Source organism: Streptomyces sp. NPDC001137 (assembly GCF_040298885.1).
GTDB lineage: Bacteria > Actinomycetota > Actinomycetes > Streptomycetales > Streptomycetaceae > Streptomyces.
In genome coordinates this window covers 1-115001 of the sequence record NZ_JBEPBA010000006.1, presented here as the reverse complement: position 1 = coordinate 115001, position 115001 = coordinate 1, and the positions used below count along the sequence as shown (strand labels likewise).

Annotated in this window: 93 protein-coding genes, 1 tRNA gene and 2 pseudogenes (1 of these 96 running past the window's edge); 40 read left to right on the top strand and 56 right to left on the bottom strand. The window is 70.5% G+C overall.

All coding sequences use genetic code 11. The annotated features are described in order from the left end of the window. The 3 genes and pseudogenes from ABT254_RS13955 to ABT254_RS13945 form a co-directional block, all read left to right on the top strand. A protein-coding gene (locus ABT254_RS13955) for a peroxidase family protein (protein WP_351468338.1) crosses the window boundary here: on the top strand, positions 1 to 562 show its 3' end. 2318 nt of this gene lie to the left of the window's left edge; only the last 562 of its 2880 coding nucleotides appear in the window; the start codon falls outside the window, past its left edge; it ends in the stop codon at positions 560 to 562. Beyond that, a complete protein-coding gene (locus ABT254_RS13950) occupies positions 559 to 1926 on the top strand; it encodes a hypothetical protein (RefSeq protein ID WP_351468335.1) in 1368 nt (455 codons plus the stop codon). Before ABT254_RS13955 ends, ABT254_RS13950 begins: the two co-directional genes overlap by 4 nt. Before the next feature lie 11 nt (positions 1927 to 1937). Then, positions 1938 to 3401: pseudogene (locus tag ABT254_RS13945) on the top strand (membrane-associated oxidoreductase). Here ABT254_RS13945 and ABT254_RS13940 read toward each other — a convergent pair. After that, the gene (locus tag ABT254_RS13940; RefSeq protein ID WP_351468332.1) at positions 3388 to 5184 is read right to left on the bottom strand and encodes a bifunctional sugar phosphate isomerase/epimerase/4-hydroxyphenylpyruvate dioxygenase family protein; all 1797 of its coding nucleotides are present in this window, start codon (positions 5182 to 5184) and stop codon (positions 3388 to 3390) included. The pseudogene ABT254_RS13945 and the gene ABT254_RS13940 sit on opposite strands and share 14 nt — an antisense overlap. Positions 5185 to 5299: 115 nt before the next feature. After that, entirely contained in the window at positions 5300 to 6181 is an 882-nt protein-coding gene (locus tag ABT254_RS13935) for a shikimate dehydrogenase (protein WP_351468329.1), read from the bottom strand. 142 nt (positions 6182 to 6323) lie between these two features. Between ABT254_RS13935 and ABT254_RS13930 the strand changes: the two genes are divergently transcribed. Both ABT254_RS13930 and ABT254_RS13925 read left to right on the top strand, forming a co-directional pair. Continuing rightward, a complete protein-coding gene (locus ABT254_RS13930) occupies positions 6324 to 6989 on the top strand; it encodes a TetR/AcrR family transcriptional regulator (protein WP_351468326.1) in 666 nt (221 codons plus the stop codon). 218 nt (positions 6990 to 7207) lie between these two features. Continuing rightward, positions 7208 to 8548, top strand: coding sequence for an MFS transporter (locus ABT254_RS13925; protein WP_351468323.1), 1341 nt, complete (start codon positions 7208 to 7210; stop codon positions 8546 to 8548). 379 nt (positions 8549 to 8927) lie between these two features. Here ABT254_RS13925 and ABT254_RS13920 read toward each other — a convergent pair whose 3' ends face one another. Genes ABT254_RS13920 through ABT254_RS13910 form a run of 3 tightly spaced genes read right to left on the bottom strand, consistent with a single transcriptional unit; the run spans position 8928 to position 10219 of the window. Beyond that, positions 8928 to 9269 carry a VOC family protein gene (locus ABT254_RS13920; protein WP_351468321.1) on the bottom strand — a complete coding sequence of 114 codons (342 nt, stop codon included), beginning with the start codon at positions 9267 to 9269 and terminating at the stop codon, positions 8928 to 8930. Between the two features lie 53 nt (positions 9270 to 9322). Then, on the bottom strand, positions 9323 to 9757 hold the full coding sequence (locus tag ABT254_RS13915) for a VOC family protein (protein WP_351468318.1): 435 nt from the start codon (positions 9755 to 9757) through the stop codon (positions 9323 to 9325). 51 nt (positions 9758 to 9808) lie between these two features. Further along, positions 9809 to 10219, bottom strand: a complete 411-nt coding sequence (locus tag ABT254_RS13910; protein WP_351469114.1) for a VOC family protein — start codon at positions 10217 to 10219, stop codon at positions 9809 to 9811. A gap of 314 nt (positions 10220 to 10533) precedes the next feature. On the opposite strand from ABT254_RS13910, the gene ABT254_RS13905 reads away from it, so the two are divergent. Next, a complete protein-coding gene (locus ABT254_RS13905; protein ID WP_351468315.1) occupies positions 10534 to 10776 on the top strand; it encodes a hypothetical protein in 243 nt (80 codons plus the stop codon). Positions 10777 to 10857: 81 nt separating this feature from the next. Here the strand turns inward: ABT254_RS13905 and ABT254_RS13900 are convergent, their stop codons facing one another. Next, positions 10858 to 11295: a PPOX class F420-dependent oxidoreductase gene (locus tag ABT254_RS13900; RefSeq protein WP_351468313.1), complete on the bottom strand. Its 438-nt coding sequence runs from the start codon at positions 11293 to 11295 to the stop codon at positions 10858 to 10860. 90 nt (positions 11296 to 11385) lie between these two features. Between ABT254_RS13900 and ABT254_RS13895 the strand changes: the two genes are divergently transcribed. The 3 genes from ABT254_RS13895 to ABT254_RS13885 all read left to right on the top strand — a co-directional run bounded on the left by ABT254_RS13895 (position 11386) and on the right by ABT254_RS13885 (position 14709). Next, positions 11386 to 11961, top strand: coding sequence for a TetR/AcrR family transcriptional regulator (locus ABT254_RS13895; RefSeq protein WP_351468310.1), 576 nt, complete (start codon positions 11386 to 11388; stop codon positions 11959 to 11961). Continuing rightward, positions 11958 to 13331: an MFS transporter gene (locus ABT254_RS13890; RefSeq protein WP_351468307.1), complete on the top strand. Its 1374-nt coding sequence runs from the start codon at positions 11958 to 11960 to the stop codon at positions 13329 to 13331. The genes ABT254_RS13895 and ABT254_RS13890 overlap by 4 nt, the downstream gene beginning before the upstream one ends. A gap of 148 nt (positions 13332 to 13479) precedes the next feature. Beyond that, a complete protein-coding gene (locus ABT254_RS13885; protein WP_351468304.1) occupies positions 13480 to 14709 on the top strand; it encodes a serine hydrolase domain-containing protein in 1230 nt (409 codons plus the stop codon). A 70-nt stretch (positions 14710 to 14779) separates the two neighbouring features. On the opposite strand, the gene ribA is transcribed toward ABT254_RS13885, so the two are convergent. Further along, entirely contained in the window at positions 14780 to 15439 is a 660-nt protein-coding gene (ribA, locus tag ABT254_RS13880) for a GTP cyclohydrolase II (RefSeq protein WP_351468301.1), read from the bottom strand. 38 nt (positions 15440 to 15477) lie between these two features. Between ribA and ABT254_RS13875 the strand changes: the two genes are divergently transcribed. Beyond that, positions 15478 to 16284, top strand: coding sequence for a creatininase family protein (locus ABT254_RS13875; protein ID WP_351468298.1), 807 nt, complete (start codon positions 15478 to 15480; stop codon positions 16282 to 16284). Between the two features lie 155 nt (positions 16285 to 16439). Here the strand turns inward: ABT254_RS13875 and ABT254_RS13870 are convergent. The 5 genes and pseudogenes from ABT254_RS13870 to ABT254_RS13850 form a co-directional block, all read right to left on the bottom strand. After that, a pseudogene (locus ABT254_RS13870) lies at positions 16440 to 17567 on the bottom strand (lysylphosphatidylglycerol synthase transmembrane domain-containing protein); the annotation flags it as partial. Beyond that, positions 17564 to 18547, bottom strand: a complete 984-nt coding sequence (locus tag ABT254_RS13865) for a class I SAM-dependent methyltransferase (protein WP_351468295.1) — start codon at positions 18545 to 18547, stop codon at positions 17564 to 17566. The gene ABT254_RS13865 and the pseudogene ABT254_RS13870, both read right to left, overlap by 4 nt. Beyond that, complete coding sequence (locus ABT254_RS13860) at positions 18544 to 19704, bottom strand: glycosyltransferase family 4 protein (protein ID WP_351469111.1); 1161 nt, start codon at positions 19702 to 19704, stop codon at positions 18544 to 18546. Before ABT254_RS13860 ends, ABT254_RS13865 begins: the two co-directional genes overlap by 4 nt. Before the next feature lie 47 nt (positions 19705 to 19751). Then, complete coding sequence (locus ABT254_RS13855) at positions 19752 to 20150, bottom strand: 6-carboxytetrahydropterin synthase (RefSeq protein WP_115910305.1); 399 nt, start codon at positions 20148 to 20150, stop codon at positions 19752 to 19754. A gap of 116 nt (positions 20151 to 20266) precedes the next feature. After that, positions 20267 to 21247: a zinc-dependent alcohol dehydrogenase gene (locus ABT254_RS13850; RefSeq protein ID WP_351468292.1), complete on the bottom strand. Its 981-nt coding sequence runs from the start codon at positions 21245 to 21247 to the stop codon at positions 20267 to 20269. Between the two features lie 108 nt (positions 21248 to 21355). Between ABT254_RS13850 and ABT254_RS13845 the strand changes: the two genes are divergently transcribed. The 3 genes from ABT254_RS13845 to ABT254_RS13835 all read left to right on the top strand — a co-directional run bounded on the left by ABT254_RS13845 (position 21356) and on the right by ABT254_RS13835 (position 23925). Beyond that, entirely contained in the window at positions 21356 to 22138 is a 783-nt protein-coding gene (locus ABT254_RS13845) for a CDP-alcohol phosphatidyltransferase family protein (RefSeq protein ID WP_351468290.1), read from the top strand. Between the two features lie 385 nt (positions 22139 to 22523). Further along, on the top strand, positions 22524 to 23480 hold the full coding sequence (locus ABT254_RS13840; protein WP_351468288.1) for an ATP-binding protein: 957 nt from the start codon (positions 22524 to 22526) through the stop codon (positions 23478 to 23480). A 52-nt stretch (positions 23481 to 23532) separates the two neighbouring features. Further along, positions 23533 to 23925, top strand: a complete 393-nt coding sequence (locus ABT254_RS13835) for an SCO5389 family protein (protein WP_351468285.1) — start codon at positions 23533 to 23535, stop codon at positions 23923 to 23925. Between the two features lie 42 nt (positions 23926 to 23967). Here the strand turns inward: ABT254_RS13835 and ABT254_RS13830 are convergent, their stop codons facing one another. The 5 genes from ABT254_RS13830 to ABT254_RS13810 form a co-directional block, all read right to left on the bottom strand. Beyond that, positions 23968 to 25611, bottom strand: a complete 1644-nt coding sequence (locus ABT254_RS13830; protein WP_351468282.1) for an APC family permease — start codon at positions 25609 to 25611, stop codon at positions 23968 to 23970. Between the two features lie 166 nt (positions 25612 to 25777). Then, positions 25778 to 27142, bottom strand: a complete 1365-nt coding sequence (locus ABT254_RS13825) for a GH1 family beta-glucosidase (protein WP_351468279.1) — start codon at positions 27140 to 27142, stop codon at positions 25778 to 25780. Positions 27143 to 27183: 41 nt separating this feature from the next. After that, positions 27184 to 28023, bottom strand: a complete 840-nt coding sequence (locus tag ABT254_RS13820; protein ID WP_351469108.1) for a carbohydrate ABC transporter permease — start codon at positions 28021 to 28023, stop codon at positions 27184 to 27186. A gap of 22 nt (positions 28024 to 28045) precedes the next feature. Beyond that, on the bottom strand, positions 28046 to 29041 hold the full coding sequence (locus tag ABT254_RS13815) for a carbohydrate ABC transporter permease (protein WP_351468276.1): 996 nt from the start codon (positions 29039 to 29041) through the stop codon (positions 28046 to 28048). Between the two features lie 5 nt (positions 29042 to 29046). Beyond that, positions 29047 to 30363, bottom strand: coding sequence for an ABC transporter substrate-binding protein (locus tag ABT254_RS13810; protein WP_351468273.1), 1317 nt, complete (start codon positions 30361 to 30363; stop codon positions 29047 to 29049). Positions 30364 to 30574: 211 nt separating this feature from the next. Here ABT254_RS13810 and ABT254_RS13805 point away from each other — a divergent pair, with 211 nt between their 5' ends. Further along, positions 30575 to 32362, top strand: a complete 1788-nt coding sequence (locus tag ABT254_RS13805; protein WP_351468271.1) for a pectate lyase-like domain-containing protein — start codon at positions 30575 to 30577, stop codon at positions 32360 to 32362. Between the two features lie 192 nt (positions 32363 to 32554). On the opposite strand, the gene fusA is transcribed toward ABT254_RS13805, so the two are convergent. Next, the gene (fusA, locus tag ABT254_RS13800; protein WP_502971976.1) at positions 32555 to 34630 is read right to left on the bottom strand and encodes an elongation factor G; all 2076 of its coding nucleotides are present in this window, start codon (positions 34628 to 34630) and stop codon (positions 32555 to 32557) included. Positions 34631 to 35026: 396 nt separating this feature from the next. Here fusA and ABT254_RS13795 point away from each other — a divergent pair, with 396 nt between their 5' ends. Further along, a complete protein-coding gene (locus ABT254_RS13795) occupies positions 35027 to 35482 on the top strand; it encodes a tellurite resistance TerB family protein (RefSeq protein ID WP_232650709.1) in 456 nt (151 codons plus the stop codon). A gap of 81 nt (positions 35483 to 35563) precedes the next feature. Continuing rightward, positions 35564 to 36667, top strand: a complete 1104-nt coding sequence (locus tag ABT254_RS13790; protein ID WP_502971975.1) for an acyltransferase family protein — start codon at positions 35564 to 35566, stop codon at positions 36665 to 36667. A gap of 50 nt (positions 36668 to 36717) precedes the next feature. Here ABT254_RS13790 and ABT254_RS13785 read toward each other — a convergent pair. Further along, positions 36718 to 36805 (bottom strand) — tRNA-Leu (locus ABT254_RS13785). 195 nt (positions 36806 to 37000) lie between these two features. Next, a complete protein-coding gene (locus ABT254_RS13780; RefSeq protein WP_351468261.1) occupies positions 37001 to 37318 on the bottom strand; it encodes an ANTAR domain-containing response regulator in 318 nt (105 codons plus the stop codon). A gap of 438 nt (positions 37319 to 37756) precedes the next feature. On the opposite strand from ABT254_RS13780, the gene ABT254_RS13775 reads away from it, so the two are divergent. The 6 genes from ABT254_RS13775 to ABT254_RS13750 are packed head-to-tail and all read left to right on the top strand — an operon-like array spanning position 37757 to position 46505. Further along, the gene (locus ABT254_RS13775; protein ID WP_351468258.1) at positions 37757 to 40165 is read left to right on the top strand and encodes a glycosyltransferase; all 2409 of its coding nucleotides are present in this window, start codon (positions 37757 to 37759) and stop codon (positions 40163 to 40165) included. Beyond that, the gene (locus ABT254_RS13770; RefSeq protein ID WP_351468255.1) at positions 40162 to 41685 is read left to right on the top strand and encodes an ArnT family glycosyltransferase; all 1524 of its coding nucleotides are present in this window, start codon (positions 40162 to 40164) and stop codon (positions 41683 to 41685) included. Before ABT254_RS13775 ends, ABT254_RS13770 begins: the two co-directional genes overlap by 4 nt. Further along, complete coding sequence (locus ABT254_RS13765; RefSeq protein ID WP_351468252.1) at positions 41682 to 42938, top strand: alkaline phosphatase family protein; 1257 nt, start codon at positions 41682 to 41684, stop codon at positions 42936 to 42938. Before ABT254_RS13770 ends, ABT254_RS13765 begins: the two co-directional genes overlap by 4 nt. Beyond that, positions 42935 to 43924, top strand: coding sequence for a hypothetical protein (locus tag ABT254_RS13760; protein ID WP_351468249.1), 990 nt, complete (start codon positions 42935 to 42937; stop codon positions 43922 to 43924). Before ABT254_RS13765 ends, ABT254_RS13760 begins: the two co-directional genes overlap by 4 nt. After that, a complete protein-coding gene (locus ABT254_RS13755) occupies positions 43921 to 45018 on the top strand; it encodes an endo-1,3-alpha-glucanase family glycosylhydrolase (protein ID WP_351468247.1) in 1098 nt (365 codons plus the stop codon). The genes ABT254_RS13760 and ABT254_RS13755 overlap by 4 nt, the downstream gene beginning before the upstream one ends. After that, the gene (locus ABT254_RS13750) at positions 45015 to 46505 is read left to right on the top strand and encodes a purple acid phosphatase family protein (RefSeq protein ID WP_351468244.1); all 1491 of its coding nucleotides are present in this window, start codon (positions 45015 to 45017) and stop codon (positions 46503 to 46505) included. Before ABT254_RS13755 ends, ABT254_RS13750 begins: the two co-directional genes overlap by 4 nt. A gap of 71 nt (positions 46506 to 46576) precedes the next feature. Here the strand turns inward: ABT254_RS13750 and ABT254_RS13745 are convergent, their stop codons facing one another. From ABT254_RS13745 to sucC, 3 genes are all read right to left on the bottom strand, one after another. Then, positions 46577 to 48118, bottom strand: a complete 1542-nt coding sequence (locus ABT254_RS13745; RefSeq protein WP_351468241.1) for an aldehyde dehydrogenase family protein — start codon at positions 48116 to 48118, stop codon at positions 46577 to 46579. 137 nt (positions 48119 to 48255) lie between these two features. Further along, positions 48256 to 49155 (bottom strand): succinate--CoA ligase subunit alpha, encoded by a 900-nt coding sequence (sucD, locus tag ABT254_RS13740; RefSeq protein WP_351468239.1) that lies wholly within the window; start codon positions 49153 to 49155, stop codon positions 48256 to 48258. Between the two features lie 11 nt (positions 49156 to 49166). Then, a complete protein-coding gene (gene sucC, locus ABT254_RS13735) occupies positions 49167 to 50297 on the bottom strand; it encodes an ADP-forming succinate--CoA ligase subunit beta (protein ID WP_351468237.1) in 1131 nt (376 codons plus the stop codon). 144 nt (positions 50298 to 50441) lie between these two features. Between sucC and ABT254_RS13730 the strand changes: the two genes are divergently transcribed. The 5 genes from ABT254_RS13730 to ABT254_RS13710 all read left to right on the top strand — a co-directional run bounded on the left by ABT254_RS13730 (position 50442) and on the right by ABT254_RS13710 (position 58428). After that, positions 50442 to 52124: a thiamine pyrophosphate-binding protein gene (locus ABT254_RS13730; RefSeq protein WP_351468234.1), complete on the top strand. Its 1683-nt coding sequence runs from the start codon at positions 50442 to 50444 to the stop codon at positions 52122 to 52124. Positions 52125 to 52134: 10 nt separating this feature from the next. Further along, positions 52135 to 53376 carry a formyl-CoA transferase gene (frc, locus tag ABT254_RS13725; RefSeq protein ID WP_351468231.1) on the top strand — a complete coding sequence of 414 codons (1242 nt, stop codon included), beginning with the start codon at positions 52135 to 52137 and terminating at the stop codon, positions 53374 to 53376. Positions 53377 to 53380: 4 nt separating this feature from the next. Beyond that, entirely contained in the window at positions 53381 to 55525 is a 2145-nt protein-coding gene (locus tag ABT254_RS13720; RefSeq protein WP_351468229.1) for an acetate--CoA ligase family protein, read from the top strand. A 120-nt stretch (positions 55526 to 55645) separates the two neighbouring features. Next, the gene (locus tag ABT254_RS13715) at positions 55646 to 57034 is read left to right on the top strand and encodes an OFA family MFS transporter (protein WP_351468226.1); all 1389 of its coding nucleotides are present in this window, start codon (positions 55646 to 55648) and stop codon (positions 57032 to 57034) included. 2 nt (positions 57035 to 57036) lie between these two features. Next, positions 57037 to 58428 (top strand): OFA family MFS transporter, encoded by a 1392-nt coding sequence (locus tag ABT254_RS13710; RefSeq protein ID WP_351468223.1) that lies wholly within the window; start codon positions 57037 to 57039, stop codon positions 58426 to 58428. An 86-nt stretch (positions 58429 to 58514) separates the two neighbouring features. Here ABT254_RS13710 and ABT254_RS13705 read toward each other — a convergent pair whose 3' ends face one another. The 16 genes from ABT254_RS13705 to ABT254_RS13630 form a co-directional block, all read right to left on the bottom strand. Then, on the bottom strand, positions 58515 to 59546 hold the full coding sequence (locus tag ABT254_RS13705) for a sugar phosphate isomerase/epimerase family protein (protein ID WP_351468220.1): 1032 nt from the start codon (positions 59544 to 59546) through the stop codon (positions 58515 to 58517). 60 nt (positions 59547 to 59606) lie between these two features. Further along, positions 59607 to 61004 (bottom strand): alkaline phosphatase family protein, encoded by a 1398-nt coding sequence (locus ABT254_RS13700; RefSeq protein ID WP_351468217.1) that lies wholly within the window; start codon positions 61002 to 61004, stop codon positions 59607 to 59609. Then, a complete protein-coding gene (gene eboE, locus ABT254_RS13695; protein ID WP_351468214.1) occupies positions 61001 to 62170 on the bottom strand; it encodes a metabolite traffic protein EboE in 1170 nt (389 codons plus the stop codon). The genes ABT254_RS13700 and eboE overlap by 4 nt, the downstream gene beginning before the upstream one ends. 3 nt (positions 62171 to 62173) lie before the next feature. After that, a complete protein-coding gene (locus ABT254_RS13690; protein ID WP_351468212.1) occupies positions 62174 to 63022 on the bottom strand; it encodes a TatD family hydrolase in 849 nt (282 codons plus the stop codon). Beyond that, complete coding sequence (locus tag ABT254_RS13685; protein ID WP_351468209.1) at positions 63022 to 63747, bottom strand: EboA domain-containing protein; 726 nt, start codon at positions 63745 to 63747, stop codon at positions 63022 to 63024. The genes ABT254_RS13690 and ABT254_RS13685 overlap by 1 nt, the downstream gene beginning before the upstream one ends. Next, positions 63744 to 64727 carry a sugar phosphate isomerase/epimerase family protein gene (locus ABT254_RS13680; protein ID WP_351468206.1) on the bottom strand — a complete coding sequence of 328 codons (984 nt, stop codon included), beginning with the start codon at positions 64725 to 64727 and terminating at the stop codon, positions 63744 to 63746. The genes ABT254_RS13685 and ABT254_RS13680 overlap by 4 nt, the downstream gene beginning before the upstream one ends. After that, positions 64724 to 65914: an SCO3242 family prenyltransferase gene (locus tag ABT254_RS13675; protein WP_450749603.1), complete on the bottom strand. Its 1191-nt coding sequence runs from the start codon at positions 65912 to 65914 to the stop codon at positions 64724 to 64726. Before ABT254_RS13675 ends, ABT254_RS13680 begins: the two co-directional genes overlap by 4 nt. A gap of 14 nt (positions 65915 to 65928) precedes the next feature. Beyond that, positions 65929 to 67194 (bottom strand): inositol-3-phosphate synthase, encoded by a 1266-nt coding sequence (locus tag ABT254_RS13670; RefSeq protein ID WP_351468201.1) that lies wholly within the window; start codon positions 67192 to 67194, stop codon positions 65929 to 65931. 95 nt (positions 67195 to 67289) lie between these two features. Next, entirely contained in the window at positions 67290 to 68636 is a 1347-nt protein-coding gene (locus ABT254_RS13665; RefSeq protein WP_351469105.1) for a ThuA domain-containing protein, read from the bottom strand. A 14-nt stretch (positions 68637 to 68650) separates the two neighbouring features. Further along, positions 68651 to 71155: a PQQ-dependent sugar dehydrogenase gene (locus tag ABT254_RS13660; protein ID WP_351468198.1), complete on the bottom strand. Its 2505-nt coding sequence runs from the start codon at positions 71153 to 71155 to the stop codon at positions 68651 to 68653. Between the two features lie 95 nt (positions 71156 to 71250). Beyond that, a complete protein-coding gene (locus tag ABT254_RS13655; protein WP_351468195.1) occupies positions 71251 to 72255 on the bottom strand; it encodes a sugar phosphate isomerase/epimerase family protein in 1005 nt (334 codons plus the stop codon). A gap of 13 nt (positions 72256 to 72268) precedes the next feature. Then, entirely contained in the window at positions 72269 to 73477 is a 1209-nt protein-coding gene (locus tag ABT254_RS13650) for a Gfo/Idh/MocA family protein (RefSeq protein ID WP_351468192.1), read from the bottom strand. Between the two features lie 61 nt (positions 73478 to 73538). Beyond that, a complete protein-coding gene (locus ABT254_RS13645; RefSeq protein ID WP_351468189.1) occupies positions 73539 to 74579 on the bottom strand; it encodes a substrate-binding domain-containing protein in 1041 nt (346 codons plus the stop codon). A gap of 17 nt (positions 74580 to 74596) precedes the next feature. Further along, on the bottom strand, positions 74597 to 75616 hold the full coding sequence (locus tag ABT254_RS13640; protein WP_351468187.1) for an ABC transporter permease: 1020 nt from the start codon (positions 75614 to 75616) through the stop codon (positions 74597 to 74599). Further along, entirely contained in the window at positions 75613 to 77130 is a 1518-nt protein-coding gene (locus ABT254_RS13635; RefSeq protein ID WP_351468184.1) for a sugar ABC transporter ATP-binding protein, read from the bottom strand. The genes ABT254_RS13640 and ABT254_RS13635 overlap by 4 nt, the downstream gene beginning before the upstream one ends. A gap of 110 nt (positions 77131 to 77240) precedes the next feature. After that, the gene (locus ABT254_RS13630; protein WP_351468181.1) at positions 77241 to 78422 is read right to left on the bottom strand and encodes an ROK family transcriptional regulator; all 1182 of its coding nucleotides are present in this window, start codon (positions 78420 to 78422) and stop codon (positions 77241 to 77243) included. A gap of 221 nt (positions 78423 to 78643) precedes the next feature. Here ABT254_RS13630 and ABT254_RS13625 point away from each other — a divergent pair, with 221 nt between their 5' ends. Beyond that, the gene (locus tag ABT254_RS13625) at positions 78644 to 79813 is read left to right on the top strand and encodes a low temperature requirement protein A (RefSeq protein ID WP_351468178.1); all 1170 of its coding nucleotides are present in this window, start codon (positions 78644 to 78646) and stop codon (positions 79811 to 79813) included. Positions 79814 to 79982: 169 nt separating this feature from the next. Here ABT254_RS13625 and ABT254_RS13620 read toward each other — a convergent pair whose 3' ends face one another. From ABT254_RS13620 to ABT254_RS13605, 4 genes are all read right to left on the bottom strand, one after another. Continuing rightward, positions 79983 to 80657, bottom strand: a complete 675-nt coding sequence (locus ABT254_RS13620; RefSeq protein ID WP_351468175.1) for a GntR family transcriptional regulator — start codon at positions 80655 to 80657, stop codon at positions 79983 to 79985. Between the two features lie 139 nt (positions 80658 to 80796). Then, positions 80797 to 81735, bottom strand: coding sequence for a beta-ketoacyl-ACP synthase III (locus ABT254_RS13615; RefSeq protein ID WP_351468174.1), 939 nt, complete (start codon positions 81733 to 81735; stop codon positions 80797 to 80799). 149 nt (positions 81736 to 81884) lie between these two features. Then, entirely contained in the window at positions 81885 to 82019 is a 135-nt protein-coding gene (locus tag ABT254_RS13610) for an MFS transporter small subunit (RefSeq protein ID WP_266962832.1), read from the bottom strand. Next, positions 81988 to 83322 (bottom strand): OFA family MFS transporter, encoded by a 1335-nt coding sequence (locus tag ABT254_RS13605; RefSeq protein WP_351468172.1) that lies wholly within the window; start codon positions 83320 to 83322, stop codon positions 81988 to 81990. The genes ABT254_RS13610 and ABT254_RS13605 overlap by 32 nt, the downstream gene beginning before the upstream one ends. A 236-nt stretch (positions 83323 to 83558) precedes the next feature. Here ABT254_RS13605 and ABT254_RS13600 point away from each other — a divergent pair, with 236 nt between their 5' ends. Genes ABT254_RS13600 through fdhD form a run of 5 tightly spaced genes read left to right on the top strand, consistent with a single transcriptional unit; the run spans position 83559 to position 90008 of the window. Continuing rightward, positions 83559 to 84530 (top strand): 2-dehydropantoate 2-reductase, encoded by a 972-nt coding sequence (locus ABT254_RS13600; protein ID WP_351468170.1) that lies wholly within the window; start codon positions 83559 to 83561, stop codon positions 84528 to 84530. 10 nt (positions 84531 to 84540) lie between these two features. Beyond that, a complete protein-coding gene (locus ABT254_RS13595) occupies positions 84541 to 86466 on the top strand; it encodes a molybdopterin oxidoreductase family protein (RefSeq protein ID WP_351468167.1) in 1926 nt (641 codons plus the stop codon). A 4-nt stretch (positions 86467 to 86470) separates the two neighbouring features. Then, positions 86471 to 88294 carry an NADH-ubiquinone oxidoreductase-F iron-sulfur binding region domain-containing protein gene (locus tag ABT254_RS13590; RefSeq protein ID WP_351468165.1) on the top strand — a complete coding sequence of 608 codons (1824 nt, stop codon included), beginning with the start codon at positions 86471 to 86473 and terminating at the stop codon, positions 88292 to 88294. After that, complete coding sequence (locus tag ABT254_RS13585) at positions 88291 to 89151, top strand: 2Fe-2S iron-sulfur cluster-binding protein (RefSeq protein ID WP_351468162.1); 861 nt, start codon at positions 88291 to 88293, stop codon at positions 89149 to 89151. The genes ABT254_RS13590 and ABT254_RS13585 overlap by 4 nt, the downstream gene beginning before the upstream one ends. Before the next feature lie 8 nt (positions 89152 to 89159). Beyond that, a complete protein-coding gene (gene fdhD, locus ABT254_RS13580; RefSeq protein WP_351468160.1) occupies positions 89160 to 90008 on the top strand; it encodes a formate dehydrogenase accessory sulfurtransferase FdhD in 849 nt (282 codons plus the stop codon). 97 nt (positions 90009 to 90105) lie between these two features. Here the strand turns inward: fdhD and ABT254_RS13575 are convergent, their stop codons facing one another. Continuing rightward, complete coding sequence (locus tag ABT254_RS13575; protein ID WP_351468157.1) at positions 90106 to 90633, bottom strand: isochorismatase family protein; 528 nt, start codon at positions 90631 to 90633, stop codon at positions 90106 to 90108. Between the two features lie 19 nt (positions 90634 to 90652). Next, positions 90653 to 91090, bottom strand: a complete 438-nt coding sequence (locus ABT254_RS13570; RefSeq protein ID WP_351468154.1) for a MarR family winged helix-turn-helix transcriptional regulator — start codon at positions 91088 to 91090, stop codon at positions 90653 to 90655. 104 nt (positions 91091 to 91194) lie between these two features. Here ABT254_RS13570 and ABT254_RS13565 point away from each other — a divergent pair, with 104 nt between their 5' ends. The 3 genes from ABT254_RS13565 (at position 91195) to ABT254_RS13555 (ending at position 95345) form a co-directional block, all read left to right on the top strand. Then, positions 91195 to 92112 carry a quinone oxidoreductase family protein gene (locus ABT254_RS13565; protein WP_351468152.1) on the top strand — a complete coding sequence of 306 codons (918 nt, stop codon included), beginning with the start codon at positions 91195 to 91197 and terminating at the stop codon, positions 92110 to 92112. 145 nt (positions 92113 to 92257) lie between these two features. Then, complete coding sequence (locus ABT254_RS13560; RefSeq protein ID WP_351468149.1) at positions 92258 to 94123, top strand: exo-alpha-sialidase; 1866 nt, start codon at positions 92258 to 92260, stop codon at positions 94121 to 94123. Positions 94124 to 94133: 10 nt separating this feature from the next. After that, on the top strand, positions 94134 to 95345 hold the full coding sequence (locus tag ABT254_RS13555) for a DUF5005 domain-containing protein (RefSeq protein ID WP_351468146.1): 1212 nt from the start codon (positions 94134 to 94136) through the stop codon (positions 95343 to 95345). On the opposite strand, the gene ABT254_RS13550 is transcribed toward ABT254_RS13555, so the two are convergent. Continuing rightward, complete coding sequence (locus ABT254_RS13550; RefSeq protein WP_351468143.1) at positions 95281 to 96330, bottom strand: bile acid:sodium symporter family protein; 1050 nt, start codon at positions 96328 to 96330, stop codon at positions 95281 to 95283. The genes ABT254_RS13555 and ABT254_RS13550 overlap by 65 nt on opposite strands. Positions 96331 to 96471: 141 nt before the next feature. Here ABT254_RS13550 and ABT254_RS13545 point away from each other — a divergent pair, with 141 nt between their 5' ends. Continuing rightward, complete coding sequence (locus ABT254_RS13545; protein WP_351468140.1) at positions 96472 to 97344, top strand: LysR substrate-binding domain-containing protein; 873 nt, start codon at positions 96472 to 96474, stop codon at positions 97342 to 97344. Here the strand turns inward: ABT254_RS13545 and ABT254_RS13540 are convergent. Then, positions 97341 to 98321, bottom strand: a complete 981-nt coding sequence (locus tag ABT254_RS13540; protein ID WP_351468137.1) for an Lrp/AsnC family transcriptional regulator — start codon at positions 98319 to 98321, stop codon at positions 97341 to 97343. The two genes, ABT254_RS13545 and ABT254_RS13540, sit on opposite strands and share 4 nt — an antisense overlap. A 118-nt stretch (positions 98322 to 98439) precedes the next feature. Between ABT254_RS13540 and ABT254_RS13535 the strand changes: the two genes are divergently transcribed. Together ABT254_RS13535 and ABT254_RS13530 are read left to right on the top strand one after the other, a co-directional pair. After that, positions 98440 to 99948: an MFS transporter gene (locus ABT254_RS13535; RefSeq protein WP_351468134.1), complete on the top strand. Its 1509-nt coding sequence runs from the start codon at positions 98440 to 98442 to the stop codon at positions 99946 to 99948. A 242-nt stretch (positions 99949 to 100190) separates the two neighbouring features. Continuing rightward, positions 100191 to 102017, top strand: coding sequence for an AMP-dependent synthetase/ligase (locus ABT254_RS13530; RefSeq protein WP_351468131.1), 1827 nt, complete (start codon positions 100191 to 100193; stop codon positions 102015 to 102017). An 18-nt stretch (positions 102018 to 102035) separates the two neighbouring features. Here the strand turns inward: ABT254_RS13530 and ABT254_RS13525 are convergent, their stop codons facing one another. The 9 genes from ABT254_RS13525 to pqqA are packed head-to-tail and all read right to left on the bottom strand — an operon-like array spanning position 102036 to position 113743. Further along, positions 102036 to 104066 carry a PQQ-dependent sugar dehydrogenase gene (locus tag ABT254_RS13525; RefSeq protein ID WP_351468128.1) on the bottom strand — a complete coding sequence of 677 codons (2031 nt, stop codon included), beginning with the start codon at positions 104064 to 104066 and terminating at the stop codon, positions 102036 to 102038. An 11-nt stretch (positions 104067 to 104077) separates the two neighbouring features. Beyond that, positions 104078 to 106327, bottom strand: coding sequence for an alpha-galactosidase (locus ABT254_RS13520; protein ID WP_351468125.1), 2250 nt, complete (start codon positions 106325 to 106327; stop codon positions 104078 to 104080). Beyond that, positions 106324 to 109551 carry a glycosyl hydrolase family 28 protein gene (locus tag ABT254_RS13515; protein ID WP_351468122.1) on the bottom strand — a complete coding sequence of 1076 codons (3228 nt, stop codon included), beginning with the start codon at positions 109549 to 109551 and terminating at the stop codon, positions 106324 to 106326. The genes ABT254_RS13520 and ABT254_RS13515 overlap by 4 nt, the downstream gene beginning before the upstream one ends. A gap of 11 nt (positions 109552 to 109562) precedes the next feature. Next, complete coding sequence (locus tag ABT254_RS13510; RefSeq protein WP_351468119.1) at positions 109563 to 110351, bottom strand: polysaccharide lyase family protein; 789 nt, start codon at positions 110349 to 110351, stop codon at positions 109563 to 109565. A 4-nt stretch (positions 110352 to 110355) separates the two neighbouring features. Next, a complete protein-coding gene (locus tag ABT254_RS13505; protein WP_351468116.1) occupies positions 110356 to 111543 on the bottom strand; it encodes a glycoside hydrolase family 88/105 protein in 1188 nt (395 codons plus the stop codon). Beyond that, a complete protein-coding gene (pqqE, locus tag ABT254_RS13500) occupies positions 111540 to 112616 on the bottom strand; it encodes a pyrroloquinoline quinone biosynthesis protein PqqE (protein WP_351468113.1) in 1077 nt (358 codons plus the stop codon). Before pqqE ends, ABT254_RS13505 begins: the two co-directional genes overlap by 4 nt. Beyond that, a complete protein-coding gene (gene pqqD / locus ABT254_RS13495) occupies positions 112613 to 112867 on the bottom strand; it encodes a pyrroloquinoline quinone biosynthesis peptide chaperone PqqD (protein ID WP_351468110.1) in 255 nt (84 codons plus the stop codon). Before pqqD ends, pqqE begins: the two co-directional genes overlap by 4 nt. Next, positions 112864 to 113580, bottom strand: coding sequence for a pyrroloquinoline-quinone synthase PqqC (gene pqqC / locus ABT254_RS13490; RefSeq protein ID WP_351468108.1), 717 nt, complete (start codon positions 113578 to 113580; stop codon positions 112864 to 112866). The genes pqqD and pqqC overlap by 4 nt, the downstream gene beginning before the upstream one ends. Positions 113581 to 113602: 22 nt before the next feature. Beyond that, the gene (gene pqqA, locus ABT254_RS13485; RefSeq protein ID WP_351469102.1) at positions 113603 to 113743 is read right to left on the bottom strand and encodes a pyrroloquinoline quinone precursor peptide PqqA; all 141 of its coding nucleotides are present in this window, start codon (positions 113741 to 113743) and stop codon (positions 113603 to 113605) included. Positions 113744 to 114052: 309 nt separating this feature from the next. Here pqqA and ABT254_RS13480 point away from each other — a divergent pair, with 309 nt between their 5' ends. Continuing rightward, entirely contained in the window at positions 114053 to 114889 is an 837-nt protein-coding gene (locus tag ABT254_RS13480; RefSeq protein WP_351468105.1) for an aldo/keto reductase, read from the top strand. Positions 114890 to 115001: the final 112 nt, after the last annotated feature.

The following is a 115001-nucleotide window of genomic DNA, read 5'->3' as shown; positions in this document are numbered from 1 at the left end:
CTTCGGCATCGCCCACCCGGGCGCGATCACCCTGCACAACTACCCTCGTGCGCTCCAGCAGTTCGAGCGGGACGGCGAGATCATCGACCTGTCGGTGGTGGACCTCGTACGCACCCGCCGTCGTGGCGTGCCGCGCTACAACGACTTCCGCGAGGGCCTGCACAAGCAGCGCATCCGCTCCTTCGAGGAGCTCACGGAGAACGCCGAGACCCTGGCGCGCCTCAAGGACGTCTACCGCTCGGTCGACGAGATCGACACGGTGGTGGGCCTGTTCGGGGAGAACCCGCCGACCGGGTTCGGCTTCAGCGACACGGCGTTCCGCATCTTCATCCTCATGGCGAGCAGGCGCCTGCAGTCCGACCGTTTCCTCAACGTCGACTACCGGCCCGAGGTGTACACACCGCTGGGCATCGACTGGGTGGAGCGGGGCGGCATGAACTCCGTCATCCTGCGGCACTGCCCGGAGCTGGCGGCGCTGCTGCCGCGCGGCGCGAGCGCGTTCGCGCCGTGGCGTACGGTGCGGGCGACCGCCGACGGGGACATGCACGGAGGCCGTGAATGAGCACGGTCCACGGTCACCCGGGGCTGGCCGACCTGTTCGGCCGGCCCCTGCTGGACACGGTCTGGCACCGGCGCACCCACCGCGTCAGCCGCGGCGCCTCGGTGCCGGCCGGGTCGATGAGCTACCACTCCCCGCACACCCGGCGGCCCTTGTCGGAGCTGGAGGAGGCGGTGCTGATCGCGATCACCGGCTGTACGGGCCTCACCATGCCCGACCGCCCCTTCGAGGACCCCCGCGACGGCAAACCCATCATGTCCAAGCCCAACCTGACCATGGCGGGCCGCACCGCGGGCAGCCCCGACAACGCTCAGGGCACCCACTTCTTCATGATCAACGACACGGGGACCTACTACCTGCGGAAGCTGCCACCTGCACCCCAAGAGCCCTTCGAGGCCGAGACGTTGGCGGCACGGGCGGCCCGGTCCAAGGTGAAGGTCCTCGACCACCGGCTCGACGTGCCGCAGAACAAGCGGGACTTCCCGGCCTACCTGGACTCGAACCGCTTCCTGTCCAACCTCGCCGGAACGACGGTGTTCTTCCCGGTCGTCGATCTCTCCCACCAGTACATCAACGCCTTGATGTACCTGCTCACCCAGCCGGACGGGGCGCGCCCCACGCTGGTGGACGACCGCAACTTCTACCGTCCCGCCGGCGTGAAGAAATGGGTCAGGAACGGCTTCCTCAACGGAGATCTGAAGCTCCCGCTCGGCGCACTCGGCCCGATGCGCACCCAGATCGAGGCGGACCTGCTGCTGCAGAACCTCATGCTCACGGCGGAGGCGATGGGCCTCGGCGCCTGGATCCACGCGTCGATCAACCCGCAAATAGCCCTGGGAGACCCGAAGTTCTCGCGGGCGTACGGCAGGATGCTCGGCTTCACCTTCGTCACCCCACGCTGGCGGCTCGCGGACCTGTGGCGCTGGCACGTACCGCTCCCTGCCTACGCGACCCTGCGTTCGCACCCGGTGGGGCTCACTTCCCCGGACGGCGAGGCACTGATCGCGGCCGCCTGCCCGCCCGCGCACAAGTCGATGTCGGACGCGGTGGATTCGGTGATCGGCGCGAAGTTCGGCACCGGCGGCATCTACACCGACAAGGACGTCTTCACCCGCATCTACAAGGAGGACTACGGCCAGCGCTATCTCGCGGAGGCGAGCGAGTACGAGGAGCGGGTGATCGACTGCGCCCGCGACATCTGCGAGTACGTCATCCGCACGCACCGCAGGTTCCCGGCGCACACGGACGCCATCCACGTCCCGGGCATCTGGCTGCAGGCCCACCATGTGGAACGGGAGTACTACGAGCGGTACTTCATGAACGGACTGACCGACACCCACCGACGGCACGCGGAGCTCTGGGATTAGAGTCCCGCTCTGTGGAGATCAACGATCTGACGCCGGCCGAGCAGCAGGTGTGGCGGGCGTTCTCGACGGGGGCGACGGTCGACTTCCGGGAGGGGGACGACGAGGACACGGCGGAGGGCGCGCAGTGGGGGCCCGAACGGAGCATCAGAGCAACGGTGTTGCGGGCTCTGCTCCTCAACGGCCCCCGAGTGCCGGGGGAAGTGGCCGCGCTCAAGGTCAAGGGGGCGCGGGTCACCGGCATCCTGGACCTGAGACACGCGACCGTCGACAGCATCGTCCATCTGAGCCACTGCCACTTCGCGGACGCCCCGGACCTCTCCGGCGCCCACCTGCCCTACCTGAACCTGCGTGACTCCGTGCTGCCGGGCCTGATGATCGCGCGGGCCCGCGTGGACGGCAGCGTCCGGCTGACCCGGTGCCGGTTCACGGGGGTCGTGCACCTGGGCGGATCGCACATCTCCGGGGTGCTGTTCCTCGAACGGGCCGAGTTCGCCGCCGTGCCGGAGACCGGGCCGGTCCTGAAGCTCAGCCACGTCACCATCGAGGACGACCTGTGCGCCCCCGGGCTGCGCACCCACGGCGAGATACGACTCGACGGCGCCGCCGTCGCCGGATCGGTCGACCTGAGCGACGCCCGGCTGCACCACCCCGGCAACGCCGTCCTCGACGCCCAGACCCTCGTCGTCGAAGGCGACCTCCTGATACGGCATGTGGAGGCAACAGGCTGGATCGGCCTGCGCGGCGCCCGCATCGCGGGCCGCTTCGACCTGTCGTACTCCCGCCTGTCGCACCCGGACGACTCGGCCCTGCGGGCGAGCAGCTGCACCATCGGCGAACTCTGGCTGCGCAAGGGCCCGCCCTTGCAAGGACGGCTCAACCTGCGCCGCGCCCAGGTGGACGTCCTGTTCCTGGAACCGGAGGTGGTGCCCGACGAGGTCTATCTGAGCAACCTCGTGTACACCACACTCACCCCCCACGAACCCGCCGAACGCCGCATCCCCATGCTCGAACGCGATGCCGAGGGCTATGTCCCCCACGCCTAAGAGCAGTTGGCCACCGCCTACCGCCGCGTCGGCGACGACCACGCCGCCCGCCTGGTCCAGCTCGCCAAGCAGCGCCGCCTGCGCTCCACCCGCGCCTGGTACGGCCGCCTCTGGGGCTATGTCCAGGACGCCACCGTCGGCTACGGCTTCCGCCCGCTGCGCGCCGCCGTATGGCTCCTGTCGCTCCTCGCCATCGGCTCGACCGCCTACGCCCTGCACCGCCCCCACGCCCTCAAGGCGTCGGAGGCCCCGCACTTCAACCCGGTCTTCTACACCCTCGACCTGCTGCTCCCGGTGATCTCCTTCGGCCAGGAGGACGCGTTCGCGCCGGACGGCGGATACCAGTACCTCGCCTACGCCCTGATCATCACCGGCTGGATCCTGGCCACGACGGTCGTCACCGGCGTGACCAGAACCGTCAGCCGCCAGTGAGCCGCCGCGCGGCATGCTGGGCGGCCAGGCGCACGGGCGCGTTCTGGGCGCCGTACCCCCGGTATCCGCCGTCACGCTGGACGAGCTCGAAGAAGACCCGGCCCACGGTCCGCGTGTAGCAGTGCCGGAACTCCCCGTACCGGTCCCGGTCGTAGAGGATCCCGAGCTCGCGATACGTCTCCAGCTCCCCCTCGGCGAACTCGAACCGGGCCGCCAGGTCGTCGTAGTAGTTCGCGGGCATCGCCAGCAGCAGCCCGCCCGCCTCGCGGAAGCGGCGCGCCGCGGCCACCACGTCGTCCGTCGCCAGCGCGATGTGCTGGGCGTGGACCGTGTCGTCGGCGGGCGCGGCGCCGACGGACAGGGCGATACGCACGCCGCCGTCGGCGGCGGTGACGGCACGGCTGCGCAACAGGCCGTACGGGTCGGCCACGTCCACGCTCTCCTGGGCGGACAGGCCGAGCACGCTGCGGTGGAAGAGGGTGGCCTCGTCGAAGTGGTGCCAGGGCTGGACGAGAGCGAGATGGTCGATGCGCCGCACGCCCAGGTCCTGCGGGGTGTGGTCGACATCCTCGAAGTCACCGCGCCAGTCGGGCAGTTCGGGCCGACCGGTCGCGCAGAAGAACAGCTCCGTGCCGTCCGGGGCCGCCACGGCGTCCAGCGGGGCGTCCTCGCTCGCCTGCCGGCGCGGCAGGACGGGCGCCAGCAGCGCCTCGGCGCGCCGCGCGGCGCCCGCCGGGTCCGGGGACTCCAGACCGATCGCGGCGAGCCCGGTGCCGTCCCGCCGGGCGGCGAGCCCGGTGTTGACGAGCACCCGGGCCTCCCCCGACTGCCACAGATCGACCGGTTTGCCGCGGTGCCGCGCGGTCCGGGAGAACCCCAGGGCCCCCAACACCTCGCTGACCGGCTCGGCATCGGGAGTGACCAGCTCGGCAAAGGCGACCCCCGTCGGGACCACGGGGGCGGGCAGCTCGGCCAGCCCCACCGCCTCCTGGAGGACCAGCAGGGACCGGTGTGCGTCCACGGCCGTCGGCCCGGCCTCGGCCTGCCGGAAGACGTCGTTGAAGACCTCGAGGGAGAGCGGCCCGGAATACCCCGTGCGCAGCACATGCCGCACGAGCCCGGCGACGTCGAAGCCGCCCTGGCCCGGGAAGCAGCGGTAGTGACGACTCCACTGCAGGACGTCCATCGCGAGCAGCGGAGCATCCGCGAGCTGCAGGAAGAAGATCTTCTCGCCGGGGATGTCCTCGATGCCCTTGGGATCGGCCCCGCGGGAAAGAATGTGAAAGCTGTCGAGACAGGTACCGAGCGCGGGATGGTCCGCGGTCTCGACGACGTGCCAGGCATGGTCGTACGTACTGACGTACCGCCCCCAGGCAAGCGCTTCGTAGGCGACACGGATGCCGAAGTCCTGTGCCAGGTCGGCGAGCCGGCTCAACTGCTCGGCCGCGAGGGCGTCGTCGTCGACGGCGAGCGGCGAGACGCTGGAGCAGACAAGTACCGTGTCCGCACCGAGCCGCCGCATGAGCTCGAACTTGTGCCGGGCCCGACGTAGATTGCGCGCGAACTCGTCCTCGGGTACGGCCTCGATGTCCCGCATCGGCTGATAGAGGTCGATGGTGAGCCCGAGGTCGGCACAGCGCGCCCGGATCTCTTCCGGGTTGAGGGGGCTGGCAAGCAGATCGTTCTCAAAGATCTCAACGCCGTCGAACCCGGCCCGTGAGGCAGCCGTGAGCTTCTCGGTCAGGGAGCCACTGAGCGAGACGGTGGCAATGGACGTATGCATGACCCTGCTCCTTCAAACTGCCGGTACTTGCAGCGCCCCTTCAGGGGCGCGGGGCTGTGTTCGACGTGCGGCTACCGCCGCGTGGGCGCGAGCAACCACAACGAACCCGCACCCGTCACACGGCCTCACCGACCGAGCTCCCCACAGCAAACTCCGCGAAGTCGACCAGCATCCGCCCACTGTCGGGCTCCCGGCCGGTGAACAACCGCAACGCGTCGGCAGCCTGGAAAACAGCCATCCCACCCCCATCCAAGGTGGCGCAGCCAACCGCCCGCGCGGCCCGCAGCAACTCCGTCTCCAACGGCCGATAGACAACCTCGGCAACCCACAGCCCCGGATGAAGCAGCTCCGCAGGGAACGGCAGCCCAGGGTGCGCGGCCATCCCGGTAGGCGTGGCGTGCACCACCCCGTCGGCCGAGCCGAGCAGCCGATCGAGCTGATCGGGAGTGCCGGCGGCCGCCCGGCCGGCACCGAAGTGCCGGTTCAGACCGTCGGCAAGATCCGCGGCCCGATCGGCCAACGCATCGACGACGGTGACTCGCTCGGCGCCCAGCGTGAGGGTGGCGTGCGCAACGGCCGCGCCCGCCCCACCGGCACCGAGCTGCACCACCCGCTCCAGCGAAGCGTCCGGCAGCCCCCGCGCGAACGAGGCCGCGAAACCGGTGACGTCCGTGTTGTGACCGATCGCGCGGCCGTCCTCGAAGACGACGGTGTTGACCGCCCCCAACGCCTCGGCCTGCGGAGCAAGCTCGTCCAGGTGCTCGATCACCAGCTGCTTGCACGGGTGCGTGATGTTCAGCCCGTGGAAGCCGAGGTCCCGGGCGGCCCGCACCAGGTCGCCGACGGCCTGCGGCGGCACGCCGAGGGTGTCGATGTCGATGAGCCGGTACAGATAGCGCAGGCCCTGCCGGTCCGCCTCCCGCTCGTGCAGCGCCGGGCTGAGCGACGGGCCGATGCCGGAACCGATCAGTCCGACGAGATACGAGTCCTTGGCCACGGGGCCTCCTGAGCCGAACGCTAATGTACGAACTAGTACGTTAGCTATATCAGCCCGGCAGTCGTCTGGGAAGACCTCGCCCGGCGCCACCCGGCCCGCCTTCTAGAATCTGCGGCACTGGCCGTACTCCCGAAGGAACCCGATGACCAGCGTCGACGAACCGGCACGACCCAACGGGCGGATCCGCGACGCCGCCCGCACCCAGGCCGAGATCCTCGACGTGGCGACCCAGGAGTTCGCGCGGGCGGGTTACGACGGCGCCCGGGTCGACGAGATCGCCGCCCGCACCCGCACCACCAAGCGGATGATCTACTACTACTTCGGCGGCAAGGAACAGCTGTTCACGGCCGTCCTGGAGCGGGCGTACGGCGTGATCCGGGAGGCCGAGCAGAAGCTGGACGTGGAGCACCTGGACCCGGTCGCGGCCATCCGGCGCCTGGCCGAGCTGACGTTCGACCACCACGAGCAGCACCCGGACTTCATCCGCCTGGTCAGCATCGAGAACATCCACGGCGCCGAGCACATCGCCGCCTCCGAGAAGCTGGGCAGGATCGGCTCCCCCGCGCTCGACGTGATCCGCCGCATCCTGGCCGCCGGGCAGGAGTCGGGCCTGTTCACGGCCGATGTCGACGCGGTCGACCTGCACGCGATGATCAGTTCCTTCTGCTTCTTCCGGGTCTCCAACCGGCACACGTTCGGCGCCCTGTTCGGCCGCGACCTGGTCGACCCGGCCCAGCGCGAGCACTACCGCACGATGCTGGGCGACATGGTGATCGCCTACCTGACGGCGGACCGCGCGGCGGACTGATCACGCCGGTCACGCGCACAGCGGCAAGATCCTTCGGCACCACCCCTTGACACCCGGGAAACGTGGGCGCAACATCCGTAGCCAACCCGCTACTAACTATCCAGTGGGTTAATTAGTCGGGTAGCACCCGTCGCGGCCGTCCCGCCACCCCAGGGATCCGGCACTTCTCCCCCGCCGCTCACTCCGCATACGTTGGAGTTCCCTCGAAGGAGCAAGCCGTGTCCGTCCCCGCCGAAGCCGTCGGGCAGCCGAAAAAGGCGGCCGCCGCCGCCTGGATCGGCAGCGCCCTCGAGTACTACGACTTCTTCATCTACGGCAGCGCGGCCGCGCTGATCTTCCCGAAGGTCTTCTTCGACGAGTCCGACCCGGCCACCGCGACCCTGCTGTCCCTGGCCACGTTCGGTGTCGCGTACGCGGCCCGCCCGATCGGCGCGCTCTTCCTCGGCCACTTCGGTGACCGTGTCGGCCGTAAGAAGATCATGGTCTTCACGCTGATCCTGATGGGCCTGTCGACCTTCCTCATCGGCTGTCTGCCCACCCGCGCCCAGGTCGGCACGCTCGCCCCGGTCCTGCTGGTCGCCTGCCGCGTCCTGCAGGGCATCTCGGCGGCGGGCGAGCAGGCCAGCGCGAACTCGATGACCCTGGAACACGCGCCGCCGAACAGGCGCGGCTTCTTCACCAGCTTCACCCTCAGCGGCACACAGGGCGGCCAGCTCATCGCCACCCTGGTCTTCATCCCGGTGGCCGCGCTCCCGGAGGACCAGCTGCTGGCGTGGGGCTGGCGGGTTCCGTTCTGGGCGAGCATCGTGGTCGCCGTCGCCGGCTACGTCATCCGCCGCAAGCTCCAGGAGACGCCGGCCTTCGCGAAGCAGGCGGCCGGCGAGGGTGTCGTGAAGCTGCCGCTTGCGGTGCTGCTGCGCGAGCACTGGGTGGACGTGCTGCGGGTGATCGGCGGCGCGATCATCGCCTCGGTCTCCACGATCTTCACGGTCTGGGCCCTCGCCTACGCCACCAGCGACTCCGTCGGCATGTCCCGCTCCTCCATGCTGTGGGTGGGCGCGCTCGCCAACCTGGTGGCTCTCGCCGCGATCCCCCTGTGGGCCACCCTCTCGGACCGCATCGGCCGCCGACCCGTGTTCCTGATCGGCGCGGCGGGCAGCGCGCTCGCCATGTTCGGCTACCTGTGGGCGATCTCCACGGGCAACTACCCCCTGACCCTGGTCCTGGGCATCGTCGCCTTCGGCATCGTCTACAGCGCCGCGAACGGCGTCTGGCCCTCCTTCTACGGCGAGATGTTCTCCACCCGGGTGCGCCTGTCCGGCATGGCGATCGGCACCCAGCTCGGCTTCGCCGTGGCCGGCTTCGCGGTCACGTTCGCCGCGCAGATCGCGGGCCCCGACGGCAACGACTGGTCCTCGGTCGCCCTGTTCACCGCGGCCCTCTGCGTCCCGCCGGTCATCACCGGCCTCTCGGCCCGCGAGACCCACAAGACCCCGACGGAGCACCTCGGCGGGCGAACCGCCGAAGGCGCGTCACAGCCCGAGACGGTCACCGCCTGACGCCCCCCACACACCCCCGGGCCCCGGCCACCACCCTGGCTCCGGCACCCGGGGGTTCCACCCTGCCCACCCCACGCTCCCGGCCACTTCGGCCATCCCCCCGGGGGCGTGACTCCCCCCGCCGGGCCCGCGCGAACGCCACCGCGCAGGTCTTCCGCCCCGGGTCAGGGCCGGCCGAGCTGTCGGCCTCCGCCGGGACGTGTGCCGCCAGGGAGGCGACCTCTTCCGCCATTGCCTCCGGCCTCTCGGGGATCCACCGTCGGCCGCAGATCTCGTACGCGCCGGGCCATGGCAGCAGCGCGGCTACGGGGCCGGAGGTCGGCCTTCCGGCCATGCTCTCAGGGCACATCGCTCCGCGGCCGCGAGGCTGTCCGGGGCCCTAGGCTCGCGGGTGCCGCGGCTCGTAGAGGCCGACCTCGCCGCCGCCCGGTAGCCGGAAGCCGGTCACCCGGCCCCAGCGGGCCTCCTCCAGGGGCCGCGTGAACTTCACGCCCCTCTCGGTGAGTTCGGCCGTCGTCGCGTCGAGGTCGTCGCACATCAGCATCAGTTCGTGCGACGGCTCGCCCTCGGCCGGGTGGAAGGCGACCTCGGCGGGCGGCGCCCTGAAGATGAGCCAGCCGTGCCCGGCGTCGACGTGCGCCCAGCCGAGAATGTCCCGGAAGAAGGCCCGGTCCGCCTCGGCGTCGCGGGTGTAGATCACCACATGTGCACCATTGATCACGCGCGGAGGCTAGGTCCCCGGCCCGGGGCAGGGCAAGGGCGGCGCGCGGTCGGTCATGCGGGGGCCGCGGCCACGCAGAACTCGTTGCCCTCCGGGTCGGCCATGACGATGTGGTGTCCGTCGAACTCCGCCAGGACACTCCCGCCCGCCTTCACCAAGCGCTCGGACTCGGCCAGGATGCGGGCCCACCGCTCGTCGGGACTGCCGCCTCCCGGCACCCGGACGTCGATGTGGAGGCGGTTCTTCGCCGTCTTGGGCTCGGGTACCCCGAGGATGGACAGCCGGGGACCCACGCCATCGGGATCGCAGAGCCACGCACCGTCGTCCACCGATTCGTCGTCCGGCAGGTCGAACTGAGCGAGCCACTCCTCGCGGGTGATGAAGGGTGCGGGCGGCGGCTCGTCGACATAGCCGAGCGCCGTCCTCCAGAACCCGGCGAGGAGCTGTGCGTCCGCGCAGTCGAGCGTGAGATCGAAGGTGGCTGCCATGCAAGGACCGTACTGCGCACCACTGACAGAGGGACCGCGGCCGGAGCCTGATCAGGCGTTCGACCAGCCCCGCTCGCACAGCACCAGCCGGTAGCCGTCCGGGTCCTCGATCGTGACGCCCCACTGGTTCCAGTACGGATTGGGCGACGGCACCCGCTTGCCGCCGTGCTCCTCCAGCCGGTCCACCAGGTCTTCGGGCACCGGCCCGTCGACGTAGACGACGAGGAGGTCCTCCTCCGTGGGCTGCGGCTCGACGGGCCGCGCGGGTTCATGGACGAGTTCCAGATGCCAGCCCGCGTCCGGCCAACCGAGCATCAGCAGGTCGTGCTCGCCGGGTTCGGAACCGCCCTCGGCCCGCCACACCACACTCAGCCCGAGCCCCTGCGCCCAGAACCGCTCGGCGGCGGCGAGGTCCCGGGACGGGCGGGCGATACGGATGTGGCTGCGGTTGTCGACCGGCATCATGACCTCTTCCTGAGCTGCGGCATCCTTGCTCGCAGCCTAGTCAGTCCGTGATCTCGGAACCATCGGTCGTCCGCCCTGCACCCAGGGACTTAGGTCTCCACCCGCCCACTTGGGTCGGCCGCCGTGCGAAAGGCGCTGTTGAGGCATGGCGCGCACTGCGGTAATCATGAGGGACCTCCGCGCGCTCCGGCCGGTTTCAGGGGCGGCCGGAGTGCGCGGACCGACGTTGACACCTGGCGGACTCCATGTTCAGGACCTTCAGAGCCTTTTGACGGTCCGTGAAGAACTGCGGGGCGTGGGCAGGCAGGGCGGTGCGGTCCAGAGCCGGCACCTGGGGCACGTACGCCTGCGGCGAACTGCGCCCAGACCTGTGCCAGTTGAGGATCGCCCTGTTCGCGTTCGTGCACCAGGCGGGCCACGTCGTCGAGCCGGCCGGGGGTGGTGGGAGCCGTCACCTCGCCCACCGCGCCGATGGCGCCCAGCGAAACCGGATCCACCAGGCCGCGCTCTCCCCGTCTCCCGTTCTCCGCCGCTCGGCCTGTCCCTCGCGGTGATCAACCCTGGCCGCAGCGGGCGAACATGACAGGGCATCACCCGGCACGGGATCGCGAACCGCCGGGCGGGCTCGTGCGCTTTCAGCCCCGGTTGGCGCCCTTGGGAATGCCGTAAGTCCGCTCCACCTTCAGCCGCACCACCAGGCGTCGGTCGCGGACCATCGCGGCACGGTAGTCGTCCCAGTCCGGGTGCTCGCCCAGGACGTCGCGGTACAGGCGGATCAGCTCCTCCACCGTCTCGTCGTGCGGGTCCTTCGCGACGGGCGTGAGCTCGGCGGTGCCCTCGACGACGGTGTAGGCGCGGCGGTCGGGGGTGGACACGTGGTACGACGCCCGCGCGTCCCGGCGCAGATTGCGGGTCTTGGCCCGGTCGTCGGTGACGGAGATCCGGACGATGCCCTCGTCCGGGTAGTAGTGGTGGCTGACGTTCGACAGCTGGGGCCGGCCGTCGCGCTTGAGGGTGACCAGTACGCCGCCGCGCTCGTCGGAGAGCAGCTCGAGCAGTGTGTCGTGAGTCATACCCCGATCAACCAGCGGGACCGATCTACGCATTCCCCATCACCCATCCCAGAGTAGACACTGTCTACGTCCGGCTGGTAGACAGTGTCTATGGATGCGTCGGAGAGTGGACTACGGGACCGGCTGGTCGATGTCGGCGTGGATCTGGTCGCAAGCGAAGGTGCGCAGGCGCTGACCCTGCGGGAGATCGCGCGCCGGGCGGGCGTCTCGCACGGCGCGCCCCGCCGCTACTTCCCCACCCACCTGGAGCTGCTGTCCGCCATCGCTCGCCGAGGCTTCGCCGAACTGGCCGGGCGGGCCTCGGCTGCGACCGGCGACGGCACGGCACCCCCACGCGAGCAGCTGGCGGCCCTGGGACGGGCCTACCTGGAGTTCGCCCTCGACAGCCGCGGCATGTACGAGTTGATGTTCCGTCATGATCTGCTGGCGAGCGGCCACTTGGGGCTGCGTGACACCAGCCTGCCGCTGTTCGGGCGTCTGGTGGAGCTGGTCGGGCGGATCCGGCCCGATGCGGACGCCCGGGTCGTCGCGGGCGCGCTGTGGGCGAACCTGCACGGCATCGCCCAGCTGTGGGGCTGGGGCAGCCTCCAACTCGCCACGGGCACCGACGACTTCGCACCTCTGCTGCGGTCGGCCCTGGATGCGCACCTGGGCGACGGCGCATGAGCGGGCACCGCGCGCTGACACTGGCGTGCAGCGTGGTCGGGGCGGTGATCGTCACCCTGGACGGCACGGTCCTCACCGTCGCGCAGCCCACCCTGCAACGCGACCTGGGCGCGTCCTTCGCACAGGTCCAGTGGACCAGCACCGGCTATCTCATCGCGGTGGCGGGCCTGCTGGTGTTCTCCGGGCGCCTCGGCGACCGGTACGGGCATCAACGTCTCTTCGCCCTGGGAATGCTGGGCTTCGGGGCGACGTCGGCGGGCATCGGTCTGGCACCCGGGGTCGGCTGGGTGATCGGCCTGCGGGTCCTGCAAGGTGTGTTCGGGGCGCTGCTGCAACCCGCCACACTGGGGATGCTGCGGGCCGCGTTCCCGCCGGACCGGCTGCGGATGCCGATCGCCGTGCGGACCGGCGCGATCGGGGTGGCGGCCGCGGCGGGGCCCGTGCTGGGCGGAGCGCTGGTGGCCGGGCCGGGCTGGCGGGCGGTGTTCTTCGTCAACGTCGTACCGGCACTCGTCTTCGGCCTGCTCGGGCTGACACTGCGCGGTGCGCGTCCCCGGCAGTCCTCCGTCCGCCTGGACGTGCCCGGCGCGGTCCTGCTCGCGGTGACCCTGGCCTGTCTGGTCCACGCCCTGGTCGCGCTGCCGGACGGCGGATGGACGACGGGGAGCGCGCTCGGGCTGGTGTCGGCCGTGGTCGCGGGTGTCGCCTTCGTACGGCATGAGCGGCGGACCGCGAGCCCTCTGGTGCCGCCGGACATCGCGGGCTCGGCGGCCGTCGGTTCCGCGCTCGGCATCCTGGTCGCCGCGTCTGCCGCCCTGAACGGCACCCTTTTCGTCGCCACCTTCCTGCTCCAGGACACGCTCGGTCTCGACCCGGTGCACATGGCCCTGCTCAGCCTGCCCCTCGCGGCACTGATGATCGTCGCCGCGCCGGGGTGCGCCGTGCTGCTGCGCCGGGCCGGGGCCCGCCGTACGGCCATGACCGCGATGGCCGTCCTGGCCGCCGGGATCCTGATGCTGGACCGGGCCTCGGGCACGGTCGGCTTCTGCACCGGGTTCGCGCTGGTGGGGGCGGGGTTCGGCACGGTGATGGTGGCGGCCACCCATGTCGTCGTACGCCAGGCCGCCGTCGGGTCGGCCGGGGTGGCGGGCGGCTTGCAGCAGACCGCGATGAACGTCGGCCCGGTGCTGGGCGTGGCCGCAGCGACGACGCTGCTGGGGCTCGGCCACGGGCATGGGCTGCCGCTGGTCGTCCTCGCCGTGGTGGCCATGGCGGGGGCGGTGGCGGGCCGCGCGCTGCCGGAACGTTCCACCGAAACGATCAATCATGGTCAACAGGGGGCCATCACCGGTGTTCCTGAGCGACGATGAGACCAGGCAGAACAGGCAAGGTCCGCTGCGGCTCCGCGCCCCTGTAGGGGCGCGGGGAACTGCGCGACCAGCCACGATGGTGCCGCAGAGGGCAGACGGTCTGTCGCGGCACTCACAGCAGAGCGCACAGCGCGCCCGGAGGAGAGCAATGGCACAGCTGCGACAAGAGGTCGACCCGGGTGAGGCCGGGCTGGACGCCAAGGCGCTGGACCGCCTCGACCAGCACTTCGCCCACTACGTCGACGAGGGACGCCTGCCCGGCTACCTGGTGGCCGTGGCCCGCGGCGGACGCGTCGCCCACCTCACCACCCACGGCCTGCGCGACATCGCGGCGGGGCTGCCCGTCGAGGCGGACACCCTGTGGCGGATCTACTCCATGACCAAACCGGTCACCTCGGTCGCCGCGCTGATACTGGTGGAGCAGGGCCGTCTGTCGCTCGACGACCCGGTCGCCCGCCACCTCCCGGCCTTCGCCGACCCCCAGGTCTACGAGAGCGGATCCGGCTCCGAGGTCCGGACCCGCCCGGCCGCCCAGGCCCCGTTGATCCGGCATCTGTTGACCCACACCGCGGGTCTGACCTTCGCCTTCTACCACCAGCACCCCGTCGACGCCCTCTACCGCGAGGCGGGCCTCGATTCGGCCGTACTGCCGGGCTCGGACCTGGCCGGGACCGTCGAGGCGTACGCGCGCCTGCCACTGCAGTTCGAGCCGGGCACCGAGTGGAACTACTCGGTCGCCACCAATGTGCTCGGCAGGGTGATCGAGGTCGTGTCCGGGCAGCCGCTCGACGTCTTCTTCGCCGAGCGCGTCCTCGGCCCGCTCGGCATGACCGACGCCGGGTTCTGCGTCACCGACGAACAGGCGCCGAGGCTCTCCGAGTTGTACGGCGAGACCGACACCGGCGGCATCGAGCCGATCGCCGGGCTGCCGCTGCGCGGGCGGCCCCGCTTCCTGTCCGGCAGCGGCGGGCTGGTGGCCTCCGCGTACGACGTGCACCGCTTCATGGAGCTGCTGCGCCGCCGCGGCGAGCTCGACGGCGTCCGCCTCCTGTCCCCCGAGACGGTGGGCCTGATGACCAGCAACCAGCTGCCCGGCGGAGCCGACCTGCGCGCCTTCGGCAGCCGCCCGGCCCACGACGAGCCCGGCAACGACGGCGTGGGCTTCGGCCTCGGCGTCTCCGTCGTCATCGACCCCGACCGCACCCAGGCGCCTTCCGGCCCGGGCACGTTCGGCTGGAGCGGGGTGGCGACGACGACCTTCTGGGTGGACCCCAGCCGCGATCTGACCGTGCAGTTCATGACACAGGTCCGGCCGAAGTCGTCACTCAGGCTCTTCCCGGACCTCAAGCGGCTGGTCCACGAGGCGGTCGCGGACTGACCGCTCCCCGGGGGCGCGGACGGATCACCTCGCCGACGAGCGGGGTCGGCGAGGTGGTGCACGATCCTGCTCAGGACAGGTGGGCCACCGCGTCCAGATGCGGCAGGACGTGGTCGAGCCGCTCCCGCTTGGTGCGCAGATAGGTGATGTTGCTCTCGCACGGCGGGATCAGCAGCGGGACGGTCTCCGCCACCTCGATGCCGTGCCGCACCAACGCCTCCTGCTTGCGCGGGTTGTTGGACATCAGGCGCACCGAGTTCACGCCCAGGTCCTGAAGGATCTTGGCGGCGACGCCGTAGTCGCGGGCGTCCACCGGCAGCCCCAGCGCGAGGTTCGCCTCGACGGTGTCCAGGCCCTCCGCCTGCAGCGCCATCGCCCGCAGCTTGGCGAGCAGACCGATGCCGCGGCCCTCGTGGCCCCTCAAGTAGACGACTATGCCGCTGCCTTCGGCGACGACGGCCTTCAGCGCGGATTCGAGCTGGTCGCCGCATTCGCAGTGCTGGGAGCCGAACGCGTCGCCGGTCAGGCACTCGGAATGCAGCCGGGTGAGAACGCCGTCCGTGCCGATGTCACCGTGGACCAGGGCCACTTGCTCGTCGCCGCGATCGTGATCCATGTACCCCACTGCCCGGAATTGCCCGTACACCGTGGGCAGCGGGGCATTCACAATCCGTTCCACGCCCGTGCGCTGTGGGGACTTCTTGCCGAGGACGCCGATTTTATCTGTCATGATCTGATTCCTAAGCAGAGACGAAAGGCCGTGAAGAAATGAGTGGTTCGGGCGCGGGTACGGCGGCATACGGGCTGGTGCCGGCGGACACTACGGAAGAGGTACGGACCAGGGCGGCGGGTGTCTCAACGCAGGTCGCGGTCCTTCCGGTCGGGAGCTTCGAGCAGCACGGTCCGTTCCTTCCGCTGGCGACCGACACGCTCGTCGCCTGTGCCGTGGCCCGGGAGATCGCGGCGGCGTATCCGGTGCACCTGCTTCCGCCGGTGACGATCTCCTGCTCGCACGAGCATGCGGCCTGGCCCGGGACCGTCAGCATCTCCTCCGTGACCCTTCACGCGGTGGTATGTGACATCGCCCAGTCGCTGCGCCGCTCCGGCGTCGACGTCCTGGTGGTGGTCAACGGGCACGGCGGAAACTACGTACTGGGCAACGTCGTTCAGGAATCCTCCGCCCGCGGCGAGCGCATGGCACTGTTCCCGGCCGCGGAGGACTGGGAAGCGGCGCGGCAGCGGGCGGGGGTGACCACCTCGCTGCTGACCGACATGCACGCGGGAGAAATCGAGACCTCCATCCTTCTGCACGCTCACCCGGAATTGCTCCGCCCCGGTTATGAGACCTCCGATTTCGTCGCGGACGACCGGCGTCATCTGCTCACCCTCGGGATGTCCGGCTATACCGACTCGGGCGTCATCGGACGCCCTTCGCTCGGTTCCGCGGAAAAGGGGAAGGAACTGCTCGCAGCCCTGGCGGATTCCTTCGGAGCGTATTTCTCACTCCTCACCTCGGCGGACGATTCCGGCGCGGAAACCCGGGAAACGGGGGAAGCCGGCAGCGCGCGCGGATAGTTGGATTCGCGGGCGGGTTCCGGGGCTGCCGCGGCGGCCGCTGCGGAGCCTGCCCGCAGGCCCGTGTACCAGCGGGCGACGAGGACGGCGAGGCCGGGCAGGGCCGCCACGAAGCTGAGCACCCCGTACACCACGGAGACGGCCACACCGCTGCTCGCGCCCAGTCCGGCCGCTCCGAACGCCCAGGCGGCGACGCCCTCGCGGGGGCCGAAGCCGCCGACGTTCAGCGGCAGGCCCATCGCGATCAGCGCGAGGACCGCGAGCGGCAGCAGCGCGGCGACCGAGGCGCCGGAGCCGGCGACCCGCGCGGCCAGCACGAACATCGCGATGTGGCCGGCCAGGATCAGCACTGACGAGACGACTACACCCGGCCAGTTGCGGCGCGACAGCAGCCCCTCGCGCGCCTCGGCGAGCGTCGCGCGCAGCGCCCGCCCGCGGCGGGAGGGCGCCCGGTTCATCCGCAGCGCCACCATGACGGCGAGCGCGCCCACCACCGCGAGGCCGACCAGCGGCGCGAAGTGGCGGGTCTCCGCGAGCACGGGGGACGGCATCGTCAGCAGCACGGCCCCGCCGACGACGGTCAGCGCGACCTGCCCGGCGACCCGTTCGAGGACCACCGAGCGCACGCCGCGGCCCATGTCACCGGCGCTCTGCCCGTGCCGTACCGCCCGGTGCACATCGCCGAGGACACCGCCGGGCAGGGCCGCGTTCAGGAACAGTGCCCGGTAGTAGTCGGCGACGGCCTCCCCGAGCGGCAGCCGGATCTTCAGGCCCCGGGCCACCAGGGCCCAGCGCCAGGCGCTGAGCACGGTGGTGGCCACACCGATCAGGAGGGCCAGCACCAGCGTCGTCGTGTCGATCCGCCGCAGCCCGTCCAGCAGCACGCCAGTACCTAGGCGCCACAGCAGCGCCCCGAGGATGACGGCACCGGCGACCGTACCGAAGTGGGTCCGTACGGCACGGGAGTTGAGACGGGACACCAGGGCACGCCACCGGGGCGTCCGCGCGGCGGCCGACTCGGGCCGGGCCGCGGAGACGATCACGCCGATACGTGCCTCGGAGACGGCGGGACCCACGGGTGCGGCGGACGCGAGTACATCCACCCGCGTCCGCAGCGCCGCATCCCGGGCGGCGAGGCAGGGCGCGCCGTCCGCCCATACCTCGACCGCGACGGAGGCGGCACCGCCGGCCGCACCCGCCGCCGCTGCCGGGCGGACGGCGCATTCGGTTCGCGTCTCCAGGCCGGCTCGCACCACGTGTGCCCGTACCGTCTCGATGCTCATGCCGCGCCGCCCGTCGGCCGCGACAGTGCCAGCAGGTCGCTGTGGTGGACCACGACGTGGAGTTCGCCCGCCTCGCAGGCGGCCAGGCGGTCGCGCAGATACCGTTCTGCACGGGCCTTCAGCTCGGGGCGTTCCTCCACGGCCGCGCCCACCCAGCCGCGCAGCCACTGGGCCGTCAGCGCGGCCTCGTCGGGGCCGAGGCGCCAGGGGCTGGGGTTGACCCGTACCGTCGCGCCGCGTTCCGAGAAGGCCTCGCAGGCCACCGTGATCGCGTCCGGGCCGAGCAGGTCGCCACGGCGCTGGTGCGCGTTGAACGCCTCGGTGATCTCCTCGTCCATCGGGTCGGACGGGGTGAGTTCGACGCGTCCGGCCACCGAGAGCGTCAGCAGGGCGGGGCAGCCGGCCCCGGTGCAGGCGGCGGCGAGGGTCTCGATCTCCTCGCGGGTGAGGACGTCGAGGAGGGCGGAGGCCGTCACCAGCGAGGCGCCGGCGAGTGCGTCCGGGGTGAGCCGGGCGACGTCGCCGCGGCGTGTCTCCACGGTGACCCTGCTGCCGTCGGCGGCGGAGCGCGGGGAGGCGACGGCCGCGAAGTGCAGCAGGTACGGGTCGCGGTCGTGCAGGACCCAGTGCTGGGCGCCGTCCAGACGGGGTGCGAGCCAGCGGCCCATCGAGCCGGTGCCGCAGCCCAGGTCGTGGATGACCAGCCCGGCCTTGCCCGGCAGATTGGCCAGCCGGATCCGCAGCGGGTCGAGCAGGTCGTGCGCCCGTCCGGCGGCGTCGGCGGGTTCGCGCAGCTCCAGCCACTCGGGCGCGTAGCGAGGCGGCTCCTCGGGCCCGGTGTCCCGTAGCCGCACGGTGGCGCGCTCGCCGGGGCGCGGGGCGGGGCCGGCGCCGGGGATCACGGAGTCATCCGTCTCGGAGTCGCCCCGCGGTCCGGGCTGCGCCGGAATCTTCTCGCTGATCTGTGCCGTCCTGTTCATGCCGCCCTCCTGGGCTCGCTCGGCAGCCGGCCCAGTACTCCGGCAAGGCTTCGGGCCGTGGTCGCCCATCCGTCCAGGGCGGCCCGCCGGCCCCGGGCGGCGGCCTTCAGCCGGCGCCGTACGTCGGCCTCGCCGAACCAGCCGCGCAGTTCGGCGGCGAGGGCGGCGGGGTCCTCCGGCGGCACGAGGATGCCGGGGACACCGCCGTCGGGCGCGCGTCCCACCGCCTCGGGGAGACCGCCGACATCCGTGGCCAGCACGGGGATGCCGCGCGCGAGGGCCTCCGTCACCGCCATGCCGTACGTCTCCGCGTACGAGGTGAGGACCATGAGGTCGGCGGCGTTGTAGCTGGCGTCGAGCTCGGCACCGGCCTGCGGGCCGGCAAGGTGGATGCGGTCCTCCAGACCGTGCTCCTTGATCAGCAGCCGCAGATGGGCGACGTACTCGGGGTCGTGCCCGAGTCCTCCGACGCACACACAGCTCCACGGCAGGTCGGCTGCCGCGGCCAGCGCCTGCACCAGCCGGTGCTGCCCCTTGCGCGGGGTCACCGACGCCACGCACAGCAGCCGGGAGACGCCGTCGGTGCCGGAGGCGAGAGGCGCGATGTCGGCGCCGGGGGCGGCGACGTGCACCCGCTCGGGGGCGAGGCCGTGGTGGGCGACGAGGCGGCGGACCGCCCAGTCGCTGGTGGCGATCACGGCGGGCACGGCCCGCAGCACGTCACGCTCCTTGGCGTCCAACTCGGCGGCCACGGCGGGCTCCAGGCCCCGCTCGTCGCCGAGCGGAAGGTGCACGAGGACCGCGAGGTTCAGCCGCTCCGTCTCCGGTACGACGATCTCGGGCACCCCACAGGCGACGATCCCGTCCAGCAGGACGACCGTCCCGTCCGGCAACTCCCGCAGGGTCCGCGCGAGTTCCGCACGGGCCGCCGCCCCCGGCCGGGGCCACTCGCCCGCCACGGCGTGCTTGTGCACCTGCCAGCCGAAGCCGGGCAGGTCCAGGCTGACGCGCCGGTCATAGGCGTTGCCGCCGCTCGGCGCGGCCGGGTCGTCGACGCCGCCCGGCATGACGAAGTGCACGGAGCGCAGGGACATGGGGATGATCTCGGCGTTCTTCAGGGCGGAGTGCTGCACGGGCACATAGCTGAGCGAGGGCATCTCCGCCTCCCCCGGCGCGTTCTCCACCTTCTCCAAGGTCACGTCGGTCACAGGGCACGCTCGTAACTCGCCCAGGCGATGTGCGACTCGTGCAGGGTCACCGAGATGCCCGCGATGCCCTTGGCGCCCTCGCCCAGCGCGCCCTTCTCGATCCGCTCGGCGAGCCGGTCGGCGATGACCTTGGCCAGGAACTCCGTGGAGGTGTTGACGCCGGCGAACTCGGGCTCGTTGTCGAGGTTGCGGTAGTTCAGCTCGCTGACGACGGCACCGAGTTCCTGGGTGGCGAGTCCGATGTCGACGACGATGTTGTCGTCGTCCAGCTGCTCGCGCCGGAACGTGGCGTCCACCAGGAACGTCGCTCCGTGCAGGCGCTGCGCGGGTCCGAAGACCTCGCCGCGGAAGCTGTGGGCGATCATGATGTGATCGCGGACGGTGACACTGAACAACGGACGACCCTCCAGGTGCGGCGCGTCTGGTCCTCCGGCCGTTGACCGCCGGAGGATGCCGTGTAGTACGGCTCTTCGCTTCCCCCCGTTCAGCCGAGTCTCACTCTTTTCTCAGGTCAGGCCGTTTCGGGGTACCTCACACGGTGACACAGGGCGGGAATCTCGCCGTCCGCCAGCCGGGGCATCACCTCCGGGAGCTCCTCGAACGCGCTTTCCCCTGTGATGAGTGCGTCGAGTGCCGGGTCGGCGAGCAGGTCGAGGGCGAGGGCGAGCCGGTCGGCGTAGCTGCGGTTCGCGCGGGCCGGGGAGACGGTGCCGACCTGGCTGCTGCGGATCGTCAGCCGCCGTGAGTGGAAGGCCTCGCCGAGCGGGAGGCTCACCTTCCGGTCGCCGTACCAGCTCAGTTCGACGACGGTGCCTTCGGCGGCCAGGAGTTCCAGGGCCCGTGCGAGGCCCTGTTCGGTGGCACTGGCGTGCACGACGAGGTCCCTTTCCCCGAGCGCGTCCTCGGGCAGCGCGAAGTCGACTCCGAGGGCCTCGGCGGTCTTGGCGCGGGCCGGGTCGGCGTCGACGAGTTGCACGCGTACGCCCGGGAAGCGGGCCAGCAGGGCGGCCACCGAGCAGCCGACCATGCCGCCGCCGACCACCGCGATCCGGTCGCCGACCAGCGGCGCGGCATCCCACAGGGCGTTCACTGCGGTCTCCACGGTCCCGGCGAGGACGGCCCGCTCGGCAGGAACGGTGTCCGGCACGACCGTAACGGCCGAGACCGGCACCACATACCGCGTCTGGTGCGGATACAGACAGAAAACCGTACGCCCGACCAGCTCCTCGGGCCCCTCCTCCACCCTGCCGACACTGAGGTAGCCATACTTCACGGGTGCGGGGAACTCGCCTTCCTGGAACGGCGCTCGCATGGCCGCGTGCTGACTCTCCGGAACGCCGCCGCGGAAGACGAGGGTCTCCGTGCCGCGGCTGACACCGGAGTAGAGCGAGCGCACCAGCACCTCGCCCTCCTCGGGTTCGGGCAGGTCGACGCTCCGGATCTCACCGAGACCCGGACGACTCAGCCAGAACGCGCGTGCGATGCGGTTCATCCGGCCTCCTCCTGAACGATCGGGAAGTTGTTCACGTACCGAGGTGTGCACAGGCCGCGCACAGTACGCGGCGTTGATCGACTTTGTCATTCGGCCGGAGGGTGTGCGGTGGCCCTGAACAACACTTACGACGCAAGGCTGGTCCAGCAGGAGACCGCTGTGGGAGCGGGCGTTCAGATCCTGTTGCTGGCCCTGCTCGGCACGGCGATCGGCATGGGGCCGGCGGGCTGGCTGACCGGCCTGGTCTTCGCCGTCGCCATGTGGGCGGTGCTCTCGCGGGCGCTGCACCGCACCCGGCCCCGCTCGTTCGGCCCGGCCAACCGCGTGACGCTCGGCCGGGCGACGCTGGTGGGCGGTGTGACGGCCCTGGTCGCGGACTCCTTCGAGAGCTCCCCGCCGGTCACCGCCCTCGTCGGTCTCACGGCGGTGGCCCTCATCCTGGACGGCGTCGACGGCAAGGTCGCCCGTGCCACCAACACGTCCACCCCCCTGGGCGCCCGCTTCGACATGGAGGTCGACGCGTTCCTGATCCTCGTGCTCAGCGTCTACGTCTCCATGCAGCTCGGCCCCTGGGTCCTGCTCATCGGCGGCATGCGCTACGCCTTCGTCGCCGCGGCCCGCGTCTGGCCGTGGCTGAACGCCTCCCTGCCGCCGAGCACGGCCCGCAAGACGGTCGCGGCCATGCAGGGCATCTGCCTCCTCCTGGCCGCCTCGGGCTACCTGCCCCCCATGGCCACCCTCGGGGTCGTCGTGCTGGCCCTGGGCTCGCTGATCTGGTCCTTCGGCCGCGACATCCTGTGGCTGCGGCGCACGTCCCGGGTCCGCGACGGCGAGGTGGAGGAGATGCTGGACCTGGAGTCGGAGCGCGAGCCGGTCACGTCGACGTCCTGAACAACGCCGGTTCGCGGCGCACAGGTCAGGAAGCAGCCCGGCAGCGCCCCCGCGAGGGGCGCGGGGAACTGCGCGACCAGCCACAACGGGCCGGCAGACAACCGACAACGCATCCCGGCTCTCACGGCGGAGCGCTGACGCGCTCGGCAACAACCCCACCGCAGCCGCGCTGACGGCACGGTGTGCAGGTAGACGGCGCGGCAGCCGCCGTCCGCGGCAGCGAACGCGAGCAGCTCGGCGAGGTGGCATTCAGCACGCCTTCTTGATCAGCGCCCGATCGCTCGCCGCCCGATCACCATCCGGCCCCGTCGATTTGACAGACCGTCGGAACCTGCCTAAAACCTAGCCACATGACATTCATTTTCAAAATGAGGTCGGCCCGGTAATGCGGGTCGCGTTCGTCGGCAAGGGCGGCAGCGGCAAGACCACCCTCTCCGCGCTCTTCACCCGTCATCTGGCCCGCTCCGGCGCGCCGGTGCTCGCCATCGACGGCGACATCAACCAGCACCTGGCCGCGTCGCTGGGACACGACGAAGACCATCTGGACGCCCCGCCCCTGGGCGCCCATCTGCCCGAGATCAAGGACTATCTGCGGGGCGCCAACCCGCGCATCGCCTCCCGCGAGGCGATGATCAAGACGACCCCGCCCGGCCGCGGCTCCCGCCTCCTGCGGCTCCTCGGCGACGACGAACTCCACACCCGCCATGTCCGGCGCGTGGGCGACGTGCCGCTGATGGTGACGGGCGAGTTCGACGAGAGCGACCTCGGGGTGGCCTGCTACCACTCCAAGCTCGGCGGCGTCGAGCTCTACCTCAACCACCTGGTCGACGGCCCCGGCGAGTACGTGGTCGTCGATATGACGGCGGGCGCGGACGCCTTCGCCTCGGGCCTGTTCACGCGGTTCGACATCACGTTCCTGGTGGCGGAACCGACCCGCAAGGGCGTCTCCGTCTACCGCCAGTACCGCGACCACGCCCGCGAGTTCGGGATCCGTATCGCCGTGATCGGCAACAAGGTGACGGGTGAGGACGACCTGCTGTTCCTCAAGGAGCAGGTGGGTGAGGACCTGTTGACCCACCTGGTCCACTCCCCCTGGGTGCGGGCGGCCGAACAGGGCCGCGCGGAGGGCGGGTTGGACGCCCTGGAGCCGCACAACCGCCACGCCCTGAACATCCTGCGCGAGACCGTCGACGCCCACCCCAGGGACTGGCCCGCCCTCCACCGCCACGCCGTCGAGTTCCACCTGCGCAATGCCCGCGCGTGGGCGGACGAGGCGACCGGCCTGGACCTGGCCGGCCAGGTGGACCCGGAGTTCGTACCGGGCCCGACGGCGCTCACCTGACCATCCCCCCGTGAAGCACATCCACCACCTCTTTGAACGGACGCCCCTTTTCATGTCTCTCGACGTCTCCCCGAAGCTCCTCGCCGAAGCCGAGTCCGGTGACATCCGCGAGGAGGACTTCGTGGACACGATCCGCACGTCCCTCCCGTACGCCTACGACCTGATCGCCTCCCTCGCCGGCGAACTCAAGGGCGGCACGGCGGAGTTCACCGACAACCACACCCCTCCGCCCTCCGAGCAGGAGCGCGGCCAGCTCCTGCGCGCCCTCGCCGGCGACGCCATCCGCGGCAGCCTGGAACGCCACTTCGGCGTGGAACTGGCCTTCCAGAACTGCCACCGGGTGGCGGCCTTCCGGCCGGGGGCACGGCACGGCGAGACGTACGGGCGGTTCACTTCGGTGCGGTCGCAGGTGCTGAACCAGTCACCGGAGTTCCGGGACTGCTGACCCGTTCCATGCCCTGCCGGCCGACTGGGCCAAAGGCCCCGGTCAGAGGACCTCTTCCTCCTCGGGGACGACGACCTGGTCGATCATGTACTGGATCTTCTCGGCCGGCAGGGCGACCGCCATGGCCCAGTAGTAGATGACGAGGCTGAAGACGGCGGTGGCGAGCATGTCCCACCACAGCGGGAACCACGGGTGCTTCAGTGGCCCGAAGTCGCTCAGGTAGACGATCAGGCCCATGCCGATCAGGTAGGCGGGCAGCCACTGCGCGGCCCGCAGGTCCAGCTGCGGGGTGATCGGGTTCATCTTGAACACGCGGTTGGCGACCAGGATGACGTAGCCGATGAGGATGGCGACGCCGAGCTTCCAGTCGGTCGTCCAGCCCGACCAGAGGATCAGCAGGTTGGCGACGATGAAGGCGAGCGGCGACATCCAGCTGCCGCCGGGCAGCCGGTAGGGGCGGTGGGCGTCGGGCAGCCGGTTGCGGAACACGCCGAAGGAGAGCGGGGCGCCCGCGTACATCAGCACGCTCGCGCTGGTGATCAGCCCGACCAGGGAGCGCCAGCTCGGGAAGGGCAGGAAGCAGATGCAGCCGATCACGAAGGCGGTGATCAGACCCACCCAGGGGACACCGCGCTCGTTGGTCTTCTCGAACCCGGACGGCACGTAGCCGTTGCGGCTGAGGCCGTAGGAGACCCGGGAGGAGCCGGTGATGTAGATCAGGCCGGTTCCGGCGGGGGAGACCACCGCGTCGAGATAGAGGATCGTGGCCAGCCAGCCCAGGCTAATGAGCGTGGCGACCTGGGCGAACGGTCCGCTCAGGGTGTTGAACGCGGAGTCGGCCCAGGTGTGGCCGATCTGGTTCGCGGGGAGTGCGGCGAGGAAGGCGACCTGCAGGAGGATGTAGATGATGATGCCGAGGATGATCGATCCGATCACCGCCCGCGGGATGTCCCGCTTGGGATGGGCACTCTCGCCGGCCAGCTGGTCGGCCTGCTCGAAGCCCAGCAGGGCGAAGATGATGCCGCTGGTGGAGACGGCGGACAGGATGCCCTTGGCGCCGTAGGGGTTGAATCCGTCGGCCGCGGTGAAGTTGCCCGTATGGAACGCGGCGATGGCGAAGACGAAGATCGTCAGCAACGGGACACCGACCTTCCACCAGGTCGCCGCGCTGTTGGTACGGGCCAGCAACCGGATGCTGAGGAAGTTGATCGCCGTGATGACCGCCATCAGTCCGACCGCGACGGCGATGCCGGACCCGGTCAGGACGTGCTCCCCGCCCTTGATCTTCTCCCAGCCGTGCGCCCAGGAATAGTGCTGACCGTAGGTGATCATGGCCAGGACCTCGATGGGTGCCACCGTGGCGGCCTGCAGCCAGGAGAACCAGCCGAAGGAGGCGCCGGCGGCGCCGCCGTAGGCGTAGTGCGGGAAGCGGGCGGTTCCGCCGGACACCGGATACATTCCGCCGAGCTCGGCGTGCACCAGGGCCAGGATGAGGATCGCCACGCCGCCGATGGCCCAGGAGATGATCGCCGCCGGCCCGGCCGCGGCCAGGGCACCCTGGGCGCCGAACAGCCACCCGGATCCGATGATCGATCCCTCCGAGGCCCAGATGAGGCCGACGAAGCCGATCTCGCGCTTCAGTCCTGGTCTGGTTCCCGCGCCGGGCGTCTTCTCCGATATGGCCATGACACACACCACCTCACAGGGTGATCCTCGTCACATTATCCTGCCACGTCGGCGCGCCTGCGACAGCCGCCCATGCGTACATGACTCGGCAAAATGCCCATGATCGGGCAATCCGCGCCTGTGCCGGACCCGGCTCCCGCGCCCGGTCCGACACAGGGGTCCCGTCTCAGGCCGCCCTGCGGATACGGCCCTGGTGGGCGCGGACGATTTCGGCGTAGCGGTGTCCGCTGCCCTTGATCGTCCGCACCTGCGTCCGGTAGTCCACATGCACCAGCCCGAACCGCTTGTCATAGCCGTACGCCCACTCGAAGTTGTCGAGCAGCGACCAGGCGAAGTAGCCGGCCAGCGGGGCGCCCTTGCGGACCGCCGAGGCGCAGGCCGCGAGGTGGCGTTCCAGGTAGTCCTGGCGCTCGGGGTCGTCGACGGTCCCGTCCGGGCGCACGACGTCCGGGTAGGCGGAGCCGTTCTCGGTGACGTACAGGCGCCGGGCGCCGTACTCCTCGGTGAGCCGGAGCAGAAGCGTCTCGATGCCGTTCGCGTCGATCTCCCAGTCCATGCCGGTGCGCGGGACGCCGATGCGGCGGACCGAATGCACATGGGGTGCGGGGGCCGAGGGGTCGTCGGCGACGGTCGCCGGCATGTAGTAGTTCAGGCCGTGCCAGTCGAGCGGTGCGGCGATCGTCGCCAAGTCGCCCTCCTGCTCGGGGAGTTCGACGCCGTACACCTCGCGCATGTCGGCCGGGAACCCGCGGCCGTACACCGGGTCCAGCCACCAGCGGTTGACGTGGCCGTCCTGCCGACGGGCGGCCCGCACGTCCTCCTCGCGGTCGGTGGCGGCGTGCACCGTGGAGAGGTTGGTGACGAGGCCGACCTGCGCGGACGGGGCCGCGGCCCGGATCGCTTCGGTGGCGAGGCCGTGGCCCAGGAGCAGGTGGTAGGAGGCGCGGACGGCGGCCGTCAGGTCGGTCAGGCCGGGGGCCATCCGGCCTTCCAGGTGGCCGATCCAGGCCGAGCACAGCGGCTCGTTGAGCGTGGCCCAGTGCGACACGCGGTCGCCGAGGCGTTCCGCCACCACCGAGGCGTACTCGGCGAAGGCCTGCGCGGTCTCCCGCTCGGGCCAGCCGCCGCGGTCCTGGAGGGTCTGCGGCAGGTCCCAGTGGTAGAGGGTGACGAACGGCGTGATGCCCGCCGCCAGCAGGCCGTCGATCAACTGGTCGTAGAAGGCGAGGCCCTTGGGGTTCACCGGTCCGTCCCCGCCCGGCATCACCCTCGGCCATGCGATCGACAACCGGTAGGCGTTCGTGCCCAGTCGGCGCATCAGGCCGATGTCCTCGCGCCAGCGGTGGTAGTGGTCGCACGCGATGTCGCCGTTGTCGTTGCCCGCGACCTTGCCGGGCGTGTGGGAGAAGGTGTCCCAGATCGACGGGGAGCGGCCGTCCTCCGTGACGGCGCCCTCGATCTGGTAGGCCGCTGTGGCCGTGCCCCACAGGAAGTCGGACGGGAAGGCGGCGAGGTCGATGCGGTCGGACACGGAAGTCCCTTCGGAATCGGTGGAGTCGGGTTCCCGACGGCTCACTTGACGGCTCCCGCCGTAAGACCGGCGACGAGATAGCGCTGCAACAGCAGGAACCCGGCCACCACGGGCACGCTGACGACCAGCGAGGCGGCCATGATCTGGTTCCAGTAGACGTCGTTGAGGGTGGAGTAGCCCTGGAGGCCGACGGCGAGCGTGCGGGTGGTGTCGTTGGTCATGACGGAGGCGAAGAGCACCTCGCCCCAGGCGGTCATGAAGGCGTAGACGGCGACGGCGACGATCCCGGGGATCGCGGCCGGCACGACGATCCGCAGCAGCGCGCCGAGCGGTCCGCAGCCGTCCACCAGCGCCGCCTCGTCCAGGTCGCGCGGCACCGAGTCGAAGTACCCGATCAGCATCCAGATGGAGAACGGGAGGGAGAAGGTGAGGTACGTGAGGATCAGGCCGCCGCGGGAGCCGAACAGGGCGATGCCGGTGGCGTTGCCGATGTTGACGTAGAGGAGGAACAGCGGGAGCAGGAAGAGGATGCCCGGGAACATCTGCGTGGACAGGACGGTGACCGTGAAGACGCGTTTGCCGCGGAAGTCGTAGCGGCTGACGGCGTAGGCGGCGAACACCGCGATCACCACCGAGCAGACGGTCGCCGTACCCGCCACGATGAGCGAGTTCACGAAGTAGCGCGCCAGCGGGACCGTCGACCAGATGTCGATGTACGGGCGGATCGTCAGACCGCTGGGCAGCCAGCGGAACTTGCCCGTGACGTCGGCGAGCGGCTTCAGCGAGCTGGACACCATGACGTACACCGGCACCAGGACGAAGCCGGTGAGCAGGGTGAGGAAGATCCGCCGGGACCAGAGAAAGGAACTCGGGGGTGCCATCGGGGACTTGAGCCTCTGGGTCTCAGACATCGGCCGTCCGCCGTCCGCGTGAGGTGAGTGCCAGATACACGCCCGTCACCAGCAGCAGGAAGAGCAGCAGCAGTACGGACATGGCGGAGCCGGTGCCGAAGTTCCAGGTGACGAAGGACGCCTGGTAGATGTGGACCGAGATGAGGTCCGCGGCCTCGGGCGCGGCCTTCCCGAACAGGACGTACGGCGTGTTGAAGTCGTTGAAGGTCCACAGGAAGAGAACCAGGACCAGGACCTGGTTCACGGGCCGCAGGGACGGCAGCGTGATGCGGCGGAGCTGCTGCCACATCCCGGCACCGTCCAGCGCCGCCGCCTCGTAGAGCTCGCGTGGGATGTTCTGCAGGCCGGCCATGACGATCAGGAAGGCGAACGGCCAGCCCTTCCACACCGACACGGTCAGCAGCGCGTAGAAGCTGTTGTCGCCGATCAGCCAGAAGGACGGCTTGTCGGTGAGGTGCAGCTGGTCGTGCAGGACGTGGTTCACCAGGCCGTTGTCGTGCTGGAACATGAACACCCAGGTGATCACCGCCGCGTACACCGGCAGGGCGTACGGCACCAGGAACAGCGCCCGCAGCAGACCGCGGCCGCGGAAGGTGTCCTGCATGAACACCGCGGCCGCCGTGCCGGTCAGCCAGCACAGGCCGACCGACAGCAGGGTGAAACCGACCGTGACGAAGAAGGAGTGCAGCAGTGCCTCGCCGACGGGGGCGTCGAAGTCCACCGACACCCTGTAGTTGCCGAGGCCGGACCAGGGCGCGGTGCCCCAGTCGCGGATGTAGAACTGCGTGAGCTCCTTGAAGCTCATCACGATGCCGATGACCATCGGCACGAGGTGGACGAGGAGTTCGAGGATCAGCGCGGGCAGCAGGAGCAGGTACGGAAGGCCGGTACGGCGGATCCGGCCGGGGCGGCGGCCACGCTGTTCGCGTGCCGCCGCCCCGGCTGAACTCCCGCTCACCGAGGGCTCCTTGAGAGCGGTGGTCGTCATCGGGCTCACTTCGCCGGCATCTGCTGCTGGGCCTTTTCGAGCGCCGCCTTCACCGAGCCTGCGGTCACCGCGCGCCCGGCCGCCGCGTCCGCGAACAGGTCCTTGACGGCCGTACCGACCGCCGTCTCGAACTGCGACTCGTCGGCGACCTGCGGCAGCGCGGCGGCGCTCGTCGCGAGCGTCTGCTTCAGCACGGAATTGGACGCGCTGTTGAACGCGGCATCCGACTGGGCGGTCTTCACGGGCGGGATGGAGCTGTACGCCGTGTTGAGGATCTTCTGCTCGGCGTCGCTGGTCATGAACTTCACGAACTTCGTGGCGCCGTCGAGGTTGTCGGTGTTCTTGAAGACGGCGAGGTTGATGCCCGCGACCATCGAGTTGACCTGGGTGCCGGTGCCGGGGGTGCCGGACTGCACGGGCACGGGCGCGATGCCGTACGCGCTCTCGCTCATCCCCTGGGACTTGAGGTTGGCCGCGGCGGACTGCCACAGCAGCATGGCCTGCTTGCCCTTGGCGAAGTCGCTGACGGACTGGTTCTGCGCGTACTCGGCGTCGCCGGTCGGGATGACCTTGTCCTTGGCCATCAGGTCGACGTACTGCTTGACCGCGGCGACCACCCCGTCGCTGGTGAAGTCGGGTTTGCCGTCCGGGGTGAAGAAGTCGGCGCCGTGCTGCTTGGCGAAGACGAAGACGTGGTGGATGTTCTCCGAGAGGTTCGCCCCCTCGGCGCCCAGCGGCGACTTGCCCTTCGCCTTGATCTTCTTGCCGTCGGCGACCAGTTCGTCCCAGGTGGCCGGGGGCTTGGAGATGCCCGCGTCGGCGAAGATCTGCTTGTTGTAGTAGAGGGCGTAGGCCATCGAGTAGAGCGGTACGGCCGCCGGGTCCTTGCCCTGCGCGCCGGTCGAGCCGAGCGCCGAGTCGACGAAGCGGTCCTTGCCGCCGATCTTCGCGAAGTTCTTGGCGTCCCAGGGCAGCAGGGCGCCGGTGGCCTGCAGGGAGGCGCTCCAGGTGTTGCCGATGTTGAGGACGTCGGGGCCCTGGCCGGAGGTGGTCGCGGTGAGGATCCGGTTCAGCAGATCCGACCAGGGGACGACCTCCAGTTTCACCTTGATGCCCGTCTGCTTCTCGAACTTGTCGAGCTCGGGCTGCAGGACCTTCTTGTCCACGGCGATGCTCGCGCCCTGGTTGGAGGCCCAGTAGGTGAGCGTCTTCGGCGAGTCGTTGGACCCGCCGCCCGTCGACGAACCGCCTCCGCAGGCCGAGGCGGCAAGGGCGAGTGACATGGTGACGGCGCCTACGGCCGCGGCTCGGATGCTGCGCATGGCTCCCGGTGTCCCTTCGGGGATTGCACTCATGACTTAATTTAGGACGTGAGTTAAACCTCAAGGGATGGCCGCGTCAAGGGGTGCGGCAACCCTTGTGGAACTCCGGTCACACCTCTTGACGCGCCCGTTCGGGCAGTTGAAGCATTCACCGGCGAGAGAGCGCTCCCAAACCCCACCTCGTTCACTTCCTGAACAGGAGAGCCGCCCCATGCCCCTGTCTGACTCCGGCCTGCCCGCCGTGGGCCGCAGAACCGTCCTCGGCGCGGCCGCCGCATCCGCCCCCGCGGTGCTCGGTCTGTCCGCCCGCGCGTCCGCCGCCCCGTCGCCGCCGGGGAAGCCGAAGCTCCTCCCCGGCGGCGGCGACCTCGGCCCGAACGTCCTGGTCTTCGACCCGTCCACCCCCGGCATCCAGGCCAAGCTGGACGAGGTGTTCCAGCAGCAGGAGGCGGCCCAGTTCGGCACCGGCCGCTACGCGCTGCTGTTCAAGCCGGGCACCTACAACGGTCTCAACGCCCAACTCGGCTTCTACACCTCGATCATGGGCCTGGGGCTCTCCCCCGACGACACCACCATCAACGGGGACGTCACCGTCGACGCCGCCTGGTTCAACGGCAACGCGACGCAGAACTTCTGGCGTTCGGCGGAGAACCTGGCCCTGGTCCCGGCGAACGGCACCAACCGGTGGGCGGTCGCGCAGGCGGCCCCCTTCCGCCGTATGCACGTCCGCGGAGGCCTCAACCTCTCGCCCACGGGCTACGGCTGGGCCAGCGGCGGCTACATCGCCGACAGCCGTGTCGACGGCCAGGTAGGGCCGTACTCGCAGCAGCAGTGGTACACCCGCGACAGCGCGATCGGCAGCTGGCTCAACGGCGTCTGGAACATGGTGTTCTCCGGAGTCGAGGGCGCCCCCGCGCAGAGCTTCCCGAACCCGCCGTACACCACGCTGGACACCACCCCGGTCTCCCGCGAGAAGCCCTTCCTGTACGTCGGCGGCGCCTCCGACCTCCGTGTGTTCCTGCCGGAGAAGCGGACGAACGCCCGCGGTGTCACCTGGGGCAACGGCACCCCCCGAGGCACCTCACTCCCGCTGTCACAGTTCTACGTCGCCAGGCCCGGGGTCTCCGCGGCCACCCTCAACCAGGCGCTGAAGCAGGGCCTTCACCTGCTCCTCACGCCGGGGATCTACCACCTCGACCAGCCGATCCAGGTGAACCGCGCCAACACGGTCGTGCTGGGACTCGGTTACGCAACTCTCGTACCGGACAACGGAGTTACCACGTTGCGCGTCGCCGACGTGGACGGTGTGCGCCTCGCGGGCCTCCTGATCGACGCCGGACCGGTCAACTCCCCCACGCTGCTGGAGGTCGGTCCGCGCGGTGCCTGGCGGGACCACTCCGCCAACCCGACCACCGTGCAGGACGTGTTCGTCCGCATCGGCGGCGCGGGTGCCGGAAAGGCCACCACCAGCATGGTGATCAACAGCCGGCACACCATCGTCGACCACACCTGGGTGTGGCGCGCCGACCACGGCACCGGGGTCGGCTGGGACACCAACCGCGCCGACTACGGGATCGTCGTGAACGGCGACGACGTGCTGTGCACCGGTCTGTTCGTCGAGCACTTCAACAAGTACGACGTGCAGTGGTACGGCCAGCGGGGCCGCACGATCTTCTTCCAGAACGAGAAGGCCTACGACGCCCCGAACCAGGCCGCGATCCAGAACGGCCCGGTGAAGGGCTACGCGGCCTACAAGGTCGGCGACGACGTCACCGCGCACGAGGGCTGGGGCCTGGGCAGCTACTGCTACTACAACGTCGACCCGACGATCGTGCAGCACAACGGCTTCGCCGCCCCGAACCGCCCCGGCGTGCGCTTCCACGACCTGCTGGTGGTCTCCTTGGGCGGACAGGGCCAGTACGAGCACGTCATCAACGAAACGGGCACACCGACGTCGGGGACATCGACGGTGCCGTCCACGGTCGTGTCGTATCCGTGAACGGGGGGCGGCCGTGTCGATCACAGGACCGCTTGCCTGAGCCTGCGGGCAGTCGTGCCGCTCGGGGCGGACCGGGTGGGCGCAGTCGGCGCCCCCCGGCGCCGGGTCGCGCGGCCCGCCGCGGCGTCGCGTCCGGCGCGCAGACGGGCTGGGGCGGCCCCCGCCCGTGTACGGCAGGGGCCGCCTTCTCGCTCACCGGACCGGTGTCACCGCCGGCGCCGGCGCATGGCCCGTCGGGCGGGCCGTGAAGGTGCCGCGGCCCTGTGTGCGGCTGCGCAAGCGGGTTGCGTAGCCGAAGAGTTCGGCCAGCGGCACGGTGGCCGTGACGACCGCCGCGCCGCCGCGCGCGGCCGAGCCCGAGACCCGGCCGCGGCGGGCGGCGAGGTCGCCGAGGACGCCGCCGACGGCGTCCTCGGGGACGGTGACCGTCACCTCGACGACCGGTTCCAGCAGGACCATCGCGCAGGCCCGCAGGGCTTCCCGGAGACCGAGCCTGCCCGCCGTGCGGAAGGCGGTCTCCGAGGAGTCCTTCACATGGGTCGCCCCGTCGGTGAGGGTCACCCGCAGGCCGGTCACCGGGTGACCGCCGAGCGGTCCCTCGGCGAGGGCGTCCCGGCAGCCGGCCTCGACCGCACGGACGTACTCCCGCGGCACCCGGCCGCCGACGACGGCCGAGCGGAACTCGAACCCGGCTTCCAGGGGCTCGACATCGAGAACGACGTGCGCGAACTGGCCTGCTCCGCCGTCCTGTTTGACGTGCCGGAAGACCAGCCCGGACACCCCGCGGCCGACCGTCTCGCGGTAACTCACCCTCGGACGGCCGACGTTGACCTCCACCCCATGGGCGCGCCGGAGCTTCTCCGCCGCGACCTCCAGGTGCAGTTCCCCCCTCCCGGACAGCACCGTCTGGCCGGTCTCGGGGTCCGTCCGCACGACCAGCGAGGGGTCCTCCTCGGCCAGCCGCGCGAGCGCCGAGGCCAGCTTGTCGGCGTCGGTGGAGCTGCGGGCCTCGACGGCCACGGAGACCACCGGCTCGGCGACGCCCGGCGGTTCGAGCACGATCGGCGCGCCGGGCGCGCACAGGGTCGAGCCCGCGCGGGCGGACTTCAGCCCGACCACGGCGACGATGTCCCCGGCGACCGCCCGGTCCACGTGCGCATGCCGGTCGGCCTGCACGCGCAGGATCCGCCCGATGCGCTCGGTGCGGCGCGCGCTCGCGTCCCACACGGCGTCTCCCTTCTCGATCGTTCCCGAATACACGCGTACGTACGTCAGCCGCCCCGTCGAGGTGGCGTTCACCTTGAAGGCCAGCGCCGCGAACGGCGCCGCCGGATCCGCCGCCCGCTCCTGCTCCGTACCGTCGAACGTCCCTTGTACGGCGGGCACGTCGAGCGGCGAGGGCAGATACGAGACCACGGCGTCGAGCAGCGGTTCGATGCCGCGGTTGCGGTACGCCGAGCCGCACAGGACGACGACGCCCTCGCCGCTGCGGGTCAGGTCGCGCAGGGCGGCGGCGAGGGTCCCCGGCGCGAGGGTCCCGTCCAGACAGAACTCCTCCAGCGCACCGGCGTGCAGCTCGGCCACCGTCTCCTCCAGCAGCCGCCGACGCCGCGCCGCCTCGGCCCGCAGTTCCTCCGGCACCGGACTCTCCACGGCCGCATCGGCGCCGTCGGCCCAGACCAGCGCCCGCATGCGGACGAGGTCGACGACCCCGCGGAACCCGTCCTCCGCGCCGATCGGCAACTGCACGACCAGCGGCGCCGGGTGCAGCCGTTCGCGGATCGACGCGACGGCCGCGTCGAGGTCGGCGCCCGCGCGGTCCAGTTTGTTGACGAAAGCGATCCGCGGCACGCCGTGCCGGTCGGCCTGCCGCCACACGGACTCGCTCTGCGGCTCGACCCCGGCGACGGCGTCGAACACCGCGACCGCCCCGTCGAGCACCCGCAGCGAGCGCTCCACCTCGTCCGCGAAGTCCACATGTCCGGGGGTGTCGATGAGGTTGATCCGGTGGCCGTCCCAGGCGCAGCTGACCGCCGCGGCGAAGATGGTGATCCCGCGATCACGCTCCTGCGGATCGAAGTCGGTGACGGTGGTGCCGTCGTGGACCTCACCGCGCCGGTGCGTGGTCCCGGTGGCGTACAGGATCCGCTCGGTGACGGTGGTCTTGCCCGCGTCGACGTGGGCGAGGATGCCGAGGTTGCGGACGACGGCGAGTGTGCTGAGGTTGGTGCGCACGGCCCGTTGGCCTTTCTGGTGATCGCTGATCATCGGCGATGATCGGAACTGGGCAGCGCGATTCCCGGGCGAACGGGGCGACCACGGGCGCCGGTGGATACGGCAGGCCGCGTCAGAGGTTCGTCACGGGCATCCGGTACCGGCCGCGCAGCGGGCACCGGACGGACGAGGACACGAGGATCACCTCGAACTGCGAGCAGGGGACGACGACATCGGTGCAGTAGCGCACGGCCGTCCTCCTCGCTCGTCCCGCGCGTCACGGCGACGCACGGTGCGTGGCGAGTGTAGGGAACGCGGAGGGGGCGGGGCACCGGATTTTCCGGCGGCAGGCGCTGGTGAACTCTCGTGGAACGTCCGGAACTTATCCTCCACGTCATGAGTTCCCACGGTGCTGTAGATCTCTGACGACACCGAACACATGGAGTTCTCATGGCCCTGTGGGACCGCATCAAGGAATCCGCGTCGACGATGCAGACCCAGCTCGTGGCGAAGAAGAACGACCTGAAGAGCGGGGCGTTCCGCGACGCCAGCATGGCGATGTGCGCGCTGGTCGCCGCCGCCGACGGCACCATCGACCCGGCCGAGCGGCAGCGCGTGGCCCAGTTGATCGCCACCAACGAGGTCCTGCAGAACTTCCCCGCCGACGATCTGCGCCGCCGCTTCGAGGAGAACCTGAACAAGCTGACGACGGACTTCGCCTTCGGCAAGGTCAGCGTGCTTCAGGAGATCGCCAAGGCGAAGAAGAAGCCCGCCGAGGCCCGTGCCGTCGTCCAGATCGGCATCGTCATCGGCGGCGCCGACGGCGACTTCGACAAGACGGAGCAGGCCGTGGTGCGGGAGGCCTGCTTCACCCTCGACCTGCCGCCGCACGAGTTCGACCTCTGATCCGGCGTCTGCCTGAGCCGCGGTGTCCTGGCTCACCTCTCCGGGTGGTTTACCTCGCCCAGAACCGGTGAGGCGCGTGGGATGTCCCACCCCCAGAGCACTGTCGTAACTCAGGTAAGACACGCATCAGAGAGGGCAGGTTCCCCACGCGGTGTGCGGCAAGGGCGGGTGAAGCAGCGCGACGCCTACTTCGACAACGCGAAGTATCTGGCGATCGTGCTGGTGGCGATGGGCCACGCGTGGGAGCCGCTGCGGGACGGCAGCCGGACCGTCACCGCCTTCTACAACCTCGTCTATGCCTTCCACATGCCGGCCTTCATCGTGATCTCCGGCTACTTCTCCCGCGGTTTCGACGCGAGCCCGGCGAAGATCAGACGACTTGTGACCGGTGTCGCCGTCCCGTATGTCGTCTTCGAGACGGCGTGCACCCTTTTCACTCGCTGGACGGACGGTGTCCCGGACCGGCCGATCACCATCCTGGACCCCTTGTATCTGACCTGGTTCCTGGTGGCGCTGTTCATCTGGCGGCTGACGACCCCGCTGTGGCAGAAGGTGCGCCGGCCGCTGCCGTTGGCGCTCGTCGTGGCGATGCTGGCGACCGTGTCCCCGTCCATCGGCAACGACCTCGATCTGCAGCGGGTGCTGCAGTTCCTGCCGTACTTCGTGGTCGGTCTGTGCCTGCGTCCGGAGCACTTCCGGCTGGTACGCCGCTGGAAGGTGCGCGTCCTGGCCGTGCCGGTGTTCATCTGTGCGCTCGCCGCTTCGTACTGGGCGGTGCCGCGGATGACCGGCGCCTGGTTCTTCCACCGCGACAGCGCCCAGGAGCTGGGGGCGCCCGCCTGGTACGGGCCGGTGATGACCCTGGCCGTGTTCGGCTGCTCGATGGTCCTGGTCGCCTGCTTCCTGGCCTGGGTGCCGGGTCGCCGCCTGTGGTTCACCGCACTGGGCGCGGGCACGCTGTACGGCTACCTGCTGCACGGCTTCGTCGCCCAGGGGGCGAAGTTCTGGGGCTGGTACTCCCCCGCCTGGATCCACGGGCCGCTCGGCGAGATCACCGTGACGCTCGCGGCCGCGGCGATCGTGACCGTGCTGTGCACACCGCCCGTGCGGCGGATCTTCCGTTTCGCGGTGGAGCCGACCATGGAGTGGGCGTTCCGACGGAACAGCCGCCCGGCGTTGTCCTGACGCCACCGCATCCAGAAACGCAAAAGACCCCTGCTGAGCAGGGGTCTCACTGGTGTCCGAGGGGGGACTTGAACCCCCACGCCCGATAAAGGGCACTAGCACCTCAAGCTAGCGCGTCTGCCATTCCGCCACCCGGACCAGGTGTCTGCCGCCTGGCCGGGGGTGTTCCCCGCGGCGACATGGACAACAATACCAAGGTTTCGGAGTGCCTTTCACCTGCATATCCGCCCCTCGGACACCGGCTGCGGACGGCCCGTCGCGGGCAGCGGGACGCGTCACCGGATGTGAGGGCACGACTACGGCCGTCGGCCGGATCGCGTCACCTCGCGCGCTTCACGCGAGTGGCTGGATCCCGTCGTTGTCCGCGAAGTCCGCCGCCACCGCCCGCACCTTGCGGCGCTGCTCGCGGGAGAGGGTCACGAGCATCTCGAAGGCGGTGGCCTCGTCGCAGCCGCGGCGGGCCATGAGCATGCCCTTGGCGCGCTCGATCAGGGCGCGCCCCTCCAGGGCCTCTCTGAGCTGGCGGTTTTCGACTCTGAGCGCCTCCACGTCGTCGATCAGGGCGAGCGCCGCGCGCATGGCGTCCATGAGGGTGGCCGCATGGTCCCGGCCCTCTCGGGGCGAGGGACCCGGTGGTCCGTCGTAAGACATGCGAGTCATGCTTGTCGCGGAATCACAGGTTCAGCAGGGGGTCTGTGAAGAATGCGGTGACTTTCACCTCCGCGTAATCAAGGCGTAGGTCTGACTGCGTTTGACCGTGACGAACGGGGCCGCAGTACACGTATGAGACGCAATGCGACCGAATCAAGTAAACAGCAGGATAACTACCGGCGGATACAGGCCGAATGCCCGGCGAACGCGTCAACTCCGCTGCTAGCCTCTGGCATCCGCTCCTGACCGTGGAGCCCGGTGCGCGTTCGCCGTTGCACTGCGCACCTCCGGTACGTCCCGCACCTCCCCGCGCCGCGTCGAGACCGTACGCCCGCGAGGGTCACCGCTCATTCCTCCGCCCGTGTTCACGGGCGGTCGTCGGTGTCCGTCGCGCCGCTCGGCCGACGGCACGCGTTCTGGGGGGACTCCATGGCGCACATGATCGATTCCCTTCCGGCTGCCCATGACGGGGTGCCGGCAGGTGTCCGGGTACTCGGCGGCGGAGGCGACGGCGACGCTGCCACGCCCCGGCTGACCGTCCTGATACCCACCCGCAACGAGCAGGAGAGCGTTCCGCTCCTGCTCGACCGGCTCGGGCCGGCGCTCGCCCCGCTCGGTGCCGAGATCCTCTTCGTGGACGACAGTGATGACGCGACCGTCCAGGAGATCGCCGCCCTCGCGCCGGACTGCCCTGTCCCGGTGCGTGCCCTGCACCGGCCCTCCGGCCTGCGCACCGGCGGTCTGTCGGGGGCCGTGGTGGCCGGGATCCGGGCCGCGCGCGGCGCCTGGGTGCTGGTCATGGATGCGGATCTGCAGCATCCGCCGCAGGCAGCCGCGCTGCTGGCCAGGACCGCGATGCGGGAGGGCGTCGACATCGCCGTCGGCACCCGGTACGCCGGGACCGGCCAGTCCGACGGGCTCGCGGGGGCGGGCCGGCAGGCCACCTCGTCCTCCGCGACCCGCCTGGTCAAGGCGGCCTTCCCGCGCCGGCTGGCCACCGTCAGCGACCCGCTCAGCGGGCTGTTCGCGTTCCGCCGGGACGCGATCGACACCGAGCGGCTGCGGCCGGTCGGCTTCAAGATCCTTCTGGAGATCCTGGTGAGGCATCCGGCCGCACGGGTCGCCGAGGTGGCGTACACCTTCGCGCCCCGCGAGGCGGGCCGGTCCAAGGCGTCCTTCAGGGAGGGACTGGCCTTCGTACGGCATGTCGTGCGGCTGCGCCGCTCAGTGGCCGGCGGGCAGCGGCAGCTGATGCGGATGCTCGCGTTCGGACTGGTGGGCCTGTCCGGGGTCGCGGTCAACACGGCCGCCCTGTGGCTGTTCTTCGACGTGCTCGGGGTGCACCACCTGGTGGGGGCGGCGCTCGCGACCCAGTTCTCCACGGCCTGGAACTTCCTCCTCACCGACGCCGCCGTCTACCGCAACGGACAGCGCAGGGGCAGCTGGCCCGGGCGGGCCGGTCGTTTCTTCGCGATGAACAACCTGCTTCTGATCGCCCGGCTCCCGCTGCTCCAGTGGCTCGTCGTGGCCGGTGTGGGTGTCCTCACGGCCAACGCGCTCACCCTCGTCCTGCTCTTCGTCCTGCGGTTCCTGATCAGCGACCGCATGATCTACAGCGGCGGCGAGAAGAAGGTCAGGCGGCGCGATCCCGTGAAGATGCTCGTCGATGCCGATGCTCCGACCGCGCCGGTGAGCAGGAAGCGGTCCGTGTACCTGCCCTACCGCTACGACGTCGCCGGCACCGTCACCATCGGCTCCCAGATACGGCTGCCCGAGCTGGAGTTCTTCCGAGCGCAGTGGATACCGGACGCGGACGTCGACATCGCCGTGCGCGTCGGGGACGTCGGGCGGCGCAGGCCACGCGGGCGGGCGGCACTGACCGAGGACCACAGCGACACGGCGGCACTGCGCTACGAGGAGCATCTGGGTCGCTTCGGCGCGAACTTCCGGGTGCGGCTGGGTCCGCCGATCACGGTGGAGGTCGGCCCGCTGCTGGCCCGTTCGCCGCACGTCGTCTACACGAACGTCGTCGAGGCGCTGCTGCGTTTCGTGCTGATCTCCCGTGGGCGGATGCTGCTGCACTCCGCGTGCGTGGAGCTCGACGGGCGCGGGGTGATGCTGTCGGCGCTGACCGACACGGGCAAGACCGCGACCGTCCTCAGGCTGCTGCGCGAGCACGGCGGGCGGTTCCTGTCGGACGACATGACGGTCGTGGACGCGAGCGGGCGGGCCGTGTGCTTCCCGAAGCCGCTCACCATCAGCGCGCACACGCTGCGGGCCGTGCAGGCCGAGGACCTGACGAAGAAGGAGTGGCGCCGGCTGAATCTGCAGTCGCGGCTGCACTCCAAGGGCGGTCGTTCGATCGCGCTGATGCTGTCCCGCTTCAACCTGCCGATCATGGGCATCAACGCGGTCACGCAGATCCTGGTGCCGCCGCCGAAGTACAGCGTCGACCGGCTGGTGCCCTGCCGGCTGGGGTCGAGCACCGAGGTGCGGGACCTGTTCGTCATCGAGCGCGGTGCGCCCGACCTGTACGACCTCGACGGCGACGTGGCGCTGGAGCGGATGCTGGTCAACACCGAGGACGCGTACGGCTTCCCGCCCTACCGCTATCTCGCGCCGGCGCTGCGCATCGACGGTCTCGACCATGCCGAACTGCGCGCCCGCGAGCGGGAGATCCTCGCCGGGTTCCTGTCCGGCGTCCGTACCCGGGTGCTCGCCTCGGACTGCTTCGGCTGGGCGGACGAGATACCGCGGCTGCTGGCGGGCGAGGAGCACCGTCCGACGGTGAGTGCCTCCGCCGAGGCCTGGCCGCGGTGGGGACTGCAAGCCGGCTCGGCCGCATGACCGACCGGTTCGTGCTCCCCAGGGGAGCATCCCGCACCGCCCCGGCGCCGGCCCCCTCCGGCGCCGGGGTGCGGGCTGCCGCGCCCCTGACCGCCGTACTGCTGCTGGCGGCCTTCCTGCGTCTGTGGCAGCTCACGGCGGCCGGGTTCAACAGCGACGAGGCGGTGTACACGGGTACGGCGGCCTCGCTCGCGGGGGACGATCGGCTCGGTTCGCTCTTCCCGGTGTTCAGGGCGCATCCGGTGCTGTTCCAGTCGCTGGTGTCGCTGGCGCTGCGCGTCCACGAGAGCGACTGGGCGGCGCGCGCGGTGCCGGCGCTGCTGGGTGTGGCGACGGTGGCGGTGACGTACGGGCTGGGGCGGCGGCTGTACGGGCGGCGGGCCGCGCTGGTCGGGGCGCTGCTGCTGGCGGTGATGCCGTACCACGTGGTGGTCAGCCGCCAGGTGCTGCTGGACGCGCCGATGACGCTGTGCGCGACCGGCGCGCTGTACTGCGTGGTGCGGTACGCCGAATCGCCGTCCCCGCGCTGGCTGCTGGCGGCCGGCGGGATGCTCGGGTTCACGGTGCTGGCGAAGGAGACGTCGGTCGTCTTCCTGGGTTCGCTGTACGCGTTCTTCGCGCTGACCCCGGCCGTGCGCACCCGCTGGCGGCATCTGCTGCCCGCGCTGGGCGTGATCGGGGTGGTGGCGGTGGCCCATCCGCTGTCCCAGCTGCTGGCCGGGCATGCGCGGGCGGGCGGCAACTATCTGCTGTGGCAGATGTTCCGCCGCGCCAATCACCCCTATTCCTTCTACGGCCGTGAAGTGCCCTGGGCGCTCGGCCCGTTGGTGGTCGTGGCGGCCCTGGCGGGGCTGGTGCGGCTGCGGCGCGAGAACACCTGGCGGGAGCGGCTGCTGGTGTGCTGGGTCGTGGTGCCCGCGCTGTTCTTCACGGTGTGGCCGGTGAAAGGCTTCCAATATCTGCTGCCCGTGGCACCGGTGTTCGCGGTGCTGGCGGGCAGGACGCTCACCTCGTTCCCGCGGGTGGTGCGGATCCAGCGCTTCGCGGCGACCGCGGCCATCTGGCTGGTCGTGGCCTCTGTGGCGGTGCCGTGCTGGATGCGGATCCAGCCGCAGACGAGCACCCGCTTCCTGGCCGGGACGGGCGGGCTGCCCGGAGGCCGGGAGGCGGGACTGTGGGTGCGCGAGCACGCGCCGGAGGGCTCGCGGCTGCTGGCCATCGGTCCGTCCATGGCCAACGTGGTGCAGTACTACGGCTTCTGTCCGGTCTCCGCGCTCTCCGTCTCGCCCGACCCGGCCCGCCGCAACCCCAGCTACCGGGCGGTCCCGAACCCGGACCGGGCTCTCAGGGACGGCGACTTCGAGTACCTGGTGTGGGACGCGTACACGGCCCGCCGTACGCGGTTCTTCACCGCCAAGTTGCAGGGACTCGTGGGGCGTTACCACGGGACGGCGGTGTTCACGGCGCGCAACGGGGCCGGGGTGAAGGTGGTCGTGATCTACCGGGTGAGGGTGTCATGAGGGTGCTGCTGGTGGCGCTGGTCCTGCTGCTGACGGGCAGCGGGACGGCGGCGGCATCGACTACCCGCCCGCACACACCCGTTCAGCACTTCGTCTATCTCATGCAGGGTGATCGCACCTTCGACCACTACTTCGGCACGTACCCGGGAGCCGACGGCCTGACCGCGGGGACCGGTCAGCCGCGCGACCCCGCGCATCCGGGCGCGGGCACGGTGGCGCCGTACCCGCTGCACGGCTCGCCGCCCCTGTCCCCCGGCGCCGGGCCGCGCCTGGTGCGGCAGCAGTACGACGGCGGGCGGATGGACGGCTTCGTCGGCGCCTTCGAGCGGCAGGGCCGGGACGGACGCGTGGCCATGGGCCACTACGACCGCCGTGACCTGCCCTTCTACTGGAACGCAGCCGACCGCTACGAGCTCTTCGACCACTTCTTCGCATCCTCGCTCGACGGCACCCGCGCCAACCGCGCCCACTGGGTCGCGGGCACGCCGGACCTGACCGGCCCCACCGTCTTCGACCGGCTCCAAGAGGCAGGCGTGAGCTGGAAGTTCTACGTCCAGAACTACGACCCGAAGCAGACCTACCGCTCACCCGACGACCTGACCACCCAGACCGTCCGCGTCCCGCTCCTGGACATCCCGCGCTTCGTCGACAGCAGGCGGCTGAGCGCGCACATCGTCGATCTCGGCGAGTACTACCGGGACCTGGACCGCGGGACACTGCCCTCGGTGGCGTTCGTCGCGTCGTCGGGTGCGGGCGAGCGCTCGGCGCGCTCCGTGCCGGCCGGGCAGCGGCTCGTGCGGGAGCTCACCGCCCAGCTGATGGTCAGTCGGTACTGGTCGTCTTCGGCACTGTTGTGGTCCTACGACGGCTCCGGGGGCTGGTACGACCATGTGAAGCCGCCGGCCGGTCGGGGGCTGCGCGTGCCGGCGCTGCTGGTCAGCCCGTATGTGACGCGGGGGAAAGTGCAGCACGGGCAGTTCGAGGCCGCGAGTGCGCTGCGGTTCGTGGTGGACAACTGGCGGCTGCGGCCGCTGGGCGGCCGTACCACGCAGGCGCGGAGTCTCGCCGACGCCTTCGACTTCTCGGCGGCGCCTCGGCGGGCCGAGCTGATTCCGGCGGGGTTGCGGGAGGCGGCGCTTCCGGTGGCGCGGCGGCCCTCGCCGGTGCCCGTGTACGCGGTGTACGGCGCCGCGTCGTTGCTGGTGGCGGGGTTGCTGTGGGGGGCGGTGCGGCCGAAGTGGCGTATGTCGTGAGGTGGTTGGTGCTGGTCGGGGTGGTACTGGTGGGGCTGGCACCGAGTTCTGCGGTGGCCGTCACGACGGTCACCGTCACGGTGCGGACGACGCCCCGGCTCGCGGGCGTGCCGTTCACCTTCGACGGACAGACGGCGCTCACCGGGCCGGACGGCGTGGTGAGCTTCACCGGTGCGCACGACTTCGCGGGGCACACGCTGGTCGTCGACGATCGCGGACTGGCCTCGGAGGGACGGCAGTTCACGTTCTCCCGGTGGGCCGGGCAGCGCGATCCCGACCAGGCGTTCCGGCGCACGGTACGGGGGCTGCCGCTGCGCCGGGACTACACGGTGACGGCGGCGTTCACGGCCCGCTTCCGGGTGACGGTGCGCTGCGTCGACCAGGAGGGTCGCGCCGTACCCCGCGGGCGGGTGCCGTATGTGACCGTGCGCAGCGACACCGGGCACACCCAGCGGCTGCCGGTGGGGCAACCGGTCTGGCTGGACGGGCTGTTGCCCGTGTACCGCAAGAGCGTGCTGACCTCGCGGAAGGTCGGATACGCACTGCTGTCCGCAAACGCGTACGGCACGAACACGGTGGACGCCGGACGGCAGCGGTTCCAGCCGGCGTCGCATCAGGAGGCCGTCTTCACCACGCCGTTCCACGATCTGACGGTCTCGGCGCGGGACGCCGTCTTCGGGTCGTCGGCCGGGCGGGCGGCGCGGGTCACGCTGCCGGACGGGTCGGTGCGCGAGGTGACATTCGGTGCAGGCCGGCAGGCGACGCTGCGGGATCTGCCGCACGGGCAGTACGAGGTGGAGGTGACCGGCGGCCAGGGGCTGCGGGCCGTGCAGCAGGTCCGGCTGTCGCGTACGCAGAGCATGCAGCTGAGGGTGGTCAGCCGGGCCGATCTGGCGCTGGCGGCGGGCACGGTGGGTGTGCTGGCGGCCGGACTGCTGCTGGTCGGGCGGTGGATGCGGCGCCGCCGGGGTGGTGGGCACGGATGAGAAGACCGGGGCTGCTGGCCGTGCTCGTACTGGTGGTGACGGGGCTGTTCCCGGCGTCCGCGAGCTCGGCCGAGGGGCGCCGGGTGCCGCTGCTGGCGTACTACTACCAGTGGTTCGAGCCGTCGTCGTGGCAGCGCGCGAAGACCGACTACCCGCGGCTTGGCCACTACTCCAGCGATGACGCCTCCGTGATCCGCACGCATGTCGACTGGGCGAAGTCCGCGGGCATCGACGGTTTCGTGGTGAGCTGGAAGTCCTCGGCCGTCAACGACCGACGGCTGCGGCTGTTGCTGGACGTGGCGCGGGCGCGTGATTTCAAGGTGGCGGTCATCTATCAGGGGCTCGACTTCCGCCGCCGGCCGCTCGCAACGGACCGGGTCGCCGCCGACTTCCGTCTGCTGTACGGGCGTTACGCCCGCGACCCGGCCTTCTTCCGTCTCGACGGCAAACCGCTGACGGTGTTCAGTGGCACCTGGCAGTACTCGACCGCAGACATCGCGCGCATCACCGCGCCGGTGCGGAAGGGGATGCTGGTGCTCGGCACCGAGAAGAGCCCGCAGGGCATCAGCAGGCTGGCGCACGTCACCGACGGGGACGCCTACTACTGGTCGTCGGTCAACCCGGACACGAACGACCGGCACGCGACCAAGTTGCGCGAGATGGCGGCCGTCGCACACGCGGCGCACGGCTACTGGATGGCGCCGTTCGCCCCCGGCTTCGACGCCCGCCTGGTGGGCGGCACGAAGTCGGTGCCACGGGACGGCGGCCGGACGCTGCGCACCGAGTACGCGGCCGCGATGGCCTCGGGCCCGGATCTGCTCGGGCTGATCAGCTGGAACGAGTTCAGCGAGAACTCGCACGTGGAGCCGTCGGTCCGGCACGGCGCCCAATCACTGGACGTGCTGCGCGAGTTGCGGGGCGTTCCCGTGTCGGCCTCGCCGTCGGCGCCCTCCTCCTCGGCCGCCGCTCGCGACCCGCTCGGCTACTGGCCGGGCGTGCTGCGGATCACCGGCTGCGCGGCGCTGCTGGTGGGCGCCGTCGCGGCACTGGCACGGCTGCGCGGGACCAGAATGAGAAAGGAAGAAAGAACATGACCAGAAGAGTCTCTTCCGAGCACCGCAGACTCTCCTTGAGGCACGCTCGCAGCGCCGTGTTCGCCCTCGTCCTGGGGGCAGGCACGGCGCTGTCGTTCACCCCGGCGGCGCACGCCGACCTACCGGGCGCCGACGCGCAGTTGACACGCGCCCCCTATCTCTCCGACTCCACGACGACGTCCGTCCAGGTGAGCTGGGCGACCACCACACAGAGCCGCGGCTCGGTCCGCTACGGCCCGCTGGGCAACTGCGCGGCGAACACGGCCACTTCGTCCACCCTGGGCAGCCCCATAACCGTCGGCTCGACCCGGGAGTACGCCAACTCGGTGACGGTGACGGGCCTGACCGCGAGCACCACCTACTGCTACCGCGTCTACACGGCATCCGGCACCGACCTGCTGGGCACCCTGCCGACCCCCGGCTTCACGACCCCCGACCCCGCCGACTCCACGACGTCGTTCACCTTCGATGTCCTCGGCGACACCGGTGAGACCACGAACTCCGGCGTCGACGACGGCTCGCTGAATGTGAACCAGGCGAACGTGATGAGCCAGATCGCCGCGAGCGGCGCCCGGTTCGTCGTCCAGACCGGCGACAACACACATCCGGGCACCTCGCAGACCCAGTACGGCGACCTCGACCAGACAGGCGTGGACATCAGTTCCTGGTTCGGTCCGTCGTACTGGACACAGCCGGGCATGCGCATCCCGCTCCTCGGCACCGTCGGCAACCACAGCATGACCAGCACCTATCTGCAGGTGTGGAAGCAGTCGGCGTTGGCAGCGGCCTCCGGCGGGGTGTGGGCGTCGGTCGACTATCCGTCGTACCTGGGCTCGAATCCGATCAGCTATCCGACGACGTACTACGCCTTCACCACCGGCGGCGTCCGCTTCTATCTGCTCGACACCGCCTGGGGGAACTCCAACACCGGTGCCGCCACGGGTGGTTCGTGCGGCTCGCACTGCGCGATCTACGAGCAGGACGCGCACGCCCACTGGCAGGACGGATCCGCCGAGTACGAATGGCTGAAGGCCGACCTCACCGCCCATCCCGGCGTGCCGAAGTTCGCCTTCTTCCACTTCCCGCTGCGCTCCGACAGTGCGAGCGAGCCGAGCGACACCTTCCTCACGGGCGTCGAGCAGACCCTGCTGGACGGCGGCGTGGACCTGGTCTTCAACGGCCACTCCCACCTCTATCAGCGCAACACCGCGGGAGCGGGCCGGATCGCGTCGTATGTCACCGGTGGCGGAGGGGCCGATGTGCACTCCGTCGGGGAGAACGGCTGCTCGGCCACCGACGCCTACGGCATCGGCTGGTCCTACGGCCGCAACCGGGGTTCGGCCTGCGGTGCCGCGTCGGTGCCCACGGACGACGCGCAGGTGTACCACTTCCTGAAGGTGACCGTGAACGGCACCTCGGTGACGGTGGCACCGACGAACTCGCTCGGTCAGACCTTCGACGTGCAGACGTACACGGTCACTCCGTGACGCCTTCGTGCGTCGGCAGGAGCTGATCCCCGGGTGGCGCCCTCGGAACGAGGACGCCACCCGGCCCTCTGTCACGGCATCAGGTGGTAGTCCGGGAAGTTCCCCGGCAGCCGCTCTCCCGCCGGGCCCTGGGTCACGGCGCGCACCAGCAGCTCGCCGCCGACGAAGGCGCCGCGCCAGGACGCGCCGAAGCCGCCGAACAGTTCGTCGCGGTCGCCGCGGGAGCGTGGCTTGCCGTGGCCGACCTTGAACGCCCGGATCTGCGGGGCCAGCCGGTCGAAGGTCGCCCGGTCGTCCGTGGAAAGGGTGGCCACCAGCGCACCGTTGGACGCGTTCATCGCGGCCAGCAGCTCCGCCTCCGTGTCGACCAGGACGATGCTGTCGACCGGGCCGAACGGTTCCGCGTGGTGCAGGGGTGAGGACGGGGGCGGGTTGAGCAGCGTCACCGGATGGACGTACGCCGAGGTGTCCTGACCGGGCAGGAACCGGCCGTCGGCCTCGCTGCCGCGGTGCAGCGGGACCGCGCCCCGGTCGATGGCCTCGGCGACCTGGTCGCGCAGCTCCTTGGCCTTGGCCGCGTTGATGACCGGCCCGAAGTCCAGCTGCGGGTACGGGTCGTCGCTGTGCTCGACCGCCAGCGGGTGTCCCACCCTGAGCGTGCGCACCGCCGGGAGGTAGGCCGCCAGGAACTCGTCGAACAGCTGCCGCTGGACGACGAAGCGCGGGTACGCCGTGCAGCGCTGCTTGCCGTAGTCGAAGAGCTTCGGGATCACCGCGGTGAGCGCGTCCCAGTCCGAGTGGTTCCAGATGCCCCAGGTGTTGAGTCCTTCCTGTTCGAGTACATGGCGCTTGCCGAGGTCGGCGACGGCCGTGGCGACGGCCGCGCCGGTGTCCCGGCCGCCGACGAAGGAGACGCAGCCGATCTCGGGCGCCCGTACCAGCGCCTCGGACAGCTCGCCCCCGCTGCCGCTGACGAGGGTGGCGGGAATCCCCTCACGCGCGGCGAGCGCACAGGCCAGGGTCAGACAGGCGAGGCCGCCGTCGGTCGGGGTCTTGGCGATCACCGCGTTGCCTGCCAGTGCCTGGACCAGCATGGCGTGAACGAGCACGCTCATCGGATAGTTCCAGCTCGCGATGTTGGACACCGGGCCGTCCAGCGGGGTGCGCCCGTCGATCATCGGCTCGATACCGTCGACGTACCAGCGCACGCCGTCGATGGCCCGGTCGACGTCCGCCTGCGCGAGCCTCCAGGGCTTGCCGATCTCCCACACCAGGAGCAGGGCGAGCAGTTCGCGGTGCTCGGTGAGTGCGTCCAGGGTCGCCGCGACACGGGCGCGGCGCTCGTCGAGGGGGACGTGCCGCCAGGCGCGGTGCTGGTCGAGCGAGGCGCGCACGGCCCGGTGTGCGGTCTCGCGGTCGAGGCGGGGCGGTCCGGCGATGGGGCTGCCGTCGACGGGGCTGGTGGCGGGCAGGGCCCGGCCGTCGGCCTGCCAGGCGGAGTTCCAGAGGTTGAGGACGCGGTCGTCCTGGAAGGCCTCCGGGGCGACGGACAGGCAGCGCTGCCAGGCGTCGGCCCAGGACGTGCCTGATTTGAGGGTGAGGGTGGTTGCCATAGGGGTTTCTCCGCTCTCGGTGCACAGTCGGGGGCGGGGGGTGCATGGCTCGTCGCGCGCCGGCTCGCACTGCCGTGCGCGGACGTCGTACGAAGGACGCCGTGACGCGCGCGGTGGTGCGTCACGGTCGCCTCACATCAACTATGAGCGGCCGCGCGCCCGCGTTCGAGACATGCGAGCACAAGTTTCGCCGTCTCGGTCGGTGTGCTTCCCACACGCACCCCGGCCGCCTCCAGGGCCTCCTTCTTCGCCAGGGCGGTGCCCGAGGAGCCGGACACGATCGCGCCGGCGTGGCCCATCGTCTTGCCCTCGGGGGCGGTGAAACCGGCGATGTAGCCGACGACGGGCTTGGTGACGTGCTCGCGGACGTAGGCGGCCGCGCGTTCCTCGGCGTCGCCGCCGATCTCGCCGATGAGGACGATCAGTTCGGTGTCGGGGTCGTCCTGGAAGGCGGCCAGGCAGTCGATGTGGGTGGTGCCGACGACCGGGTCGCCGCCGATTCCGACACATGTCGAGAAGCCGATGTCGCGGAGTTCGTACATGAGTTGGTAGGTGAGCGTGCCGGACTTGGACACCAGGCCGATGCGGCCCGGCTTGGTGATGTCGGACGGGATGATGCCCGCGTTGGACTGTCCGGGGGTGATCAGGCCCGGGCAGTTGGGGCCGATGACGCGCGTGCCCTTCGCCTTGGCGTGGGCGTGGAAGGCGACGGAGTCGTGGACGGGGATGCCCTCGGTGATGACGACAGCGAGGCCGATGCCGGCGTCCGCGGCCTCGACGACGGCCGTCTTCGCGAACGCGGGCGGCACGAAGACGACGGTGACGTCGGCGCCGGTCGCCCGTATGCCGTCGGCGACCGATCCGAAGACGGGGACACCGCGGTCGTCGAAGTCGACGGTGCGGCCCGCCTTGCGCGGGTTGACGCCGCCGACGACGTTCGTGCCGGCCGCGAGCATGCGCCGGGTGTGCTTCATGCCCTCGCCGCCGGTCATGCCCTGGACGAGGACCTTGCTCTCCTTGGTGAGGTAGATGGCCATGTCGGGCTCCTTCAGCCGCTGGTGGCGAGTTGGGCTGCACGGCCGGCGGCGCCGTCCATGGTGGTGGCCTGCTGGATCAGGGGATGCGCGCGCTCGTCGAGGATGGCGCGTCCGCGGGCGGCGTTGTTGCCGTCGAGCCGCACGACCAGCGGCTTGGTCAACCGCACGCTGTCCAGGGCCTGCACGATGCCGTCGGCGACCGCGTCACAGGCGGTGATCCCGCCGAAGACGTTGACGAAGACCGACTTGACGGCCGGGTCGGACAGGATGAGCGAGAGCCCGTCGGCCATGATCTGGGCGGAGGCTCCGCCGCCGATGTCGAGGAAGTTGGCGGGTCGGGCGCCGCAGCCCGCGACGACGTCGAGGGTCGACATGACCAGGCCCGCGCCGTTGCCGATGATGCCGACCTCGCCGTCCAGTTTGACGTAGTTGAGGCCCTTGGCGGCGGCCGCCGTCTCCAGGGGGTCGTCGTGCTCCACGTGCTCCGCGCCCCAACGTGCCTGCCGGAAAAGGGCGTTGTCGTCGAGGGTGACCTTGCCGTCGAGCGCGAGGATGTGTCCCTGCGCGGTCCGCACGAGCGGGTTGACCTCGACGAGGAGGGCGTCCTCGCGGACCAGGACCTCCCACAGCCGTACGAGGACGTCGACCGTCTGCGCGGGCAGGCCGGCCGCCTCGGCCATCTCGTTCGCCTTCGCCGAGGTGACGCCCTCGGCCGGGTCGATGTGGACACGGGCCACCGCCTCGGGTCGGCTTGCGGCGACCTCCTCGATCTCCATGCCTCCCTCGGCGGAGGCGATGGCGAGGAAGCGGCCCGCCGCGCGGTCGAGCACATAGGAGACGTAGAACTCGGTCTCGATGTCCACGGGTTGGGCCAGCATCACCTTGCGGACCGTGTGGCCCTTGATGTCCATACCGAGGATCTGCCGGGCGGTGAGCTCCGCGGCGGCCGGGTCCGCGGCGAGCTTCACACCGCCCGCCTTGCCGCGCCCGCCTGTCTTGACCTGAGCTTTCACTACTACGCGCCCACCGAGTGCGCGGGCGATCTCACGGGCCTTCTTGGGAGAATCGGTGACCTCGGCCCTCGGCACCGAAATGCCGTGTTCTTCGAAGAGTTCCCTTGCCTGGTGCTCGTACAGGTCCATTCCGGCTCCTGACTCAAAAGTGCCGCACGCCCCCTGGACACCACCCACCGGATGCGGGATAACAAGGTTCATACAGTATTCGTCGACTGTATGCAATGTACCGCGAGAGCAGTTCGAACCCCTACGAAGGGACAGGACTTCGCCATGCCCGACGACACCCAGGACGTGATTTCCGGTGGTCATCTCGTTGCCAAGGCGCTCAAGGCCGAGGGGGTCGACCGCATCTACACGTTGTGCGGCGGCCACATCATCGACATCTACGACGGCTGCGTAGACGAGGGCATAGAGGTCGTCGACGTCCGCCATGAGCAGGTCGCGGCCCATGCCGCCGACGGTTACGCCCGCCTCACCGGCAAACCCGGCTGCGCGGTCGTCACCGCGGGCCCGGGCACCACGGACGCCGTCACCGGTGTCGCCAACGCATTCCGCGCGGAGTCCCCGATGCTGCTGATCGGCGGCCAGGGGGCCCTCAGCCAGCACAAGATGGGGTCCCTTCAGGACCTGCCGCACGTCGACATGATGACGCCGATCACCAAGTTCGCGGCGGCCGTACCGGACACGGCGCGCGCGGCGGACATGGTGTCCATGGCGTTCCGCGAGTGCTTCCACGGTGCGCCCGGCCCCTCCTTCCTGGAGATCCCGCGCGACGTGCTGGATGCCAAGGTGCCGGTGAGCAAGGCGCGCGTGCCGAAGGCGGGCGCCTACCGCGCCTCGACCCGCTCGGCCGGCGACCCCGAGGCCGTCGAGAAACTCGCCGACCTGCTCGTGCACGCCGAGAAGCCGGCCATCCTGCTCGGCAGCCAGGTCTGGACGACCCGCGGCACCGAAGCGGCGATCGACCTCGTACGGACCCTCAACATCCCTGCCTACATGAACGGGGCGGGCCGCGGCACCCTGCCGCCCGGCGACCCGCACCACTTCCAGCTGTCGCGCCGGTACGCCTTCTCGGGCGCCGACGTGATCGTCATCGTCGGCACGCCCTTCGACTTCCGCATGGGCTACGGCAAGCGTCTCTCCCCCGACGCGACCGTCGTGCAGATCGACCTCGACTACCGCACCGTCGGCAAGAACCGCGACATCGACCTCGGCATCGTCGGCGACGCGGGACTCGTCCTGAAGTCGGTGACCGAGGCCGCCTCCGGGCGCCTCAACGGCGGGGCAGCCAAGCGCAAGGAATGGCTCGACGAGCTGCGTGCCGCCGAGCAGACCGCCCTCGAGAAGCGGCTGCCGAGCCTGAAGTCGAACGCCTCGCCGATCCACCCGTACCGCCTGGTCAGCGAGATCAACGACTTCCTCACCGAGGACTCCGTCTATATCGGCGACGGCGGCGACATCGTCACCTTCTCCGGACAGGTCGTCCAGCCCAAGTCACCCGGGCACTGGATGGACCCGGGCCCGCTCGGCACCCTCGGCGTCGGCATCCCCTTCGTCCTCGCGGCCAAGCAGGCACGCCCCGACAAGGAGGTCGTCGCCCTCTTCGGCGACGGCGCCTTCTCCCTCACCGGCTGGGACTTCGAAACCCTCGTCCGCTACGACCTCCCCTTCGTCGGCATCGTCGGCAACAACTCCTCCATGAACCAGATCCGCTACGGCCAGGCCCAGAAGTACGGCCTGGAGCGCGAGCGGGTCGGCAACACCCTCGGCGACGTCCACTACGACAAGTTCGCGCAGATGCTGGGCGGTTACGGCGAGGAGGTCCGCGACCCCGCCGACATCGGCCCGGCGCTGCGGCGTGCCCGTGAGTCGGGCAAGCCGTCGCTGATCAACGTCTGGGTCGACCCGGACGCGTACGCCCCCGGAACCATGAACCAGACGATGTACAAGTGAGGTGGCCCGCATGACTGGAACGCCCACCAAGGCCCTCGCGGGCATCCGCGTCCTCGACATGACCCACGTCCAGTCCGGACCCTCCGCCACCCAGCTGCTCGCCTGGCTCGGGGCGGACGTGGTCAAGCTGGAGGCGCCGACCGGTGACATCACACGGGGGCAGCTGCGCGACCTCCCGGACGTCGACTCCCTCTACTTCACGATGCTCAACTGCAACAAGCGCAGCATCACCCTGAACACCAAGACCGAGCGCGGCAAGGAGATCCTCACCGAGCTGATCCGGCGCTCCGACGTCATGGTCGAGAACTTCGGACCGGGCGCGGTCGACCGTATGGGCTTCACCTGGGACCGCATCCAGGAGATCAATCCGCGGATCGTCTATGCCTCCATCAAGGGGTTCGGGGACGGCCCGTACACCAACTTCAAGGCGTACGAGGTCGTCGCGCAGGCCATGGGCGGGTCGATGTCGACCACCGGTTTCGAGGACGGGCCGCCGCTGGCGACGGGGGCCCAGATCGGGGACTCGGGGACGGGCGTCCACGCCGTGGCGGGGATACTCGCGGCGCTGTTCCAGCGGGAGCACACCGGGCGCGGTCAGCGGGTGAACGTGGCCATGCAGCACGCTGTGCTCAACCTCTGCCGGGTGAAGCTGCGCGATCAGCAGCGCCTGGCCCACGGCCCGCTCGCTGAATACCCCAACGACGACTTCGGCACGGAAGTTCCCCGGTCCGGGAACGCGTCCGGCGGCGGCCAGCCCGGCTGGGCGGTCAAGTGCGCGCCGGGCGGTCCCAACGACTACGTGTACGTCATCGTGCAGCCCGTCGGCTGGAAGCCGCTCAGCGAGCTCATCGGCCGGCCGGAGCTGGCCGACGACCCCGAGTGGGCGACGCCCCAGGCCCGGCTGCCCAAGCTCAACAAGATGTTCCAGCTGATCGAGGAGTGGTCCTCCACGCTTCCCAAGTGGGAGGTGCTGGAGCGGCTCAACGCCCACAACATCCCGTGCGGGCCGATCCTGTCCACCAAGGAGATCATCGAGGACGACTCGCTGATCGCCAACGAGATGGTCGTCACCGTGCCGCACCCCGAGCGCGGCGAGTTCACGACCGTGGGCAGCCCGTTGAAGCTCTCCGACTCCCCCGTCGAGGTGACCAGTTCACCCCTGCTCGGCGAGCACAACGAAGAGGTCTACATCGGCGAACTCGGCCTCGGCGACGAGGAACTGCGCCTGCTCAAGTCGAACGGAGTGATCTGACGTGATGGCCGAAGACCGGGAGCTGAGGGTGCGGTCGCTCCTCGACACTGTGCGGGCCGAGGGGCGCACCGCGCTCACCGCACCCGAGGGCAAGGTGATCGCCGACGCGTACGGGATCGCCGTACCGGGTGAGGAGTTGGCGACCGACGTCGACGAGGCCGTCTCCTACGCGGCGCGCTTCGGCGGGCCCGTGGTGATGAAGATCGTCTCGCCGGACATCCTGCACAAGACCGACGCCGGCGGTGTGATCGTCGGCGTCGAGGGCGCCGCGGACGTCCGGGCCGCGTTCCACAAGATCATCGAGAACGCGCGCGCCTACGACGCGTCCGCGCGCATCGAGGGCGTACAGGTGCAGGAACTGCTCCCGCGGGGGCAGGAGGTCATCGTCGGCGCGGTGACGGACCCGACGTTCGGGAAGGTCGTCGCCTTCGGGCTCGGCGGGGTGCTCGTCGAGGTCCTCAAGGACATCACGTTCCGGCTGGCGCCGGTGAGCGCCGACGAGGCGCTGTCCATGCTGGACTCGATCCGCTCGGCGGAGATCCTGCACGGGGTGCGCGGACAGGCGGGCGTCGACCGGTGGGCGATCGCCGAGCAGATCCGCCGGGTCTCACAACTGGTCGCGGACTTCCCGGAGATCGCGGAGGTCGAGCTCAACCCGGTGATCGCCACCCCGGAGGGCGCGGTCGCCGCGGACATCCGGGTGATCCTCGCCGAGTCGTTGCCGAAGCCTCGGCGCACGTACACGCGCGAGGAGATCCTCACCTCCATGCGCCGTCTGATGCAGCCCTCGTCGGTCGCCGTGATCGGTGCCTCGGGCGAGCAGGGCAAGATCGGCAATTCGGTGATGCGCAATCTCATCGACGGCGGCTTCGCCGGAGAGATCCATCCGGTGAACCCCAAGGCCGATGACATTCTGGGCCGCAAGGCGTACAAGAGTGTCACGGACGTTCCCGGTGAGGTGGATGTGGCGGTCTTCGCGATCCCCGCCAAGTTCGTGGCCTCGGCGCTGGAGGAGGTGGGACGCAAGAAGATCCCGAACGCCGTGCTGATCCCCTCCGGGTTCGCGGAGACCGGCGAGCACGAGCTCCAGGAGGAGATCGTCGCGATCGCCGAACGGCACGGCGTGCGCCTCCTCGGGCCGAACATCTACGGCTACTACTCGACGTGGCAGGACCTGTGCGCCACGTTCTGCACGCCGTACGACGTCAAGGGCGGTGTCGCGCTGACCTCGCAGTCCGGTGGCATCGGGATGGCCATCCTGGGCTTCGCGCGCACCACGAAGACGGGTGTGTCGGCGATCGTGGGCCTGGGCAACAAGTCGGACCTGGACGAGGACGACCTGCTGACCTGGTTCGGCGAGGACCCGCACACCGAGTGCATCGCGATGCACCTGGAGGACCTCAAGGACGGCCGCGCCTTCGTGGAGGCCGCCCGGGCGACCGTGCCGAGGAAGCCGGTCGTCGTGCTCAAGGCGGGCCGTACTGCGGCGGGTGCGAAGGCCGCCGGTTCGCACACCGGGGCGCTGGCGGGCGACGACGCCGTGTACGACGACATCCTCCGACAGGCGGGTGTCATCAGGGCGCCCGGGCTGAACGACATGCTCGAGTACGCGCGCGCGTTGCCGGTGCTTCCCGCCCCCAAGGGCGACAACGTCGTGATCATCACCGGGGCCGGCGGCAGCGGTGTGCTGCTGTCCGACGCGGTGACCGACAACGGCCTGTCCCTGATGGAGATCCCGCCGGACCTGGACGAGGCCTTCCGTAAGTTCATCCCGCCCTTCGGAGCCGCGGGCAACCCGGTCGACATCACCGGGGGCGAGCCGCCGTCGACGTACGAGGCGACGATCCGGCTGGGTCTTCAGGACCCGCGCATCCACGCGCTCGTCCTCGGCTACTGGCACACCATCGTCACTCCCCCGATGGTCTTCGCGGAACTCACCGCGCGCGTGGTGGCCGAATTCCGCGAACGCGGCATCGAGAAGCCCGTGGTGGCCTCCCTCGCGGGCGACGTCGAGGTCGAGGAGGCCTGCCAGTACCTCTACGAGCGAGGGGTCGTGGCCTACCCGTACACGACCGAGAAGCCGGTGGCCGTACTGGGTGCGAAGTACCGGTGGGCGCGGGCGGCGGGACTGTTGGGGGGCGGTTCATGAGGTGAGCGAAGCGCGGGGCCGGCCGACAGTGCGGTCGGCCGGCCCCGGGACCCGTGCGCACGCGAAAGGCATTGGACAGGGGGCGCTGGCCAGAGCTTTCGATGCAAGGGGTGCTGAGCGATGACAACCACCGACCACTCGACGTCCGTCCCCTACCGGGAGGTGACGGATCGCAACGGCCGCGTGTACCGGATCGGGGAGTCCGATACCGACGTCATGGGCCGAACACGCAAGTGGATGGTCATCCTGCCCTGGGTGGGCATGATGGGCATCAGCTCCGCCGAGTACGCGTTCACATCGGCGGAGGACACACTCCACGAAGCTCATCTGTGGAGCAGCGGACACATCTTCTGGCTGATGGGCGTCTGGGTGTTCTTCCAGGCTGCCGTGGCCTTCCCCGCCGGGCAGCTGCGGGAGAGCGGCAGGCTGCCCGCCCGTACGGCGATGATGATCGGCGCCGTCGGCACCTTGCTGGGCTATCTGTCGCTGGCGTTCGCGCCGAACGTGGCCGTCGCGTACTTCGGCTTCGGCATGTGCAGCGGCATCGGCGCCGGACTCGTCTACGCGACCTGCGTGAACATGGTCGGCAAGTGGTATCCGGAGCGCAAGGGCGGCAAGACGGGCTTCGTCAACGGCGGTTTCGCCTACGGGTCCGTGCCCTTCGTCTTCCTGTTCACCTCGTACATGGATCTGAGCAACTACCGGACCGTGCTCGCCTGTGCGGGCATCGGGCTGTGCCTGGTGGTGGCCGCGGCCGGCTGGTTCTTCAAGGACCCGCCGAAGAACTGGTGGCCCGCGCACGTCGACCCGCTGAGGATGACCGACGACCCGAAGATCCGCCGGGCGCTGCAGAAGAACCCGCCCGCCGTCAAGCAGTACACCCCCAAGGAGGCCGCCCGTACGCCCGTCCTGTGGATGATGTGGTTCTGTCTGCTGTGCACGGCCGGCATCAACATCTTCGGCATCGCCTTCCAGGTGCCGTTCGGCAAGGACATGGGGTTCGCGGGCGGGATCGTGGCCACCGCGATGTCCCTGAAGGCCATCGTCAACGGCACCGGGCGCGGTGTCATCGGCTGGATCTCCGACCGCTACGGCCGCCGCAACACACTCATCATCGTCTGCATCGTGCTCGGCACGGCGCAGTTCGGCGTGCTGGTCTCCGGCCAGATGGGCAGCATGCCGTTCTTCCTGTTCTGCTCCATGGTCTCCGGATTCGGCGGCGGGGCGATCTTCCCGCTGTTCGCCGCCATGACGGCGGACTACTTCGGCGAGAACAACAACGCCACCAACTACGGAATGGTCTACAGCTCGAAGCTGATCTCCGGGCTCGTCGGCTCCGGCCTGGGCGCGGTCGTCGTCGGCGCGTGGGACTACCACGGCGCGTTCGTGCTGGCGGGTTCCGTCGGCCTGGCCTCCGCGGTGCTGGCGCTCTTCCTGAAGTCCCCGGGCCGGCCCAAGGCCCGGCGCATCGTCCCCAACCCGCACCCGCTCGGCGAGGAGATGGCATAAGCATGACAGCAGACCCGCTCTCGGCCGATCCGACAGCCGCGAACCGTCCCTACCGTGAAGTGACCGACGCCCGAGGCCGCGTCTACCGCATCGGCGAGACCGACCGGGACATCCTCGGCCACTCCCGCAAGCTCATGGTGTACCTCCCGTGGATCGCCATGATGGCCATCAGCGTCTTCGAATACGCCTACGGCTCCGCGGAGGACACGCTGTCCCACGCGCACGGCTGGACCCAGTCCAACACCTTCTGGATCCTCAGCGTCTGGGTGTTCTTCCAGGCCGGCATCGCCTTCCCGGCGGGCTGGCTGCGCGAGAAGGGCATCCTGACGGCCCGCAAGGCCATGTACACCGGCTCCGGGATGTGCCTGGTCGGATTCCTCGCCCTGTCGCATCTGAGCAATGTGTTGCTGGCGATCCTGGGCTTCGGTGTCATCGGGGGGCTCGGTGCCGGCCTGGTCTACGCGACCTGCATCAACATGGTCGGCAAGTGGTTCCCCGAGCGCCGCGGCGCCCGCACCGGCTTCGTCAACGGCGGCTTCGCCTACGGGTCGCTGCCGTTCATCTTCATCTTCAACTACGCCTTCGACACCGGGAACTACCACCGCGTCCTGGACCTGATCGGCTGCTACATCATGATCGTGGTGTTCGGGTCCGCCTTCTTCTTCAAGGACCCGCCGAAGAACTGGTGGCCCGCGGACATCGACCCACTGACCTTCTCCGGGGCCCAGAAGGGCGCGGACAGCCTCGCCAAGAACCCGCCCGCGACGAAGCAGTACACGCCCAAGGAGGCCATCAGGACGGGCATGCTGCCGCTGATGTGGATCTCCATCGTGATGACCGCCGGTGTCTCGATCTTCGGGATCTCCTTCCAGGTCGACTACGCCAAGGACGTCGGCTTCGGCCCCCTCGTGGCGGCGTCCTCCATGGGTGTCATGGCGGTCATCAACGGCATCGGACGCGGTGTCGTGGGCTGGCTGTCCGACAAGTGGGGCCGCAAGTCGACCCTGGTGTTCGTCATCGTCGTCCTGGGCCTCGCCCAGTTCGGTGTGATCCTGGCGGGCGAGATGAAGAGCGAGTGGCTCTTCCTGTTCTTCGCCTTCCTCTCCGGCTTCGGCGGCGGCGCGTTCTACCCGATGTTCGCGGCGCTCACCCCGGACTACTTCGGTGAGAACTACAACGCCACCAACTACGGCCTGGTGTACAGCGGAAAGCTGGTCAGCGGCCTGTTCGGCGGCGGCCTCGGATCCATGGTCGTCGCGGCCTGGGGCTACAACGGGGCGTACGCGCTGGCCGGCGGCGTCTCGATGGTCGCGGCGGCGCTCGCTCTGCTGCTGCGGCAGCCTGGGCACAACAGTTCGGACGCGCTGACTCCGCAACCGCAGCCCGCAGGCTGACGGTTGACGGCACGCGCGCGTGAGGCGGCCCTCCCCGGGATTGCGGGGAGGGCCGCCTCATGTGTGCTGTGCGCCCTGTGTCGCCGTCAGCACTTCTCGCGCAGTGAGTGCAGGTAGGCGCTGGAGCGGCGTGCGAAGGTGAACGACTCGGTCGGCTGGTCGTGTTCGGTCTGCCAGTGGTGGGCGAGGCGTTCGCCGCGCAGCCGGGTCACGGCGGCGATGAAGCGCTGGTAGTCGATGTCGCCGTCGCCGACGTCGACCATGCGGTAGCCGAACTGGTTGGAGGGGTCGCTCACCCCGTCCTTGACGTGGAAGAGCGGGTAGCGGTGGGGCTGCTTGAGGACGTAGTCGAGGGGTTCGAAGGGGGCGGGGCTGCCGTCGGGCCGCTTCGAGAAGCGGAACTGGCCGGCGTAGGCCCAGAAGATGTCCATCTCCAGGAACACCAGGTCGGGGTCGGTCTCGGCGAGCAGCACGTCGTAGAGACGGACCTTGGGGTTGTCGGTGGCGAAGCCGAACTCGTCGGAGTGGTTGTGCTGGTAGAACTTCATGCCGCGCGCCCTGGCCGCCGCACCGTACGTGTTGAACTCCGCGGCGGCTCGCTTCCAGGCGTCGACCGTGTTGCCGTAGCGGCCCGGGCCCGATGCGGTGCCTATGTGCTTGAGGCCCAGGGCCTGGGCGTCGTCGAGGACCTTGGTGAGGTTCTGGGCGAAGGTGTAGGAGCTCGGGTCGCTGGAGTAGTAGCCGACGTGGCTGCCGATCGGGTTCAGGCCGTGGTCCTTCGCCAGCCGCCTGAGCTGCGCGAGGGTGATGGGCCCGGCGGAGCCCTGGGTGTATCCGGCGAACTCGACCTCGTCGTACCCGTACTTCTCCAGTTCGGCGAAGACGGGCGCGAAGCCCAGCGTGGAGACCTTGTCGCGCAGGCTGTACAGCTGGATGCCGAGCCGCCCGGGCGGCAGGACCGGACGTCCACCGCCGGCGGCAGAGGTTTCGGCGGCGGTGGCGGGGGCCGTGGCGGCGCCCAGCAGCGCGGCGGCGGTGGCGCCCGCGGCCACACCGAGCATGCCTCGTCTGGTGAGGCGGTGGGTGAGTTCGGGATCGGTCTGCGAGATGCGGCTCATGCCTGGAACTCCTCGGTGTCGGAGGGCGTTGTCAGTGGTGAGTGCTTCACTTGGGACCAGTCAGGAAAGACCGGCCAGTCGGAGCAGGAGTGACTTCACGTCGGTGGCCGCGAGGCGGTCACCGACAGCGCGGGGGGTGGAGCAGATGAGGAGCGGACCGTCGTCGTCGCTCGCAGGAAGGCGGCCGTGGCTGCCGCGAATAGGTGAGGGATCCAGGGGCACGACCGCCATGCGGTAGCGCATGCCGAGTTTCTTGCGCGCCAGGGCGGTGGCTGCCTTGACCTTGACGTACGGGTCGAGCGGATCCATGAACAATTCGACCGGGTCGTAGCCGGGTTTGCGGTGGATCTCGACGAGCTGCGCGAAGTCGGGGGCGCGGTCGTCGTCGAGCCAGTAGTAGTACGTGAACCAGGCGTCCGGCTCCGCGACGGCGACCAGTTCGCCCGAGCGCGGATGGTCGAGATGGTGGGTTTTCTTGCCCTCGTCGTCGAGGAGTTGGTCGATGCCCGGCAGGTCGGCCAGGGCCGCCCGGGTGGCCTCGAGGTCCTCGGGCCTGCGCACATAGACGTGGGCGATCTGATGGTCGGCGACCGCGAACGCGCGGGAGGCCATCGGGTCGAGGTACTCCATGCCGTCCTGCGTATGCACTTCGAGCAGGCCGGCGCGGCGCAGGGCCCGGTTGATGTCGACGGGGCGGTCGGCGCGGGTGATGCCGTACTCGGACAGCGCGACGACGGTACGGCCCTCGGCGCGCGCCTCGTCCAGGAGCGGGGCCATGGCGGCGTCCAGGTCTGCGGCCGCTTTCAGGGAGCGCGGGTCGTCGGGACCGAAGCGCTGCAGGTCGTAGTCGAGGTGAGGGAGGTAGCAGAGCGTCAGGTCGGGGTGGCGGGTGCGCAGGATGTGGCGGGTGGCGTCGATGATCCACCGGCTGGAGACCAGGTCCGCGCCGGGGCCCCAGAAGTGGAAGAGGGGGAAGGTGCCGAACTTGTCGGTGAGTTCGTCGTGCAGGGCCGGGGGCCGGGTGTAGCAGTCTGGTTCCTTGCGGCCGTCGGCGTAGTAGACCGGGCGGGGGGTGACGGTGATGTCGGTGTCGGCGCCCATGGCGTACCACCAGCAGATATTGGCGACCGTGTAGCCGGGGTGCGCGCGGCGGGCGGCGTCCCAGAGTTTGTCTCCGGCGACGAGTCCGTTGTGCTGCCGCCACAGGAGTACGTCGCCGAGTTCGCGGAAGTACCAGCCGTTGCCGACGATGCCGTGCTCGGACGGGTGGGTGCCGGTGAGGAAGGTGGACTGGGCGGCGCAGGTGACGGCGGGCAGGACGGTGCCGAGCGCGGCCCGGGAGCCGGACTGGGCGAGCGCTTTGAGGTGGGGCATGTGGTCGAGGAGACGGGGAGTGAGGCCGACGACGTCGAGAACGAGGAGGGGCGTGGGGCCCGGGCCGGCCCGGTGGGTGCTCATGGGAGTTCTTTCAGGCCGAGGTCGGTCAACAGGTCGCGGGCGAGGGTGAGTTCGGCGGCGATGCCGTCGGCGAGCTGGGTGCGGCCGCGGGGCCGCAGGTCGGACGGCAGTGCCTGCCAGGTGTAGGTCTCCACCTCGAGGTGGCGGGTGAGCGGGTGCGGGCCGCCCACGAGCCGGGTCAGCGCGGTCCTGAGCACGGGGAGCGTGGAGGTGAGGGGCGCGGCGGGGGCCGCGTGCAGCGGGACGTGGAAATGGGCGCGCCAGGGTGCCGCGTTGGGCAGGGCGCCGGCTACGAGGGCCTCACCGAGGTCGTCGGTGCCGCGCAGGCCGGAGGCGGTGGCCGTACGGGTCTGGTGCAGGAAACGGGGTTCGTCGAAGGCGGCGAGGGCTCTGCGGACCTCGGGGAGATGGGGGTGCTCGGCATGCAGGGCGGCTGAGAGCTGGGACTTGACGATGGGGACGCGGGCCGTGGTGAGCGCGTCCAGGGCGGTGTGCGGGTCTTCGAAGGAGGTGGCGAGATGGCAGGTGTCGACGCAGATGCCGATGCGGTGGTGGGCGATCGCGGTGAGCGGGGCGAGGGCGTCACCGGTGGTTTCGACGACGCAGCCGGGTTCGGGTTCGAGGCCGACGCGGATGGAACGGCCGGTCAGCTCAGCGAGGGCGTCGAGGCGTTCGCCGAGCGTGAGCAGGGCAGCTTGAGCCTTCGCTGCACGGGCGTCGTCATAGGCGGTGCGCCAGGCGAGCGGCAGCGTCGAGACGGTGCCCTCGGTGATGTCGTCGGGGAGGAGTCCGACGAGGACGCGGGCCAGGGCGGTGGTGTGGTCGAGGCGTTCCGGATCGGCCCAGTCGGGCCGGTACACGCGGTACTTGACCTCCTCGGCGCCGAAGCCCTCATAGGGGAAGCCGTTGAGGGTGACGACTTCGAGGCCGCGCCGGTCGAGCTCGGTGCGCAGGCCGCGCAGCGCGGACGGATCCGAGACCAGGGCATGAGCGGCGTCCTTGGCGAGCCACAGGCCGATGCCGAGACGGTCGCGGCCGAGGCGGCGGCGGACGGGTTCGCAGTGCTCGCGGAGCTGGGCGAGGACACCGTCGAGGGTTTCGGCCGGGTGGACATTGGTGCAGTAGGCGAGGTGGACGGCGGAGCCGTCCGGATGGCGGAAGCGCATGGCTCACGCCCCGCCGCGCAGGATCGAGTTGCCTTCGTGGGTGGCTCCCGTGGGCGTGATGTCCAGGTTCAGGCGGCCACTGAGTCCATAGAAGGCGACGGGGTTGCGCCACAGCACCTGGTCGACCTCGTCCTCGGTGAAACCCTCGGCCAGCATCAGGTCGCCGACTCTGCGGGTCTTGAGGGGATCGCTGCGCCCCCAGTCGGCGGCGGAGTTCACGAGCACCTGCTCGGTCCCGTACGCCCGCAGGATCGCGACCATCCGCTCCTCGTCCATCTTGGTGTCGGGATAGACGGAGAAGCCGAGCCAACTGCCGCTGTCCTTGGCCTCCTTGACGGTGGTCTCGTTGAGGTGGTCGACCAGGACGCGCTCCGGGGCCAGTGCGGACTCCCGTACGACGTCGAGGGTGCGGCGCAGACCGGCCGGCTTGTCGCGGTGCGGGGTGTGGACGAGCGCGGGCAGTTCGTGGTCGGCGGCCAGCTGGAGCTGGGCGGCGAGAGCGGTGTCCTCGGCGGGGGTCATCGAGTCGTAGCCGATCTCGCCGACGGCGACGACCTGGTCCTTGACGAGATAGCGGGGCAGTTCGTCGAGGACGGGCACGCAGCGCGGGTCGTTCGCCTCCTTGGGGTTGAGGGCGAGCGTGCAGTGGTGGGCGATTCCGTACTGGGCGGCACGGAAGGGTTCCCAGCCCAGGAGGGAGTCGAAGTAGTCGAAGAAGGAGCCGGGTGAGGTGCGGGGCTGGCCGAGCCAGAAGGCGGGTTCGACGACGGCGCGGACGCCGGCGGCGTGCATGGCCCGGTAGTCGTCGGTGGTCCGTGACGTCATGTGGATGTGGGGGTCGAAGATGCGCATCAGGACTCCTTGCCGTCGCTGCCGCGGCCGCCTTGCGGGGCGGACGGCGCGGGTGGGGTGGCCGTGGGGTCGGTCAGGGCCAGGACGCGGTGGAGGTCTTCCGGCACGGGACGGCCCGCGGCGCTGCGTTCGGCGGCGTAGTCGCCGAGCATGCGGGCGAGTTCCGAGTCGGCGTGGGCACGCCGGTCCAGGTCGGTGACCTCGTCGACGGGCACCCCCGTGAACAGGCACTTCAGGACGGCATGGCGCCAGAGGTGGGGGGCGAGGTGCCGGGCTGCGTAGGGCCCGAGGGCGGCGGCGAGGAGGCTGGTGTCGTTGGTGCGCAGGGCGTCCTCGACGAGCGGGAGGGCGTCCGGGCCGGTCACGAGGTGGGGCAGGGCGTACAGGACGGCGCGGCGTTCGGCGGCGGTGCCCTGGAAGTAGACGCGGCTGAGGGCGTCCGTGCCGGCGCGGGCGGCGTGCAGGATCAGCACGCGGACGGCGTCGGCGTGCTCGGGACCGCATCGTCGCCCGGCTTCGGCAAGGCGCAACTCCCATACGGCGATGGGCCCGTGGATGCCTGGCTGGGCGGCGGCCTCCTCCAGGGCCTGGTCCAGCCAGGCACGGGCGGCTCCGCCGAGGTGGGCCGTGAGGTGTCCGTGCAGGTCGGCCGGCGAGGTGAGGGCGAGGGTGGTGCCCTTGAAGTCCGCCGCGGGGGCGTCCCAGGCGGTGTGCGGGTGGGTCATGCGGTGGTGCTCCCTTCGGGGGTGGCGGAGGGATCGCCGTGCGGTGGGGCGAGGTCGGTCAGGGCTGCGGCCGTTTCGGCGGCGCGGCGGAGGAACGGGAGGGAGTGCTCGGCGAAATGAGGGCCCGCGTGGGAGTGGCGGGGCAGTTCGACGACGGTCAGCCCCTGGTAGCCGGTGGCGGCCAGGGCCGCGAGAACGGGTGGGAAGTCGATCTCCCCGTCCCCGAGAGGGAGATGTTCGTGGAGGCCGCGGCGCATGTCCTCGATCTGGACGTGCCGCAGCCAGGGGGCGGCGGCACGTACGCAGTCGGCGGGAGAGAGGGGTTCGAGGCACTGGCAGTGACCGATGTCGAGGGTCAGACCGAGGTTCTCCGGGTCACCGAGGATGCGGCGCAGCCGGTGGAAGTCGGCGAGGGTGGCCAGGAGGTGGCCGGGTTCGGGCTCGACGGCGAGGGGCACGCCGGCGGTGGTGGCGGCGTCAAGGACGGGGGTGAGCGCCTCGGCCAGGCGTTTCCACGCCGTGTCGGGGTCCGTGCCCACCGGTGTGAGTCCGCTGAAGCAGTGCACGGCGTGGGCGCCGAGATCGGCGGCGACCTGGACCGCGCGGATCAGCAGGTCGACGCGGCGGGCCCGGTCGTCCGGATCCGGGTCCAGCAGCGAAGGGCCGTGCTTGCGCCGGGGGTCGAGCACATAGCGGGCACCCGTCTCCACGGTGACGTGCAGCCCGAGTGCGTCCAGCCGCCCGGCGAGCCGGTGGGTGCGGGCGGCGAGGTCGGGCGCCAACGGGTCGAGGTGCATGTGGTCGAGGGTCAGCCCGACGCCGTCGTAGCCGAGGTCGGCGAGCAGGCCGAGGGCGTCGTCGAGACGGAGGTCGGCGAGCCCGTTGGTGCCGTAGCCGAAGCGGAGGGAGGGGGTGGGGTGGGGCCGTCGGGGCCGGCCGGTCGTCTCGCCGGCACCCGGACGCCGGAGCCCGGGGCTCATGTGACGCTCACCTTCCTCCCGAACCTCCTGCCGAGCGGGGCGAGAGCAGCGACGAGCAGAGCATTGACGCCGGCTCCCGCTCCCGCCCCGGAGCGTGCGGTGAGCGCGGCCTGGAGGGGGATCGTGGCGCGGATGCCGCCGGTGACGGCTCGTTGGGTGAGTGGGGGTGACGGGTTGAGAGCGGCGTGGAGGTAGGGGCGGACAGCGGTGGCTGCGTAGGCGGCGGCAAGGGCAAGGCGGAGAGCTGCGGAGGTCTTCTCCGGGGCAGGGCCACACGTCGGTCGGATCCGCGAGTCCGCACCTGATGCGAGGCCGTGGGCGCGGCGCGCGGCTGGGTCGCCGGGCAGACCCCGGGGGGCTTCGAGGGCCCCGGTGACGACACCCACGGTCTGACGCCAAGTGGCTACGGGTCGCTCCGAGCGTGCCCGGTCCCACTGACGCCCCGCCACCAGATCCCGGCCTGCTGTCTCCCGTCGGCCTGCCGAGGGTCGGGAAGGTCGGCGACCGACCAGCCAGGACAGCAGGCCGGTGGCGGCGAGGGCGGACAACGGGGCCAGCGGTGAGCCGCCTCTCGTCTCCTGGCGGGAGACGGCCGTCACGGCGAGGGTGTGTGTGCCGAGCAGCGCCGCGGGGCCCAGCGCGTCGCGGGTGCGGCCCGTGGTGGCGGCGGCGCCGAGGAGCAGGTCCAGTCCGCGGGCCGCGGCCATGGCGACCGGTCCGGCCGAGGTGTGCTTCAGGGCGAGGTCGTATGCCCAGACCGTGGCGGCGAGGGGCGCGGCGACCGCGAGGGCGGGGCGGCCTGCGCGGGTGGCGAGGGCGAGCCCGGCCCCGGTGAAGGCGCAGGCCGCGGTCAGGGCGGCGGCCGGGTGGATGCGGCCGGAGGGGAGGGGGCGGTGCGGGCGTTCGGCGGCATCCTCGTCGCGGTCGGCCCAGTCGTTGAGGGCCATGCCGGCCTCGTAGAGGCAGAGGGAGGAACCGATGGCGAGCAGGGTGCGGGGGTTCGGGGCGGCGGCGGTCGCTGCCGCGCCGGCGAGGGCATCACCCGGAACGGTGAACAGCGCCGGGAGGCGCAGTAGTTCGGCCCAGGCCTGCCTGCGGTTCGGGTGGTCCGCGTCGGTCCGCTCCGGGCGCGCTGCCCTTCCCCCTTCGGTGGCCCCGTCGCCCGCCTGGGAGGCCCGCCGCGTCATCACGGCGCCCCCGCTCACCGCGGCTCCCCGCGTCGCCCGGAAGGACCAGCAGGACCGGAACGGCCCGCTGCTGGGGCACTCCGCCGCCGTACGGCGGTCTTCCGCCCACCCGTGCCCTGCCCGCCCCGGCCACCTGCGGCTTCGCCCTCCCTGCCGCCCGCCAACCGCCCCGCAAACCCCGTCAGTGCCGCGTACTGCTCCGCCAACGACGAAGGCCCGTCCCCCACCGGGTCCTTGAAATAGAAGCCGAGCTCACCGAGCGGGCCGGACAGACCCGCCTCCTGGGCCCGGGCGACCAGGCGGGCCAGGTCCAGTACCAGCGGGGCCGCCAGGGCCGAGTCGCAGCCCTGCCAGGTGGTCTGGAGGATCATGCGGGTGCCGAGGAAGCCGTCGAAGGCGATGTGGTCCCAGGCGGTCTTCCAGTCGCCGAGGGCGGGGACGTCGTCGATGTGGACCTCGCCCTCGGGGGTCGTGCCGAGGGTGTCGGCGAGGACGCGCTCCTTGCCGGCGTTCTTCGCCGCGGCGGCGGCCGGGTCGGCGAGGGCGGCGCCGTCGCCCCCGCCGAGCAGGTTGGTGCCGGACCAGGCGCGGACCGCCAGGGCGCGCTGCGTGAACATCGGGCCGAGGACGGAGCGCAGCAGGGTCTGGCCCGTCTTGCCGTCGCGGCCGGCGTACGGCAGGCCGCTGGAGGCCGCCGCGGTGGCCAGCGCCGGGTGGTGCAGGCCGGTCGACGGGGTGAAGTTGACGTACGGGCAGCCCGCGCGCAGGGCGGCCGCCGCGTAGAGGGAGCTGGGCGGAAGGGACCGGCCGGTGGCGTGAGGCTCGGTGGAGGCCAGGTTCACCACCACGGCACGCGCCAGCCCGTGCCGCCGTACGAAGTCGGTGATGTCCTCGGTGAAGGCGGTGATCAGTTCGCCCTCGGTGCGGGTGTCGCCGGGGAGCGGGCCGCCGGGTCTGATCTCCCGGTCGGCGGCGGCCAGTTCGGCCGCGACCGCCGTGGGAAGGCCCGGTGGGAGGACGCCTCCGGCCGCCAGTGCTTCCGCGCGCTTGGGCAGGGCGCAGTCGAGCGTGTCGTGGCCGCCGAAGACGAGGGAGGAGAGGGGCGGCAGCCCGCTGCCCGCGAACGCGGCGGTCTCGATGACCATGCCGGTCGGCGGGTGCAGGCCCGCGGTCAGGGCGGCGCAGCCCGCGACCACCGTCGTGGCGACGGATCCGCGCGCCCCGATCAGCCATACACCGACGCGCTCTGGGGAGACGGGAACGGATTCGGACGCGGACATGGGCAGCCTCCTGGTCGAACGCGTCGTGAGTGAGCCCCGGGAAGAGAGGGGGGAAGACGGCGGGCGGAGGTCCGGCGTCCCCCGCCCGCCGCCGCTCAGTCGCCCTTGGCGGGCAGTTCCTTGATCCGGATGTCGCGGAAGGACACCTGGTCCTCGGCTCCGTGGTTCTGGATGCCGAGGTGTCCGTCGACGAGGCTCCGGGCCGGATCGGTGTTGGTGAAATCGTTGATCTTCACGCCGTTGAGCCAGACGCGCAGGCGTTCGCCCTCCACGCGGATCTCGTACGTGTTCCACTCCCCCGGCGGGTTCAGCGCACGGTCGCGCTTCTTCAGGTCGGCGGACCGGAAGCCGTAGACGGACCCGGTCGTCTTCTCCGGGACGTCGGTGGCGTCGATCTGGATCTCGTAGCCGTTGTCCACGGCCGACCACGGGTCGTCCGAGGGCGGGAAGCCCACGAACACACCGGAGTTGTCGTCACCGTCCGCGCCGGCCATCTTCCAGTCGAGCTTCAGTGAGTACGAGGAGAAGCCCGAGGTGGCGTACCAGAGCAGGCCCATGCCGCCCGACGATGTCAGCGTGCCGTCGTCGGCCCGGGTGAAGGAGCCGGGGCCTGCCTGTTTCCAGGCGTTCAGCGAGGCGGCCGTGCCGTCGAAGAGCGGCCGGTAGCCGTTCTCCGCGCGGCAGTCGGCCTGGGCGTCACCGGTCGCCCAGCGCAGCCCGCCCAGCAGGTGCTGCCGGAAGGCGGGTTCGGTGTACGACTCCTTGGTGTGGCCGCCGCCCGTGTAGAAGGCGCGGCCGCCCTGGTAGTTCTGGCACCAGGCGATCGGATGGTCGCCGTTCATGGTGCCGCCGGTGTAGGAGGACTCGTCGAGCGAGGCCAGGACATGGACCCGGTCCCGGGGGTTGGAGCGGTAGTTGTACCACTCGTCCGTACGGTTCCAGGTCCGTTCAAGGCCCGAGGTCGCCGGGTGGGCGCGGTCCTCGACGTTCACCGCCGCGGGCTGGATCGCAGGGTGCCCCTGGAAGTAGGCGCCGACCAGGCCGCCGTAGAACGCCCAGTCGTACTCGGTGTCGGCGGCGGCGTGGATGCCTACATAGCCGCCGCCGTGCCGGATGTAGTCCTCGAAGGCGCTCTGCTGGGCGTCGCCGAGGACGTCTCCGGTCGTCGACAGGAACACGACCGCGTCGTAGCGCCGCAGGTTCTTCGCGGTGAACGCCGTCGCGTCCTCGGTCGCGTCCACCGTGAAGCCGGCGTCGGCGCCGAGCTGTTTCACCGCCTCCACACCTGTCGGGATCGAGTCGTGCCGGAAGCCGGCCGTCCTGGAGAAGACCAGCACCCGCTTCCCGTCCTTCCCGGAGTGCGAGGCGGCGGGCCCCGAAACACAGCCGAGGAGCAGTGCGGCACCTACAACGGCGGTTGTCAGTCGGCCTGTTGAGCGCATCACGTTCCCTCCTCTCAGCCGGTCGTGAAGGTGAAGTCGTCCACGTCGAACAGCGCGCCCGTTCCGCCCTTGAAGACCAGGTAGAGCTTGGTGGTGCCCCTGGGGGCGCGGGACAGGTCGGCGCTGACGTCCTGGAAGGTCTCCCAGCCGCCGGTCACCGGTACGGTCGCCTTGCCGAGCAGCGTTCCGGTCGCGGAACCCGCGCGGACCTCCAGCGTCCCGCCGGCGCCTCCTGACGCGATCCGCGCCGTGATCTTCTTGGCGTTGCTCAGCACATACGGCGTGAAGGCGATCCAGTCGCCGTTGTCGATGTCGCCGACCGTCTTGCCGCCGTGCGCGGTGTCCTTGGTGATGACGGAGACGCCGGAGGCGTTGTTGAAGTGCTCGGCCTGGCGGTGCCTGGGCTGCAGGACGCTCTGGTCGTGCGAGGTGAGCGGGGCCTGGCCACCGCCTCCGCCGTCGGTGTACTCGGCGTCGAGGACCCCGAAGATGTTGGCGTCCTCGTCGTGTCCGCCGTCCGCGCTGGTCTGGATGGTGCCGGTGCAGCCGCTCGCGGAGGTCTGCGGGTGGCCGTGGGTGTCGTGGCCCAGGATGAAGTTGACCTTGACCTTCGAGCAGTCGACGGCTGTCCCGTCCTCCGGGTCGGTGACCCTCACCTTGAACGGGATCGCGTCACCGAAGCTGAACAGCTGCCCGTCCTGGGGAAGTTCGAGCGTCACCCTGGGCGCGGTGTTGCCCACGACGATCTGCACGCTCGCACTTCCGGTGCGGCCGGTCGGGTCCTTCGCGGTCAGGGTCGCGGTGTAGGTGCCGTTCTTCTTGTACTTGTACGTGGGGTTCGCCGCCGTCGACCTGCCGCCGTCGCCGAAGTCCCAGCTGTACGTGAGGGCGTCACCGTCCTGGTCGGAGGTGCCCGCGGAGGAGAACTGCACCTTCAGCGGTGCCTGCCCGGAGGTCCTGCTCGCCGCCGCCTGCGGAACCGGTGAGTGGCCGTCGGTGGCGTTCTCGATGCGGTACAGGGCGGAGTGGTCGTCGCCGCCGAACCAGGCGGTGCCGTAGTCGAGGACGTACAGGGCGCCGTCCGGGCCGAAGGCCATGTCCATCACCTGGGTGCCGGTCCACGGGAAGGCGTTGATCGACTGGACGGTTCCGCTGCCGTCGCTCACGATCCGCTTGATCCAGCGGCGGCCGAACTCCCCGGCGAAGAAGTTCCCGTCGTACGCCTCGGGGAACTTCACGGGCGAGTCGAGCGAGGCGTCGTAGTGGTAGACCGGGCCGCCCATCGGGGACTCGGAGCCGTCGCCGAACTCCGGTACGGACGGGCCGTTGTACGGGATCCAGGCGGGCTGGGCCGGGGGCAGGTCCGTGAGTCCGGTGTTGTGCGGGGAGTTGTTCTTCGGTGCGTTGCAGTCGAAGGAGGCGCCGGAGGTCTTGGTCGCGAAGTCGTAGTCGACGTAGGCGTCGTTGGCGCCGGTGCAGTACGGCCAGCCGAAGTTGCCGGGGCCGGTCACCCGGGCGAACTCGACCTGGCCGGCGGGGCCGCGGGCCGGGTCGGCGGCGCCCGCGTCGGGGCCGTAGTCGCCGACGTAGAGGATGCCGGTCTTCTTGTCGACGCTGAAGCGGAACGGGTTGCGGAAGCCCATGGCGTAGATCTCGGGCCGCGTCCTGTCCGTGCCGGGCGCGAAGAGGTTGCCGTCGGGGACGGTGTACGAGCCGTCGGCGTTCACCTTGATGCGCAGGATCTTGCCGCGCAGGTCGTTGGTGTTGCCGGCCGAACGCTGGGCGTCGAAGGCCGGGTTGCGGTCGGCGCGCTCGTCGATCGGGGTGTAGCCGTCGGACTGGAACGGGTTGGTGTCGTCGCCCGTCGACAGGTACAGGTTGCCGGCCGCGTCGAAGTCGATGTCGCCGCCGACATGGCAGCACAGGCCGCGGGAGGCCGGGATGTCGATGACCTTCTTCTCGCTGGCCGTGTCGAGGGTGCCGTCGGCCTTCAGGACGAAGCGGGAGAGCCGGTTGACGCCGTCGAAGGGCGCGAAGTCGGCCGCGGTTCCGGTCTCCGGGGCGTCACCCGCGGGGGTGTTCAGGGGCGGTGCGTAGTAGAGGTAGATGGCCCTGTTGGTCGCGAAATCCGGGTCCACGCCGACGCCTTGGAGGCCTTCCTCGTCGTGGGAGTAGACGTTCAGCTTGCCGATGAGCCGTGTGTTTCCGGCCGCGTCCGTGAGCCGGAGTTCGCCGTCGCGCGAGGTGTGCAGGACCGAGCGGTCCGGGAGGACGGCGAGGGACATCGGCTCGCCGACCTCCGCCTCGCCCTTGGCGAGGGTGACCTGCTGGAAGTCCTCCGCCGCCGCGGGGGCCGCTCCCGGGTCGGCGACGGCTGCGCCGGCCTGGGGAGCGGTGAGCGTGAGGGTGGCGCCCGCCAGCAGTGCGCCGCTGAACAGCGCAACTGCCTTGCGGAAGAACGGGCGTCGTCTGTGGGTCTCGATTCTGTCGGTGCTGGTGGTGCGGTCGTTCCCGTGCACGAATGCCTCCAGTGAGGGGCCGGTTGTACGGGCGGGTGCGGTGCGCCGGGATGCGCCGTCATCCCGGAACTCACGGAAGAAAGAACGGAGTTGGTCTACTCGTTGCCGCCGAACGCCGCGTCGAAGGAGGCCGACGGTGGTTGGAAGTCGTAGGCCTTCAGACGGGTGAGGGCTTCTGGTGCGCCCTGGAGCCGGTCCATGCCGGCGTCCTCCCACTCCACGGAGATGGGCCCCTGGTAGTCGATGGAGCGCAGCATCCGGAAGACGTCCTCCCAGGGGACGTCGCCGTGGCCGGCCGACACGAAGTCCCAGCCGCGGCGCGGGTCGCCCCAGGGCAGATGGGAGCCGAGGCGGCCGTTGCGGCCGTCGAGGCGTTTGCGGGCCTCCTTGCAGTCGACGTGGTAGATCCGGTCACGGAAGTCCCACAGGAAGCCGACCGGGTCGAGGTCCTGCCACACGAAGTGCGAGGGGTCGAAGTTCAGACCGAAGGCCGGGCGTCCGCCGACGGCCTCCAGGGCGCGCCGGGTCGTCCAGTAGTCGTAGGCGATCTCGCTCGGGTGGACCTCGTGCGCGAACCGCACGCCCTCCTCGTCGAAGACGTCGAGGACCGGGTTCCAGCGCTCGGCGAAGTCCTCGTAGCCGCGCTCGATCATCGACTCCGGGGCGGGCGGGAACATGGCGACCAGGTGCCAGATGGCGGAGCCGGTGAAGCCGATGACGGTGTCGACGCCGAAGGCGGCCGCGGCGCGCGCGGTGTCCTTCATACGCTCGGCCGCGCGCCGCCGTACACCTTCCGGGTCGCCGTCGCCCCACACCTCGGCCGGCAGGATGGCCCGGTGCCGTTCGTCGATGATGGCGTCGCAGACGGCCTGGCCCACCAGATGGTTGGAGACGGCCCAGCATTTGAGGCCGTACTTGTCGAGCAGCTGCTTCCTGGACTCGATGTAGGTCGAGTCCGCGAGTGCCTTGTCGACCTCGAAGTGGTCGCCCCAGCAGGCGAGTTCGAGGCCGTCGTAGCCGAAGTCGCGGGCGAGGCGGCAGACCTCCTCGAGTGGGAGGTCGGCCCATTGTCCGGTGAAGAGCGTGAACTGTCGCGGCATGCGCGGGGCCTCCTCAGACCGCTATGGGCGTGTAGACGGAGTTCTTCTCGGCGCTCTCCTCCACGGCCGCCAGTACGCGCTGCACCTGCAGCCCGTCGGCGAAGGAAGGTTCGGGTCGGCGGCCCTCGGCGATCGCGTGGACGAGGTCGCGGGCCTGGTGGACGAAGGTGTGCTCATAGCCGAGTCCGTGACCCGGCGGCCACCAGGCGTCCAGGTAGGGATGGTCGGGTTCGGTGACGAGGATGCGGCGGAAGCCGGCGTGCACGCCGGGTTCCGTGGCGTCGTGGTACGACAGCTCGTTGAGGCGCTCCAGGTCGAAGGCCAACGAGCCGCGCTCGCCGTTGAGTTCGATGCGCAGGGCGTTCTTGCGGCCGGTGGCATAGCGAGTCGCCTCGAAGGAGGCGAGGGCGCCGGAGGTGAAGCGGCCGGTGAACAGGGCGGCGTCGTCGACGGTGACCTGTCCCGTGCCGGCGGAGGCGACCGAGGACAGGCCGCTGGTGGCGCCGAGGGGCAGCGGCCGCTCCCGTACGAAGGTCTCCGTCAGGGCGGAGACCCCGGCCAGCCGCTCCCCCGCCAGGTACTGCGCGAGGTCGACGATGTGCGCACCCAGGTCGCCGAGCGCACCCGAGCCGGCCTGGTCCTTGCGCAGCCGCCAGGTGAGCGGGAACTGCGGGTCCACGAGCCAGTCCTGGAGGTACGTCACCCGGAGGTGCCGCAGGGTGCCGAGCCGGCCCTCGGCGACCATGTTCCGGGCGAGCGCGGTGGCGGGCACCCGGCGGTAGTTGAAGCCGACCATCGCCAACTGCCCGCGTTCGTATGCCACTTCGGCCGCGGAGGTCATCGCCGAGGCCTCCTCCACCGTGTTGGCGAGGGGCTTCTCGCACAGCACGTGCTTGCCGGCGGCGAGGGCGGCCAGGGCGATCTCGGCGTGGCTGTCGCCGGGGGTGCAGATGTCCACGAGGTCGATGTCGTCCCGGGCGATCAGGGCCCGCCAGTCGGTCTCGGCCGAGGCCCAGCCGTGCCGGTCGGCCGCCGCGCGCACAGCCTGCGCGTCGCGTCCGCAGATCGCGGCCAGGACCGGGCGGAGCGGCAGGTCGAAGACGCGGCCCGCGGTGCGCCAGCCCTGGGAGTGGGCGGCGCCCATGAACGCGTAACCGACCATGCCTACGCGCAGCGGCGGCTTCGCGACCTCCGGTCCGTCCGGCTGCTGGGGCTGTCCCATACGGATGTCCTCCTCGTCCTCGTGGTGAATGCGCCGTGGGGGGTGCGGGGCGGGGTGCGGCCTAGCGGAAGCCGGTGGGCATGTACTGGTCGACGTTGTCCTTGTCGACGACGGCCGAGTAGAGCGTCAGCGAGGCCGGTATCTCGAACTCGGCGAGACCGCTTATGCCCTTGCCCTGACCGAGCGCGCGGGCCAGGTCGATCGCGGAGGCGGCCATCGTCGGCGGGTACAGGACGGTCGCCTTCAGCACGCCGTTGTCCTGCTTGATGGCCTGGAAGGCGGAGAGCGCGCCCGCGCCCCCGACCATCAGGAAGTCCTCGCGTCCGGCCTGCTCGATGGCGCGCAGCGCGCCCACGCCCTGGTCGTCGTCGTGGTTCCACAGGGCGTCGAACTTGGGCTGGGCCTGCAGGAGCTGGGCCATCTTGGCCTGGCCGGACTCGACCGTGAACTCGGCGGCCTGGCGGGCCACCTTCTTGATGTTGGGGTAGTTCTTCAGGGCGTCGTCGAAGCCCTGGGTGCGCTGCTTGGTCAGCTCCAGGTTGTCCAGGCCGGCCAGTTCGACGACCTTGGCGTTCGACTTCCCCTTGAGCTTCTCGCCGATGTAGGTGCCGGCGTTGAGGCCCATTCCGTAGTTGTCGCCGCCAATCCAACAGCGGTACGCCTGCGGGGAGTTGAATATCCGGTCGAGGTTGACGACCGGGATGCCCGCGCGCATCGCCTTGAGGCCGACCTGGGTGAGGGCCTTGCCGTCGGCGGGCAGGACGACCAGGACGTCGACCTTCTTGTTGATGAGGGTCTCGATCTGGCCGATCTGCGCGGCCGTGTCGTTCGAACCCTCGGTGATCTCCAGGGTGACGTCGGAGTACTTCTTGGCGCGGCTCTTGGCGTTGTCGTTGATGGCGTTGAGCCAGCCGTGGTCGGCCTGCGGTCCGGCGAAGCCGATGGTGACGTGCTTGCCGGGTTTGTCGTCGGCGGCCGGCCGGTCGGCCGCGGCCGGGCTCTCGTCCTTGGACTCGTTACTCGTGCAACCTACGAGGAGGGCACCCGTGGACACGGCCGCGGCCCCGAACAACAGCCCTCTGCGACTGGTGAGTTGAGACATGTCAGTGAACCCTTTCCTCAGGTCGTGCTCGCGGTACGGCGCTGGACCAGCACGGCGGCGACGATGATCGCGCCCTTGGCGATCTGCTGGACGTCGCTCTGCAGGTTGTTCAGGGCGAAGATGTTGGTGATCGTGGTGAAGATCAGGACGCCGAGCACGGAGCCGGTGATGGTGCCCCGTCCTCCGCTCAGCAGCGTGCCGCCGATGATCGCGGCGGCGATCGCGTCCAGCTCGTACAGATTTCCGTTGGTGTTCTGGCCCGAGCCGGACAGGATGATCAGCAGGAAGGCGGCGATGCCGCAGCACAGCCCGGACAGCAGGTACAGGTAGAGGCGCTGGCGCCGTACGTCGATGCCGGCGAGCCGGGCGGCCTCCGCGTTGCCGCCGACGGCGACCGTGCGCCGGCCGAAGGTGGTGCGGTTGAGGATCAGCCAGCCGATGATCGTCACGATCGCGAAGACGATGACGAGCGGGGGGACGCCGAGCACATAGGAGTCGCGCTCGCCCAGGTCGAGGATGCCGGTGACGGTGACGATCTGCGTCTTGCCGTCGGTGATCTGCAGCGCCAGCCCGCGGGCCGAGGCCAGCATGGCGAGCGTGGCGATGAACGGGACCATTCCGCCGTACGCGACGAGCAGGCCGTTGACCAGGCCGCATCCGAGGCCGACGAGGACCGCGGTGAAGAGGATGCCCGCGAAGCCGTACTCCTGGGTGGCCACCGTCGTCGCCCACACGGAGGACAGGGCGACGATCGCGCCGACCGAGAGGTCGATGCCGCCCGAGGTGATGACGAAGGTCATGCCGACGGTGACGACGCCGATCACCGAGGCCTGGGTGAGGACGAGTTGGAGGTTGCGGGTGTCGAGGAACTCGTCGGGCTTGGTGATCCCGCCGATGAGGACCAGCGCGGCGAGGACACCCAGGAGGGACAGGGTGCGGACGTCGGCGCGGGCCAACAGCCCACGCCAGCTGGACGGTTGGGCGACCGAGGGCACCTTGTCGGTGTTGTCCCGTGGCGGGGAGGCATGCTGCGTCATGACGCCGGGCTTCCTTCCATGACCAGGTCGAGTACGCGGTGTTCGTCGAGCTCGCGGGCGGGCGCCGTGTGGACGACGCGGCCCTCGCGGAGCACCAGGACGCGGTCGGCGAGGCCGAGCACTTCGGGCACTTCGCTGGAGACCAGGAGGACGGCGAGGCCTTCGTCGGCGAGGCGGCGGATCACCGCGTACAGCTCGGCGCGGGCGCCGACGTCGACGCCGCGGGTCGGTTCGTCGAGGAGCAGGACGCGGCAGCCGCGCAGCAGCCAGCGCGCCAGGACGGCCTTCTGCTGGTTGCCGCCGGAGAGGGTGCGGACCGGCACGGCGGGGTTGTCGGGGCGCAGCGACAGTTCACGCGTGGCCGCCCGTGCCGCGCCCGATTCGGCACGCCGGTCGATCCAGCCCGCGCGTGAGAAGCGGGACATGGAGGAGACCGAGACGTTCCGGGTGACGGACTCCAGCATCAGCAAAGCCTGGGCCTTGCGTTCCTCGGGGGCGAGCCCGAGCCCGGCGCGCACGGCGGCCCGCACACTGCCGGGCCGCAACACCTTGCCGTCGACGCGGACTTGACCGGACGTGGGCTTGCGGGCGCCGTAGATCGTCTCCAGGATCTCCGAGCGGCCCGAGCCGACCAGCCCGGCGAGACCGACGATCTCGCCCGGCCGCACCTCCAGGTCGAACGGCGCGAACTCCCCGTCCCGGGCGAGGCCCCGGACCTCCAGCACAGGCGTGCCGTCCGCGCCGGAGGCGGGCCGCTCGGGAAAGACGTACTCGACATTGCGCCCGGTCATCAGCGCGACCACCTCGCGGGTCGGCGTCGACTTCGCCGGCAGTCCGCCCGCCACCGCGCGCCCGTCCTTCAGCACGGTCACGCGGTCGCCGATGCGCCGGATCTCCTCCAGCCGGTGGGAGATGTAGACGACCGCGACGCCCTCGGCGGTCAGGTCGCCGACGATGCGGAAGAGGTTGTCGACCTCGTCCGGGTCGAGGGCGGCGGACGGCTCGTCCATCACGATGAGCCGTACGTCGTGGGAAAGCGCCCTGGCCATCGACACGATCTGCTGCTGGGCCGCCGACAGCTCGCCCACGAGCCTGCCGGGGTCGATCTCACCATGGCCAAGTCGCTTGAGCAGTGCGGCAGTTGAAGCCTTGGCGGTCTTTCCGCGTACGACGAAACCGGCGGCCGTGGGTTCATGGCCGAGGTGGACGTTCTCGGCCACCGACAGATGCTCCACCAGGTCGAGTTCCTGGTAGATGGTGGCGATACCGAGGCGCATCGCGGCGATCGGCGAGCGGAGGGTGACCTCCTCGCCGCGCCAGCGGATGGTGCCGGTGTCGGGCTGGTGGGCACCGGCCAGCACCTTGATGAGGGTGGACTTCCCGGCCCCGTTCTGGCCGAGCAGGCAGTGCACTTCACCGGCCTGGACGTCGAGGTCGACGCCGTCGAGGGCCCGGACTCCGGGGAACGACTTGGTGATGCCGGACATGCTGAGCAGCGGTGGTTCTGGTGCCATGAGGTCCCCTTGGCGGGCGTGCGGGCCGGTTTCAGGGCGTTTCCGGGCAGGCGTGTTCAGGGCAGGGCGAGGCAGGACGCCGTACTGGTGATCTTCGAAAACGGGGTGGGTTACGCAGGCGAGAAGAGGTGGTCGCTGATGAGCCGGGCCGCGCCGATGACGCCGGCGGTCGGACCCAGCTCCCCGAGGACGATGGGCAGGTTGCCCGTCGCGAGGGGCAGCGACTGGCGGTAGACCTGGGTGCGGATGGCGGCGAGCAGCGTGTGGCCGAGGCCGGTCACCCCGCCGCCGATCACCACCAGACCGGGGTTGAAGAAGGAGACCAGGCCGGCGATGACCTGGCCGGTGCGGTTGCCGCCCTCGCGGATCAGGTCGAGGGCGGTGGCGTCGCCCGCGGCGGCCGCGGCGGCGACGTCGATCGCGGTGAGCGTGCCGTTCGCCGCCAGCCGCGCGGCGAGTGCCTCGGACAGCCCCTGCTCGGCCGCCGCCGTGGCGTCCCGGGCGAGGGCCGCCCCGCTGAAGTGGGCTTCCAAACAGCCGCGGTTGCCGCAGGCGCACGGGTTTCCGTCGGGCACGGCCTGGATGTGCCCGATGTCGCCCGCGCTGCCCGTCACACCGCGGTGGACCTCACCGCCGGCGACGATGCCGCAGCCGATGCCGGTGCCGATCTTGACACAGAGGAAGTCGCCCACGGAGCGTGCGACGCCCGCGTGCTGCTCCCCCATCGCCATGAGGTTCACGTCGTTGTCGACCATGACCGGGCAGCCGAGTTCCTGGCTGAGCGCCTCCCGTACGGGGAAGCCGTCCCAGCCCGGCATGATCGGCGGAGCCACGGGGACGCCCTCGGGGAAGCGGACCGGTCCCGGGACGCCGATGCCGGCGCCGTCGAAACCCTCCGCGAGCCCCGAGGCCCTCAACTTCGCGGCCATCGACAGGACTTGCTCGAAGACCGCGACGGGGCCCTCGCGTACGTCCATGGGCTGGTTGAGGTGTCCGAGGATCTCCAGTTCGGCGTTGGTGACGGCGACGTCGACCGAGGTCGCGCCGATGTCGACGCCGAGGAAACGCAGGCCGGGTGCGAGCCTGATGTTGTGGGAGCGTCGGCCGCCGCGCGAGGCGGCGAGTCCGTCTGCCACGACCAGGCCCGTCTCCAGCAGCCGGTCCACCTCCACGGCCAGCTTGGACCGCGACAGATCGACCTGGTCACCCAGCTGCGCACGGGAGTTGGGTCCTCCGTCGCGCAACAGCTTCAGCAGCTTGGCCTGATGGGCGTTCGCAGGTCGTGCCGTCATGCGTCTCACGAGCCCCTCCCCGCCTCAATCGGCCACCACTGTCCGGGCTTTCGAGGGGAACGTAGCAGCGCCCGCCGAACCTGGGAAGAAGTCGTGCACGAATTGGCGCCGACTTTCTCCACTGACAGGACAAAGGAAAGTCGCGGGCCGCAGCCATGTCAGGCCCATACGATCTGGTCAACGCGTTCCAGGGGGAACGCGCGATCGATCCAGGGGGAGTCATGAACAGCGCAGTGGAGCAGGAGCCGGGTCGAAGAGTCACGACTCTCGAACTCTTCTTCGACCTCGTCTTCGTCTTCACCCTCACCCAGCTCACCGTGCTGCTCGCCGGCGACCTCACGTTCGCCACGGCGGGCCGGGTCGCGCTGGTCTTCGTGGTGCTGTTCTGGATGTACGGCGCCTACGCGTACCTCACCAACCAGGTCCCGCCGGACCGCCCCTCCCGCCGGCTGCTGCTGATCCTGGGCATGGGCGCGTTCCTGGTGTGCGCCCTCGCCATCCCGCGCGTCTTCGACGACACCGGCGTGGTGTTCGGGCTCGGCTTCCTCACGGTCGTGGTCGTGCACACCGCGCTCTACACCCGCAGCCACGGGCGGGACTCGATCTGGTACGGCGTGCCGAACTCGCTGGCCGCCCTCGCCGTGACCGCGGCCGGTTTCTTCGACGGCCTCGCGGCGGACGGCCTGTGGCTGCTCGTCCTCGTCCTGCAGTTCGTGACGCCGTTCTTCGCCGAGCACGGGCCGGGCAGGGCCGACGGACAGCGGTCGGCCGCCGAGATGCGTGTCCAGCTGGGCAGCCTGGACCCGGCACACTTCGTGGAGCGCCACGGCCTGCTGCTGATCGTCGCGTTCGGCGAGTCCGTCATCGCGATCGGCACCGGAATCGGCCGACTGCCGCTCACTCCTGGCCTGGTCGGTGGCGCGTTCCTCTCGCTCGCCCTCGCGGTCGCGCTGTGGTGGACGTACTTCGTGCGGGACGAGGAGGCGGCCGAGGCGGCGTTCCGGGCCACGCCGGCGCCGAGCCGGTGGCGGCTGGCGATGAACGCGTACTACTACTGCTTCCTGCCGATGCTGCTCGGCATCGCCTACCTGGCCGCGGGCGTGAAGAAGACGCTGGGCCACCTCACGGAACACCTGCACACGGGCCCGGCGCTTGCTCTCGCGGGTGGCGTGGCGCTCTTCCTCGCCGGGGACGTGGCCTTCCGCGCGGTCCTGCGCATGCACCCCTTGCGCTTCCGCGCCACGGCCGCACCCGTCGCCCTGGCGGCCGCGCTCCTCGGCGTCCGTGTCTCGGCGGTCGCCGAACTCTTCGCCCTGGTCGCGGTGTTGGTGGCCATGCTGGCGGTCGAGGCGCGGGAAGCCCGGCGCCCGGCGGCCGCCATCGTGTCCTGACCGGCGTGTTCGCTTCCGGCACGAGGACCTTGACGAGGTCGAACCAGTCCCCGGTCTCCTCGCGTTGACCGAGGGCCGGCGACACGGCCGTCAGGGGACGACGAGAAGCCCACGCACCACATCCTGCCGCCGCCTCGCCCTGCCCAGGGTCCGCTCGGCGGCCCTGCGGTCACTTCGTCCGGTCGTGGTACGACCGCCGGGTGTGCTCGGTGTGCTCCCGCATCAGCTGCGTGGCCCGCTGCTCGTCACGGTCGGCGATCGCGGCGATCAGCTCGCGGTGCTCGATCCAGGACTGCCGGCCGCGCTGCCGGGCGATGGGTGTGTAGTACCAGCGCACCCGGCGGTCGACCTGGGCGGCGAGTTCGGCGAGGACCGCATTGCCCGCCAGCTCCATGATCTTCGTGTGGAAGCGGGCGTTCATCGTGACGGCGCCGTCCACGTCGTCCGCGGCGACGGCCTTCTCGCCCTGCGCGCACAGCTCCTCCAGGACCGAGATGCCGGCGCTGCCCGCGTTGGCGGCGGCGAGCCGGGCCGCCTCGGCCTCCAGCAGCGTGCGGACGGTGAGCAGCTGGTCGGCCTCCTCCTCCGTGGGTTCGTGCACGAACGCGCCCTGGGCGGGCCGCAGATCGACCCAGCCCTCGGTGTTGAGCCGCTGCAGCGCCTCCCGTACGGGCTGCCGGGACACCCCGAGGTGGCCTGCGAGTTCGCTCTCGACGAGGTGCTGGCCGGGCTGGAGGGCACGCGTGGTGATCAGTTCGAGGAGCGCCTCGTAGACGCGGTCGCGCAGCGGGCCGGGCCGTTCCAGCTTGGGTACCGCGCCCTGCGGCAGTCCTGTCGACAACATCGGTCGGTCCCCCTCCTGAGCGGCGCGGAGCAACTGCAGCCGGAAAGCCAGTATGGATTGTCTTTCGTCTACAGTCTACGGCGCACAGTGGCCAGGGGTACGGCGGGTCGAGTGCGTCACATCGAGCCGTCAGCGCAGGTCACGGGCAGCGGACGACCTGTCCGGCGTACGACAGGTTTCCGCCGAAGCCGAACAGCAGCACCGGGTCCCCGGTCGAAATGGCGCCCCGCTCGACCAGCTTGGAGAAGGCGAGCGGGATGCTCGCCGCCGAGGTGTTCCCGGACTCGGCGACATCCCGCGCGACGACGGCGTTGACGGCGCCGATCTTCTCGGCGAGGGGTTCGATGATCCGCAGGTTCGCCTGGTGCAGGACGACTGCGGCGAGGTCCTCGGGGGCGAGTCCGGCGCGCTCGCAGGCCCTGCGGGCGATGGGCGGCAGCTGGGTGGTGGCCCAGCGGTACACACTCTGGCCCTCCTGCGCGAACCGCGCGGGCGTGCCCTCGATGCGTACGGCATGCCCCATTTCGGGCACGGAGCCCCACAGCACGGGCCCGATGCCGGGTCCGTCCGCGGCTTCCACGACGGCGGCCCCCGCGCCGTCGCCGACGAGGACGCAGGTGGTGCGGTCGCTCCAGTCGGTCACGTCGGACATCTTGTCGGCACCGATGACCAGCGCACGCGTCGAGGCACCCGCCCGCACCGTGTGGTCGGCGGTGGCGAGGGCGTGGGTGAACCCGGCGCACACGACGTTGACGTCCATCGCGGCGGGCGAGGGGATGCCGAGCCGGGCGGCGACCCGGGCGGCCATGTTGGGCGAGCGGTCCACGGCGGTGGAGGTGGCGACCAGGACCAGGTCGATGTCACCCGGGGCGAGACCGGCCGCCGCGAGCGCCTTGGCCGCTGCATGGGCGGCCAGCTCGTCGACCGGCTCGTCGGGCCCGGCGATGTGGCGTGTGCGGATGCCCACCCGGGACGTGATCCACTCGTCACTGGTGTCGACCAGACCCGCCAGATCCTCGTTGGTGAGCACCTTGGCGGGCTGGTAGTGGCCGACGGCGGCGATGCGCGAGCCGTTCATTGGGCGGTCCCCCTCGTTGCCTTGGGTAGCGGGATCCACCAGTCTGATCAGTGACTCACGGGTACGACGGCAGCCAAGACGACAGGATTCGGGCGCCGGGGTTGTCGGCTTCTGTCAGGCCTTCGGACGCCCGAACACCTACCGAACAGTCACCCGGTGAACAGCTTCGTCGCCTTCTGTACGAGCTCGTACACCCCGTAGGCGAGCGGTGCCCCCACCCACAGCCAGGCGAAGGCGATCAGCGGGCGCCGGTCAGGCGGACTCTGACTGCTGTCGTTCGACATCGACGGTCTCCTCCCTCGGGGCGGGGATGTGGTGGCGGGCGTTGACGGGCCGGACGAGTTCGTTGGCGACGAAGCCGACGACGAGCAGCCCGATCATGATGACGAAGGAGAGGCTGTAGAGGGACGCGCCACTCTTGCCGTCGGCCTTCTGGTGGTCGGCGATCCAGTTCACGATCAGCGGTCCGAGGACGCCGGCCGTGGACCAGGCGGTGAGCAGCCGCCCGTGGATGGCACCGACCTGATATGTGCCGAAGAGGTCCTTCAGATAGGCCGGGATGGTCGCGAAGCCACCGCCGTAGAAGGACAGGATCACCATCGCGCACAGGATGAACAGCGGCTTGGAGGAGTCGCCGAACAAGGCGATCAGCGCGTACATCACCGCTCCGAAGCCCAGGTAGACGCGGTAGATGTTCTTGCGTCCGATCAGGTCGGAGGTGGAGGACCAGCCGATGCGGCCCGCCATGTTGGCGGCGGAGAGCAGCGCCACGAAGCCGGCCGAGGCCGAGACGGACACCGGGGTCGAGGTGTTCTTGAAGAAGTCCTGGATCATCGGGGCGGCCTTCTCCAGGATGCCGATGCCCGCGGTCACGTTCATGCAGAGCACGACCCACAGACACCAGAACTGCGGGGTGCGGATGGCCGTGCCTGCCGAGACCTGCGGCCCCTGGAAGGCGCTCGGCGCGCCCTCGACCGGCCGCTCGCCGCGCGGCACCCGCACCAGCAGCACACCGAGCGACATGAAGACGGCGTACGACAGCCCGTGCACGAGGAACGCGAGCGCGATGCCGGAGCTGTCGGCGCCGAAGGAACCCAGCATCTGCGTGGACCAGGGCGAGGCGATGAGCGCGCCGCCGCCGAAGCCCATGATCGCGATGCCGGTGGCCATCCCGGGCCGGTCCGGGAACCACTTGATCAGTGTGGAGACGGGCGAGATGTAACCGATGCCGAGGCCGATGCCGCCGACGAAGCCGTAGCCGAGGACGATCAGCCAGTACTGCTCGGTGGCCGCGCCCAGCGCGGAGATCAGGAAGCCGGACGAGAAGCAGACCAGGGCGACGGTCATCGCCCAGCGCGGCCCGTTGCGCTCCACCAGCGTGCCGCCGAACGCGGCCGACAGACCAAGCATGACGATGGCGAGCTGGAAGGGCAGCGCGCTCTGCGTTCCGCTGAGGCCGAGCGAGGACTCCAGGGGCGGCTTGAAGACGCTCCAGGCGTAGGCCTGGCCGATGGAGAGATGGACGGAGAGAGCGGCGGGGGGAACCAGCCAGCGGCTCCAGCCGGCCGGTGCGACAGGGGGACTCATGATCCCGAACGTAGGGGAGCGGCAAGGGAGTTGAGAAGGCGGCGCGTCGACCGTATGCGATGAGCGGTATGCGGCGAGCGCCGAACGGTCGGACCGCCCGGTTTTCCCGGCCGTGTGCGGACTCTTGTGGCTCCCGTCACCATACTGTAGACAATATTCAGTCGACACTGTTCGGCAGAGTTCGACTGTGCGGCCATCTCCGCGGTATCCCTCGAACCGAACGGAGCTCCCTCGTCATGAAAGTCGCAGTTCTCGGCGCCGGTGCGATCGGCGCCTACGTCGGTGCCGCGCTCCATCGCGCCGGCGCCGATGTGCATCTCGTCGCCCGTGGACCGCACTTGGCGGCCATGAGGCAGCACGGAGTACGGGTGCTCAGCCCGCGCGGCGACTTCACCGCGCACGCCCACGCCACCGACGACCCGGCCGAGATCGGCCCGGTCGACTTCGTCTTCCTGGGCCTGAAGGCCCACTCGTACGCGGCGTGCGGGCCGCTGATCGAGCCCCTTCTGCACGACGGCACGGCGGTGATCGCCGCCCAGAACGGCATCCCCTGGTGGTACTTCCACCGGCACGGCGGCCCCTACGACGGCCACCGCGTCGAGAGTGTGGACCCCGGCGGCGCGGTCAGTGCGGTGCTCGCGCCCGAACGGGCCGTCGGATGTGTCGTCTACGCGGCCACCGAGCTCGAAGGACCGGGTGTCGTACGGCACTTGGAAGGCACCCGATTCTCCGTCGGGGAGCCCGACCGCAGCGTGTCCAAGCGCTGTCTGGCCTTCAGCGAGGCCATGGTCGCCGGTGGCCTGAAGTGCCCGGTCGAGCCGGAACTGCGGGGCGACATCTGGGTCAAGCTGCTCGGCAACATCTCCTTCAACCCGATCAGCGCGCTGTCCCGCGCCACCATGCGGCAGATGTGTCTGCACGGCGGCACCCGCAAGGTCATCGAGACGATGATGGCCGAGACGCTCGCCGTGGCCGAGGCGCTCGGCTGCGAGGTCGGCGTCTCCATCGAACGCCGTCTGGCCGGCGCAGAGCGCGTCGGCGACCACCGCACCTCCACGCTCCAGGACCTGGAGCGCGGCAAGCCGCTCGAACTCGACGTCCTGCTCGCGGCCGTCGTCGAGTTGGCGGAGATCACCGGCGTGGAGGTGCCCACCCTGCGCACCGTGCACGCCATCTCGGACCTGCTCGCGCTGAGGAGCGCCGCATGAGGAGTGTCGTATGAGGAAACGCGACCGGACCCCGAAGACCTACACCCGGCTCACCCACCCGCTGGTCCGCGACTCCCGTGACGAGCCGTTCCGGCGGGCGAGCTGGGAGGAGGCCCTGGACCGGGCGGCCCGCGGCCTGGAACGCAACCGAGGCGCGTTCGGCATGTTCTCCTGCGCCCGCGCGACCAACGAGATGAACTACGTGGCGCAGAAGTTCGCCCGGGTCGTGATGGGCACCAACAACGTCGACTCCTGCAACCGCACCTGCCACGCCCCCAGCGTCGCGGGTCTGTCGGCGGCGTTCGGCTCGGGCGGCGGGACGTCGTCGTACGAGGAGATCGAGTACACCGACGTCATCGTGATGTGGGGCTCCAACGCCCGCTTCGCGCACCCGATCTTCTTCCAGCACGTGTTGAAGGGCATCAGGAACGGCGCCCGGATGTACGCCGTCGACCCGCGCCGCACCTCGACCGCCGAGTGGGCGGAGAGCTGGCTCGGACTCAACGTCGGCACCGACATCCCGATGGCGCACGCGATCGGCCGCGAGATCATCCACGCGGGCCTGGCCAACGAGGCGTTCATCGCGCGGGCGACGACCGGCTTCGAGGAGTACAAGGCGCTCGTCGAGCCGTGGACGCTGTCCCTCGCCGAGAAGGTCACGGGCGTACCGGCGCGTGCGATACGGGAGTTGGCGCACGCCTACGCCCGTGCCGAGCGCGCCCAGCTGTGCTGGACCCTCGGCATCACGGAGCACCACAACGGCACCGACAACGTCCGCGCGCTGATCAATCTCTCCCTGCTCACCGGTCAAGTGGGGCGCTACGGCGCCGGGTTGCAGCCCCTGCGCGGCCAGAACAACGTGCAGGGCGGCGGCGACATGGGCGCCATCCCCAACCGGCTGCCCGGCTTCCAGGACATCCTCGACCCCGACTCCCGGCTGAAGTTCGAGTCGGCCTGGGACACCGTCATCCAGCCGCACTACGGGCTGAACCTGACGGAGATGTTCGAGGCGATGGAGGAGGGTTCCCTCAAGGCCGTCTACTGCATCGGCGAGAACCCGGCGCAGTCGGAGGCCGACAGCGAGCAGGCCGTGCGCCGGATGCGGCAGCTCGACTTCCTCGTCGTCCAGGACATCTTCCTGACCAGGACGGCCGAGCTGGCGGACGTGGTCCTGCCCGCGACCGCCGGCTGGGCGGAGACCGACGGCACGACCACCAACAGCGAGCGGCGGGTGCAGCGGGTGCGCCGGGCGGTCACCCCGCCCGGCGAGGCGCGTGAGGACATCGACATCATCTGCGAACTGGCGGCACGCCTCGGCCACGACTGGAAGTACGCGGATGCCGAGGCCGTCTGGAACGAGCTGCGCTCGGTCTCCCCGGACCACTACGGGATGACGTACGAACGCCTGGAGGAGCACCAGGGCATCCAGTGGCCCTGCCCGAGCACCGACGAGCTCGAACCGACCTATCTGCACGGCAGGTTGTGGGAGAAGGACCCGGCCCGACGCGGGATGCCCGCACCCTTCGGGATCGTCCAGCACGATCCGCCGGTCGACCTCACCGACGAGGAGTACCCGATCCGGCTGACGACCGGGCGGCGCCTCGACTCGTACAACACCGGTGTGCAGAGCGGCGGTTTCGCCTCGCCGCTCCGGCGCGGCGAGTACATCGAGCTGTGCCCGGAGGACGCCGAACGCTACGGGGTCGTGGTCGGCGAGGAGGTCCAGGTGTCCTCACGGCGGGGGTCGGTCGTGGCGCCCGTATGGGTCGACACGGCGCTGCGGCCCGGACTCGCCTTCATGACCATGCACTTTCCCGACGAGGTGGACACCAACCAGCTGACCATCGAGGCGAACTGCCCGATCGCTGGGACGGCGGAGTTCAAGGCGTCGGCGATCCGGATCGAGAAGCTCCCCGTCGCGACCATCGTGAGGTGACCTGGTGGATCTGCACTTCGGCGACAGCAAGCCGACGGACGACGAACGGGCCGCGGTGGACGCCCTGTTGGGCCCCCCGGAGTCCTCCTGGGAGGGCGCGGACCGCTCCGACGCCGATCTGAGGTGGGCCCGCGGCGGCCGCGCGGCCCGGGAGAGGCGCGACCTGCTGTTGCCGGGGCTGCACGCGATCAACGACCGGATCGGCTGGATCAGCGAGGGTGCCCTGGACTACCTGTGCCGGCGGCTGACCGTACCGCCTGCGGAGGCGTACGGGGTCGCCACCTTCTACGCCATGTTCTCCGTGAAGCCCCGCCCCGCCACCGTGCTCCACGTGTGCACGGACCTGGCCTGCGCGGTGGCCGGGGCGCCCGAGCTGTGCGCCGGGATCGAGGCGCGGCTGAGCCCGGGCAGCGGGGTGAGCGTCGAGCGCGGCCCCTGCCTCGGTCTGTGCGAGCGGGCCCCGGCGGCCCTCGCGATCAAGGCGGGCGACCCGGTGCGTACGGCGGTGTCGGCGCCGGCGACGGCCGAGGCGGCCGTCCTCGCCGCGAGCGCGCCGGACTCGGCGCCGGAGGAACCGCCGGCGGCGACGGCGGTGCCCCAGGCCGGGCAGGACGGGCTTGTCCTGCTGCGGCGGGTCGGCGTGGTGGACCCGGAAAGTCTCGACGACTACCGGGCCCACGGCGGCTACACCGCCCTGCGCCGGGCCTTCGAGCTCGGTCCCGCGGGGGTCATCCGCGAGGTCACCGACTCCGGCCTGGTCGGGCGCGGCGGCGCCGCCTTCCCCACCGGCCGCAAATGGCAGGCCACGGCGTCCCAGCCCGACCACCCGCACCACCTCGTCTGCAACGCCGACGAATCCGAGCCGGGCACCTTCAAGGACCGCGTGATCATGGAAGGGGACCCGTACGCGCTGGTCGAGGCGATGACCATCGCCGGGTACGCGACCGGGGCGCACAAGGGGTACGTGTACCTGCGCGGCGAGTACCCGCGGGCCCTGCGCCGCCTGGAGCACGCGATCGCGCAGGCACGCGCGCGTGGCTTCCTCGGCGAGGACGTCCTCGGCCAGGGCCACGCGTTCGACATCGAGATCCGGCGCGGTGCGGGCGCCTACATCTGCGGCGAGGAGACGGCCCTGTTCAACTCCATCGAGGGCTACCGCGGCGAGCCTCGCTCGAAGCCGCCCTTCCCGGTGGAGAAGGGCCTGTTCGGCAAGCCGACGGTCGAGAACAACGTGGAGACGCTGGTCAACGTCCTGCCGATCCTGACCATGGGCGCCCCGGCCTACGCGGCCATCGGCACCGGGCGGTCCACCGGACCGAAGCTGTTCTGCGTCTCGGGCAGCGTGGACCGGCCCGGCATCTACGAGCTGCCGTTCGGGGCGACACTGGGCGACCTGCTCACCCTGGCCGGGGTGCGGGACCGTCTGCGGGCGGTGCTCCTCGGCGGCGCGGCGGGCGGCTTCGTACGGCCGGACGAACTGGACATCCCGCTCACCTTCGAAGGCACGCGCGAGGCGGGCACCACGCTGGGTTCCGGTGTCGTCATGGCCTTCGACGACACGGTCCCGCTGCCTCGGCTGCTGCTGCGCATCGCGGAGTTCTTCCGCGAGGAGTCGTGCGGCCAGTGCGTGCCCTGCCGGGTCGGCACCGTGCGCCAGGAGGAGGCGCTGCACCGGATCGCCGAGCGCACGGGTGCGGCGGCGGCCGACGACATCGCCCTGCTCAGGGAGGTCGGCCGCGCGATGCGGGACGCCTCGATCTGCGGCCTGGGACAGACCGCGTGGAACGCCGTGGAATCAGCCATCGACCGTCTGGGGGCGTACGAATGACCGTGACACCGCTGGGGATCCCGCGCCGGCTGCTGGAGTTCACCCTCGACGGGGAGCCGGTGCGCGCCCCCGAGGGCTCGACGATCCTCGACGCCTGCCGGGCGGCAGGGAAGGACATCCCGACCCTCTGCCAGGGGGACACGCTGCGGCCCAGGAACGCCTGCCGCGTCTGCATGGTCGAGGTGGAGGGATCCAGGACCCTGGTCCCGGCGTGCTCCCGCAGGGCCGAGCCCGGCATGGAGGTCCGCACCGACACGGAACGGGCCCGCCACAGCCGCAGGGTCGTCCTCGAACTCCTCGCCTCCTCGGTCGACCTGTCGACGACTCCCCAAGTCGCTGAATGGATCAAGGAGTACGAGGCGAAGCCGGACCGCTTCGGCCCCGACGCGGCCCGGCTGGGCGAGGAACCCAAGGTCGACAACGATCTGTACGTCCGCGACTACGACAAGTGCATCCTCTGCTACAAGTGCGTGGACGCCTGCGGCGACCAGTGGCAGAACACCTTCGCGATCTCGGTCTCCGGCCGCGGCTTCGACGCCCGGATCGCCGTCGAGCACGGCGCCCCGCTCACCGACTCGGCGTGCGTGTACTGCGGCAACTGCATCGAGGTGTGCCCTACGGGGGCACTGTCGTTCAAGTCCGAGTTCGACATGCGCGCGGCGGGTACCTGGAACGAATCGGCGCAGACGGAGACGACGACGGTGTGCGCGTACTGCGGAGTGGGCTGCAACCTCACTCTGCACGTGCAGGACAATGAGATCGTGAAGGTCACCTCACCGCACGACAACCCGGTGACCCACGGCAACCTCTGCATCAAGGGCCGCTTCGGCTACCAGCACGTACAGAACCGGGACTGAGACACGACATGGGACGAGTCACGGAACGACGCAAGGTGATCCGCATCCGCGACGGGGCGGTCTCGTCCCGCCCGGACACGCTCGTCGCCGAGGAACCGCTGGAGATCCGGCTGAACGGCAAGCCGCTCGCGATCACCATGCGCACCCCGGGCGACGACTTCGCGCTGGCGGCGGGCTTCCTGGTCAGCGAGGGCGTGCTGGCGGAACAGGACGATCTGCAGAACATCGTGTACTGCGCGGGGGCCACGGTCGACGGTTCGAACACGTACAACGTGGTGGACGTGCGGACCGCACCCTCAGTCGCGATCCCCGACATCACACTCGAGCGGAACGTGTACACCACCTCGTCCTGCGGGCTGTGCGGCAAGGCGAGCCTCGACGCGGTCCGTACGACGGCCCGCTGGCCGATCGCCGACACTCCCCCGGTCCGCGTCGAGCCCGAGCTGCTCGCGAGCCTCCCCGACCGGCTGCGCGCGGCCCAGCGGGTCTTCGACCGGACCGGGGGTCTGCACGCGGCGGCCCTGTTCACGGAGGCCGGCGAGCTGCTGGACATACGGGAGGACGTGGGCCGGCACAACGCGGTCGACAAGCTGGTGGGCCGCGCGCTGCAAAACGGCGACCTGCCGCTGTCCCGCGCGATCCTGCTGGTCTCGGGCCGTGCCTCCTTCGAGCTGGCGCAGAAGGCGGTCATGGCGGGGATCCCGGTCCTGGCGGCGGTCTCGGCACCCTCGTCCCTCGCCGTCGACCTGGCGGCGGAGACGGGCCTGACCCTCGTGGGCTTTCTGCGGGGCAGCTCCATGAACGTGTACGCGGGCGAGGACCGCATCGCTCTGCGGACCGCGGCCGCCCAGGGGTGACCGGCTCTCCGCGACACGGCGGCGGGGCCCCGACCGGCGGGGAGCGCCCCCTGCGCCGCAGGGGCCCCGCCTCAGCTGCTCCCGCCGCCCTGCGGGATCAGCCCGCCACGAACCGCACCTCGGCCACCGTCACCACGGTCCCCAGCCGCGGGAAGTCCAACCGCACCGACGCCTCGTGCTCGGCGGCCGTGAGCGCGGCCATGGCGTCCTCGACGAAGACCAGGTCGTAGCCGAGGTCTCCGGCGGCGCGGGCGGTGGACTCGACACCGAGGTTGGTGGCGATCCCGCCGAAGACGAGCGTGTTGACTCCCCGGTCACGCAGCAGGTCGTCCAGTCCGGTGCCCTGGAAGCCGCCGATGGTCCGCTTCACGACCTCCAGATCGCCGTCCCGGGCCAGACCGGCCACCAGGCCGCTGCCGGGCGGCTGTTCGGCGACGCCGGGGCGTTCGACCCGGACGAGGACGACGGTCGCGCCCGCCGAGCGGAACGCGGTCGCCAACTCCTCGGCGGCGGACAGGACTTCGGTGCCCTTGCGGGGCTCCAGGGGCAGCGCGACGATCCGGTCCATCAGATCGACCAGAACGAGGGCGCTGCGCGCGGGATCGAGAGCGAGGGATACGGCCATGACGGAACGTTATCCGCCGTCAGCTCTCCGTACCGGAAATCCGGATCAACAGACCCAGGAACTGGTCGCGTTCGGCCGCGGAGAGCGGCGCGAGCAGCTCGTCGTTGGCCGTACGCGCGGCCCGCTCGCAGCGCTTGAGCAGCCGCGCGCCGTCCCCGGTGAGTGACACCGCGTTCTTGCGCCGGTCCTTGGGGTCCGGTTCGCGTACGACGAGACCCGCGGACTGGAGGTCGTTGAGGACGCCGACCAGGTCCTTCGGATCCAGCTGCACACCGCGTCCGAGGTCGGCCTGGGCGACGGGGCCGAGGTCGCGTACGGCGGAGAGCACCACGTGGTGCCACATCTTCAGGCCCTCCGCGGCCAGCGCCTCGGCCACCAGCGCGCGGCCGCGCGCGGCGGCACGGCCGAGCAGCCAGCTGGGGAGGGAGCGGATCTCGGCGAGGGGAGCTTCGGGCATGCGGACAGCCTAGCGAAAAGTCATTGGACTTCCCAACGAAGTTCGGCTTATCGTTGGGACTCCCAACGAATTCGTCGGAGGTCCCGACGCCCCCTGGAGGTGTGATGCGCCGCGTCCGCTACGAGTCCACCGGCGGCCCGTTGTTCATGGAGGAAGCTCCGGTCCCCGAGCCCGGGCCCGGGGAACTCCTCGTCCGCTGCGCGGCCGTGGGCGTCACGCTCCCCGTCGTCCGCAAGGTCACCGAGGCCGCCGAGCCGATCCCGCTGGGCGGTGAGATCGCGGGCGAGGTGGTGGCCGTCGGCGCCGGAGTCACCCGGGTCCGCACCGGTGAGCGTGTGACGGGGCTGTGCTTCGGGCACGGTTACGCCGATTTCGCGCTCCTGCACGAGGCCATGGCCTCCCCCATACCGGACGGCGCGTCCGCCGTCGACGCGGTCGCGCTCGTCCGCAGCGGCCTCGTCGCCCTCGGCGCGCTGACCGCCGCACACCCCGAGCCCGGCGAGACGGCGCTGGTCACGGCTGCCGCGAGCGGAGTCGGCCAGCTGGCCGTGCAGTTGGCGAAGGCGCGGGGCGCGGCCCGGGTGGTGGGGGCCGTCTCCGATGCCGCGAAGGCGGACTTCGTTCGCTCCCTCGGCGCGGACGACGTCGTCGCGTACGGCGACGAGAGCTGGGGAGATCCCGTCGACTACGCCTTGGATGCCGTCGGCGGCGAGCTGCTCACGCCGGCCGTCGCGGCGCTCGCTCCGGGCGGGCGGCTGGTGGCCTACAGCTCGGGCGGCGGGACCATCCAGGCGTACGACCTGCTCGTCGGCGCCAAGTCCGTGATCGGCTTCCAGATGGCGCGGATCGCGCGCGGGAAGCCGGAGCTGTACGAGCGCTGGCGGCAGGAGTTGTGGCAGCTGTTCGGGGCGGGCGCGCTGAAGCCGGCCGTGCACGGGGAGTTCGCGCTGGAGGACGCGGCGAAGGCGCATGCGGTGATCGAGTCGCGGCGCAATCTGGGCAAGGTGGTGCTGCGCCCCTGAGGTCCGCGGTGGCGCGCCGCCGCGATCCCCGTCGAGTAGCTGCACGGTCCTTGTGAGGCTCCGGTGACCCCAACTAGCCTCTGTGGTGCGGACATTGGACGTGGGATGTCCAGATGTCCAGACCTCTGAAGGGCAGGTTCGCACCATGCCGTCACGTCTTCGCGCACGTCTGAGAACCGTGTTCGCAGCGGTCGTCGTCACCGCCGCACCGGCCGTGTCGCCGCATCCCGCGCAAGCCCAAACCCCCACCACGGCTCCCGCGTTCGAACAGCAGGTGATCTTCAAGGCCTCCCAGGACCCCGGCTACGCCTGCTTCCGCATACCGGCCGTCGTGAAGTCGGCCGACGGCACGCTGCTGGCCTTCGCCGAGGGCCGCGTCCGCAACTGCGGGGACGCCGGGGACATCGACATCGTCCTCAAGCGCTCCACGGACGGCGGCCGCACCTGGGGCCCGCTCCAGGTCGTCAACCACGGCGGCGGCGACACGCACGGCAATCCGGCGCCGGTCGTGGACCGCGCGACGGGCCGCGTCCTGCTGGCCGAGACGTACAACACGGGCCGTGCGGACGGCTCCAGTTGCACGGTGCCCTGCGACCGGACCCCGCATCTGCAGTACAGCGACGACGACGGGCTGACCTGGTCCGAACCCCGTGACCTGAGCTCCGAGATCCTGCCCGCGGACTGGAACTCCTGGTACGCCACCGGGCCCGTGCACGGCATCCAGCTCACCCGTGGCAGGCATGCCGGCCGGCTGCTCTTCGGCGTCAACACCGAGACGTGGAACGGCACCAGGGTCACCGCCAACCACGCGGCGCTGATCGTCAGCGACGACGGCGGCGACCACTGGCGGATCGGCGCCACCGACATCTGGCCGATCGCCGACGACGGCACCTTCCGGCAGAAGCCGTCCGAACTCACGCTCACCGAGCGCACCGACGGCTCGGTCCTGGTCAGCGGCCGTGAGCAGGACGGCACCGACCTCGGTCACCGCACGCAGACGGTCAGCCGGGACGGCGGCGACAGCTTCGCCACCCCGTTCCGCGACCTGCCCGACCTCTACACACCGCAGGTGCAGGGCTCGATGCTGCGTCTGGGCGACAGCATCCTGCTGGCCTGCCCCGGTGACCCCGACCGCCGCCGGACCATGATGGTCCGCTCCTCCTACGACGGCGGACGCACCTGGGACAGCGTGGACCGCGGCACGGTCGTCACCACGGACTGGTCGGGCTACTCCGACATGGTGCGCGTCGACCGCGACACGGTGGGGCTGATGTACGAGGGCGGTGCCGTCGACGCCCGCGACGAGATCCGCTTCGCCCGCTTCACCGAGGACTGGCTGCAACCGCGCCGCGGCCCGGGTCCGAGCACCGTCGACCTCGCCCGGCACCAACCGCCGGCGGCCGTGCTCGGGGGCGCCCGGGAGACGGACGGCATGTTCGGCGGGGCGCTGGAGTTCGACGGTGTCGACGACGCCGTACGCCTGCCGTATCGGGACGAACTCCCGCTCGGGACGCGGGACTTCACGGCCTCGCTGTGGTTCCGGTACACCGCCACGACCGGTGAGCAGCCGCTGCTGTGGATGGGCGGGATCGGCACCACGCAGCCCCAGGTCTGGCTGCGCGCCGAGCCCGCGAGCAACCGCATCCAGGGGCTGATCACCGTGCGCAGCGGTGCTTCGGCCCCGCAGTCGGCGTCCGTGCGCACCACGGGGGCGTACAACGACGGGCAGTGGCACCACCTGGCGCTGCGGCGCGGCGGCGGGCGACTGACGCTGTTCCTCGACGGTACGCAGCTCGGCACCGCCGACGTGCCCGGATCGGTCAGCCGCAACTCGCCGTTCGGTGTGCACATCGGGCAGCGCATGGACGGCCGGGCCTTCTTCACCGGTGCGATCGACGAGGTCCATGTGTGGGACCGGGCGCTGAGCGACGAGGAACTCGCCGCACAGGACGTGTCCTTCAAGGACACCGTGCTGTGGCTGCCCATGGACCATGTGAGCAACAGCCACTAACGTCCCGTGGGTGCCCGACGACGTACGAGCACGACAGCGGACGGGAACCGGCCTCGGCTTGCTGCTGGCCCTGGTTCTCGGGGCCGTGCTGCTCACCGCCCTCCCGGACCACGGTCGACGGGAGGGCGGCGCGTGTACGCCGCACACGGTCTCCTCCTGGTCGGCCGACGACCGTCTCACCGGGGAGTTCGCACGGTACGGCGACGACGCGACCCGAACCGACGACTGGACCGGCGGCGACGGCACCCACTCGGTGCGGCTGCCGGACGGGCGGGTGCTGTGGCTGTTCTCGGACACCTATCTCGGCCAGGTGCACCGCCCGCCCAATCCGGTCGGCGAGTCGTACGCCTGGCGGGACACGACGGCCCCGCTGGTGCGCAACTCGGCGGTGGTGATGGACGGCGGGGGCCGCCTGCGGAGCACCCTCCCCGCCCCGCTCTTCCCCGACCCCGCCCAGAACCAGTGGCGCTGGCCGGTCGCGGCACGGGTCGAACCGCGCTCCCCCGGTGCCTCCGAGAAGGTCGTCCGGGTGCTGCTGTGGGTGCGGTCGGCCGGGCAGTCCCCGTGGATCTACGGAGTGCCCACCGCGACCGAGGTCGCCACGCTCTCCCTGCCGGATCTGCGGGTCGAGTCGGTGGTGAAGGTGCTCGACCAGAGCCTGGTGCCCGATCCGTCGCGTCGGATCCTGTTCGGTACGACGCTGGTGGAGCAGGGCGGTTGGACCTACGTCTTCGGCGGCGACGACGGGCGGGCCGCGTCCCGGCCGGCCTCGTCGGCGTATGTGGCGCGGGTCCCGCAGGGGCGGCTCGGGGACGCGGCCGCCTGGCGGTACTGGGACGGCTCGGGATGGGGGCTTCGGCCGCGGCCGGTGAACGGGGCGAAGGTGGGCAGCGCGTTCTCGGTGGTGCGGGTGGGCGGGACGTATGTGCTGTTCACGATGGCGGCGGGGACGGCCGGTCTGACCACCGTGACCTCGTACTGGGCGTGTGACCCCGCCGGGCCGTGGCACGGCCCGACGAGGAGCTTCAGCCCCTCGCTGCCGACGGCGGGCGTCGCCGCGTACAACCCGCAGGTGCATCCCGAGCTGAGCGGCGACGGGCGGCTGGTGCTGAGCTACGACGTCAACTGGCTGGAGACGAGCGGCGCTTCGGCGAGCATCAACGCGAACGTGACCCTGTACCGGCCGCGGTTCGTGACGGTGCGGGTGGCTCGGTCGCAGTGACCTCGGCGGCTTCCTCCACGGGGTCGTGCGAGCGGCGCTTGGCGATCACCGCGCAGACCATGAGCTGCATCTGGTGGAAGAGCATCAGCGGCAGCACGGCCAGCGAGGCGTGGGCGCCGAACAGGACGCTCGCCATGGGGAGACCGGAGGCGAGGGACTTCTTGGAACCGGCGAACTGGATGGCGATCCGGTCCTCGCGGTCGAAGCGCAGCGCCTTGCCGCCGTACCAGGTCAGGGCGAGCATCACGGCGAGCAGGACGGCCTCCACGACCAGCAGGCCGCCCAGCCGGACCGGGCTCACCTGGTGCCAGATGCCCTGGACCATGCCCTCGCTGAACGCGGTGTAGACGACCAGCAGGATGGAGCCGCGGTCGACCAGGCCGAGGACCTTCTTGTGCCGGGCGACGAAGCCCCCGATCCAGGGCCGCAGCAGCTGCCCGGCGAGGAAGGGCACGAGCAGCTGGAACACGATCTGGACGAGCGAGTCGGCCGAGAACCCGCCGGCGCTGCTGCCCAGCAGGGCCGCCGCGAGGAGCGGGGTGATCACGATGCCGACGAGGGAGGAGAAGGAGCCGGCGCAGATCGCCGCCGGAACGTTTCCCCGGGCGATCGACGTGAAGGCGATCGACGACTGGATCGTCGACGGGACGAGGGTGAGGAAGAGCAGGCCCTGGTAGAGCGGGTGGGTCAGGAGGACCGGGACGAGACCGCGGGCGGCCAGGCCCAGCAGCGGGAAGATCACGAACGTGCAGGCGAGGACCGTGCCGTGCAGCCGCCAGTGCTTGAGTCCGTCCAGCGCCTCACGGGTGGAGAGCCGGGCGCCGTACAGGAAGAAGAGGAAGGCGATCGCGGCCGTGGAGGCGCCCGAGGCCACGTCGGCCCCCGCCCCGCGCGCCGGGAGCAGAGCCGCGAGGCCCACCGTCCCGAGCAGCAGCAGGATGTACGGGTCGATCGGTATCCAACTCGGCCATCGCAGGCGTTTCACGGTGCTCCACTTGCTTGTTGCTGTCGGCGGTCCGGGGCCGGAGGGCCCCCGCCCATCGTCCTCCTCCGGGAGCCGATCGGGAATCCGTCATACCGCTCTGACTGCCATCGCGATCCACGATAAGCGGCTACCGTGGTTGCCATGTACGACCCCTCCCACCTGCGGACCTTCCTGGCGGTCGCCCAGACGCTGAGCTTCACGCAGGCCGCCCGGCGGCTGGGGCTGCGGCAGTCCACCGTCAGCCAGCACGTGCGTCGCCTCGAGGGCGCCACCGGGCGGCAGCTGTTCTCCCGGGACACCCACTCCGTGGAGCTGACGGAGGACGGTGAGGCGATGCTCGGGTTCGCACGGCGGATCCTGGAGGTGCAGGAGCAGGCGTCGGCGTTCTTCACGGGCACACGGCTGCGCGGCCGGCTGCGCTTCGGCGCCTCGGAGGACTTCGTGCTGACCCGGCTGCCGGAGATCCTGGAGGGCTTCCGGCACGACCATCCCGAGGTCGATCTGGAGCTGACGGTCGAGCTGTCGGGCACCCTGCACGAGCAGCTGGCCGCCGGGAAGCTGGACCTGGTGCTGGCCAAGCGGCGCCCGGAGGACCCGCGGGGCGAGCTGGTCTGGCACGACGAACTGGTGTGGATCGGCGCGGAGCGGCTGCGCCTGGACGCGGACCGGCCGGTGCCGCTGATCGTCTTCCCGCCGCCGGGCATCACGCGCGCGCTCGCCTTCGAGTCCCTGGAGCGGCAGGGCCGGCCGTGGCGCATCGCCTGCACCAGCGGCAGCCTGAGCGCCCTGATCGCGGCGGCCCGGGCCGGCCTCGGCGTCATGGCGCACTCCCGCGGCCTGATCCCCCCTGGCCTGGTCCGCGTCCCCGACCGCTTCGGCCTGCCCGAACTCGGCCGCGTCGACTTCGTCCTGGACCACGGCACCCGCCGCACCTCCGCCCAGAGCGCGGCGGACGCCCTGGCGGCGACGATCCTGGCGGGCGGGGTGCGGCTGCAGCGCAGGCGCAGGGGCTAGCGCGGCCTCGGCCGGTACGTCAGCTGCTTGACGTTGCGCAGATACGGCGTCACCTCCACATGCTGGACGCCCTCCAGGTGGCCGAGGGGGCCGCTGAGGTAGTCGTACAGATCGGAGGTGTTCCTGACCACCGCCGTCGCCGTGACGTTGGTGGGGCCCGCGGTCGCGGAGACATGGGCGATCGGGGCGTGCTCGGCGAGCGCCCGGCCGACGCCATGGAGTGCCGTGGGGGCGACGGTGAGCCAGAGGGCGGCCATCAAGGGGTGGCCGACGATCTCGGGATCGTACTCGCAGTCGATGTAGACCGCCCCGGAGGCGATCAGTGTGGCCAGGCGTCGTTTGACCGCGGACTCCGAACGGCCGGTGGCGCGCTGGAGCTCGGGGTAGGTGGCGCGCCCGTCGCGTTCGAGGACGGCGAGCAGCGGCTCGTCCTCCGGGGCGATCCGGGCGGGGCCCGGATCGGGGACGGGATCGGGGGTGAGGGCCTCGATCTGGTCCGGGGCGAGCGCCGAGAACTTCCGCAGCCAGCCCTGCGGGCCGCCGAAGTAGCGGTGCAGCTTCTGGTACGCGCGGATCTCCAGCAGCCTCGGGGTGCGCGGGAGCTTGCCCAGCAGGAGGTCGTCGCGGTCGCCGGCGTTGCGCGGCCGGGTGCCGAGGACGATCTCGGTGCCGCCGGAGGCCAGCCCGATCCAGCTGGTGTCGGGCCGTTTGGCGAGCGCCTCCGCGATGGTCTGGGCGCTGTCGGGGACGCAGCGCAGCCGCAGCGTCCAGTGGTCCAGGCCGAGGGCGTCGCTGTCCAGGACCGCGACGACGCGCAGGCCGCCCTCGGCGCACAGGCGCCGGTAGCGGCGTGCGACGGTCTGGTCGGAGACCCCGATCACGGCGCCGATCCGGCTGAAGGAGGCCCTGCCGTTGATCTCCAGCGCGCTCAGCAGTTGCAGGTCCAGCTTGTCGAAGACATCGGATTCCATCTCCATCCGGGCTGCTCCTGTCGGATTCCGTCGCCAGATGCCTGGCTTCCATTGCAATCTGCCGCTCGCCGTCCATCGTACGGAGAGACGCAACCGACGTACACGAAGCACTGGAGTTGAGGACATGCGTACATGGGGGCCGCTCACGGCGGTGTGCCTGAGCACGTTCATGTTGTTGCTGGACGTGACCATCGCGGTGGTCGCACTGCCGGACATGGCGGGTTCGCTGCACGCCTCGCTGAGCGATCTGCAGTGGGTGATGGACGGGTATGCGCTGGCGCTGGCCGCGCTGCTGCTCGGGACGGGCGCCGCGGCCGACATCCTGGGCCGGCGGCGGGTGCACGTCGTGGGCGTGGTGGTGTTCGCGACGGCCTCGCTGCTGTGCGGGCTGGCGAGCGGGCCGGGGATGCTGGTCGCCGCGCGCTGCCTGCAGGGTCTCGGCGGGGCGGCGATGCTCGCGACCACACTGCCGCTGCTGGGCTCCGTCTACCAGGGCAAACAGCGGTCGGTGGCGCTCGGCGTGTGGGGCGCGGTCAGCGGCGCGGCGGCCGCGGTGGGGCCGGTGCTCGGCGGGGTGCTGACGGACGGACCGGGCTGGCGGTGGATCTTCTACGTCAATCTGCCGGTGAGCGTGGCCGCGGTGTGGCTGACCCTGAAGGTCGTCCCGGAGTCGCGCGGCTCCCGCGAGCGGCGTGTCGACTGGGCGGGAACGGTGACGTTCGCGGCCTTCGCGGGCGGGCTGACGTACGGGGCGGTGCGGGCCGGGGAGCACGGCTGGGCCGAGACGGGCACCCTCGTGACGTTCGCGGCGGCGGTCGTGGCGCTGGTCTGCTTCGTCGCCGTGGAGCGGCGCGGCGCGGACCCGCTGCTGGATCCGCGGCTGTTCCTCAAGCCCGCGTTCTCCGTGGTGATGCTGGGTGCGCTGGCCTTCAGCGCGGGGGCGTTCGGTCTGATGGCGTACGACTCGATATGGATGCAGTCGCTGCTCGGGATGAGCCCGGTGCGCGGCGGTGCGGTGTTCCTGTGGATGTCGCTGCCGGCGTTCGTGGTGGCCGCGGCCGGCGGGCGGCTGCTGCACGGGGTGCCGGCGCGGATCACGGTCGGCGGCGGGCTGCTGCTGGTCGGCTCGGGGCAGTTCTGCATGACGGTGCTGGACGCGGGGTCGACGGCGTCCGCGCTGGCACCGGGCATGGTGCTGGTCGGTGTCGGTACGGGGCTGGTGGCGCCCGGCATCGCGGGCGCGGCGCTGGCCGCCGTACCGCCGGAGCGGTCCGGGATGGCGGGCGGCGCGGTCAACACCTTCCGGCAGCTCGGCCTCGCGCTCGGCATCGCCGTCTACGGCACGATGCTGACGTCGCGCATGCAAAGCACGCTGCCTCACGGGGCGGCCCATGCCCTGGCGGGAGGCGGGGCGGAGGCCCTGCGCGGGGCTTTCTCCGAGCATGCGCTGCGGTCGGCGTTCGCGTCGGGCCTGAACACCGCGGCGGTGGCGGCTGGGCTGACCGCGACGGTCGCCGGAGCGCTGGTGATCGTCCTGGTCAGGACGGCGCGCCCCAAACGGCCGGAAGTAACGGAATCCTCCGCTCCTGCGCTGACAGAGGAGAGGACGGCCCCACTCGGACAGAGCCGCTGACGGGCGCCGGGGCCGGTTACCAGGTCGTACAGATTCGGTGGAGATTACGGGCCCGAAACTTACTCAACCGTCAGTTTTCTGTCCGACCCTTCCGGATGTGAGCGCATTTTCCGGCCGTGACCAGCGTGTACCTGAGCACCGCTCGGATTCGTCCCCCCCTCCCGCCCTGTCGCCGTCTGGGGTAGCTTTCACGCCCTGTGCGGAGTAGCACTAAATCGGGCGCCGAGGAACGGGGAGCGGGTTTGCGCGAGTTCACCAACCCTCCGTTGACGTTGTCACCGCCGGTGGGCGGTCTGGCCGACGTCGTCTTCGAGCGTGCCCAGGAAGACCCGCTGCACATCAGCCTCGGCCGCAAGGACGACCAGGGGCAGTGGCGTGATGTGACCTCGGCGGAGTTCCGGGACGAGGTGCTGGCCCTGGCCAAGGGGCTGCTGGCGCGCGGCATCCGCTTCGGCGACCGTGTCGCGATCATGTCCCGTACCCGCTACGAGTGGACGCTGTTCGACTTCGCGCTGTGGACGATCGGCGCCCAGGTGGTGCCGATCTACCCCACGTCCTCGGCCGAGCAGTGCTTCTGGATGCTCTACGACGCCGAGTGTTCGGCGGCGATCGTGGAGCACGAGGACCACGCGATGACGATCGCCAGCGTCATCGACCGGCTGCCGCAGCTGCACCAGCTGTGGCAGCTCGACCTCGGAGCCGTGCAGGAGCTGTACGACGCGGGCGCGTACATCGACGACGAGGTGGTGCACCGGCACCGGCAGGCCGTCACCCCCGACTCGACCGCGACGATCATCTACACCTCGGGCACCACGGGCCGCCCCAAGGGCTGTGTCATCACCCACGCCAATTTCATGTACGAGGCGGACACGGTCGCCGAGCACATGGAGCCGGTCTTCCACTCCAAGAAGGGCGACGAGGCGGCGACACTGCTGTTCCTGCCGCTCGCGCACGTCTTCGGACGGATGGTGGAGGTCACCGCGATCCGCCACGGGATCCGCTTCGGCCACCAGCCGCAGATGAACGCCGCCGCGTTGCTGCCGGACCTGCAGGCGTTCAAGCCGACGTTCATCCTGGCGGTGCCGTACATATTCGAGAAGGTCTTCAACGCCTCCCGCCGCAAGGCCGAGAAGGAAGGCAAGACGGGCCCCTTCGAGAAGGCCGTCGAGATCGCGGTGAAATACGCGGACGCCGTCGAGGCGAAGGCCTGGGGCATCGGCCCCGGCCCCTCGGCCGGACTGCGCGTGCAGCACCAGCTCTTCGACAAGCTCGTCTACTCCAAGGTACGGGCCGCGATGGGCGGCCGTATCCGCAACGCCATCTCCGGCGGCTCCGCGATGGACCGCCGGCTCGGCCTGTTCTTCGCGGGCGCCGGCGTGCAGATCTACGAGGGCTACGGCCTCACCGAGTCGACGGCGGCCGCGACCGCCAACCCGCCCGAGCGCACCCGCTACGGCACCGTCGGCCAGCCCATCCCGGGCGTCACCGTGCACATCGCGGACGACGGCGAGATCTGGCTGCACGGCCCGAACATCTTCCAGGGCTACCTCAACAACCAGAAGGCCACCGACGAGACCCTGCACGACGGCTGGCTCGCCACCGGCGACCTGGGCTCCCTCGACGAGGACGGCTACCTCACGATCACCGGCCGCAAGAAGGAGATCCTGGTGACCTCCGGCGGCAAGAGCGTCTCCCCCGGTCTGCTGGAGGAGCGGGTGCGCGACCACCCGCTGGTCAACCAGTGCATCGTCGTCGGCAACGACCGCCCCTACATCGCCGCCCTGGTCACCCTCGACCAGGAGGCCGTCGAGCACTGGCTGGCCATGCGCGGCAAGCCGCAGATGTCGCCGGCCGAGCTGGTGCGGGACGCCGACCTGGAGACGGAGGTGCGGCGTTCGGTCGTCGCCGCCAACACCCTCGTCTCGCAGGCCGAGTCGATCCGCACCTTCCGGATACTGGCCCAGCCCTTCACCGAGGAACACGGTCTGCTGACCCCGTCCCTGAAGCTGAAGCGCAAGGCCATCGAGAACGCCTACGCCAACGAGGTCGAGGCGCTCTACCGGGCCTGAGCCCCTTCTGGCGCACCGTCAACTGATGTTGATGCGGAAGAGCTTGTCCGATCCGTCCGGCTGGTTTCCGTTGTTGTCGCAGTTGGTGGTCGACAGCCACAGCTGGTCGGCGCCCGGCACCTTGGTCACGGTCCGCAGCCGGCCGTACGTTCCCACGTAGTACGCGGTCGGTGTGCCGACGCTCTCGTTGTCCCCGTTGATCGGGATCCGCCACAGCCGCTCGCCGCGCAGGGACGCCATGTAGACGACGTTGCGGACGATCGCGATACCGCTGGGCGAGGCCTCGGAGACGTTCCAGGTGGCCTTCGGGTTGGTCATCCCGGCGGTGCCGCAGGTGCCCTCGCAGATCGGCCAGCCGTAGTTGGCGCCCGGCTTGATGAGGTTGAGTTCGTCCTTGGAGCTGTTGCCGAACTCCGCCTCCCACAGACGGCCGTTGCGGTCGAAGGCGAGGCCCTGCGGGTTGCGGTGGCCGAGGCTGTAGACGTAGTTGCCGAACGGGTTGCCGGGGGCCGGCTTCCCGTCGGTCGTCATGCGCAGGATCTTGCCGTTGAGGGAGTTCTTGTCCTGTGCCAGGTCGGGCGTCTGGGCCTCGCCGGTGGAGACGTAGAGGTAGCCGTCGGGGCCGAAGGCGAGGCGGCCGCCGTTGTGGTAGCGGTTCTTCTTGATGCCCTGGAGCAGGATCTTGTAGTCGCTGAGCCTGGTGCCGTCGTACGTCATGCGCACGACCCGGTTGCCCTCGGAGGCGGTGTGCATGAAGTAGACGTAGTGGTCGGTGTCCCACTTGGGGTCGACGGCGACGCCGAGCAGTCCGCCCTCGCCGTTGGTGGTGACGGCGTTCGGGACGGTGCCGACCTGGGTCCTCGTGCCGTCCTTGGTGACCTTCCAGACCTTGAAGTCGTCCCGCTCGGTCACCAGGGCGGTCTTGCCGTCGGGCATCCAGTAGGTGCCCCAGGGGATGGTCCAGCCGCTGGAGAGCGTCGCGATCGAGGACGGGACGCCGCCGTCGGTCGCGCACGCCTTCGTGGTGAAGGTGACGGTGTTGCCGGCCTCGGAGACGTTGCCGGCCGCGTCCCGGGCGACGACGTTCAGGCTGTACGGGCTGTTGCAGGCGAGCCCGGTGAGGGTGGTCGACGTGCCGGTGGTGACGGTGTCGTAGACGGTGGTGTCGCTGCGCACGTCGTAGGCGACGACCCCCTTGTCGTCGGTCGAGGCACCCCACTTGAGGTCGGCGCTGTTGGCGGTGACGTTGCTCGCGGACAGCGTGCCCGGCTTGCTCGGCGGGGTGGTGTCGGAACTGGGTTTGGTGGTGCAGTCGACGACCGGGCTGGCGGGCGAGGTGTTGCCCGCCGCGTCGCGGGCGATCACCGTGAGGTTGTAGTCGGTGTTGGGCGTGAGTCCGGTCAGCGTCTTGGAGGTCGAACTCCCCGGCGCCTCACTGATCTTGTTGCCGTGCTCGTAGATGTCGTACGCGCTCACCCCCACGTTGTCCGTGGACGCCCCCCAGGCCAGGGTGAGGGAGTCCTCGCCGATGTCCGAGCAGCCGGGCTGTCCGGGACGGGTCGGGGCCTGGGTGTCGGCGGCCGCGGCGAGGCTGATCCGGTCGAGGTTGGGGCCGCCGTTGGCGGTGGTGGCAGTGGCCCGGATCTTGTCCGTGCCCGCGGTCAGCGGGACGTTGACGGTCTTGGTGACCCAGGTGTTCCAGTCGGCGGTGGCCGGGAAGGACACCCCGGAGGCGACGACCGTGCCGCCCACGGAGATGTCCATCGGCCGGTCGGTGGAGGTCCCGTTGGCGTAGCGCAGGGTGAGGGCGGAGGTGCCGGCGGAGGCCGCGCTCACCGTGAACTCCACATAGGAGCCCTTGACGTTGGTGTAGTCGACGAAGCCGGTGCCGGTGTACCCGGTGTGGTTGGTGGCCACGGTGCCCTGCGAGATCTGGGCGTCCTCGGCCTGGTAGTCGGTGGCGGCCAGCGCGGTGCCCTGGCCGAGTCCGGCGAGCGGCACCGCCAGGGCCGCCGCGACGCCGTACGGCAGAACTCTTCTGATGTTCACGGATGTTCCCCTCAGCCCGTGTACTGGGTGAAGACCTTGAGGTAGTCGTACGGCTGCTGCGTCACGCCGCTGCACGCGTCGCCGTCGGTGCCCGAGCCGCAGGCCCGGTCGCGGTTGACGGCCCAGTAGGTGAGCCGTCCGATGTGGTGCTGCTGGGCGTAGGCGAGCATGGTCTTGAAGTCGGCCACCCGCACGCGCTCACCGGAGTCGTCGGTCCTGCCGTTCATCGACGACAGCCCGATGTGGGTGTAGGCGGTGGCGTCGCTGTATCCATAGGCCGACTTCACCCGGGCCTTGAGTCCTTCCATGGCCTTGGTGGTGAGGCTGCCCATGTTGGTGGTGCCGCCGCCGAAGTCGAACGGCATGACGCACCAGACGTCGTTCGCCAGACCGGAGTTGGCGGCCCGCTTGATCATGTCGACGCCGGTGGAGTCGGGGCCGCTGGACGTGGTGCCGAAGGTGATGACGGTCTTCAGGCCCGGGTTGTTCGCCTTCACCGTCTTCAGCGCGTCGACCACCCGCTGCCGCACGGTCGCGTTGGACCACTCGGTGTTCTCGATGTCGATGTCGAGCGCCTTCAGCCTGTAGGCGTTGATCACCTTCTGGTAGGCGCCGGCGAGCGCGGAGGCGCTGGAGCACTTCTCGCCGAGCTTGTTCCCGCTCCAGCCGCCGACGGAGACGACGACGTCACCGCCGGCCGCCCTGATCGCGTTGATCGTGGACTGGTCGCTGCCTCCGGTCAGCGGGCGGGAGCCGTCCCACTTCGGGTTGCAGGTGCCGTCGGAGAGGATGAAGGCGAGGGTGAACCACTTGACGCCGGTCGCGGACATCACCGACGTGGGGCTTTGGGGGCTGCCCCAGCCGAGGTACTCGTAGGGGGCCACGGCGAAGCCGGGCGAAGCGGCCGCCGCCTTCAGTGAGTTGACGGGCTTGACCCGGATGAGCCGGGTCTCGCCCGGACGCAGGGTCGCGCTGTAGGAGTCGGCGATCACGCCCTTGTGGGATCCGGACCAGAGGTCGGTCACGTCACCCGAGCCGCTGAAGCCGACCTGCGACCAGTTCACGCTCACCGTCGCGTTGCCCGAGGTCCCGGTGTTGAACAGGGCCACGACGTACTGTCCGTCGCTCTCCTTCTTGCTCCAGACCTGTTTGACACCGCTGTTCACGATCCGCTTGGCCGCGACCCCGTCCTGGTCGACGCCGATCAGCCGGTCGTTGGTCAGCATCGCCTTGTCGACGGAGTCGAGTCGGGTGAGATCGGTGCCGAGCAGCAGCGGGGCCGCCGCCATCGACCACAGCGTGAAGTGCGAGCGGCGCTGGTCGGCCGTCAGGCCCACCTGGTCGCCGTTGCCGATCTCCAGCGAGTCCAGGTCGTTCCAGCCGCCGGGGCCGGCGTACGGCTGCCAGGAGGCCGCCGAGTCGAACCGCTTGGAGACGTGGGACCAGTCGGTCAGCGGATAGCCGCTGCCGTTGCTCCCCGGCCCGCAGTAGCACTCGACGTCACCCTGGGTGCGCCAACTGTTCGCAAGTTTCCGCCAGGTGGAGGCGTCCGCGATCGGCAGGTTGTTGGACAGGGCGAAGTTGATGGGCCGTCCGCCGGCCCGCAGCGCCTTGTCCCAGGCCTGGACGTCGGGGATGTCGGCGCTGCCCACCCCGTCGATCTTCAGGTAGTCGACCCCCCAGGACGCGAACTGCTTGGCCCAGGAGTTGACGAACTCCTGCGCGCCCGGCTTGGAGTAGTCGATGTAGTACATGTTCTTGCAGTTGTAGTTCTTCTCGGTCCTGGACGTGTCCGCGATGTCCTTCGCGTGGTACGAGGTCCCCTCGATCGGTGTGTTCTTGGTGACGGCGTTCTTCGCGATGCCGGGGGTGACGTAGAAGCCGAACTTCAGACCCTTGGAGTGGACGTAGTCGGCCACCCCCTTGATGCCGTCCGGGAACTTGGCGGTGTCGACGGCCCAGCGACCGTAGTTGTCCACGGTGAAGCCGTTGCTGTCGCACTTCTGCCAGAAGTCGTCGAGATTGACGTAGACGAAGCCGTGGTCCTTCAGGCCACTGGAGACCAGCGCGTCGGCCTGGGCCTTGATCTTCGCCTCGGTCGGCGTGCGGCGCACGAAGCTCCAGCTGGACCAGCCCATGGCGGGCCGGGCGGACTGGCCGTTGTCGGAGGCGGCCGCCGGGTGGGCGGTGCCCACGAGCGGCACCGCCGCGGCGAGCAGCAGGCCCGCCGCCGCGGCCGTGAGGGATCTGAGACGGATCATGACTGTCCCCCGTTCGCGGGTGTGGCGTACGACGTGCCGATCCACGCCTCGTCGACGCGCAGTCGCTTGTAGCGGGTGGTGTCGCTGGAGGCGGCCCAGGTGGTGTCGACCTCGAGCCGGACGTAGCGGGCGCCCGCGGCGGTCAGGTCGATGCCCTGAATGCCGCGGCGGCTGGGCAGCTGGCCGGACTTGACCGCGCTCCCCCAGGTCGAGCCGTCGTTGCTGAGGAACACCTTGTAGTCCTTGATCCGCGCCGACTGCTCGGTGCTGGAACGGGCGTAGGCGACGGAGTCCTCGCGCTGGTTGAGCCCGATGTACTGCACCTTCTTGGCCGAGCCGAGGTCGAAGGTGAGGTTCACGGGGAGGGTCTTGTTGCTGTCCCAGTAGGTGAGGTAGTCGCCGTCGCCGGCCGCCGACGCGCCGTGCCCGCTAGCGGAGGCGCTCGCGCTGACCTTGACGCCGGTGAGGATGCCCTGGCGGCCGGCCGTGGTGACCTTGAAGACCGTGTCGTACGGGTCCCAGGTGCCGAGCCCGCTCAGGGTGAGCACGCCGCCGGACTGCGACCACGAAACCGCCGCTCCCGTGCGGAGGTTGGTGACGGAGGCGATGCGGTAGCCGTTGTCGCGGATGCGCAGGGTGCTGGTGCTGGGCGGGGTCAGGACGTGGACGTACTGGAAGTTCGGGTCGCTCTTGCTGATCGTCGTGACGCCGTGCGCGCCGTCGTTCCAGAAGCCGGGCTTGAGGCCGCCGTACATGTAGCCGCCGCCCTCGGTGCCGTGCAGGGACTCCCAGATGGGGTCGAGGTAGGAGTCGGCGAAGGTGTTGAAGGACGCCTGGTTCGACGGGAACTTGCCGTTGACCTGGGCCGTCTCGGCCATCAGCGCCTTCACCGAGGAGCCGGCGTTGGTGATGAGGCGGCCGAGGGTGAGCGCGCGGTCGACGGAGGGGTTGGAGCCGTCGTACCACCACGCACCGGTCGAGGGCAGCTTGAAGTCGGCCTCGGTCAGGCGGGGTTGGGCGGTGTAGATCGCCTGCGGGTAGTCGTAGGCGGGTGTCATGCCCGTCTTCTGCTCATTGCTGATCATGTCCATGATCGACGTGTCTTCGTTGTTGTTGCTGAGCGTGTAGTTCGGGCGCTTCTGGTAGATCTGCCGGTAGAGGTCGTGGCTCTCCCAGTACGCGTTGTCGTTGTCGATCCAGAAGCCGCCGAGGTCGGGGTAGCGGTCCATGACCTCGAAGAAGTTGTCGTAGCTGAACTGCCCGAAGCCGTCGCGGGTGGTCAGGTCGACGTTCCTGCCCTTGTAGGCGGAGTAGGCGTCCGAGTCGAGCCACTCGTGGCCCCCCTCGTCGTGCCACTGCGGGTCGTCGGTCATGTAGAGGATGACCTTCATGCCCTTGGCCTTGGCGGCGGTGATCAGCTCGCCGAGGAAGTCCCGCTCGGTGGAGCAGGATCCGGGGATCTTCGACGGCCAGGGGCGGGCGTAGCCGAGGCGGCTGTGGAAGGTGGCGAGAACGAGGTACTGGGTGTGCAGTTTCTTCGCCTCGTTCACCCAGTAGTCCGGTGTCCAGCCGCCGCTCGTGACGTCCTTCTCCCAGGCGGTGCAGCTGGTGTGGGCGGGTGCGGTGCGCAGGCCCCAGTGCAGGAAGAGCCCGCCGACGGAGTTGCGCAGGAAGTCCTGGCGGGGGTTCTCCAGGTCGAGGGGCCGTACGGCGCGCGTGCAGTTCTCGGTGGACCCGCTGCTGGACACCCGCAGCGTCACGCCGCTCAGGCAGTACCCGTCGACGTCCTGGAAGCCCAGATCGTACGGCGAGTTCGAGCCGCGCTGCGCGGTGAAACCGGTGAAACGGATGCCGCTCGCCGCGTTGGCGATGACCGCGGGGCGACCGTCGTTCGCCGCGAACTTGACCGAGCTGTCGGTGAATTGGACGTTGTCGGCGTTGTGCAGGTACCAGCCGTACGCCGGGCGCGTGCCGATGGCCTTCGGGTTGTAGTCGCCCGGGTCGTTGCTCGGTACTCCGGTGGACATGGTGCCGTTGCCGCCGGGCACGGTGATGTGGACGTCGTTGAAGGTGACGCCGTTGATGCGGTGGCCGGTCTCGCCCCAGAGGGTCGGGCTGAAGGACGGGCTGTTGCCGGTGGCCGTGATGTTGTCGTAGGTGATGTTGCTGATCGATCCGATGCCCGGGCTGTTGCCGCATCGTTTCCGGGTGCCGATCTTCTGCATGATCGGCGAGTGGACGTTGGTCATGGTGATGTCGCGGTAGTGGACGTCGGAGATCTTCGCCCCGTCCATCGACACCATGCCGAGGCCGGACTTGTCCGCGCCGTCGATGCGGATGTTCTCGAACCGGTAGTCCGAGAAGTCTCCGCAGGTCTCGGAGCCGAACATCAGGGCGTTGCAGCAACGGGCCGACAGGGAGGAGTCGTTGACGCGGACGTGGCCGTTCGGGAGCTTGGCTCCGAGGGCGTAGTCGCTCTTGAAGACGAGCGCGTCGTCGTTGGCCTTGATGTCGGCGTTCGTCACCGTGACGTTCGTCGTGGAGATGATGTTCCAGCCGTCCCGGTCGCTCGCGGTGTCGATCGTCAGACGGTCCGAGGTGACGTTCTTGCAGCCGTTGATCAGTGCGGCGAAGTGCCCGCCGCGGCGCAGGGTGAGTCCGTCGCCGATACGGAGTCCGTCGCAGCGCGTCAGTGAGATGATCTTGTCGGCCTCGCCTGACTTCGGGTTGCCGGTGATCAGGTTGCCCATGCCGTCGATGACGCCCTGTCCGACGAAGCCGATGTCGGTCAGCTTGTCGCCGTAGATCATCGCGTCGTGGAAGTGGCTGTGCCCGTAGTCCTGGTAGGCGTCGTACGGGTTGGCCTCGGCCTTGTCGTAGGTGTCTGCGCCGGAGCCCTGGAGGGTGGCGCCCTTGTCGAGCTGGAGCGTCACATGGCTCTTCATGTGGATGGTGTTCTTGGACTTGTAGGCGCCGGCGGGGAAGCGGACGATTCCGCCGCCGTCGGCCGAACTCGCCGCCGTGATGGCCTTGTTGATGGCCGAGGTGTCGTTGGCGGAGCCGTCCGCCTTGGCTCCGTAGTCACGGACGTCGTAGACGGCGGCGGTGTGCGGGGTGCGGTGCGGGGCCGCGAGCGCGGCGGGGTGGGCGAGTCCGAGGACGACGGCGATGACGAAGAACACGATCGCCGCCGGCCCCGTCCGCCGTGCGGTGGGGGGTCTCATATGACGGCCTCTCAGACGAGTTGGTAGCCGCGGAGGTTGGTGAGCAGCAGATAGGTGTCCTGGAGGGACCCGGAGGTGTCGCCGAGGGAGCGGTAGATGCCCCACTTCGGACGCACACGGTCGGCCAGAAAGGTGTCGACGCCGGTCTTCGACGCGTCGACGACAGTGGAGCCGGCGGACTTCAGGATCCAGCGGACCGAGCCCGCCGAGCCGTTGCCCACCTTGATCTGGAAGTCGACGTCGGTCCACTTGTCGTGCAGCGGATCGAGGTCGGTGCGGCCGACGAGGATGTCGTCGACGGCCAGTTTCAGCTCGATGGTCTGCCTGCCGTTCACCCGGCGCAGGGACTGCACCACGATCGGCGAGGTGCCGTTTCCCGGCTGCTTCATCTGCATGATGTGGGTGAAGGTGGTCGTGGCCTTCAGCGAGCTCGGGATGTACATCGAGTACGTGAGCCGCCAGGTCTGGCCCTGGGTCCACTTGAGGTAGTTGCTACCGCTGCCGTTGCGCAGGCCCGTGACCTCCTGGCGCTGGCGGTCGGTCGAGGTGTCGCGGTCGACGGTGTGCATGTTGAAGCGCCAGTTGTTGCCGGTGGCGAAGATGTGCGGATGGCCGGCCGGGTGCGAGTCGGCGCGGTCGTCCTCGACCGTCTCGAAGGCGCCGAGGCCGTCGCGGCTCGCGGACGGTGCCCACTTCTGCTGCCAGGAGGCGGCATGGGCGGTGGCGGCCGGCAGGCCGACCGCTGCCGTGGCCGCGCCACCGAGAGCGGCACCCAGCACCGCCCTTCTGGATGTGCTCATGACATTAATCACCTCGCAGTTGCTCGTTCATGATCAGGAAGGCACCCAGGCCGTGGAGGTCGTTGGTGGCCCGGGTGCGGGCGACGTAGTACCCGTAGTCGCCGACGTTCGTGCCGACGGAGATGTCGGCGAGGTCGGTACGGCCGTCCGGGCCGGTCGACAGCTTGGCGAGCACCCCCTGGTAGCCCCGGCGGGCGACGGCCGCGTAGTGCGGGTCGAGGTAGTGCTGCTGAGCTCCGCGTGAGAGGGCGTAGGTGAACATGCTGGAGCAGGACGTCTCGGTCCAGTTGCCGCTCCGGCCGCCCTTGTCGATCACCTGGAACCAGCGTCCGGTCGCCGGGTCCTGGTACTTCTCCAGGCCGGCCGCCAACTTCCCGAAGACGCCGAGTAGTTGGGCCCGGCGTGGATGGTTTACGGGGAGCGCGTCCAGCACATTGACGATCGCCATGGAGTACCAGCCGACCGCGCGGCACCAGTGCTCGGGGGCGAGCCCCGTCTGCGGGTCGGCCCAGCTCGCGCTCTTGGACTCGTCGTATGCGTGCCGGAGCAGACCGTTCGCCACCTGCAGATGGCTGCCGTACACGTACAGCTGCTTCGCCGCCTCGTCGTCGGTGCCCGCACTGCCGCCGAACTCCTTGCCGTACTCGACGAGGAACGGGTTCACCATGTAGACGCCGTCCGACCAGAGCTGGTGGGCGCGGCTTGCGGATTCCGCGTGCCAGAAGCCGCCGTCGGCGGTGCGCGGGTAGGTGCTCAGGCGGTCGACGATCTTCTTGGCCGCCTTGCGGTAGCGGTCCTGGCCCGTCTCGTGGTGCAGGATCACCAGCAGCCTGCCGGCCTGCATGCTGTCCAGGCTGTTGAAGGACTGGCCGATGGAGCCGTCGCTCTTCACGAAACGGTCGACGTAGTCCTTGATGTAGGCCAGATAGCGGGCGTCATGGGTGCGCCGGTACGTGAGGTACTGGCCGTAGAGGTAGAGGCCGACCGGGTAGGACCAGCCGCCGATGCTGCTCGGGGTGTAGCGGGCCATCGTGGAGTCGACGACGGCCACGGACCAGTCGGGGGCGGCGGCCCGGAGGTGTGCGGGCGCGGGGGCGGCGGGCGGAGCCGGTGTCGCCGCCGGCAGCGTGACGAGGCCGGCGGTGACGAGGGCGAGGGTCGTCAGCGCCGTCCGCAGACGTCCGGTTCTCATGTTCCTCCCTTTCGGTAGGCGTACGCGAGGTCACCGCGCGCCCCCTCGACGAGATCGCGTACGAGGTGGTGGTCGGGGGCGTGCCGGCAGGCGGGGTCGGTACGGCCGGCGTCGCCGGTGAGGGCATGGGCCTGGCATCGGCAGCCGCCGTGGTCGGTGGAGCGCAGGGCGCAGCCGCGGCAGGGTTCGGGCATCCAGGACTCGCCGCGATAGGCGTTGAAGGCCTTCGACTCCCGCCAGATCCACGCCAGCCGGTGCTCGCGCACGTTCGGCGGGTCGAGGTCCGGCAGGGCGGCCGCGGCCGGGCAGGGCAGGACGGTGCCGTCCGGGGCGACGGTGAGCGAGACCGCGCCCCAGCCGCCCATGCAGGGTTTCGCGGTGGCGTCCACCCAGTCCGGGGCGACCCACACCAACTCCACAGCACCGTCGAGGAGTTGGCGCCAGCGGGCGACCGAGGCGCGGGCCTGTGCGACCTGTTCCCGGGTGGGCAGCAGCGCCGCGCGGTTGCGCAGGGCCCAGCCGTGGAACTGCGTGTGGGCGAGTTCGATGCGGTCGGCGCCCCACGACAGACCGAGGGCGATCAGCTCGTCGAGGGCGTCGAGATTGGCGCGGTGGAGCACGATGTTGAGGCCGAAGGGGAGACCGGAGGCGCGGATCAGCCGGGCGGCGCGCTCCTTGGCCGCGAACGAGCGGGCGCCCGCGATGCGCTCGGAGGCCCGGGGGTCGGCGTGCTGCACCGAGAGCTGGACGCTGCGCAGCCCGGCCTCGGCGAGCTGCGCCGTGCGCCGCTCACTCAGGCCCACCCCGCTGGTCACCAGCTGGGTGTAGAGGCCCGCGGTGTCGGCGGCCGCGACGATACGGGGCAGATCGCGCCGGAGCAGGGGCTCGCCGCCGGACAGATGTGTCTGCACGACGCCGAGGTCGGCGGCCTGGCGGAACACGTCGGACCACTGCCCGGCATCCAACTCCTTTGACCGACCGATCAGTTCGACGGGGTTGGAGCAGTACCCGCAGCGCAGCGGACAGCCGTGGGTGAGTTCGGCGAGCAGCGCCCAGGGGGCGGCCACGGTCATACGAGCCAGCCCTCCTTCCGCAACGCGGCGAGGAAGCCGGGGACTTCGGCGGCGACGGGCGCGGCGGGGTACCGCTCTCCGAGCTCAGCGACGATGTCGTCCACCGCGCGCGTGCCGTCGCAGAGGCCGAGGACGGGGCCCGCGCTGCCGCGCAGCACGACCACCCGCTCCGGGAGCAGCAGCAGATCGGTGTCCCGGACGCGATCGTGGTGCAGGACGACACCTCGGGAGAGCGCCGGACGCCAGGTCATGGGCCGCCCCCGTCCACCGCGTCCAGCAGTGACCACAGCACCTCGCACTTGAACTTCAGCGCGGCCAGTGCGCGTTGCTGCTGCTCGCGGGTGCGGGCCAGGTCGAGGACCAGGGCGAGGGCCTCGGTTCCGTCGCGGCCGCCCTGGTCGATGCGGGTGCGGAAGTAGGCGAGGCCGTCGGGGTCGATCCAGGGGTAGTGGCGCTCGAAGGCGGCGATGCGGATGCGCATGAGACCGGGAGCGGACAGCTCGGTCAGCGAGGCCGCGATCGCGTCCAGGGCCGGGCGCAGACGGCAGAAGTTGACGTATCCGTCGACCGCGAAGCGGACGCCGGGCAGCACCCGGGAGCCGTCCCACAGTTCGTCGCGGTGCAGGCCGGCCGCCTCGCCGAGGCGCAGCCAGCGTTCGATCCCGCCCTCCCCCTCGGCCGTGCCGTCGTGGTCCTGGATCCGGCGCAGCCAGGACCTGCGCAGCTCGGGCCGGTCCAGCCCGGCGAGGATCAGGGCGTCCTTGACGGGGATGTGGCGCTGGTAGTGGAAGCGGCCCGCGATCCAGCGGCGCAGCTCCGCCGGGCTCAGTTCACCGCGGTGCATCCGCAGGTTGAAGGGGTGGCGGTCGTGGTAGCGCTCCGCGGCGACGGCGCGCAGCCGCTCGGTGAACTCGGCGGTTCCCCAGGCGGTGGCGCCGTCGGCACGGACGGTGGTCGCGGTCACGGTGCGGTCGCCGTACGGCCGGTCAACGGTCGCCGAGGGCGTACGCGGTCACTTCGAGAGCTGTCTCCACCACCTCATAGCCAGGCTTTTGCCAGGCGTTTTCATCCGATGTCTCTTGCTCCTCCGGGAGGGTTCGTTCCGCGGGGAGGACGCGGCAAAGCATCTCGTTCATGTGGCCGTACCTGCTTTCCTGAGGGGTGGGGGGCTGGGGAGGCCCAGACAGGCGCAAGGAGTTCACATGCATGCACCGAGTTCACGAACTCGGTCGGTGGCGCGATCCAGAGTTGCGGGAGGAGAGGCCCGCGTCAATGGTCCGGACCGAAGACGTCGGATGCATTTCCGGACAATCCCCGGAACCGTCAACTGACTCACCGGTCAGTTCGTATGGATTCTCGCGTCAGGAATGCATGACCGCCCGTGATCGTTGACGATGGGAGTACCACCTGACGACAACCGTAAGGATCAAGAGCTCGTGAGCAGCAAGGTCCCCCCGATCATCCTCAACAACGGCGTCGAAATGCCGCAGCTCGGCTTCGGCGTCTGGCAGGTGCCGGACGACGAGGCGGAGCGGGCCGTCGCCACCGCACTGGAGGCCGGGTACCGCAGCATCGACACAGCGGCGATCTACGGCAACGAAGAGGGCACCGGCAAGGCGATCGCCGCCTCCGGCGTCCCCCGTGAGGACATCTTCCTCACCACCAAGCTCTGGAACAGCGACCATGGCTACGACTCCACGCTGCGCGCCTTCGACGCGTCACTGGACAAGCTCGGCATGGAGTACGTCGACCTGTACCTGATCCACTGGCCGACGCCGGCCCGGGACAACTACGTCGACACGTACAAGGCGTTCGAGAAGCTGTACGCAGACGGCCGCGTGCGGGCGATCGGCGTGTCCAACTTCGAGCCGGAGCACCTTCGGCGGCTGATCGCCGAGACGTCCGTCATCCCGGCCGTCGACCAGATCGAGCTGCACCCGCACCTGCAGCAGCACGCCGCCCGCGAGTACCACGCGGAGCAGGGCATCGCGACCGAGGCCTGGTCGCCGCTCGGCTCGGGCAAGGGCCTCCTCGAGGTCCCGGCGATCGTCGCCATCGCCCAGAAGCACGGCCGCACCCCGGCGCAGGTCGTGCTGCGCTGGCATCTGCAGCTGGGCAACATCGTGATCCCCAAGTCCGTGACCCCGTCCCGGATCAAGGAGAACATCGAGGTCTTCGACTTCAGCCTGGACACCGAGGACCTCGCGGCGATCAGCGCGCTCAACGAGGACCGGCGCCTGGGACCGGACCCGTCGACGTTCAACATGGCCTGACGGCCACCGCGGTACACGGGTCGGCCCCCGCCGTGCGGCGGGGGGCCTCAGCAGCGCGGGGCCCGGGCGCCGGGCCAAAAAGGTGGGGGGCGGGGCTGTTGGCCCGCATGTG

What these genes read in the sequence shown, in the direction of transcription:
- ABT254_RS13950 (WP_351468335.1), top strand. Translation starts at nt 559, where the DNA reads ATGAGCACGGTCCACGGTCACCCGGGGCTGGCCGACCTGTTCGGCCGG.
- ABT254_RS13940 (WP_351468332.1), bottom strand. Translation starts at nt 5,184, where the DNA reads ATGCATACGTCCATTGCCACCGTCTCGCTCAGTGGCTCCCTGACCGAG.
- ABT254_RS13930 (WP_351468326.1), top strand. Translation starts at nt 6,324, where the DNA reads ATGACCAGCGTCGACGAACCGGCACGACCCAACGGGCGGATCCGCGAC.
- ABT254_RS13915 (WP_351468318.1), bottom strand. Translation starts at nt 9,757, where the DNA reads ATGGCAGCCACCTTCGATCTCACGCTCGACTGCGCGGACGCACAGCTC.
- ABT254_RS13910 (WP_351469114.1), bottom strand. Translation starts at nt 10,219, where the DNA reads ATGCCGGTCGACAACCGCAGCCACATCCGTATCGCCCGCCCGTCCCGG.
- ABT254_RS13900 (WP_351468313.1), bottom strand. Translation starts at nt 11,295, where the DNA reads ATGACTCACGACACACTGCTCGAGCTGCTCTCCGACGAGCGCGGCGGC.
- ABT254_RS13895 (WP_351468310.1), top strand. Translation starts at nt 11,386, where the DNA reads ATGGATGCGTCGGAGAGTGGACTACGGGACCGGCTGGTCGATGTCGGC.
- ABT254_RS13890 (WP_351468307.1), top strand. Translation starts at nt 11,958, where the DNA reads ATGAGCGGGCACCGCGCGCTGACACTGGCGTGCAGCGTGGTCGGGGCG.
- ABT254_RS13885 (WP_351468304.1), top strand. Translation starts at nt 13,480, where the DNA reads ATGGCACAGCTGCGACAAGAGGTCGACCCGGGTGAGGCCGGGCTGGAC.
- ribA (WP_351468301.1), bottom strand. Translation starts at nt 15,439, where the DNA reads ATGACAGATAAAATCGGCGTCCTCGGCAAGAAGTCCCCACAGCGCACG.
- ABT254_RS13875 (WP_351468298.1), top strand. Translation starts at nt 15,478, where the DNA reads ATGAGTGGTTCGGGCGCGGGTACGGCGGCATACGGGCTGGTGCCGGCG.
- ABT254_RS13865 (WP_351468295.1), bottom strand. Translation starts at nt 18,547, where the DNA reads ATGAACAGGACGGCACAGATCAGCGAGAAGATTCCGGCGCAGCCCGGA.
- ABT254_RS13860 (WP_351469111.1), bottom strand. Translation starts at nt 19,704, where the DNA reads ATGCCCTCGCTCAGCTATGTGCCCGTGCAGCACTCCGCCCTGAAGAAC.
- ABT254_RS13850 (WP_351468292.1), bottom strand. Translation starts at nt 21,247, where the DNA reads ATGAACCGCATCGCACGCGCGTTCTGGCTGAGTCGTCCGGGTCTCGGT.
- ABT254_RS13840 (WP_351468288.1), top strand. Translation starts at nt 22,524, where the DNA reads ATGCGGGTCGCGTTCGTCGGCAAGGGCGGCAGCGGCAAGACCACCCTC.
- ABT254_RS13835 (WP_351468285.1), top strand. Translation starts at nt 23,533, where the DNA reads ATGTCTCTCGACGTCTCCCCGAAGCTCCTCGCCGAAGCCGAGTCCGGT.
- ABT254_RS13830 (WP_351468282.1), bottom strand. Translation starts at nt 25,611, where the DNA reads ATGGCCATATCGGAGAAGACGCCCGGCGCGGGAACCAGACCAGGACTG.
- ABT254_RS13820 (WP_351469108.1), bottom strand. Translation starts at nt 28,023, where the DNA reads ATGGCACCCCCGAGTTCCTTTCTCTGGTCCCGGCGGATCTTCCTCACC.
- ABT254_RS13815 (WP_351468276.1), bottom strand. Translation starts at nt 29,041, where the DNA reads ATGACGACCACCGCTCTCAAGGAGCCCTCGGTGAGCGGGAGTTCAGCC.
- ABT254_RS13810 (WP_351468273.1), bottom strand. Translation starts at nt 30,363, where the DNA reads ATGCGCAGCATCCGAGCCGCGGCCGTAGGCGCCGTCACCATGTCACTC.
- ABT254_RS13805 (WP_351468271.1), top strand. Translation starts at nt 30,575, where the DNA reads ATGCCCCTGTCTGACTCCGGCCTGCCCGCCGTGGGCCGCAGAACCGTC.
- fusA (WP_502971976.1), bottom strand. Translation starts at nt 34,630, where the DNA reads ATGATCAGCGATCACCAGAAAGGCCAACGGGCCGTGCGCACCAACCTC.
- ABT254_RS13795 (WP_232650709.1), top strand. Translation starts at nt 35,027, where the DNA reads ATGGCCCTGTGGGACCGCATCAAGGAATCCGCGTCGACGATGCAGACC.
- ABT254_RS13790 (WP_502971975.1), top strand. Translation starts at nt 35,564, where the DNA reads ATGTCCCACCCCCAGAGCACTGTCGTAACTCAGGTAAGACACGCATCA.
- ABT254_RS13780 (WP_351468261.1), bottom strand. Translation starts at nt 37,318, where the DNA reads ATGTCTTACGACGGACCACCGGGTCCCTCGCCCCGAGAGGGCCGGGAC.
- ABT254_RS13775 (WP_351468258.1), top strand. Translation starts at nt 37,757, where the DNA reads ATGATCGATTCCCTTCCGGCTGCCCATGACGGGGTGCCGGCAGGTGTC.
- ABT254_RS13770 (WP_351468255.1), top strand. Translation starts at nt 40,162, where the DNA reads ATGACCGACCGGTTCGTGCTCCCCAGGGGAGCATCCCGCACCGCCCCG.
- ABT254_RS13765 (WP_351468252.1), top strand. Translation starts at nt 41,682, where the DNA reads ATGAGGGTGCTGCTGGTGGCGCTGGTCCTGCTGCTGACGGGCAGCGGG.
- ABT254_RS13755 (WP_351468247.1), top strand. Translation starts at nt 43,921, where the DNA reads ATGAGAAGACCGGGGCTGCTGGCCGTGCTCGTACTGGTGGTGACGGGG.
- ABT254_RS13750 (WP_351468244.1), top strand. Translation starts at nt 45,015, where the DNA reads ATGACCAGAAGAGTCTCTTCCGAGCACCGCAGACTCTCCTTGAGGCAC.
- ABT254_RS13745 (WP_351468241.1), bottom strand. Translation starts at nt 48,118, where the DNA reads ATGGCAACCACCCTCACCCTCAAATCAGGCACGTCCTGGGCCGACGCC.
- sucD (WP_351468239.1), bottom strand. Translation starts at nt 49,155, where the DNA reads ATGGCCATCTACCTCACCAAGGAGAGCAAGGTCCTCGTCCAGGGCATG.
- sucC (WP_351468237.1), bottom strand. Translation starts at nt 50,297, where the DNA reads ATGGACCTGTACGAGCACCAGGCAAGGGAACTCTTCGAAGAACACGGC.
- ABT254_RS13730 (WP_351468234.1), top strand. Translation starts at nt 50,442, where the DNA reads ATGCCCGACGACACCCAGGACGTGATTTCCGGTGGTCATCTCGTTGCC.
- frc (WP_351468231.1), top strand. Translation starts at nt 52,135, where the DNA reads ATGACTGGAACGCCCACCAAGGCCCTCGCGGGCATCCGCGTCCTCGAC.
- ABT254_RS13720 (WP_351468229.1), top strand. Translation starts at nt 53,381, where the DNA reads ATGGCCGAAGACCGGGAGCTGAGGGTGCGGTCGCTCCTCGACACTGTG.
- ABT254_RS13715 (WP_351468226.1), top strand. Translation starts at nt 55,646, where the DNA reads ATGACAACCACCGACCACTCGACGTCCGTCCCCTACCGGGAGGTGACG.
- ABT254_RS13710 (WP_351468223.1), top strand. Translation starts at nt 57,037, where the DNA reads ATGACAGCAGACCCGCTCTCGGCCGATCCGACAGCCGCGAACCGTCCC.
- ABT254_RS13705 (WP_351468220.1), bottom strand. Translation starts at nt 59,546, where the DNA reads ATGAGCCGCATCTCGCAGACCGATCCCGAACTCACCCACCGCCTCACC.
- ABT254_RS13700 (WP_351468217.1), bottom strand. Translation starts at nt 61,004, where the DNA reads ATGAGCACCCACCGGGCCGGCCCGGGCCCCACGCCCCTCCTCGTTCTC.
- eboE (WP_351468214.1), bottom strand. Translation starts at nt 62,170, where the DNA reads ATGCGCTTCCGCCATCCGGACGGCTCCGCCGTCCACCTCGCCTACTGC.
- ABT254_RS13690 (WP_351468212.1), bottom strand. Translation starts at nt 63,022, where the DNA reads ATGCGCATCTTCGACCCCCACATCCACATGACGTCACGGACCACCGAC.
- ABT254_RS13685 (WP_351468209.1), bottom strand. Translation starts at nt 63,747, where the DNA reads ATGACCCACCCGCACACCGCCTGGGACGCCCCCGCGGCGGACTTCAAG.
- ABT254_RS13680 (WP_351468206.1), bottom strand. Translation starts at nt 64,727, where the DNA reads ATGAGCCCCGGGCTCCGGCGTCCGGGTGCCGGCGAGACGACCGGCCGG.
- ABT254_RS13675 (WP_450749603.1), bottom strand. Translation starts at nt 65,914, where the DNA reads ATGACGCGGCGGGCCTCCCAGGCGGGCGACGGGGCCACCGAAGGGGGA.
- ABT254_RS13670 (WP_351468201.1), bottom strand. Translation starts at nt 67,194, where the DNA reads ATGTCCGCGTCCGAATCCGTTCCCGTCTCCCCAGAGCGCGTCGGTGTA.
- ABT254_RS13665 (WP_351469105.1), bottom strand. Translation starts at nt 68,636, where the DNA reads ATGCGCTCAACAGGCCGACTGACAACCGCCGTTGTAGGTGCCGCACTG.
- ABT254_RS13655 (WP_351468195.1), bottom strand. Translation starts at nt 72,255, where the DNA reads ATGCCGCGACAGTTCACGCTCTTCACCGGACAATGGGCCGACCTCCCA.
- ABT254_RS13650 (WP_351468192.1), bottom strand. Translation starts at nt 73,477, where the DNA reads ATGGGACAGCCCCAGCAGCCGGACGGACCGGAGGTCGCGAAGCCGCCG.
- ABT254_RS13645 (WP_351468189.1), bottom strand. Translation starts at nt 74,579, where the DNA reads ATGTCTCAACTCACCAGTCGCAGAGGGCTGTTGTTCGGGGCCGCGGCC.
- ABT254_RS13640 (WP_351468187.1), bottom strand. Translation starts at nt 75,616, where the DNA reads ATGACGCAGCATGCCTCCCCGCCACGGGACAACACCGACAAGGTGCCC.
- ABT254_RS13635 (WP_351468184.1), bottom strand. Translation starts at nt 77,130, where the DNA reads ATGGCACCAGAACCACCGCTGCTCAGCATGTCCGGCATCACCAAGTCG.
- ABT254_RS13630 (WP_351468181.1), bottom strand. Translation starts at nt 78,422, where the DNA reads ATGACGGCACGACCTGCGAACGCCCATCAGGCCAAGCTGCTGAAGCTG.
- ABT254_RS13625 (WP_351468178.1), top strand. Translation starts at nt 78,644, where the DNA reads ATGAACAGCGCAGTGGAGCAGGAGCCGGGTCGAAGAGTCACGACTCTC.
- ABT254_RS13620 (WP_351468175.1), bottom strand. Translation starts at nt 80,657, where the DNA reads ATGTTGTCGACAGGACTGCCGCAGGGCGCGGTACCCAAGCTGGAACGG.
- ABT254_RS13615 (WP_351468174.1), bottom strand. Translation starts at nt 81,735, where the DNA reads ATGAACGGCTCGCGCATCGCCGCCGTCGGCCACTACCAGCCCGCCAAG.
- ABT254_RS13610 (WP_266962832.1), bottom strand. Translation starts at nt 82,019, where the DNA reads ATGTCGAACGACAGCAGTCAGAGTCCGCCTGACCGGCGCCCGCTGATC.
- ABT254_RS13605 (WP_351468172.1), bottom strand. Translation starts at nt 83,322, where the DNA reads ATGAGTCCCCCTGTCGCACCGGCCGGCTGGAGCCGCTGGCTGGTTCCC.
- ABT254_RS13600 (WP_351468170.1), top strand. Translation starts at nt 83,559, where the DNA reads ATGAAAGTCGCAGTTCTCGGCGCCGGTGCGATCGGCGCCTACGTCGGT.
- ABT254_RS13595 (WP_351468167.1), top strand. Translation starts at nt 84,541, where the DNA reads ATGAGGAAACGCGACCGGACCCCGAAGACCTACACCCGGCTCACCCAC.
- ABT254_RS13585 (WP_351468162.1), top strand. Translation starts at nt 88,291, where the DNA reads ATGACCGTGACACCGCTGGGGATCCCGCGCCGGCTGCTGGAGTTCACC.
- fdhD (WP_351468160.1), top strand. Translation starts at nt 89,160, where the DNA reads ATGGGACGAGTCACGGAACGACGCAAGGTGATCCGCATCCGCGACGGG.
- ABT254_RS13575 (WP_351468157.1), bottom strand. Translation starts at nt 90,633, where the DNA reads ATGGCCGTATCCCTCGCTCTCGATCCCGCGCGCAGCGCCCTCGTTCTG.
- ABT254_RS13570 (WP_351468154.1), bottom strand. Translation starts at nt 91,090, where the DNA reads ATGCCCGAAGCTCCCCTCGCCGAGATCCGCTCCCTCCCCAGCTGGCTG.
- ABT254_RS13565 (WP_351468152.1), top strand. Translation starts at nt 91,195, where the DNA reads ATGCGCCGCGTCCGCTACGAGTCCACCGGCGGCCCGTTGTTCATGGAG.
- ABT254_RS13560 (WP_351468149.1), top strand. Translation starts at nt 92,258, where the DNA reads ATGCCGTCACGTCTTCGCGCACGTCTGAGAACCGTGTTCGCAGCGGTC.
- ABT254_RS13545 (WP_351468140.1), top strand. Translation starts at nt 96,472, where the DNA reads ATGTACGACCCCTCCCACCTGCGGACCTTCCTGGCGGTCGCCCAGACG.
- ABT254_RS13540 (WP_351468137.1), bottom strand. Translation starts at nt 98,321, where the DNA reads ATGGAGATGGAATCCGATGTCTTCGACAAGCTGGACCTGCAACTGCTG.
- ABT254_RS13535 (WP_351468134.1), top strand. Translation starts at nt 98,440, where the DNA reads ATGCGTACATGGGGGCCGCTCACGGCGGTGTGCCTGAGCACGTTCATG.
- ABT254_RS13520 (WP_351468125.1), bottom strand. Translation starts at nt 106,327, where the DNA reads ATGATCCGTCTCAGATCCCTCACGGCCGCGGCGGCGGGCCTGCTGCTC.
- ABT254_RS13515 (WP_351468122.1), bottom strand. Translation starts at nt 109,551, where the DNA reads ATGAGACCCCCCACCGCACGGCGGACGGGGCCGGCGGCGATCGTGTTC.
- ABT254_RS13510 (WP_351468119.1), bottom strand. Translation starts at nt 110,351, where the DNA reads ATGAGCACATCCAGAAGGGCGGTGCTGGGTGCCGCTCTCGGTGGCGCG.
- ABT254_RS13505 (WP_351468116.1), bottom strand. Translation starts at nt 111,543, where the DNA reads ATGAGAACCGGACGTCTGCGGACGGCGCTGACGACCCTCGCCCTCGTC.
- pqqE (WP_351468113.1), bottom strand. Translation starts at nt 112,616, where the DNA reads ATGACCGTGGCCGCCCCCTGGGCGCTGCTCGCCGAACTCACCCACGGC.
- pqqD (WP_351468110.1), bottom strand. Translation starts at nt 112,867, where the DNA reads ATGACCTGGCGTCCGGCGCTCTCCCGAGGTGTCGTCCTGCACCACGAT.
- pqqA (WP_351469102.1), bottom strand. Translation starts at nt 113,743, where the DNA reads ATGCTTTGCCGCGTCCTCCCCGCGGAACGAACCCTCCCGGAGGAGCAA.